Annotated in this window: 105 protein-coding genes; 75 read left to right on the top strand and 30 right to left on the bottom strand. The window is 72.9% G+C overall.

Going from position 1 to position 114214, the window contains the following annotated elements:
• Positions 1-17 precede the first annotated feature (17 nt).
• Positions 18-707: an HU family DNA-binding protein gene (locus A4V12_RS17765; protein WP_064070335.1), complete on the top strand. Its 690-nt coding sequence runs from the start codon at positions 18-20 to the stop codon at positions 705-707.
• Between the two features lie 96 nt (positions 708-803).
• On the opposite strand, the gene A4V12_RS17760 is transcribed toward A4V12_RS17765, so the two are convergent.
• Together A4V12_RS17760 and cofC are read right to left on the bottom strand one after the other, a co-directional pair.
• Positions 804-1007 carry a hypothetical protein gene (locus A4V12_RS17760; RefSeq protein WP_064070334.1) on the bottom strand — a complete coding sequence of 68 codons (204 nt, stop codon included), beginning with the start codon at positions 1005-1007 and terminating at the stop codon, positions 804-806.
• Between the two features lie 10 nt (positions 1008-1017).
• A complete protein-coding gene (gene cofC, locus A4V12_RS17755) occupies positions 1018-1656 on the bottom strand; it encodes a 2-phospho-L-lactate guanylyltransferase (RefSeq protein ID WP_064070384.1) in 639 nt (212 codons plus the stop codon).
• Positions 1657-1927: 271 nt separating this feature from the next.
• On the opposite strand from cofC, the gene A4V12_RS17750 reads away from it, so the two are divergent.
• The 3 genes from A4V12_RS17750 to A4V12_RS17740 all read left to right on the top strand — a co-directional run bounded on the left by A4V12_RS17750 (position 1928) and on the right by A4V12_RS17740 (position 4927).
• A complete protein-coding gene (locus tag A4V12_RS17750) occupies positions 1928-2680 on the top strand; it encodes a lysophospholipid acyltransferase family protein (protein ID WP_064070333.1) in 753 nt (250 codons plus the stop codon).
• Positions 2677-3714 (top strand): NAD(P)H-dependent glycerol-3-phosphate dehydrogenase, encoded by a 1038-nt coding sequence (locus A4V12_RS17745; RefSeq protein ID WP_079137102.1) that lies wholly within the window; start codon positions 2677-2679, stop codon positions 3712-3714. Before A4V12_RS17750 ends, A4V12_RS17745 begins: the two co-directional genes overlap by 4 nt.
• A 64-nt stretch (positions 3715-3778) precedes the next feature.
• Positions 3779-4927, top strand: a complete 1149-nt coding sequence (locus A4V12_RS17740; protein WP_064070332.1) for a D-alanine--D-alanine ligase family protein — start codon at positions 3779-3781, stop codon at positions 4925-4927.
• A gap of 61 nt (positions 4928-4988) precedes the next feature.
• Here the strand turns inward: A4V12_RS17740 and A4V12_RS17735 are convergent, their stop codons facing one another.
• Both A4V12_RS17735 and A4V12_RS17730 read right to left on the bottom strand, forming a co-directional pair.
• Complete coding sequence (locus A4V12_RS17735) at positions 4989-5480, bottom strand: DUF3515 domain-containing protein (RefSeq protein WP_064070331.1); 492 nt, start codon at positions 5478-5480, stop codon at positions 4989-4991.
• A 20-nt stretch (positions 5481-5500) separates the two neighbouring features.
• The gene (locus A4V12_RS17730; protein ID WP_064070330.1) at positions 5501-5734 is read right to left on the bottom strand and encodes an Lrp/AsnC family transcriptional regulator; all 234 of its coding nucleotides are present in this window, start codon (positions 5732-5734) and stop codon (positions 5501-5503) included.
• Between the two features lie 203 nt (positions 5735-5937).
• Here A4V12_RS17730 and A4V12_RS17725 point away from each other — a divergent pair, with 203 nt between their 5' ends.
• Both A4V12_RS17725 and thiD read left to right on the top strand, forming a co-directional pair.
• Positions 5938-6900 carry a thiamine-phosphate kinase gene (locus A4V12_RS17725; RefSeq protein WP_064070329.1) on the top strand — a complete coding sequence of 321 codons (963 nt, stop codon included), beginning with the start codon at positions 5938-5940 and terminating at the stop codon, positions 6898-6900.
• Entirely contained in the window at positions 6897-7691 is a 795-nt protein-coding gene (thiD, locus tag A4V12_RS17720) for a bifunctional hydroxymethylpyrimidine kinase/phosphomethylpyrimidine kinase (RefSeq protein ID WP_064070328.1), read from the top strand. The genes A4V12_RS17725 and thiD overlap by 4 nt, the downstream gene beginning before the upstream one ends.
• Before the next feature lie 184 nt (positions 7692-7875).
• On the opposite strand, the gene rpmB is transcribed toward thiD, so the two are convergent.
• Entirely contained in the window at positions 7876-8061 is a 186-nt protein-coding gene (rpmB, locus tag A4V12_RS17715) for a 50S ribosomal protein L28 (RefSeq protein ID WP_064070327.1), read from the bottom strand.
• Positions 8062-8302: 241 nt separating this feature from the next.
• On the opposite strand from rpmB, the gene A4V12_RS17710 reads away from it, so the two are divergent.
• From A4V12_RS17710 to A4V12_RS17665, 10 genes are all read left to right on the top strand, one after another.
• Positions 8303-9943 carry a DAK2 domain-containing protein gene (locus tag A4V12_RS17710; RefSeq protein WP_234372213.1) on the top strand — a complete coding sequence of 547 codons (1641 nt, stop codon included), beginning with the start codon at positions 8303-8305 and terminating at the stop codon, positions 9941-9943.
• 82 nt (positions 9944-10025) lie between these two features.
• Positions 10026-12212 carry an ATP-dependent DNA helicase RecG gene (gene recG / locus A4V12_RS17705; RefSeq protein WP_064070326.1) on the top strand — a complete coding sequence of 729 codons (2187 nt, stop codon included), beginning with the start codon at positions 10026-10028 and terminating at the stop codon, positions 12210-12212.
• A gap of 69 nt (positions 12213-12281) precedes the next feature.
• Positions 12282-12866 (top strand): 16S rRNA (guanine(966)-N(2))-methyltransferase RsmD, encoded by a 585-nt coding sequence (rsmD, locus tag A4V12_RS17700; RefSeq protein WP_064070325.1) that lies wholly within the window; start codon positions 12282-12284, stop codon positions 12864-12866.
• A 26-nt stretch (positions 12867-12892) separates the two neighbouring features.
• A complete protein-coding gene (coaD, locus tag A4V12_RS17695) occupies positions 12893-13372 on the top strand; it encodes a pantetheine-phosphate adenylyltransferase (protein ID WP_199831311.1) in 480 nt (159 codons plus the stop codon).
• A 101-nt stretch (positions 13373-13473) separates the two neighbouring features.
• On the top strand, positions 13474-14571 hold the full coding sequence (locus A4V12_RS17690; protein WP_064070323.1) for an ATP synthase F0 subunit B: 1098 nt from the start codon (positions 13474-13476) through the stop codon (positions 14569-14571).
• Between the two features lie 167 nt (positions 14572-14738).
• Positions 14739-15344 (top strand): YceD family protein, encoded by a 606-nt coding sequence (locus A4V12_RS17685; RefSeq protein ID WP_064070322.1) that lies wholly within the window; start codon positions 14739-14741, stop codon positions 15342-15344.
• Positions 15345-15346: 2 nt separating this feature from the next.
• Positions 15347-15520, top strand: a complete 174-nt coding sequence (rpmF, locus tag A4V12_RS17680; RefSeq protein ID WP_015036448.1) for a 50S ribosomal protein L32 — start codon at positions 15347-15349, stop codon at positions 15518-15520.
• 8 nt (positions 15521-15528) lie between these two features.
• Positions 15529-16443 carry a ribonuclease III gene (gene rnc, locus A4V12_RS17675; RefSeq protein WP_234372212.1) on the top strand — a complete coding sequence of 305 codons (915 nt, stop codon included), beginning with the start codon at positions 15529-15531 and terminating at the stop codon, positions 16441-16443.
• Between the two features lie 78 nt (positions 16444-16521).
• Positions 16522-17439, top strand: coding sequence for a bifunctional DNA-formamidopyrimidine glycosylase/DNA-(apurinic or apyrimidinic site) lyase (gene mutM, locus A4V12_RS17670; protein ID WP_064070321.1), 918 nt, complete (start codon positions 16522-16524; stop codon positions 17437-17439).
• A gap of 256 nt (positions 17440-17695) precedes the next feature.
• Positions 17696-17875, top strand: a complete 180-nt coding sequence (locus A4V12_RS17665; RefSeq protein ID WP_064070320.1) for a hypothetical protein — start codon at positions 17696-17698, stop codon at positions 17873-17875.
• 129 nt (positions 17876-18004) lie between these two features.
• On the opposite strand, the gene A4V12_RS17660 is transcribed toward A4V12_RS17665, so the two are convergent.
• Complete coding sequence (locus tag A4V12_RS17660; protein ID WP_064070319.1) at positions 18005-18868, bottom strand: CAP domain-containing protein; 864 nt, start codon at positions 18866-18868, stop codon at positions 18005-18007.
• Between the two features lie 164 nt (positions 18869-19032).
• On the opposite strand from A4V12_RS17660, the gene A4V12_RS17655 reads away from it, so the two are divergent.
• The 5 genes from A4V12_RS17655 to ftsY all read left to right on the top strand — a co-directional run bounded on the left by A4V12_RS17655 (position 19033) and on the right by ftsY (position 27031).
• A complete protein-coding gene (locus A4V12_RS17655) occupies positions 19033-19314 on the top strand; it encodes an acylphosphatase (protein WP_064070318.1) in 282 nt (93 codons plus the stop codon).
• Positions 19315-19747: 433 nt separating this feature from the next.
• Positions 19748-19957, top strand: a complete 210-nt coding sequence (locus tag A4V12_RS17650) for a hypothetical protein (RefSeq protein WP_064070317.1) — start codon at positions 19748-19750, stop codon at positions 19955-19957.
• Positions 19958-20176: 219 nt separating this feature from the next.
• Positions 20177-23845 carry an AAA family ATPase gene (locus tag A4V12_RS17645; RefSeq protein ID WP_064070316.1) on the top strand — a complete coding sequence of 1223 codons (3669 nt, stop codon included), beginning with the start codon at positions 20177-20179 and terminating at the stop codon, positions 23843-23845.
• A gap of 218 nt (positions 23846-24063) precedes the next feature.
• Positions 24064-25482 (top strand): sugar porter family MFS transporter, encoded by a 1419-nt coding sequence (locus A4V12_RS17640; protein ID WP_064070315.1) that lies wholly within the window; start codon positions 24064-24066, stop codon positions 25480-25482.
• Between the two features lie 322 nt (positions 25483-25804).
• Positions 25805-27031, top strand: coding sequence for a signal recognition particle-docking protein FtsY (ftsY, locus tag A4V12_RS17630; RefSeq protein WP_064070313.1), 1227 nt, complete (start codon positions 25805-25807; stop codon positions 27029-27031).
• 91 nt (positions 27032-27122) lie between these two features.
• Here ftsY and A4V12_RS17625 read toward each other — a convergent pair whose 3' ends face one another.
• Positions 27123-27773, bottom strand: a complete 651-nt coding sequence (locus A4V12_RS17625) for a bifunctional DNA primase/polymerase (RefSeq protein ID WP_064070312.1) — start codon at positions 27771-27773, stop codon at positions 27123-27125.
• Between the two features lie 430 nt (positions 27774-28203).
• Between A4V12_RS17625 and nsdA the strand changes: the two genes are divergently transcribed.
• The 6 genes from nsdA to ftsH all read left to right on the top strand — a co-directional run bounded on the left by nsdA (position 28204) and on the right by ftsH (position 37834).
• Complete coding sequence (gene nsdA, locus A4V12_RS17620; protein WP_064070311.1) at positions 28204-29676, top strand: transcriptional repressor NsdA; 1473 nt, start codon at positions 28204-28206, stop codon at positions 29674-29676.
• 313 nt (positions 29677-29989) lie between these two features.
• Complete coding sequence (locus A4V12_RS17615) at positions 29990-31351, top strand: ammonium transporter (protein ID WP_064070310.1); 1362 nt, start codon at positions 29990-29992, stop codon at positions 31349-31351.
• Positions 31348-31686: a P-II family nitrogen regulator gene (locus A4V12_RS17610; RefSeq protein ID WP_064070309.1), complete on the top strand. Its 339-nt coding sequence runs from the start codon at positions 31348-31350 to the stop codon at positions 31684-31686. The genes A4V12_RS17615 and A4V12_RS17610 overlap by 4 nt, the downstream gene beginning before the upstream one ends.
• 11 nt (positions 31687-31697) lie before the next feature.
• Positions 31698-34127 carry a [protein-PII] uridylyltransferase gene (locus A4V12_RS17605; protein WP_064070308.1) on the top strand — a complete coding sequence of 810 codons (2430 nt, stop codon included), beginning with the start codon at positions 31698-31700 and terminating at the stop codon, positions 34125-34127.
• A gap of 141 nt (positions 34128-34268) precedes the next feature.
• Positions 34269-35819, top strand: coding sequence for a signal recognition particle protein (gene ffh / locus A4V12_RS17600; protein ID WP_064070307.1), 1551 nt, complete (start codon positions 34269-34271; stop codon positions 35817-35819).
• A 125-nt stretch (positions 35820-35944) separates the two neighbouring features.
• Positions 35945-37834 (top strand): ATP-dependent zinc metalloprotease FtsH, encoded by a 1890-nt coding sequence (ftsH, locus tag A4V12_RS17595; RefSeq protein ID WP_064070381.1) that lies wholly within the window; start codon positions 35945-35947, stop codon positions 37832-37834.
• A 13-nt stretch (positions 37835-37847) separates the two neighbouring features.
• Here ftsH and A4V12_RS17590 read toward each other — a convergent pair whose 3' ends face one another.
• Positions 37848-38708, bottom strand: a complete 861-nt coding sequence (locus tag A4V12_RS17590; protein ID WP_199831310.1) for a methyltransferase domain-containing protein — start codon at positions 38706-38708, stop codon at positions 37848-37850.
• 574 nt (positions 38709-39282) lie between these two features.
• Here A4V12_RS17590 and A4V12_RS17585 point away from each other — a divergent pair.
• The 17 genes from A4V12_RS17585 to A4V12_RS17510 all read left to right on the top strand — a co-directional run bounded on the left by A4V12_RS17585 (position 39283) and on the right by A4V12_RS17510 (position 52347).
• Positions 39283-39876: a hypothetical protein gene (locus A4V12_RS17585; RefSeq protein WP_198944041.1), complete on the top strand. Its 594-nt coding sequence runs from the start codon at positions 39283-39285 to the stop codon at positions 39874-39876.
• A 155-nt stretch (positions 39877-40031) separates the two neighbouring features.
• Positions 40032-40475, top strand: coding sequence for a 30S ribosomal protein S16 (rpsP, locus tag A4V12_RS17580; RefSeq protein WP_064070305.1), 444 nt, complete (start codon positions 40032-40034; stop codon positions 40473-40475).
• Positions 40476-40477: 2 nt separating this feature from the next.
• Positions 40478-40717, top strand: a complete 240-nt coding sequence (locus tag A4V12_RS17575; RefSeq protein ID WP_064070304.1) for an RNA-binding protein — start codon at positions 40478-40480, stop codon at positions 40715-40717.
• Between the two features lie 96 nt (positions 40718-40813).
• Positions 40814-41365, top strand: coding sequence for a ribosome maturation factor RimM (gene rimM, locus A4V12_RS17570; RefSeq protein WP_064070303.1), 552 nt, complete (start codon positions 40814-40816; stop codon positions 41363-41365).
• Positions 41365-42186: a tRNA (guanosine(37)-N1)-methyltransferase TrmD gene (gene trmD, locus A4V12_RS17565; RefSeq protein ID WP_064070302.1), complete on the top strand. Its 822-nt coding sequence runs from the start codon at positions 41365-41367 to the stop codon at positions 42184-42186. Before rimM ends, trmD begins: the two co-directional genes overlap by 1 nt.
• Positions 42187-42316: 130 nt before the next feature.
• A complete protein-coding gene (gene rplS, locus A4V12_RS17560; RefSeq protein WP_064070301.1) occupies positions 42317-42667 on the top strand; it encodes a 50S ribosomal protein L19 in 351 nt (116 codons plus the stop codon).
• A gap of 73 nt (positions 42668-42740) precedes the next feature.
• Positions 42741-43481 carry a signal peptidase I gene (lepB, locus tag A4V12_RS17555; protein ID WP_064070300.1) on the top strand — a complete coding sequence of 247 codons (741 nt, stop codon included), beginning with the start codon at positions 42741-42743 and terminating at the stop codon, positions 43479-43481.
• Positions 43474-44565 carry a signal peptidase I gene (gene lepB, locus A4V12_RS17550; RefSeq protein ID WP_064070299.1) on the top strand — a complete coding sequence of 364 codons (1092 nt, stop codon included), beginning with the start codon at positions 43474-43476 and terminating at the stop codon, positions 44563-44565. Before lepB (A4V12_RS17555) ends, lepB (A4V12_RS17550) begins: the two co-directional genes overlap by 8 nt.
• Complete coding sequence (lepB, locus tag A4V12_RS35140) at positions 44450-45385, top strand: signal peptidase I (protein WP_079137100.1); 936 nt, start codon at positions 44450-44452, stop codon at positions 45383-45385. The genes lepB (A4V12_RS17550) and lepB (A4V12_RS35140) overlap by 116 nt, the downstream gene beginning before the upstream one ends.
• A gap of 185 nt (positions 45386-45570) precedes the next feature.
• Positions 45571-46314 carry a signal peptidase I gene (gene lepB, locus A4V12_RS17545; protein WP_064070298.1) on the top strand — a complete coding sequence of 248 codons (744 nt, stop codon included), beginning with the start codon at positions 45571-45573 and terminating at the stop codon, positions 46312-46314.
• Entirely contained in the window at positions 46301-46801 is a 501-nt protein-coding gene (locus A4V12_RS17540) for an NUDIX hydrolase (protein ID WP_064070297.1), read from the top strand. The genes lepB (A4V12_RS17545) and A4V12_RS17540 overlap by 14 nt, the downstream gene beginning before the upstream one ends.
• A gap of 63 nt (positions 46802-46864) precedes the next feature.
• Positions 46865-47173, top strand: coding sequence for a DUF2469 domain-containing protein (locus A4V12_RS17535; protein ID WP_005311352.1), 309 nt, complete (start codon positions 46865-46867; stop codon positions 47171-47173).
• 145 nt (positions 47174-47318) lie between these two features.
• The gene (locus A4V12_RS17530; protein WP_064070296.1) at positions 47319-47681 is read left to right on the top strand and encodes a YraN family protein; all 363 of its coding nucleotides are present in this window, start codon (positions 47319-47321) and stop codon (positions 47679-47681) included.
• Positions 47681-49294, top strand: a complete 1614-nt coding sequence (locus A4V12_RS17525) for a YifB family Mg chelatase-like AAA ATPase (protein ID WP_064070295.1) — start codon at positions 47681-47683, stop codon at positions 49292-49294. Before A4V12_RS17530 ends, A4V12_RS17525 begins: the two co-directional genes overlap by 1 nt.
• A 169-nt stretch (positions 49295-49463) precedes the next feature.
• On the top strand, positions 49464-50633 hold the full coding sequence (gene dprA / locus A4V12_RS17520; RefSeq protein WP_064070294.1) for a DNA-processing protein DprA: 1170 nt from the start codon (positions 49464-49466) through the stop codon (positions 50631-50633).
• A gap of 263 nt (positions 50634-50896) precedes the next feature.
• Complete coding sequence (gene whiG, locus A4V12_RS17515) at positions 50897-51733, top strand: RNA polymerase sigma factor WhiG (protein ID WP_064070293.1); 837 nt, start codon at positions 50897-50899, stop codon at positions 51731-51733.
• A 53-nt stretch (positions 51734-51786) separates the two neighbouring features.
• Complete coding sequence (locus A4V12_RS17510; RefSeq protein WP_064070292.1) at positions 51787-52347, top strand: TetR/AcrR family transcriptional regulator; 561 nt, start codon at positions 51787-51789, stop codon at positions 52345-52347.
• Positions 52348-52389: 42 nt separating this feature from the next.
• Here A4V12_RS17510 and A4V12_RS17505 read toward each other — a convergent pair whose 3' ends face one another.
• Positions 52390-53055: a murein hydrolase activator EnvC family protein gene (locus tag A4V12_RS17505; RefSeq protein WP_064070379.1), complete on the bottom strand. Its 666-nt coding sequence runs from the start codon at positions 53053-53055 to the stop codon at positions 52390-52392.
• Between the two features lie 253 nt (positions 53056-53308).
• Here A4V12_RS17505 and rpsB point away from each other — a divergent pair, with 253 nt between their 5' ends.
• The 9 genes from rpsB (at position 53309) to A4V12_RS17460 (ending at position 63227) form a co-directional block, all read left to right on the top strand.
• Positions 53309-54223 carry a 30S ribosomal protein S2 gene (gene rpsB, locus A4V12_RS17500; RefSeq protein ID WP_064070291.1) on the top strand — a complete coding sequence of 305 codons (915 nt, stop codon included), beginning with the start codon at positions 53309-53311 and terminating at the stop codon, positions 54221-54223.
• Positions 54224-54322: 99 nt separating this feature from the next.
• Positions 54323-55159 (top strand): translation elongation factor Ts, encoded by an 837-nt coding sequence (gene tsf, locus A4V12_RS17495; RefSeq protein ID WP_064070290.1) that lies wholly within the window; start codon positions 54323-54325, stop codon positions 55157-55159.
• Between the two features lie 159 nt (positions 55160-55318).
• Entirely contained in the window at positions 55319-56083 is a 765-nt protein-coding gene (pyrH, locus tag A4V12_RS17490; RefSeq protein ID WP_064070289.1) for a UMP kinase, read from the top strand.
• 145 nt (positions 56084-56228) lie between these two features.
• A complete protein-coding gene (gene frr / locus A4V12_RS17485; RefSeq protein WP_064070288.1) occupies positions 56229-56786 on the top strand; it encodes a ribosome recycling factor in 558 nt (185 codons plus the stop codon).
• Entirely contained in the window at positions 56786-57976 is a 1191-nt protein-coding gene (locus tag A4V12_RS17480) for a phosphatidate cytidylyltransferase (RefSeq protein ID WP_079137099.1), read from the top strand. The genes frr and A4V12_RS17480 overlap by 1 nt, the downstream gene beginning before the upstream one ends.
• Positions 57977-58116: 140 nt before the next feature.
• Complete coding sequence (gene rlmN / locus A4V12_RS17475) at positions 58117-59229, top strand: 23S rRNA (adenine(2503)-C(2))-methyltransferase RlmN (protein WP_064070286.1); 1113 nt, start codon at positions 58117-58119, stop codon at positions 59227-59229.
• Between the two features lie 232 nt (positions 59230-59461).
• The gene (locus A4V12_RS17470; protein WP_064070285.1) at positions 59462-60553 is read left to right on the top strand and encodes a thiamine ABC transporter substrate-binding protein; all 1092 of its coding nucleotides are present in this window, start codon (positions 59462-59464) and stop codon (positions 60551-60553) included.
• 50 nt (positions 60554-60603) lie between these two features.
• Complete coding sequence (locus tag A4V12_RS17465; RefSeq protein ID WP_064070284.1) at positions 60604-62208, top strand: ABC transporter permease; 1605 nt, start codon at positions 60604-60606, stop codon at positions 62206-62208.
• A gap of 2 nt (positions 62209-62210) precedes the next feature.
• Positions 62211-63227 carry an ABC transporter ATP-binding protein gene (locus tag A4V12_RS17460; RefSeq protein ID WP_064070283.1) on the top strand — a complete coding sequence of 339 codons (1017 nt, stop codon included), beginning with the start codon at positions 62211-62213 and terminating at the stop codon, positions 63225-63227.
• Positions 63228-63280: 53 nt separating this feature from the next.
• On the opposite strand, the gene A4V12_RS17455 is transcribed toward A4V12_RS17460, so the two are convergent.
• The 3 genes from A4V12_RS17455 to A4V12_RS17445 form a co-directional block, all read right to left on the bottom strand.
• On the bottom strand, positions 63281-64195 hold the full coding sequence (locus A4V12_RS17455) for a hypothetical protein (protein WP_064070282.1): 915 nt from the start codon (positions 64193-64195) through the stop codon (positions 63281-63283).
• Positions 64196-64266: 71 nt separating this feature from the next.
• Positions 64267-64944: a response regulator gene (locus tag A4V12_RS17450; protein ID WP_064070281.1), complete on the bottom strand. Its 678-nt coding sequence runs from the start codon at positions 64942-64944 to the stop codon at positions 64267-64269.
• Positions 64938-66110, bottom strand: a complete 1173-nt coding sequence (locus A4V12_RS17445) for a sensor histidine kinase (protein WP_064070280.1) — start codon at positions 66108-66110, stop codon at positions 64938-64940. The genes A4V12_RS17450 and A4V12_RS17445 overlap by 7 nt, the downstream gene beginning before the upstream one ends.
• Positions 66111-66252: 142 nt before the next feature.
• On the opposite strand from A4V12_RS17445, the gene A4V12_RS17440 reads away from it, so the two are divergent.
• A complete protein-coding gene (locus A4V12_RS17440; RefSeq protein WP_079137098.1) occupies positions 66253-67419 on the top strand; it encodes a hypothetical protein in 1167 nt (388 codons plus the stop codon).
• The gene (locus tag A4V12_RS17435) at positions 67353-68492 is read left to right on the top strand and encodes a glycosyltransferase family 4 protein (protein ID WP_064070278.1); all 1140 of its coding nucleotides are present in this window, start codon (positions 67353-67355) and stop codon (positions 68490-68492) included. Before A4V12_RS17440 ends, A4V12_RS17435 begins: the two co-directional genes overlap by 67 nt.
• Here the strand turns inward: A4V12_RS17435 and A4V12_RS17430 are convergent.
• The 6 genes from A4V12_RS17430 to A4V12_RS17405 all read right to left on the bottom strand — a co-directional run bounded on the left by A4V12_RS17430 (position 68486) and on the right by A4V12_RS17405 (position 75010).
• Entirely contained in the window at positions 68486-69676 is a 1191-nt protein-coding gene (locus A4V12_RS17430) for a serine hydrolase domain-containing protein (protein ID WP_064070277.1), read from the bottom strand. The two genes, A4V12_RS17435 and A4V12_RS17430, sit on opposite strands and share 7 nt — an antisense overlap.
• Positions 69677-69790: 114 nt before the next feature.
• Positions 69791-70906 (bottom strand): LOG family protein, encoded by a 1116-nt coding sequence (locus A4V12_RS17425; RefSeq protein ID WP_064070276.1) that lies wholly within the window; start codon positions 70904-70906, stop codon positions 69791-69793.
• A gap of 141 nt (positions 70907-71047) precedes the next feature.
• Positions 71048-72217 carry a hypothetical protein gene (locus tag A4V12_RS17420; protein ID WP_064070275.1) on the bottom strand — a complete coding sequence of 390 codons (1170 nt, stop codon included), beginning with the start codon at positions 72215-72217 and terminating at the stop codon, positions 71048-71050.
• Positions 72199-72927 carry an ABC transporter ATP-binding protein gene (locus A4V12_RS17415; RefSeq protein WP_064070274.1) on the bottom strand — a complete coding sequence of 243 codons (729 nt, stop codon included), beginning with the start codon at positions 72925-72927 and terminating at the stop codon, positions 72199-72201. The genes A4V12_RS17420 and A4V12_RS17415 overlap by 19 nt, the downstream gene beginning before the upstream one ends.
• A gap of 212 nt (positions 72928-73139) precedes the next feature.
• Entirely contained in the window at positions 73140-74519 is a 1380-nt protein-coding gene (locus A4V12_RS17410; protein ID WP_079137097.1) for an aspartate aminotransferase family protein, read from the bottom strand.
• Positions 74504-75010 carry an Lrp/AsnC family transcriptional regulator gene (locus tag A4V12_RS17405; RefSeq protein WP_064070273.1) on the bottom strand — a complete coding sequence of 169 codons (507 nt, stop codon included), beginning with the start codon at positions 75008-75010 and terminating at the stop codon, positions 74504-74506. Before A4V12_RS17405 ends, A4V12_RS17410 begins: the two co-directional genes overlap by 16 nt.
• A 186-nt stretch (positions 75011-75196) precedes the next feature.
• Here A4V12_RS17405 and A4V12_RS17400 point away from each other — a divergent pair, with 186 nt between their 5' ends.
• Positions 75197-76633: a gamma-aminobutyraldehyde dehydrogenase gene (locus A4V12_RS17400; RefSeq protein WP_064070272.1), complete on the top strand. Its 1437-nt coding sequence runs from the start codon at positions 75197-75199 to the stop codon at positions 76631-76633.
• A gap of 422 nt (positions 76634-77055) precedes the next feature.
• Here A4V12_RS17400 and A4V12_RS17395 read toward each other — a convergent pair whose 3' ends face one another.
• On the bottom strand, positions 77056-78984 hold the full coding sequence (locus A4V12_RS17395; protein ID WP_079137096.1) for a serine/threonine-protein kinase: 1929 nt from the start codon (positions 78982-78984) through the stop codon (positions 77056-77058).
• A gap of 105 nt (positions 78985-79089) precedes the next feature.
• Between A4V12_RS17395 and A4V12_RS17390 the strand changes: the two genes are divergently transcribed.
• Positions 79090-79623 carry a hypothetical protein gene (locus A4V12_RS17390; protein WP_064070270.1) on the top strand — a complete coding sequence of 178 codons (534 nt, stop codon included), beginning with the start codon at positions 79090-79092 and terminating at the stop codon, positions 79621-79623.
• Here A4V12_RS17390 and A4V12_RS17385 read toward each other — a convergent pair.
• From A4V12_RS17385 to A4V12_RS17360, 6 genes are all read right to left on the bottom strand, one after another.
• The gene (locus tag A4V12_RS17385; RefSeq protein ID WP_064070269.1) at positions 79598-80782 is read right to left on the bottom strand and encodes a serine hydrolase domain-containing protein; all 1185 of its coding nucleotides are present in this window, start codon (positions 80780-80782) and stop codon (positions 79598-79600) included. The two genes, A4V12_RS17390 and A4V12_RS17385, sit on opposite strands and share 26 nt — an antisense overlap.
• An 84-nt stretch (positions 80783-80866) precedes the next feature.
• Positions 80867-81550, bottom strand: a complete 684-nt coding sequence (locus A4V12_RS17380; protein ID WP_064070268.1) for a response regulator — start codon at positions 81548-81550, stop codon at positions 80867-80869.
• The gene (locus tag A4V12_RS17375) at positions 81547-82698 is read right to left on the bottom strand and encodes a sensor histidine kinase (RefSeq protein ID WP_064070267.1); all 1152 of its coding nucleotides are present in this window, start codon (positions 82696-82698) and stop codon (positions 81547-81549) included. Before A4V12_RS17375 ends, A4V12_RS17380 begins: the two co-directional genes overlap by 4 nt.
• Positions 82695-83480, bottom strand: a complete 786-nt coding sequence (locus A4V12_RS17370; protein WP_064070266.1) for an SAM-dependent methyltransferase — start codon at positions 83478-83480, stop codon at positions 82695-82697. Before A4V12_RS17370 ends, A4V12_RS17375 begins: the two co-directional genes overlap by 4 nt.
• Complete coding sequence (locus A4V12_RS17365; RefSeq protein WP_064070377.1) at positions 83477-84181, bottom strand: glycerophosphodiester phosphodiesterase; 705 nt, start codon at positions 84179-84181, stop codon at positions 83477-83479. Before A4V12_RS17365 ends, A4V12_RS17370 begins: the two co-directional genes overlap by 4 nt.
• On the bottom strand, positions 84181-85206 hold the full coding sequence (locus A4V12_RS17360; protein WP_064070265.1) for an adenosine deaminase: 1026 nt from the start codon (positions 85204-85206) through the stop codon (positions 84181-84183). The genes A4V12_RS17365 and A4V12_RS17360 overlap by 1 nt, the downstream gene beginning before the upstream one ends.
• 92 nt (positions 85207-85298) lie before the next feature.
• Between A4V12_RS17360 and A4V12_RS17355 the strand changes: the two genes are divergently transcribed.
• Entirely contained in the window at positions 85299-85970 is a 672-nt protein-coding gene (locus tag A4V12_RS17355; protein WP_064070264.1) for a DUF4190 domain-containing protein, read from the top strand.
• A 77-nt stretch (positions 85971-86047) separates the two neighbouring features.
• Here A4V12_RS17355 and A4V12_RS17350 read toward each other — a convergent pair whose 3' ends face one another.
• Positions 86048-86605, bottom strand: a complete 558-nt coding sequence (locus A4V12_RS17350) for an NADAR family protein (RefSeq protein ID WP_064070263.1) — start codon at positions 86603-86605, stop codon at positions 86048-86050.
• Between the two features lie 175 nt (positions 86606-86780).
• On the opposite strand from A4V12_RS17350, the gene A4V12_RS17345 reads away from it, so the two are divergent.
• The 8 genes from A4V12_RS17345 to A4V12_RS17310 all read left to right on the top strand — a co-directional run bounded on the left by A4V12_RS17345 (position 86781) and on the right by A4V12_RS17310 (position 96673).
• On the top strand, positions 86781-88286 hold the full coding sequence (locus A4V12_RS17345; protein WP_064070262.1) for a gamma-aminobutyraldehyde dehydrogenase: 1506 nt from the start codon (positions 86781-86783) through the stop codon (positions 88284-88286).
• A gap of 55 nt (positions 88287-88341) precedes the next feature.
• The gene (locus A4V12_RS17340; protein ID WP_064070261.1) at positions 88342-89589 is read left to right on the top strand and encodes a polyamine ABC transporter substrate-binding protein; all 1248 of its coding nucleotides are present in this window, start codon (positions 88342-88344) and stop codon (positions 89587-89589) included.
• Between the two features lie 59 nt (positions 89590-89648).
• Complete coding sequence (locus A4V12_RS17335) at positions 89649-90818, top strand: ABC transporter ATP-binding protein (protein ID WP_064070260.1); 1170 nt, start codon at positions 89649-89651, stop codon at positions 90816-90818.
• The gene (locus A4V12_RS17330) at positions 90815-91750 is read left to right on the top strand and encodes an ABC transporter permease (RefSeq protein ID WP_064070259.1); all 936 of its coding nucleotides are present in this window, start codon (positions 90815-90817) and stop codon (positions 91748-91750) included. The genes A4V12_RS17335 and A4V12_RS17330 overlap by 4 nt, the downstream gene beginning before the upstream one ends.
• Positions 91750-92544 (top strand): ABC transporter permease, encoded by a 795-nt coding sequence (locus A4V12_RS17325; protein ID WP_064070258.1) that lies wholly within the window; start codon positions 91750-91752, stop codon positions 92542-92544. Before A4V12_RS17330 ends, A4V12_RS17325 begins: the two co-directional genes overlap by 1 nt.
• A 22-nt stretch (positions 92545-92566) precedes the next feature.
• Positions 92567-93985, top strand: a complete 1419-nt coding sequence (locus A4V12_RS17320) for an NAD(P)/FAD-dependent oxidoreductase (RefSeq protein WP_064070257.1) — start codon at positions 92567-92569, stop codon at positions 93983-93985.
• Positions 93986-94254: 269 nt separating this feature from the next.
• The gene (locus tag A4V12_RS17315; RefSeq protein WP_064070256.1) at positions 94255-94713 is read left to right on the top strand and encodes a hypothetical protein; all 459 of its coding nucleotides are present in this window, start codon (positions 94255-94257) and stop codon (positions 94711-94713) included.
• 157 nt (positions 94714-94870) lie between these two features.
• Entirely contained in the window at positions 94871-96673 is a 1803-nt protein-coding gene (locus A4V12_RS17310; RefSeq protein WP_064070255.1) for a chitinase, read from the top strand.
• On the opposite strand, the gene A4V12_RS17305 is transcribed toward A4V12_RS17310, so the two are convergent.
• Positions 96609-97115, bottom strand: coding sequence for a phosphatase PAP2 family protein (locus A4V12_RS17305; RefSeq protein WP_423551509.1), 507 nt, complete (start codon positions 97113-97115; stop codon positions 96609-96611). The two genes, A4V12_RS17310 and A4V12_RS17305, sit on opposite strands and share 65 nt — an antisense overlap.
• Before the next feature lie 366 nt (positions 97116-97481).
• The gene (gabT, locus tag A4V12_RS17300) at positions 97482-98816 is read right to left on the bottom strand and encodes a 4-aminobutyrate--2-oxoglutarate transaminase (RefSeq protein WP_064070253.1); all 1335 of its coding nucleotides are present in this window, start codon (positions 98814-98816) and stop codon (positions 97482-97484) included.
• Positions 98817-99076: 260 nt separating this feature from the next.
• Between gabT and A4V12_RS17295 the strand changes: the two genes are divergently transcribed.
• From A4V12_RS17295 to A4V12_RS17275, 5 genes are all read left to right on the top strand, one after another.
• On the top strand, positions 99077-101440 hold the full coding sequence (locus tag A4V12_RS17295; protein WP_234372211.1) for an ATP/GTP-binding protein: 2364 nt from the start codon (positions 99077-99079) through the stop codon (positions 101438-101440).
• 96 nt (positions 101441-101536) lie between these two features.
• Positions 101537-103099 carry a PucR family transcriptional regulator gene (locus tag A4V12_RS17290; protein ID WP_064070252.1) on the top strand — a complete coding sequence of 521 codons (1563 nt, stop codon included), beginning with the start codon at positions 101537-101539 and terminating at the stop codon, positions 103097-103099.
• A gap of 157 nt (positions 103100-103256) precedes the next feature.
• Positions 103257-104228, top strand: a complete 972-nt coding sequence (locus A4V12_RS17285; RefSeq protein ID WP_079137094.1) for an EamA family transporter — start codon at positions 103257-103259, stop codon at positions 104226-104228.
• Positions 104229-104337: 109 nt separating this feature from the next.
• On the top strand, positions 104338-105780 hold the full coding sequence (locus A4V12_RS17280; RefSeq protein WP_064070251.1) for an aldehyde dehydrogenase family protein: 1443 nt from the start codon (positions 104338-104340) through the stop codon (positions 105778-105780).
• 160 nt (positions 105781-105940) lie between these two features.
• Positions 105941-107878 (top strand): acyl-CoA dehydrogenase family protein, encoded by a 1938-nt coding sequence (locus A4V12_RS17275; protein WP_064070250.1) that lies wholly within the window; start codon positions 105941-105943, stop codon positions 107876-107878.
• Positions 107879-108000: 122 nt separating this feature from the next.
• Here A4V12_RS17275 and A4V12_RS17270 read toward each other — a convergent pair whose 3' ends face one another.
• Together A4V12_RS17270 and A4V12_RS17265 are read right to left on the bottom strand one after the other, a co-directional pair.
• Positions 108001-108462, bottom strand: coding sequence for a hypothetical protein (locus A4V12_RS17270; RefSeq protein WP_064070249.1), 462 nt, complete (start codon positions 108460-108462; stop codon positions 108001-108003).
• 148 nt (positions 108463-108610) lie between these two features.
• Positions 108611-109285 (bottom strand): helix-turn-helix domain-containing protein, encoded by a 675-nt coding sequence (locus A4V12_RS17265; RefSeq protein ID WP_064070248.1) that lies wholly within the window; start codon positions 109283-109285, stop codon positions 108611-108613.
• A 267-nt stretch (positions 109286-109552) separates the two neighbouring features.
• Here A4V12_RS17265 and aroA point away from each other — a divergent pair, with 267 nt between their 5' ends.
• The 4 genes from aroA to A4V12_RS17245 all read left to right on the top strand — a co-directional run bounded on the left by aroA (position 109553) and on the right by A4V12_RS17245 (position 113992).
• Positions 109553-110794: a 3-phosphoshikimate 1-carboxyvinyltransferase gene (aroA, locus tag A4V12_RS17260; protein WP_064070247.1), complete on the top strand. Its 1242-nt coding sequence runs from the start codon at positions 109553-109555 to the stop codon at positions 110792-110794.
• A 78-nt stretch (positions 110795-110872) separates the two neighbouring features.
• Positions 110873-111283 (top strand): RidA family protein, encoded by a 411-nt coding sequence (locus A4V12_RS17255; RefSeq protein ID WP_064070246.1) that lies wholly within the window; start codon positions 110873-110875, stop codon positions 111281-111283.
• A 160-nt stretch (positions 111284-111443) separates the two neighbouring features.
• Complete coding sequence (gene dxr / locus A4V12_RS17250; protein ID WP_064070374.1) at positions 111444-112694, top strand: 1-deoxy-D-xylulose-5-phosphate reductoisomerase; 1251 nt, start codon at positions 111444-111446, stop codon at positions 112692-112694.
• Positions 112691-113992: a M50 family metallopeptidase gene (locus tag A4V12_RS17245; RefSeq protein WP_064070245.1), complete on the top strand. Its 1302-nt coding sequence runs from the start codon at positions 112691-112693 to the stop codon at positions 113990-113992. Before dxr ends, A4V12_RS17245 begins: the two co-directional genes overlap by 4 nt.
• Positions 113993-114214: the final 222 nt, after the last annotated feature.

The following is a 114214-nucleotide window of genomic DNA, read 5'->3' as shown; positions in this document are numbered from 1 at the left end:
TCTCCGAAGGGGAAGACGTGAACAAGGCGCAGCTCGTAGAAGCGATTGCCGACAAGATGGGTGGCCGCCAGCAGGCCGCCGATGCTGTCGACGCGGTGCTCGACGCGATCGTCCGTGCCGTGGTCGCCGGTGACCGCGTCTCGGTCACCGGGTTCGGCTCGTTCGAGAAGGTCGACCGCCCGGCCCGCTACGCCCGCAACCCGCAGACGGGTGAGCGCGTGCGGGTCAAGAAGACCTCCGTTCCGCGCTTCCGTGCCGGTCAGGGCTTCAAGGACCTGGTCAGCGGCTCCAAGAAGCTCCCGAAGGGCGGCGAGGTCGCCGTCAAGAAGGCGCCCAAGGGCAGCCTTTCGGGCCCGCCGCCCACCATCTCCAAGGCCGCCGGCAAGAAGGCGGCCGCCAAGAAGACCTCGGCCGCCGCCGCCAAGAAGGCGACGACCGCCAAGAAGGCCACGCCGGCCAAGAAGACCACGGCCACGGCCGCCAAGAAGGCGACGACCGCGAAGAAGGCCACCCCGGCCAAGAAGACCACCACCGCGGCCGCCAAGAAGGCCACGCCGGCCAAGAAGACCACCACCGCGGCGGCGGCGAAGAAGACCACCGCCAAGACCACCGCGCCGGCGAAGAAGGCCACGGCGAAGAAGGCGCCCGCCAAGAAGACCACGGCGCGCAAGACCACCGCCAAGAAGACCGCCTCGCGCAGCAAGTAAGCGGCACGAGGCCCCAGGGCCACTCACACGCCGGGCCGGGCTCCCGAGAGGGAGCCCGGCCCGCGGTGCGTGCGGAGGCCCGGAGGGCGGAGCGGGTCAGAACGTCTGGAGCGTCACCAGGGTGATGCGCAGGGCGTCGCCCTGCCCCTCGGTCTCGATCCGCACCCGCTGCCCCGGCCGCAGCAGCCGCAGCCCGCCCGCGTCGAAGGCCGAGGCGGGGAAGTCCACCGGGGTGCCGTCGTCGAGCAGCACACTCCCGCTGCGGGAATCCGGGTCGTACGTGTACGCGGTCGCCTGCATGAAACGCAGCTTATCCGCCCGCCCCGCCCGCCGCCCGGACGTCCACCGCCCACCGCTCGGCCGTCCGCGGCCCCACCCCCAGTTCCACGGCGGCCCGCAGGTCCTCACCGGTGTCCACGTCCTGCCGCACCGAACGGACCCCCTCCAGCCGTATTTCCACCGCGCCCGACAACAAATGCCGGCGCCTCGACGCACCGCCGAAAGCGGGACGCAATTCCACTCCGGGCGCCGCCGACAGCAATGTCGTACCGATTTCGGCGGCATCCGGGAGAAAAGCCCGGGGGAATTCGGCGGCCACCGCCAGCACCCGCGACAGTTCCGCCGGCCGCAGCGCCGGGAGATCGGCGTTCAAGGTCGCGACGGGCGCTCCGGGACGCCGGGCGCGCACCGCCCGCGCACCGTACGCCAGCGCGGCGTTCAGGCCCCGGGCCGGGCCGTCCGGCACGATCCGGGCTCCCAGCGCGCCGAGCGTGAGCGCCGCCACCGGATCGTCCGTGACGACCGACACATCCCGCACCGCCGGGCAGGCCAGCGCCGCCGCCACCGTGTCCTGCGCGAACGCCAGCGCCAGCCGCGGCCGCACCAGGGGACCGGCGGCCCCCGCGAGCCTGCTCTTGGCCAGGGCGAGGGGCTTGAGGGGGACGACCAGGGACCAGGAGCCGGTCGGGTCGGCGTTCGTGGCGTGCTCTCCTTCCGTACGTCGGCCCCGCCGAGAGGTCGCCGGGGCGGCCCCGGGGCCCCGCGGCGACACGGCCGCGGCGGGACGGCGCACCGCGCCCGCCCGGCCCCATTGTGGCGCGGCACCGGCGCGACCCGGAGCGAAGGTGTCCGGGGCGGGGCGTACGGTGTTCTCGACAGACCAGGGGCCTGGGGCGACACTTGACCCCCCGGTGAGCCCAGTCCCAGAGGAAGGTGTCCGAGTGTCCCGCCGCAGAATCGGCTTCTGGTACCGCCTTGCGGCGGTCATCGCAAAACCACCACTGGTGGTTCTGTTCAAGCGGGACTGGCGGGGAATGGAGCACATTCCGGCCGACGGCGGATTCATCACCGCGGTCAACCACAACTCCTATCTCGACCCACTGTCGTACGCGCACTACCAGTACAACACCGGGCGGGTCCCGCGCTTCCTGGCGAAAGCGGCGCTGTTCAAGAGCTCGTTCGTCGGCATGATGCTGACCAACACCGGCCAGATCCCCGTCTACCGGGAGACGACCAACGCGCTGGACGCCTTCCGCGCCGCCGTCGCCGCCATCGAGCGGGGCGAATGCGTCGCCTTCTACCCCGAGGGCACCCTCACCCGCGACCCGGACATGTGGCCCATGGCGGGCAAGACCGGCGCCGCGCGCGTCGCGCTGCTCACCAAGGTGCCGGTCATCCCGGTCGCCCAGTGGGGCGCCAACCTGGCGATGCCGCCGTACGCCAAGGAGAACAAGCTCCGCCTCCTGCCGCGCAAGACCCTCGTCGTGCAGGCCGGCCCGCCCGTCGACCTCAGCCGGTTCTACGACAAGGAACCCACGCCCGAGGTACTGCGGGAGGCGACCGAGGTCATCATGGCCGCCATCACCTCCCTCCTGGAGGAGGTCCGGGGCGAGAAGGCCCCCGCCACGCCGTACGACCACCGCAGGGCCCGCCTGGAACAGCGGCGCAAGGCCGCAGGGGAGGAAGCGAAGTGACACGCCCCGACACGTCGGGCCCGGCGGCCCGCCCCGTCAAGGCAGCCGTCTTCGGCACCGGGTCCTGGGGGACCGCCTTCGGCATGGTGCTCGCCGACGCGGGCTGCCAGGTGACCCTCTGGGGCCGCCGCCAGGAGGTCGCCGACGCCATCAACACCACGCGCACCAACCCCGACTACTTCCCCGGCACCCGGCTTCCCGAGTCCGTGCGCGCCACCACCGACCCCGCCGAGGCCGCGCGCGACGCCGACTTCACCGTCCTCGCCATTCCCTCCCAGACGCTCCGCGGCAACCTCGCCGCGTGGGTGCCCGACCTCGCCGCGGACACGGTCCTGGTCTCCCTGATGAAGGGGATCGAACTGGGCAGCGCCAAGCGGATGAGCGAGGTCGTCCAGGAGGTCGCCGGCGTGCCCGAGAGCCGCGTCGCCGTGGTCACCGGCCCCAACCTCGCCAAGGAGATCGTCGCCCGCATGCCCGCGGCGGCCGTCGTGGCCTGCCGGGACGAGGCGGTCGCCCAGCGGCTCCAGGCCGCCTGCCACACCCCGTACTTCCGCCCGTACACCAACACCGACGTCGTCGGCTGCGAACTGGGCGGCGCCGTGAAGAACGTGATCGGGCTGGCCGTCGGCATCGCGGACGGCATGGGCCTCGGCGACAACGCCAAGGGGTCGCTCATCACGCGCGGACTCGCCGAAACCACCCGCCTCGGCCTGGCGATGGGCGCCGACCCGCTGACGTTCTCCGGACTGGCCGGCCTCGGCGACCTGGTCGCCACCTGCTCCTCGCCGCTCAGCCGCAACCACACCTTCGGCACCAACCTCGGCAGGGGCATGACCCTCCAGGAGACCATCGCGGTCACCAAGCAGACCGCCGAGGGCGTCAAGTCCTGCGAGTCGGTCCTCGACCTGGCCCGCCGGCACGGCGTCGACATGCCCATCACCGAGACCGTCGTCGACATCGTCCACGAGGGCAAGCCGCCGATGGTGGCCCTCAAGGAGCTGATGTCGCGCGCCGCGAAGCCCGAGCGGCGCTGACGCCCGGACGGGCGGCCACGCGGTCGCTGACGCCACCGGGGGGAGCAGGTACGCTCATCGCGATATGAGCAGCGAGAACCTCCCCACCAGCACCGGGCGCAAGCCGCGCGTGGCCGTCGTCTTCGGCGGCCGCAGCTCCGAGCACGCCATCTCCGTCGTCACGGCCGGCGCCGTCCTGCGCGCCATCGACCGGGACAAGTACGACGTGCTGCCCATCGGCATCACCACCGACGGCCGCTGGGCGCTGACCGCCGACGAGCCGGAGCGGATGGCCATCGCCGACCGCACGCTGCCGACCGTCGCCGACCTCACCGAGTCCGAGGAGGGCAGCGTCGTGCTGTCCGTCGACCCCGGCAACCGCGAGGTCGTCTACAGCGAGCCCGGCGCCGTCCCCAAGGTCCTCGGCGACGTCGACGTGGTCTTCCCGATGCTGCACGGCCCCTACGGCGAGGACGGCACCCTCCAGGGCCTCCTGGAGCTCGCGGGTGTGCCCTACGTGGGCGCCGGGGTGCTCTCCTCGGCGGTCGGGCAGGACAAGGAGTACATGAAGCGCGTCTTCGTCTCCTTCGGCCTGCCGGTCGGACCGTACGAGGTCATCCGCCCCCGCGAGTGGGAGCAGGATCCTTCCGCCGCCCGCGCCAGGGTCGTCGGCTTCGCCGCCGAGCACGGCTGGCCGCTCTTCGTGAAGCCCGCCCGCGGCGGGTCCTCGATGGGCATCACCAAGGTCGACGACCTCTCCGGCCTCGACGCCGCCATCGAGGAGGCCCGGCGCCACGACCCCAAGGTCATCGTCGAGTCGCTGCTCAGCGGCCGCGAGATCGAGTGCGGGGTGCTGGAGTTCGAGGACGGTCCGCGCGCGTCCGTACCGGCGTGGATCCCGCCCGTCACCGACCACGACTTCTACGACTTCGAGGCCAAGTACATCGACTCGGCCTCCGGTGTCGTGCCCGCCCCGATCACCCCGGAGCAGACGGCCGAGATCCAGCGGCTCGCCATCGCCGCGTTCGAGGCCGCGTCCTGCGAGGGCCTCGTCCGCGCCGACTTCTTCCTCACCGACGACGGCGAGTTCGTCATCAACGAGATCAACACGATGCCCGGCTTCACGCCGATCTCCATGTACCCGCGCATGTGGCAGGAGAGCGGCATCGGCTACCCGGAGCTCGTCGACCGGCTCATCCAGGCCGCGCTGCGCCGCCCGACCGGCCTGCGCTGACGCGGACGGACACAGGACCGCCCCCGCACCACCCGAAGGCGGTGCGGGGGCGGTCCGGGGCCTACACGCTCGGGGGGACCGCCTTCTTCACGGCGGCGGCGAGGTCCATCAGCGGAGTGGCGTCGTGCGCGAACCGCTCGTCCATCGACACCTCCACGTAGGTCTTGCGGTACGTGGTGGTGAACCGGGGTCCGTCGCCCTCGCGCGGCTCGGTCAGCCAGCCCACGCCGCCCACCTCGGCGCCCAGCGCCTTCTCGTCGGTCATCGCGGGGGGCCGGGGGACGCCGCAGCGCAGTACGATCGCCCCGTCCCCCCACCCGGCGGTCAGATCGGAACGCGGCTCCGGATCACTCCGGCCGAGTCCCGCGACGGTTGCCGGGAGCTCCTCGTGCAGCGCGCCGCAGTAGGCGGCCTCCTCCGACGGCGGAGTGGGAACCGCGACGGACGCCTGCGCGTCCGTCGGGGAACAGCCGGCCGCCGCCGACAGGACGGCGACGGCCACGACGGCGACGGGCAGGGCGGGCAGGCGGCGAAGCCGGTGCGAAGACGTCACCGGCCCAGGGTAGACGGGGGCTACAGGTGTACGACCGGGCAGGTCAGGGTCCGTGTGATGCCGTCCACTTGCTGGACCTTGGCGACCACCATGCGGCCGAGCTCGTCGACCGTGTCGGCCTGGGCGCGCACGATCACGTCGTACGGACCCGTCACGTCCTCGGCCTGGATCACCCCCGGGATCTTGGCGATGGTCTCGGCGACGGTCGACGCCTTGCCCACCTCGGTCTGAATAAGGATGTACGCCTGTACCACGGAACCTCCAGGGCGGCCACGAGGATCTTGTGGGGAAGAAAGGGACGCCACGGTACCGCGTCGTCGCGGGCGGCGGGGAGACCCGCGCGGCCGGTGGCGCGCGAGGCCGCCGCACGAAGCACCGAGTTGACGGTCTACTTGACGGTACCTACAGCAGTGACGGGTCGCGACCGCAACCGCACTGGGGCAGAAGGGGCACAGCGATGAAGGGCACTGTCGGCGAGTTGGGGGAGTTCGGGCTGATCAGGGAGCTCACCTCCCGGCTCACCTCCACCCCGGCGGTACGGATCGGACCCGGCGACGACGCCGCGGTCGTGGCCGCACCCGACCGGCGCGTGGTGGCCAGCACGGACATCCTGCTGGAGGGCCGGCACTTCCGGCGCGACTGGTCCACCGCGTACGACGTCGGCCGCAAGGCCGCCGCGCAGAACCTCGCGGACATCGCCGCCATGGGCGCCGTCCCCACCGCGCTGCTGCTCGGCCTGGTCGTCCCCGCCGAACTCCCGGTCACCTGGCCCACGGAGCTGATGGACGGCCTGCGCGACGAGTGCCAGGTCGCGGGCGCGGCCGTGGTCGGCGGCGACGTCGTGCGCGGCGACACGATCACCGTGTCCATCACCGCGCTCGGCGACCTGCGCAACCACGAACCGGTCACCCGGGGCGGGGCGCAGCCCGGCGACGTCGTCGCCTACACCGGCTGGCTCGGCTGGTCGGCCGCCGGGTACGCGGTCCTGTCGCGCGGGTTCCGCTCGCCGCGCGCCTTCGTCGAGGCCCACCGGCGGCCCGAACCGCCCTACCACGCGGGCCCGGCCGCCGCCGGGCTCGGCGCGACCGCCATGTGCGACGTCAGCGACGGGCTGATCGCCGACCTCGGGCACATCGCCGAGGCCAGCAAGGTCCGCATCGACCTGCGCTCCGGACTCATCGACATCCCGACCCAGATGAACGACATCGGGCAGGCCGTCGGCGTCGACCCCATGCAGTGGGTCCTCACCGGGGGCGAGGACCACGCCATCGTCGCGACCTTCCCGCCTGACGTGAAGCTCCCCGCCCGCTGGAAGGTCATCGGCGAGGTGCTCAACCCCTCCGCCCTGCCCCAGGTGACCGTCGACGGGGCGCCCTGGCACACCCAGGGCGGCTGGGACCACTTCGGGGAGGGCGAGTGAGCCGGGGCGGGCCGCCGAACGTCCTGACCGTCGCCGGGTCCGACTCCGGCGGCGGCGCCGGCGTCCAGGCGGACCTGAAGACCATGCTGGCGCTCGGCGTCCACGGCATGAGCGTGATCACCGCCGTCACCGCGCAGAACTCGCTGGGCGTCCAGGGCGCCTGGGAACTGCCCGTGGAGGCGGTGCGGGCCCAGTACCGCAGCGTCGTCGACGACATCGGCGTACAGGCCGTGAAGACCGGCATGCTGTCCTCGGCGCCGCTGGTGGAGGCGGTCGCGGAGCTCCTGGCCGGGACGGACGCGCCGGTGGTCGTCGACCCCGTGGGGGTGTCCAAGCACGGCGACCCGCTCCTGGCCGACGCCGCGCTCGACTCGGTACGGAAGCGGCTGCTGCCTGTGGCCACCGTGGCGACACCGAACCTGGACGAGGTGGCCCAGCTCACCGGCGTGAGCGTGGAGGACGAGGCGGACCTGCGGCGGGCCGCCGCCGCGGTGCTGGAGTACGGGCCGCGCTGGGCGCTCGTCAAGGGCGGGCACCTGGCGGGGGACGCGGTGGACCTGCTCACCGACGGCTCCGAGGAGCACTGGCTGCGGGCCCCCCGCCACGACAACCGGCACACCCACGGGACGGGCTGCACGCTCGCCTCCGCCGTCGCCGCGGGCCTCGGCAAGGGCCGCACGGTCCCGGAGGCGGTACGGGAGGCCAAGGAGTACGTCACCGGAGCCATCGCGGCCGGGTTCGCCCTGGGCGGCGGGATCGGCCCGGTGGACCACGGCTGGCGCTTCCGCTAGGGAACGGCGACCGGAAGGGCGCCCGCGCCCGCGAGGGCGTCGGCGCCCGCCCGCCGGGACGGCGAGTGCGGGCACGACGGGAGCGGGGACGGCTCGCGCGGGGACGGCGAAAAGCCGGCCCACCGAGGTGGACCGGCTTTCAAGGCAACCGCAGAGGCTGCGCTACGACGAAACGTCGTCGGCGTTAGCGCGAGACCTTGCCGGCCTTGATGCACGAGGTGCAGGCGTTGAGCCGCTTCGGCGTCCCACTGACCACGGCACGCACGCGCTGGATGTTCGGGTTCCAGCGACGAGACGTACGGCGGTGCGAGTGCGAGATGTTGTTGCCGAAGCCCGGCCCCTTGCCGCAGACGTCGCAGTTGGCAGCCACGGGTCACTCCAAAGACTTCAGGTGCACTTACAGTGAAATCCGGCGAGCCGGAATCAGATCTGGTGACTGAAGTGGCGTTGCCGGGGGAATGGCCCGACTTTCATCGGGCAACCGGAGCAGCATACAACGACTGCTCCGGTGCAACGAAACTACCACGGTTCGCCCGGCCCCCGCCCGGGGCCCCCGACCGGCCCGGGGTCTACGCTGCCGTGCAGCCAGCGCTGCTCGAGGAGGACACCAGGTGCCGCAGACCCTGCCGCAGGCGCTCGATTCCGCAGTGGTCCGTAGCTGGTGCTCACTGGCCCTGGAGGCGCTCGGCCGGGAGCGCGAGGAGATCGACTCGATCAACGTCTACCCGGTCGCGGACGGGGACACCGGCACCAACCTCTACCTGACGGTCGAGTCCGCCTCCCAGGCGGTGGAGGCCGTCTTCGCCGCGATCACCGTCCCCGACTTCGCCGACACCGTACGGGCCATGGCGCACGGCGCCCTCATCGGCGCCCGGGGCAACTCCGGCACCATCCTGTCCCAGCTCCTGCGCGGCATGAGCGAGGTGCTCGCCGAGGGGCGTGACGGAGACCACCTCGCCAGGGCCCTGGGACGCGCCTCGGTCTCCGCGCGGGAGGCGGTGGCCCACCCCGTCGAGGGCACGATCCTGACCGTCGCCGCCGCGGCCGCCTCCGCCGCGGCGGAGGGCTCCCGTGACGTCGCGGCCGTCGCCCGTGCCGCGTACGCGGGGGCCCGCACCGCCCTGGAGGCCACGCCCGCCCAGCTCGCCGTCCTGGAGCGGGCCGGTGTGGTCGACGCGGGCGGGCGCGGGCTCGTCGCGGTGCTGGGCGCGCTGGTGGAGGCCGTGTCGGGACAGGCACCCGTGCGGGACCGGCGGGCGCCCCGCGGCGCCGCGCCCGTCATGGAGCCCTGTTCGGCGGCCGGTCCCGCTTACGAGGTCATCTACCTGCTGGAGGCCGACCGCGCGGCCGTGACCCGGCTCCGCGAACGGCTCGACGCGCTCGGCGACTCACTGGTCGTGGTGGGCGGCGACGGACTGTGGAACGTCCACGTGCACGTGGACGACGCCGGTGCGGCGGTCGAGGCGGGCATCGAGGCCGGGCGCCCCCACCGCATCCGGATCACCCACTTCGGCACGTCCGGCGCGGCCGGCGGGCACGGTGCGGCCGGCGGGGCCGGCGCGTCCGGCACACAGGCGCCCGGGGACCGCGCGGGGCGCGCGGTGGTGGCCGTCCTGCCCGGCGAGGGGCTCGCCCGCCTGTGCGCCGAGGCGGGCGCGACGACGGTGCTGGCCCGCCCCGGCGAGCCGCCGGCCAGCGGGGAGCTGGTCGACGCCATCCGGCGCGCCGGTGCGCGGGAGGTCGTCCTCCTGCCGAACGACGCCGCGCTGCGCCACACCGCGGCGGCCGCGGCCGAGCAGGTCCGGGCGGAGGGCATCCGGGTGGCCCTCGTCCCCACGCGCGCCGCCGTCCAGGGCATCGCCGCCCTCGCCGTGCACGAACCGGAACGCCGCTTCGACGAGGACGTCGTCGCCATGACCGCGGCGGCGGGCGCCACCCGCTACGGCGAACTGGCCGTCGCCGAGCGCCAGTCGTTCACCTCGGCGGGCGTCTGCCAGGCCGGTGACGTCCTCGGCCTGATCGACGGGGACGTCGCCGTGATCGGCCAGGACGTGCGGGCCACGGCGGTGACGGTGCTGAACCGGATGCTCTCGGCGGGCGGCGAACTGGTCACGCTGGTCCTCGCCGAGGACGCCCCCGAGGACCTGGCGGCCCGCCTGGAGGCCCATGTGCGCGGGACCCACCTCGCCGTCGACACGGTCACCTACCCCGGCGGCCCCCAGGCGCCGCTGCTGCTGATCGGCGTCGAGTGACCGCACCCGCCCGGCCGGGCTCCCGGCCGGACACGGGCGCGCTGGGCAGGGGTGGGCGCTCCTGTCAGTGCCGTGGTGTGCAATGGGATGCGTGTCAGCTCTCGACGTACCACTGAAGAAGCAGCTCGGCGCCGCCACCGCCAAGGTGATGGCCGAGCACCTCGACCTGCACACCGTCGGCGACCTGCTGCACCACTACCCCCGGCGGTACGCGGAGCGCGGTGAGCTCACCACCCTCGCCGACCTGCCGCTGGACGAGCACGTCACCGTGGTGGCACGGGTCGCCGACGCGCGCGTGCTGACGTTCAACGGCGCCAAGGGGCGCGGCCAGCGCCTGGAGGTGACCATCACCGACGGCAGCGGCCGGCTGCAACTGGTCTTCTTCGGCAAGGGCGTCCACAAGCCCCACAAGGAGCTCCTGCCCGGCACGCGCGCGATGTTCGCCGGCAAGGTCTCCGTCTTCAACCGCAAGACGCAGCTCGCCCACCCCGCGTACGAGCTGCTGCGCGGAGAGGACGGCGGGACGGCCGTGGACAGCTGGGCCGGGGCGCTCATCCCGATCTACCCCGCCACCACCAAGCTGGAGTCCTGGAAGATCGCCAAGGCGGTCGACGCGGTGCTGCCCGCCGCGGCGGACGCCGCCGACCCGTTGCCGCCGGCGCTGCGCGAGGGCCGCGGCCTGACCGGCCTGCCGGACGCCCTGCGCAAGATCCACCGCCCGCGCACCAAGGCCGACGTCGCCGAGGCCCGGGACCGGCTCAAGTGGGACGAGGCGTTCGTCCTCCAGGTCGCCCTGGCCCGGCGGCGGTTCGCCGACACCCAGCTGCCCGCCACGCCCCGCAGGCCGGTGCCGGGCGGTCTGCTGGACGCCTTCGACGCCAAGCTGCCGTTCACCCTCACCGAGGGGCAGGAGAAGGTGTCCAAGGAGATCTTCGACGACCTGGCCACCGAGCACCCGATGCACCGCCTCCTCCAGGGCGAGGTCGGCAGCGGAAAGACCATGGTGGCGCTGCGGGCGATGCTCGCCGTCGTCGACGCGGGCGGGCAGGCCGCGATGCTCGCCCCCACCGAGGTCCTCGCCCAGCAGCACCACCGCTCCATCACCGAGATGATGGGCGAGCTGGCCGAGGGGGGCATGCTCGGCGGTGCCGACCGGGCCACCAAGGTCGTGCTCCTCACCGGCTCCATGGGCGCGGCGGCGCGGCGGCAGGCGCTGCTGGACCTGGTGACCGGCGAGGCGGGCATCGTCATCGGCACGCACGCGCTGATCGAGGACAAGGTCCGGTTCCACGACCTGGGTCTGGTGGTCGTGGACGAGCAGCACCGGTTCGGGGTCGAGCAGCGCGACGCCCTGCGGGGGAAGGGCAAGCAGCCCCCGCACCTGCTGGTCATGACCGCCACCCCCATCCCGCGCACGGTCGCGATGACGGTCTTCGGCGACCTGGAGACCTCCGTCCTCGACCAGCTGCCCGCCGGCCGCTCGCCGATCGCCACCCACGTCGTCCCGGCCGCCGACAAGCCGCACTTCCTGGCCCGCGCCTGGGAGCGCGTCCGCGAGGAGGTGGAGAACGGCCACCAGGCCTACGTCGTCTGCCCCCGCATCGGCGACGAGGAGGACGACAAGAGGAAGGCCAAGGAGGACGACGCCGAGAAGCGGCCCCCGCTGGCCGTCCTGGAGGTGGCCGACCAGCTCGCCAGGGGCCCGCTCGCGGGCCTGCGCGTCGAGGTCCTGCACGGCAGGATGGCCCCCGACGACAAGGACGCCGTGATGCGCCGCTTCGCCGCGGGCGACGCCGACGTCCTGGTCGCCACCACCGTCATCGAGGTCGGTGTGAACGTCCCCAACGCCACCGCGATGGTGATCATGGACGCGGACCGGTTCGGCGTCTCCCAGCTGCACCAGCTGCGCGGCCGCGTCGGCCGCGGCTCCGCCCCCGGGCTGTGCCTGCTGGTCACCGAGATGCCCGAGGCGAGCCCCGCCCGGCAGCGCCTCGCCGCCGTCGCCTCGACCCTCGACGGCTTCGAGCTCTCCCGCATCGACCTCGAACAGCGCCGCGAGGGCGATGTCCTCGGCCAGGCCCAGTCCGGCGTGCGCTCCAGCCTCCGCATGCTCGCCGTCATCGACGACGAGGAGGTCATCGCCGCCGCCCGCGAGGAGGCGGTGGCCGTCGTCGCCGCCGACCCCGGGCTGGAACACCTCCCCGAGCTGCGCACCGCCCTGGACGCCCTGCTCGACAAGGAGCGCGAGCAGTACCTGGAGAAGGGCTGAGCCGTGCGCATCCGCCGGGAGCCCATATCGTGGAGTCACCAGCATCCACAGGACGGCTAAGGACCTCAGATGACCCGCGTGATCGCCGGTGCGGCCGGCGGACGCCGCCTGGCCGTGCCGCCGGGCAACGGCACCCGCCCCACCTCCGACCGGGCGCGTGAGGGGCTGTTCTCCACCTGGGAGGCGCTCCTCGGCACGCTCGACGGCATCCGGATCGCCGACCTGTACGCCGGTTCCGGCGCCGTCGGCCTGGAGGCGCTCTCCCGGGGCGCGTCCCACGCCCTGCTCGTCGAGGCCGACCAGCGCGCCGCCCGCACGGTCCGCGAGAACGTCCGGGCGCTCGGCCTGCCGGGTGCCGAGGTCCGCGCCGGCAAGGCCGAGCAGATCGTGACCGGGGCGGCGCCCACCGCCCCGTACGACGTCGTCTTCCTCGACCCGCCGTACGCCGTCTCCGACGACGATCTTGGCGAGATACTCCTCACACTCCGCACCAAAGGCTGGCTCGCCGGGGACGCGCTCGTCACCGTGGAGCGCAGCACCAGGGGCGGAGAGTTCCGCTGGCCGGAGGGATTCGCACCACTGCGGGCCCGTCGCTACGGCGAGGGAACGTTTTGGTACGGTCGCGCCGCCTCTACGTGCGAAGACGCACGATGACCGGTCCGGAGAGCGAGGGAATCCAGTTGCGCCGCGCAGTCTGTCCGGGGTCGTTCGACCCCATCACCAACGGGCACCTCGACATCATCGCCCGCGCCTCCAAGCTGTACGACGTGGTCCACGTCGCGGTGATGGTCAACCAGTCCAAGAAGGGCCTGTTCACCGTCGAGGAGCGGATGGAGCTCATCCGCCAGGTCACGGTCGACTACGGCAACGTGAAGGTGGAGTCCCACCACGGCCTGCTCGTCGACTTCTGCAAGGAGCGCGACATCCCCGCCATCGTCAAGGGGCTGCGGGCCGTCAGCGACTTCGACTACGAACTGCAGATGGCCCAGATGAACAACGGGCTGTCGGGCGTGGAGACCCTCTTCGTGCCGACGAACCCCACCTACAGCTTCCTGTCGTCCTCCCTGGTCAAGGAGGTCGCCGCCTGGGGCGGCGACGTCTCCCACCTGCTCCCGCCCGTGGTCCACGAAGCCCTCGTGCAGCGCCTGGGCGAGAAGTGAGGACCTGACGGCCCGTCACCCGCTGTCGGGGCGCCGCCCACTGGCCTTACAGTCGTCCCGTCCGTCTCCAATCCGGCTGTAGAGAGTGGCGAGCACACACGGTGGACGTGCAGAAGAAGCTCGACGAGATCGTCGAGACGGTCGCGAGCGCCCGTTCCATGCCCATGTCGGCCTCCTGCGTGGTCAACCGCGCCGAGCTGCTCGCGATGCTCGACGAGCTGCGCCAGGCCCTGCCGGGCTCGCTGGCCCAGGCCCAGGAGCTGATCGGCGGCCGCGAGCAGCTCGTCGAGCAGGCCCGCCAGGAGGCCGAGCGGATCATCGAGGCCGCCCACGCCGAGCGCGGCTCGCTGATCTCCGACACCCAGGTCGCCCGCCGCTCCCAGGAGGAGGCCGACCGCATCCTCACCGAGGCCCGCCGCGAGGCCGAGGAGATCCGCGCGGAGGCCGACGACTACGTCGACTCCAAGCTCGCCAACTTCGAGGTCGTCCTCACCAAGACCATCGGCTCCGTCGACCGCGGCCGCGAGAAGCTCCTCGGCCGGGGCCCCGGCGTCGACGACCAGGGGTACGCCGACGAGGACGCCCCCGAGTACAGCGCCGACCCCCAGACCCTGATCCGGCGGGCCGACGAGTACGTCGACGCCAAGATCAGCGCCTTCGAGGCGGTGCTCACCAAGACCCTGGAGGCGGTCGGCCGCGGCCGGCAGAAGCTGCACGGACGGATCGCCACCGACGACCTCGGCGCCCACATGGCAGCCCAGGACGCCGCCGCCGACGGCCGCCGGCACACCAGCGACGCCGACTACCTGGCGGGCCTCGCCGAGCTGGCCGACCCCGACCCGGGCCGGCGGGCCGCCCAGGAGCCCGTGCAGCCCGCCGCCGCGCACCTCCCGCCCCAGCAGCCCGACCCGTACGCCTACCAGCAGCCCCAGGACGCGTACGCCTACCAGCCCGACCCGTACGCCTACCAGGGCTACGACCAGGGCCAGGGCTACGCCCAGCAGCCCTACCCCGAGGCGCACGCCGGCGCCGCCCCCGCGGCCTACCCCGCGCCCTACGAGGCGCAGGCGCAGCCGGCGCAGCCCCAGCAGGCGGCCGCGCTCGACGAGACCAGCTTCTTCGACACCAGCATGATCGACCTGGACCAGCTCCGGCAGTACGAGCAGGGCCACGGCCAGAACCACGGCCAGGGCCACTGACCGGCCCGGATTGGGCTGTGAGCGAAGCGTCCAGTATCCTGGCTCTTCGGTCGCGAGTACGTCCGCGATCCCGCGTGCCCGCGTCGGCTCCGACGCCGGGCCGCCCCCCAGACGATCCGAAAGCAGGAAGAACCCTGAGTACGCGCCTCGACCACCGCAACCCCCTCGTGTTCGACACGCACGAGCTGGGCCGGCGTCCCGGTGCCCTCCAGCGGATCTCCCGCACGGTCGAGGCCCCCGCGGACCTCGGCATCGACGGAGTCATCGGCGTACCCCAGGGCTCGCCCGTCGAGCTCACCCTCCGCCTGGAGTCGGTCATGGAAGGGGTGCTTGTCACAGGCACCGCCCGTGCGTCGGCCGAGGGGGAGTGCGTAAGGTGTCTGGAGCCGCTGCGCCAGGATGTCGCGGCGGACTTCCAGGAGATGTTCTCGTACCCCGACACCGACGACCGGGGCCACCGTACGGCGGCCGCGGACGACGATGCCGAGGACGACGAGGACATCACCCCCCTCGAGGACGGCATGTTCGACCTCGAGCCCGTGCTGCGTGATGCGGTGGTGCTCGCACTGCCGATGCAGCCGGTGTGCCGGGAGGACTGTGCCGGGTTGTGCGCCGAGTGCGGCGCCAACCTGAACGAGAACCCGGACCACCACCATGACGCCGTCGACATCCGTTGGGCGGCACTGCAGGGACTCGCCGATTCACTCGGGACCGGCGAGAAGGACAACATGAGCGGCGCCGAAGCGGGCGTCGACGAGAAGCAGGAGAAGTAGCCGTGGCTGTTCCGAAGCGGAAGATGTCGCGCAGCAACACGCGCCACCGCCGGTCGCAGTGGAAGGCTGCGGTCCCCACCCTGGTTTCGTGCGAGCGTTGCCAGGAGCCGAAGCTGCAGCACATCGCGTGCCCCAGCTGCGGCACGTACAACAAGCGCCAGGTCCTCTCGGTCTGAGCGGGCTGGTGAGAGGCACCGTGTCTAGCCACAAAACGGCGGATGACGCCAAGAAGCAGGCGGAGAACACGGCCTCGTCCCACACGCTGTTGGAAGGGCGGCTCGGGTACCACCTCGAGTCCGCCCTTCTGGTGCGTGCGCTGACCCACCGTTCGTACGCGTACGAGAACGGCGGCCTGCCCACCAACGAGCGCCTGGAGTTCCTCGGGGACTCCGTGCTCGGCCTGGTGGTCACGGACACGCTGTACCGCACCCACCCCGACCTGCCGGAAGGCCAACTGGCCAAACTGCGGGCCGCGGTGGTCAACTCGCGTGCGCTGGCGGAGGTCGGCCGCGGCCTCGACCTGGGCTCCTTCATCCGGCTGGGCCGGGGCGAGGAAGGCACCGGGGGCCGGGACAAGGCTTCCATCCTCGCCGACACCCTCGAAGCGGTGATCGGCGCGGTCTATCTCGACCAGGGCCTCGAAGCGGCGTCCGAGCTGGTGCACCGGCTCTTCGACCCGCTGATCGAGAAGTCCTCGAACCTCGGCGCCGGCCTGGACTGGAAGACCAGTCTCCAGGAGCTGACCGCGGCCGAGGGCCTCGGCGTTCCGGAGTACCTGGTCACCGAGACCGGACCGGACCACGAGAAGACCTTCACTGCTGCTGCCCGCGTCGGTGGTGTCTCGTACGGCACCGGCACCGGCCGCAGCAAGAAGGAAGCGGAGCAGCAGGCGGCGGAGTCCGCCTGGCGCGCCATCCGGGCCGCCGCCGACGAGCGGGAGGCGGCGGCGAAGGCCGCGGCCGAAGCCGGCGTGGTCGTCGGCGCCGAGCCCGTCGCGGGCACGCCCGACGGTGACGGAACCGGCACCGGCACCGGCACTGGCACCGGAGAGGCCGCCGACACCTCTTCGGTCTCCGAAGCGCCGCAGGCCACGGCCTGAGCTGTTCGTTCCTGCCCCGCCGCACACACCCGTGCGGCGGGGTTTCCCCATGACCCCGCCCGAACGCGAAGGAGCGCCGTGCCCGAGCTGCCCGAGGTCGAAGTCGTCCGGCGCGGCCTGGAGCGCTGGGTCAGCGGCCGGACCGTCTCCGACGTCCAGGTCCTCCACCCGCGTGCCGTACGGCGCCACCTCGCGGGCGGCGACGACTTCGCCGGCCGGCTGCGGGGCCACCGCTTCGGCGTCGCGCGGCGGCGCGGGAAGTATCTGTGGCTGCCGCTGGAGGACACCGAGGCGTCCGTCCTCGGGCACCTGGGCATGAGCGGGCAGCTGCTCGTACAGCCGCAGGACGCGGCGGACGAACGGCACCTGCGGATCCGCATCCGCTTCGACGACGGGCTCGGCACCGAGCTGCGCTTCGTCGACCAGCGCACCTTCGGCGGGCTCTCCCTGCACGAGAACACCCCCGACGGGCTGCCCCTGCCCATCGCGCACATCGCCCGGGACCCCCTGGACCCCGCTTTCGACGAGGCCGCCTTCCACACGGCGCTGCGCCTGCGCCGCACCACCGTGAAGCGGGCCCTGCTCGACCAGTCGCTCATCAGCGGCGTCGGCAACATCTACGCGGACGAGGCGCTGTGGCGCGCCCGCCTGCACTACGACCGCCCCACCGCGACGCTCACCCGCCCCCGCTCGGCCGAGCTGCTCGGCCACGTACGGGACGTCATGACGGCCGCGCTCGCGGTCGGCGGCACCAGCTTCGACAGCCTGTACGTCAACGTCAACGGCGAGTCCGGGTACTTCGACCGCTCCCTGGACGCGTACGGCCGCGAGGGCGAGCCGTGCCGGCGCTGCGGCACGCCGATGCGCCGCCGCCCCTGGATGAACCGGTCCAGCTACTTCTGCCCGCGCTGCCAGCGCCCGCCGCGCACCGCGCCGGCCACCGCCCCCACGCGCAGGACCCCCACGCGCACCGTCCCGCCCCGCACCGCGCCGTAGCCGGGACCCCGGCGCCCCTGCGGCTGAGCCGTCAACGGTTGTCGGCGTCGGTCGCCGCCGAGCACCCTTTCACGGCCCCGTGAAGGCCCGGGAAGGCGCTCGACGGTCACTGACTTCCCGGTGCTAGGACCTGGTCCGACAGGCCGGACCTCAACGGACGGGCATCGCCGGGCGGTACACCGCGCGGTTTCATCCGGAAGTGGTTGCATGGGATACGTGACGGAGCCAGAGCCGGGAGGGGGGACAGGAGGCAACCGTGATCGTCCTCGCGATCTTCCTTCTCATCATCGGGACGATCTTGATCCTTATCGGGACGGTCCTGATCGTCATCGGGGCATTCTTGATCCTCATGGGGATGACCCTGATCGCCATTGCGACCTGCTTGCTCATCCGGAGAGCGTGGAAGCGCCGGGAGCGCGAGAAAAAAGCCGATTAGGGTTGGGCGCCCGACTGCTCGGCTCCGCCTGGGTCGATGGCAGGCGGGATGGGAGTCCCCCGCGCTCCGGGACTCGACCGGTGGCAGGAGCAGATCCGGCGCACCGGTGGCTGCTCCGACCCGCTTGTCTCAGAAGCCGAAGTTCTGGGTCCAGTAGGGGCCGCCCTCGGCGAAGTGCACTCCGACGCCGAGCCGCGTGTAGTCGCAGTTGAGGATGTTGGCGCGGTGGCCGTCGCTGTTCATCCAGGACTCCATCACGGCCTGGGCGTCCGCCTGGCCGCGGGCGATGTTCTCCGCCGCGAGGCCTTCCACGCCCGCCTTGGCGGCGCGGTCCCACGGCGACGCACCGTCGGGGTCGGTGTGCGAGAAGAAGCCGCGCTCGGCCATGTCCCGGCTGTACGCCCCGGCCAGTGCCGACAGGCCGCGGGAGGCCTGCACCGGGCTGCAGCCGACCTTGGCGCGCTCCGCGTTGACCAGGGTGAGCACCGCGGCCTCGGCCGCCGCCTCCCGGCCGGTGTCGGCGGCGGCAGCGGGCGAGGACGGGACGGCCGACGGTACGGAGGGGACCCGGGGCCGCTCGACGGTCCGCTCGGGCGCGGGCTTCGGTGTCGCCGTGCGCGCGGGGGCCGTGGTCTCGGCGGTCTTCTGGGGAGCCGCGGTCTTCGTCCGCTTCGGCGGGGCCGGGGACGACGGCTTGGACGGCGTCGACGAGGGCGTCGGGGCCGTGGACGGGATCTGGGTCCGCTCGGCGCTCCGGCTCGCGGCGGTGGAGGGCCGTTCGGGCGTGGCACTGGCGCCGCCCTGCGTGGTCAGCTCGGGGGCACCCCCCGCACGCACGCGCTCGCCCGAGCCGCTGCCGCCGATGGTGAAGGTGTCGCCACCGGGCAGCAGACCGGAGGTCACGGCGACGGCGCCCACCGCCATGGCGGCGGAAGCGCCGAGCAGCCCGGTGCGTACGGGCACCACGGCCCGCTTCTTCCGGTGGCGTCCCATCTCCTGTGCCTTCCTGCTCCGACGCCCGGCCGCTGTGGCCGGCCGGTACGTCCGCTTCATTCGGTCACTCGCCCGAACGGGTGAGGCTCATTTCGTCGGGACTGTACGCCATGACGCGTGGGGGAGAAGTGCCGCGAGTGCAATTGGCCGGTTAGCGTGCAGCCATGAACGACGACGCACGGCTCACCGCCTGGGTACGCGGCCGAGTACAGGGAGTGGGCTTCCGCTGGTTCACCAGGGCGAATGCTCTGGAGATCGGAGACCTCACCGGCTTCGCCCTCAATCTGGAGGACGGCAGGGTGCAGGTCGTGGCCGAGGGTCCGAGTGAGAATTGCCACCGGTTGCTGGAGTGGCTCCACTCCGGCGACACACCCGGACGCGTCGACGGAGTCACGGAGATATGGGGTGCCCCGCGCGGCGGTTACGACGGCTTCGCGATCCGCTGATGATCCCGCCCGATCGCCCCGCCCGCGCCGGCCCGCGCCCGCCGCCCGGCCCCCTGCGAAGCTGCCGCGGGCACCTGCGCGGGGCAGGAACGACCTGGTGGTTGCCAAGAATCGCTCGGCGTGCCAGGCTGCGCGCATACGGATGATCCAAAGGCTCCGCGAGGGTCCGGATGGTCGTCCCGAACGCCCCTGGACACCGCTGTGAGAGGCCCCGCCGCCCGGTTCGCGGCCGCGCGCCCCCGGTCGTCCCTTGATGCGGGGCGTGATCGTGTTGACCGTCAAACTTTTTGGTGAGACTCTGGAAGCCCCGCGCACCTTGGCTGTTTGGCGGTGAGAACCGCAGCGGCACCAAGCACCGCCGGACACCGCGGGTGCGAAATCCCTCACGACCCAACCGCTTCGGTCGGTCACTCAGTGTGGAGGACCAAAAGTCATGGCAAAGGCGCTTCTCGGTTATGTCGGCGGTTCCGACCCGCGACTTCTCGCCGAGATGCGACGGCTGCAGCAGCGCGTCCAGGACCTCGAGTCCGAGCTCGTACGGATTCAGTCCGAGAACGACGCGCTGAACGCGGCCGCCGCTCACAGCGAGCTGCTCGACGGCATCGACATCGACGTACCCAAGGCGGAGCCTGCGCTCACCTGATCCCAGCCCCCGTCGGCAAGGCCCGTGCCAGCACCTCCGGTATCGGGCAGGGTGAGAAACACTCTCGCGAGATATGCAAGGGACGCTTCGGCGTCCCTTCTTTCTTTTCCGTCCCCTCACCGTCATCCGGTGTTCGTCCGAACCCCGCTGATCCTTACCGACTGATCTGCCCTGCGCATTCATGGGTCAAACGAGAAGCGGCAGGTAGAGTCCGGGGGCGTGCACCTCAAGGCCCTTACCCTGCGTGGTTTCAAGTCGTTCGCCTCCGCCACCACCCTCCGGTTCGAACCGGGAATCACGTGCGTGGTGGGACCGAACGGGTCGGGCAAGTCCAATGTGGTGGACGCGCTCTCATGGGTCATGGGTGAACAGGGGGCCAAGTCGCTGCGCGGCGGCAAGATGGAGGACGTCATCTTCGCCGGGACGACCGGGCGGCCCCCGCTCGGCCGCGCCGAGGTCTCCCTCACGATCGACAACTCCGACGGCGCCCTCCCGATCGACTACGCCGAAGTCACCATCACGCGGATCATGTTCCGGGGCGGCAGCAGCGAGTACCAGATCAACGGCGACACCTGCCGGCTCCTGGACATCCAGGACCTCCTCAGCGACTCCGGCATCGGCCGCGAGATGCACGTCATCGTCGGACAGGGCCAGCTCGACTCCGTGCTCCACGCCGACCCGATGGGACGCCGGGCGTTCATCGAGGAGGCCGCCGGCGTCCTCAAGCACCGCAAGCGCAAGGAGAAGGCGCTGCGGAAGCTCGACGCGATGCAGGCCAACCTCGCCCGCGTCCAGGACCTCAACCAGGAGCTGCGCCGCCAGCTCAAGCCGCTCGGGCGGCAGGCCGCGGTGGCGCGGCGGGCCGCCGTCATCCAGGCCGACCTGCGCGACGCCCGGCTGCGGCTGCTCGCCGACGACCTCGTACGCCTCCAGGAGGCTCTGAGGACCGAGATCGCCGACGAGGCCGCGCTCAAGGAGCGCAAGGAGCGGGCCGAGGCCGACCTCAAGGCGGCGCTCGGGCGGGAGGCGGAGCTGGAGGACGAGGTGCGGCGCCTCGCGCCCCGGCTCCAGCGCGCCCAGCAGACCTGGTACGAGCTGTCGCAGCTGGCCGAGCGGGTGCGCGGCACCGTCTCGCTGGCCGACGCGCGGGTGAAGAGCGCCACCGCCCCGCCGGTGGAGGAGCGGCGCGGCCGCGACCCGGAGGACCTCGAGCGCGAGGCGGCCCGCATCCGCGAGCAGGAGGCGGAGCTGGAGGCCGCGCTGGAGGCCGCCCAGCGGGCGCTGGAGGACACGGTCGCCCACCGCGCCGAGCTGGAGCGGGACCTGGCGCTGGAGGAGCGCCGTCTGAAGGACGTGGCGCGGGCGATCGCCGACCGGCGCGAGGGGCTGGCCCGGCTGAGCGGACAGGTGGGCGCCGCCCGCTCCCGCGCCGCCGCCGCCCGCGCCGAGATCGACCGGCTCGCCGCCGCCCGCGACGAGGCCCGGGAACGGGCGGTCGCCGCACAGGAGGAGTACGAGGCGCTCAAGGCGGAGGTCGACGGGCTGGACGCCGGCGACGCGGAGCTCGCCGAGCTGCACGAGGAGGCCAAGCGGGAACTGGCCGGTGCCGAGGCCGCCCTGTCCGCCGCCCGCGACGAGGCCACCGCGGCGGAGCGGAGGCGGGCCGCCGTGGCCGCGCGCCACGAGGCGCTGGCCATGGGGCTGCGCCGCAAGGACGGGACCGGCGCGCTGCTCGGCGCCGCCGACCGCCTCGCCGGCCTGCTGGGCCCCGCCGCCGAACTGCTCGCGGTGACGCCCGGGTACGAGGTGCCGGTCGCCGCCGCGCTCGGCGCCGCCGCCGACGCGGTCGCGGTGCGGGACCCGGCGTCGGCCGCCGAGGCGATCCGGCGCCTGCGCAAGCAGGACGCGGGGCGGGCGGCCCTGCTGCTGGGCGGGGCGCCGGACGGGCTCCCGGACCGGCTCCCGGAAGGATCGGAGGGCCCGGCGGACCGGTCGGCGGGCCGGGCGCCGGACGCGCCGGCGGGCGGGTCACCGGTCCCGGCCGGGCAGGGGCACGGCGTACGGGAGGAGGGCCGTACGTACGCGGCCGACCTGGTGCGCGGGCCCGCGGAACTGATGCCCGCCGTACGCCGGCTGCTGCGCGACGTCGTGGTCGTCCCGACCCTGGAGGACGCCGAGGACCTGGTGTACGCCCGGCCCGGGCTGGTCGCCGTCACCGCCGAGGGCGACGTCCTCGGGGCGTACTTCGCCCAGGGCGGGTCCGCCGGGGCGCCCAGCCTCCTGGAGGTGCAGGCGTCGGTCGACGAGGCCGCGGCCGAGCTGGCCGGGCTGGCCGTGCGGTGCGAGGAGCTGGCCGCCGCGCAGACGGAGGCCACCGAGCGGCGCCGTGCCGCGGCCGCGCGCGTCGAGGAGCTGGCCGACCGCCGCCGGGCGGCCGACCGGGAGAAGTCGTCCGTCGCGCAGGCGCTCGGGCGGCTCGCCGGACAGGCGCGCGGCGCCACGGGCGAGGCGGAGCGGACCGCGGCGGCCGCCGCGCGTGCCCAGGAGGCGCTGGAGCGGGCCACCGAGGAGGCCGAGGAGCTGGCCGAGCGGCTCGCCGTCGCCGAGGAGGCGGCCTCCTCCGGGGACGGGGGCGACGAGGAGCCCGACACCTCGGTGCGGGACCGGCTCGCGGCCGACGGCGCCAACGCGCGGCAGACCGAGATGGAGGCCCGCCTCCAGGTCCGTACCCACGAGGAGCGGGTCAAGGGACTCGCCGGCCGCGCCGACGGCCTCGACCGGGCCGCCCGGGCCGAGCGGGAGGCACGCGCGCGTGCCGAGCAGCGCCGCGCCCGGCTGCGCCGGGAGGCGGAGGTCGCCGCTGCCGTGGCCTCCGGCGCCCGGCAGCTCCTGGCGCACGTCGAGGTGTCCCTGGTGCGGGCGGATGCCGAGCGGACCGCCGCCGAGACCGCGAAGGCGGCCCGCGAGCACGACCTGGCGGAGGCCCGCGCCCGGGGCAGGGAGCTGAAGGCCGAACTGGACAAGCTGACCGACTCCGTCCACCGGGGCGAGGTGCTGGGCGCCGAGAAGCGGCTGCGCATCGAGCAGCTGGAGACCCGGGCGCTGGAGGAGCTGGGCGTGGAGCCGGCGGTCCTGGTGGCGGAGTACGGGCCCGAGCAGCCGGTCCCGCCGTCGCTGCCCGCCGAGGGCGAGGAGCTGCCGGAGGACCCGGAGCACCCGCGCAACCAGCCGAGACGTTTCGTCCGCGCCGAACAGGAGAAACGCCTGAAGTCGGCCGAACGGGCGTACCAACAGCTCGGGAAGGTGAATCCGCTGGCGCTGGAGGAGTTCGCGGCGCTGGAGGAGCGCCACCAGTTCCTCTCCGAGCAGCTCGAGGACCTGAAGAAGACGCGGGCCGACCTGCTTCAGGTGGTGAAGGAGGTGGACGAACGCGTCGAGCAGGTCTTCACGGAGGCGTACCGCGACACGGCCCGGGAGTTCGAGGGAGTCTTCTCCCGGCTCTTCCCGGGTGGCGAGGGGCGGCTCGTCCTGACCGACCCCGACAACATGCTCACCACGGGTGTGGACGTCGAGGCCCGTCCGCCGGGCAAGAAGGTCAAGCGGCTCTCGCTGCTGTCCGGCGGGGAGCGGTCGCTGACGGCCGTCGCCATGCTGGTGTCGATCTTCAAGGCACGGCCGAGCCCGTTCTACGTGATGGACGAGGTCGAGGCCGCGCTGGACGACACCAACCTCCAGCGGCTGATCCGGATCATGCAGGAGCTCCAGGAGAGTTCCCAGCTGATCGTGATCACGCACCAGAAGCGGACGATGGAGGTCGCCGACGCGCTCTACGGCGTGTCCATGCAGGGTGACGGCGTCTCCAAGGTCATCAGTCAGCGCCTCCGCTGAGCAGGGCTGCCCTGAAGCCCAATCGCTTCAATACCTGAACGCAAGTCGACACGCCGTGCGCTCAGATTCACAGACGGAAGACTCTTGACTTCGAAACTTGAAGGCATAGTCTCTGCAACGTTGCTTTTACCTTCAAGTGGTGGGCGGCGTGAAGTTGTGCGCCACTGGAAGGGCTCGCCCCCCATGCCCGGCGACGGCGCCGGGTACCAGGAGTTCACGTGACCAGCACAGCGAAGCCGCCGGCGTCGGGGGCCCGAGAGGCCCATCCCGACCACCTCGGCCATGTCATCTTCATCACGGCCGCCGCCGCGATGGGCGGATTCCTCTTCGGCTACGACAGCTCCGTCATCAACGGCGCCGTCGAGGCCATCCGCGACCGGTACGACATCGGCTCCGGCACGCTCGCCCAGGTGATCGCCATCGCGCTGATCGGCTGCGCCATCGGTGCCGCGACCGCCGGCCGCATCGCCGACCGTATCGGCCGCATCCGCTGCATGCAGATCGCCGCCGTCCTCTTCACCGTCAGCGCCGTCGGCTCCGCGCTGCCGTTCGCCCTCTGGGACCTCGCCATGTGGCGCGTCGTCGGCGGCTTCGCCATCGGCATGGCCTCGGTGATCGGCCCCGCCTACATCGCCGAGGTGGCGCCCGCCGCCTACCGCGGCCGGCTCGGCTCCTTCCAGCAGGCCGCCATCGTCGTGGGCATCGCCGTCTCCCAGCTGGTGAACTGGGCCATCCTCAACATGGCCGACGGCGACCAGCGCGGCGAGATCGGTGGCCTCGAGGCCTGGCAGTGGATGCTCGGCGTCATGGTGATCCCGGCCGTCCTCTACGGTCTGCTCTCCTTCGCGATCCCCGAGTCCCCCCGCTTCCTCATCTCCGTCGGCCGCAAGGACAAGGCCAAGGAGGTCCTCTCCGAGGTCGAGGGCAAGGGCGTCGACCTGGACGCGCGCGTCGTGGAGATCGAGAACGCCATGCGCCGCGAGCACAAGTCGACCTTCCGCGACCTGCTCGGCAGCCGCTTCGGCTTCCTGCCGATCGTCTGGGTGGGCATCGGCCTGTCCGTCTTCCAGCAGCTCGTCGGCATCAACGTCGCGTTCTACTACTCCTCGACGCTCTGGCAGTCGGTCGGCATCAACCCGTCGAGCTCGTTCTTCTACTCGTTCACCACGTCGATCATCAACATCATCGGCACCGTGATCGCGATGATCCTGGTGGACCGGGTCGGCCGCCGGCCGCTCGCCCTCGTCGGCTCCGCCGGTATGGCGATCGCCCTCGCCTTCGAGGCCTGGGCCTTCTCCGCCGACCTCGTCGACGGCAAGCTCCCCGAGACCCAGGGTGTCGTCGCCCTGGTCGCCGCCCACCTCTTCGTGCTCTTCTTCGCCCTCTCCTGGGGCGTGGTGGTCTGGGTCTTCCTCGGCGAGATGTTCCCCAACCGGATCCGCGCCGCCGCCCTCGGCGTCGCCGCCTCCGCGCAGTGGATCGCCAACTGGGCCATCACCGCGAGTTTCCCGTCCCTGGCGGACTGGAACCTCTCCGGGACGTACATCATCTACACGGTCTTCGCCGTGCTCTCCATCCCCTTCGTGCTCAGGTACGTCAAGGAGACCAAGGGCAAGGCGTTGGAGGAGATGGGCTAATCCCCGCTGCCCCTCTCCTCTGTACGAGGACTGCCCCGGCTCAGCGCGTGAGCCGGGGCAGCTCCGTGTCCGCCCCCACCGCGCCGCCGCGGGACGACACACGCCGTGGGCGCCGATCCGCGGTGAGCGGCAGCGCACCGATGTTCGCCGCGGTCCAGTTGGGTAACAGCTCCCGGACGTGACCGATGCACTCGGCGCCGGGAACGGGCTCCGGACCGCGGCTCTCCACGGCGCCCCGAAGAGGTCCGAACAGGGGCCTCGGGTCCCGGTGCACGCTCCGAGACCGCTCGCCCGGGCGGTCGTGGCCGATACTGGACGGGTTATGGAAATCCTCATCCTTGCTGTAGTCATCGCTCTGGTCGCGGTCGGCGCGATCAGCGGCCTCGTGGTCAGCAGCCGCAAGAAGAAGCAGCTGCCGCCGCCCCAGGCGCCGCCGAGCACACCGACCATCACTGCTCCGCCCACCGAGCCGCACGTCGGCGAGGAGGCGGAGACACCGCGGGACGAACCGCGCCGCACCATCGAGGAGGTGGACCTCCCGACGGCCGAAGAGGCCCTGGAGGCCCCCGCCGCCGTCGAGGACCCGCTCGTCGCGGCCCCGCCCGCACCCGAGATCGAGATCCCGGAGCCGACCGCCGGCCGGCTGGTCCGGCTGCGCGCCCGGCTCGCCCGGTCGCAGAACAGCCTCGGCAAGGGGCTGCTGACCCTGCTGTCCCGGGAGCACCTCGACGAGGACACCTGGGAGGAGATCGAGGAGACCCTCCTCACCGCGGACGTCGGCGTCATGCCGACCCAGGAGCTGGTGGAGCGGCTGCGCGAGCGGGTGCGCGTCCTCGGCACCCGCACCCCGGAGGAGCTGCGCGGCCTGCTGCGCGAGGAGCTGCTGACCCTGGTCGGCACCGATCTGGACCGCACGGTCCACACCGAGAGCGACCTCGACACCCCGGGCATCGTCATGGTCGTCGGCGTCAACGGCACCGGCAAGACCACCACCACCGGCAAGCTGGCGCGCGTGCTGGTCGCCGACGGCAAGTCGGTCGTGCTCGGCGCGGCGGACACCTTCCGCGCGGCGGCCGCGGACCAGCTCCAGACCTGGGGCGAGCGGGTCGGCGCCCGTACCGTGCGCGGACCGGAGGCGGGCGACCCGGCGTCGGTCGCCTACGACGCGGTGAAGGAAGGTATCGCCGAGGGCGCCGACGTGGTCCTCATCGACACGGCGGGCCGGCTGCACACCAAGACCGGTCTGATGGACGAGCTGGGCAAGGTCAAGCGGGTCGTGGAGAAGCACGGCCCGCTGGACGAGATCCTCCTCGTCCTGGACGCCACGACCGGCCAGAACGGTCTCGTCCAGGCGCGGGTCTTCGCCGAGGTCGTCGACATCACCGGCATCGTGCTCACCAAGCTGGACGGCACCGCCAAGGGCGGCATCGTCGTGGCGGTCCAGCGCGAGCTGGGCGTCCCGGTGAAGCTGATCGGTCTGGGGGAGGGCCCGGACGACCTGGCGCCCTTCGAGCCGGAGGCCTTCGTCGACGCCCTGATCGGGGACTGACCCCGCGGCGTCCGGCACCGGAACACCGACCGGGGCGGCCCCTCCCGCGTGGAGGGGCCGCCCCGGTCGTGTCGTGTCCGGGCCGCCCGGCTCACATCCCCGACCGGTGGCAGATGTACGCCAGCGTGCCCAGCAGCAGCCGGGCCTGGGGCGGGGAGCCCGCGTCCAGGGACGGCGGGCGGAGCCAGCGGCACGGCCCCAGGCCCGCGTGGTCCGACGGGGGAGCGGTGATGTGGGCGCCCGGCCCCAGGCACCGCAGGTCCAGGTCGGCGTCGTCCCAGCCCATCCGGTACAGCAGCTGCGGCAGTTCGGCCGCCGCCCCGGGAGCCACGAAGAACTGCGCCCGGCCCGTCGGGGTGGCGCACACCGGGCCGAGCGGGATGCCCATCCGCTCCAGCCGGACCAGCGCCCGCCGGCCGGCCGTCTCCGCGACCTCCAGCACGTCGAAGGTGCGGCCCACCGGGAGCAGCAGGGCCGCCCCCGGGAACTGCGACCACACGCCGGCGACCGCGTCGAGCGTCGAGCCCGCCGGCACCTCGCCGGCGAAGTCCAGCGGGTGCGCGCCCGGTGCCGGGCACGCCGGGTCGCCGCAGGAGCAGCGGCCGGACGCGGCCCGGGCGCCGGGGACCACGTCCCAGCCCCACAGGCCGGTGTACTCCGCCACCACGGTGCACTCCGTGGCGCGGGCGCCGCGCCGCCGCGAACCGGACAGGATGCGGGTGCCGCCGATCGTGAAGCCCATGTCCCCTCCAACGGTGGAACTCGCCGGTGGTTACGACCCGGAGTGTGCCGGTGACGCTCCGTCGCCACCGCTGCTCCGATGGGTGGCGCGTGGTGGTGCGCCGGGTGGTGCGTCCCGTCGCGCACGCCTGGTCGCGCTCCGGTCCGCCGACTCCCGATCGTCGTAGTGTCAAGTGAATCGCGCCTGGCCGCGGGGGAGTTCATTCGAAGGGGTGGCGAATGGTGGCGTTTACGGCGACGGGCTCGCCGGACGGGTGATCGTAGGATTACTTTCGGTGCACGAACCCCGGGGGTAGTGCCTTCGTAGACGGGTATGCCGGAGGCAACCCGGTTCCTCGTTCGAAGGGGGCAACCTCCGGACGGGCGGCCGTGGACGACGGCATGCTGATACGGGTTCGGGCAAGAGCGATTCGGCGGATGGGGGCCTTCCTGTGGGCGGCAGTGGCGCAGACGGTACGAATGCCGGGAAGCGCCCGAACGAGCAGCTGAGCTCCTGGTTCGTGCGCAGCGGCTGGTCGAAGGGCGAGCTCGCGCGTCAGGTGAACCGACGGGCGCGCCAGATGGGCGCGCACCACGTCAGCACCGACACCTCGCGCGTACGGCGCTGGCTCGACGGCGAGCAGCCGCGCGAGCCCATCCCGAGGATCCTCTCCGAGCTGTTCTCCGAGCGCTTCGGCAGTGTCGTCGCCGTCGAGGACCTCGGCCTGCGCACCGCGCACCAGTCACCCTCGGTGTCCGGGGTGGACCTCCCCTGGGCGGGCCCCCAGACCGTCTCCCTGCTCAGCGACTTCTCCCGCAGCGACCTGATGCTGGCCAGGCGCGGGTTCCTCGGCACGTCGCTCGCCCTGGCCGCCGGACCCGCGCTCATCGAGCCGATGCAGCGCTGGCTCGTCCCCACCCCGGCCGCCGAGCCGGGCCGCGCGGAACCGGCCGCCGTGCGCCGCTCCACCCGCCTCTCCCGCGCGGAGCTGGACCTCCTGGAGTCCACCACCGTGATGTTCCGCCAGTGGGACGCCCAGTGCGGCGGCGGGCTGCGCCGCAAGGCGGTTGTCGGCCAACTTCACGAGGTCACCGACCTGCTCCAGGAGCCCCAGCCGGCCGCGACCGCGAAACGCCTGTTCAAGTGCGCCGCGGAACTGGCCGAGCTGGCCGGCTGGATGAGTTACGACGTGGGCCTCCAGCCCACCGCGCAGAAGTACTTCGTACTGGCCCTGCACGCCGCCAAGGAGGCCGGCGACAAGCCGCTGGGCTCGTACATCCTCTCCTCCATGAGCCGCCAGATGATCCACCTCGGCCGGCCCGACGACGCCCTGGAGCTGATCCACCTCGCCCAGTACGGCAGCCGCGACTGCGCGACCGCGCGCACGCAGGCCATGCTGTATGCGATGGAGGCCCGGGCGTACGCGAACATGGGCCAGCCCAGCAAGTGCAAGCGCGCCGTGCGCATGGCCGAGGACACCTTCGCCGACGTGGGCCTCGACGGCGAGCCCGAGCCCGACTGGATCGGCTTCTTCTCCGAGGCCGAGCTGAACGGGGAGAACGCCCACTCCTATCGCGACCTCGCCTACGTGGCCGGCCGCAGCCCCACCTACGCCTCGCTCGCCGAACCCGTGATGCGGCGGGCCGTGGAGCTGTTCTCCGACGACGCGGACCACCAGCGTTCGTACGCGCTCAACCTGGTCGGCATGGCCACCGTGCACCTGCTCAAGCGGGAGCCCGAGGAGGCCACCAAGCTGGCCGAGTCCGCCCTCGGCGTCGCCCGGAGGATCCGCTCCGAGCGGGTGAACACCCGGCTGCGCAAGACCGTCGACACCGCGGCCCGCGACTTCGGCGACGTCCCCGAGGTCGTCCGGCTCACCGACATCCTCACCGCCCAGCTTCCCGAGACCGCCGAAGCGGTCTGACCGGCCACGACACCAGACTCCGGCCGCGACAGTCACCCCGTACAGCCCGACTCGGCTCCCCCATTGCCAGGTCAACAGGGTGACCGTCGCGGCCGGTCCCTTCTCGTGCGCGACCGACGGCGCCGTTACATTCCCGTGACCCGGCGGTTCATGGTGACGTAACACACGGGCCCTCTTCGTCACTGCGGCGAAACATCGTGCGGCATCGACCGAAACCGCGCTGCGCGAATCTCTGGCTCATAACCGGCCACCCCTCAAGCCGCGCAAGCCCGGCTCAGCCCCGCACAGGCCGTACCGAGACGAGGAGACGCCGATGCCCCCAGGCATCACGACCCTTGCCGCAGACACACCCACGCTGTCTGCCGCCAACACCGGGTTCATGCTCATCTGTTCCGCCCTGGTGATGCTGATGACACCGGCCCTCGCCTTCTTCTACGGAGGCATGGTCCGCGTCAAGTCCACCCTCAACATGCTGATGATGAGCTTCATCAGCCTCGGGATCGTCACGATCCTCTGGGTGCTCTACGGCTTCAGCATCGCCTTCGGCACCGACTCGGGCTCCGTCGTCGGATGGTCGTCCGACTACGTCGGCCTCAGCGGTATCGGGATCACCGAACTGTGGGACGGCTACACCATCCCGGTGTACGTCTTCGCCGTCTTCCAGCTGATGTTCGCGATCATCACGCCCGCCCTGATCAGCGGCGCCCTCGCCGACCGCGTGAAGTTCACCGCCTGGGCGCTGTTCATCGCCCTGTGGGTCACCGTCGTCTACTTCCCCGTCGCCCACTGGGTGTGGGGCTCCGGCGGCTGGCTCTTCGAGATGGGCGTCATCGACTTCGCCGGCGGCACCGCCGTCCACATCAACGCCGGTGCGGCCGCCCTGGGCGTGATCCTGGTCATCGGCAAGCGCGTCGGCTTCAAGAAGGACCCGATGCGCCCGCACAGCCTCCCGCTGGTCATGCTCGGCGCGGGCCTGCTCTGGTTCGGCTGGTTCGGCTTCAACGCCGGCTCGTGGCTCGGCAACGACGACGGCGTCGGCGCGGTGATGTTCGTCAACACCCAGGTCGCCACCGCCGCCGCCATGCTCGCCTGGCTCGCCTACGAGAAGATCCGCCACGGCGCCTTCACCACCCTCGGTGCCGCGTCCGGCGCCGTCGCGGGCCTGGTCGCCATCACCCCGGCCGGCGGCTCCTGCTCCCCGCTCGGCGCGATCGCCATCGGCGCCATCGCCGGTCTGCTGTGCGCCATGGCCGTCGGCCTGAAGTACAAGTTCGGCTACGACGACTCCCTGGACGTCATCGGCGTCCACCTGGTCGGCGGTGTGGTCGGCTCCCTGCTGGTCGGCTTCTTCGCCACCGGCGGTGTCCAGTCCGACGCCAAGGGCCTCTTCTACGGCGGCGGCCTGGAGCAGCTCGGCAAGCAGGCCACCGGTGTCTTCGCGGTCCTCGCCTACTCCCTGGTCGTCTCCGCCCTGCTCGCCTTCGTCATCGACAAGGTGATGGGCATGCGGGTCAGCGAGGACGACGAGGTCCGGGGCATCGACCAGGTCGAGCACGCCGAGACGGCGTACGACTTCAGCGGCGCCGGCGGCGGTGCCGGGTCGCGCAAGGCGGTGCCGGCGGGGACGGAGACTGTGGCAGCAGGCCAGCAGCAGAACAAGAAGGTGGACGCATGAAGCTCATCACCGCGGTCGTCAAGCCGCACCGGCTCGACGAGATCAAGGAGGCCCTCCAGGCCTTCGGGGTCCAGGGCCTGACCGTCACCGAGGCCAGCGGCTACGGACGGCAGCGCGGCCACACCGAGGTCTACCGGGGCGCCGAGTACACCGTCGACCTCGTCCCGAAGATCCGCATCGAGGTGCTGGTCGAGGACGGTGACGCCGAACAGCTCATCGACGTGGTGGTGAAGGCGGCCCGGACCGGCAAGATCGGTGACGGGAAGGTGTGGAGCGTCCCCGTCGAGACCGCCGTACGCGTCCGCACCGGCGAGCGCGGACCCGACGCACTGTAAGGAGCCCACGGGTGACGAGTACCGAAGTGACCGGCGAAGACTCGGGACCCAGCGGCTACGCGGCGGCCCGGCTGCACCTCCTGCACCAGGAGGCGCAGCCCGGGCCGCCGCGCCGTGCCGCCCTCGCGCGGCTCACCGACACGTGGCTGGCGGCCCTGCACGCGTCGGCCGCCCCGCCCCGCGGCACCGCCCTCGTCGCCGTCGGCGGCTACGGGCGCGGCGAGCTGTCCCCGCGCAGCGACCTCGACCTGCTCCTCCTCCACGACGGAACCGTCGACTCCGCCGCCGTCGCGGCGCTCGCCGACCGCGTCTGGTACCCCGTCTGGGACCTGGGCCTCGCCCTGGACCACTCCGTACGCACCCCCGCGGAGGCCCGCAGGACCGCCGCCGACGACCTCAAGGTGCAGCTCGGCCTGCTGGACGCCCGCCACCTCGCCGGCGACCAGGCACTGGTCAGCGGGCTGCGCACGGCCGTCCTGGCCGACTGGCGCAACCAGGCCCCCAAGCGGCTCCCCGAGCTCGACGAGCTGTGCCGGGAGCGCGCCGAACGCCAGGGGGAGCTCCGGTTCCTCCTCGAACCCGACCTCAAGGAGGCACGCGGCGGGCTGCGGGACGCCACCGCGCTGCGGGCGGTCGCCGCCTCGTGGCTCGCCGACGCCCCGCGCGAGGGGCTCGCCGAGGCGCGCCGCACCCTGCTCGACACCCGCGACGCCCTCCACCTCGTCACCGGCCGGGCCACCGACCGCCTCGCCCTCCAGGAACAGGACCAGGTGGCCGAGGCCCTGGGCCTGCTCGACGCCGACGCCCTGCTCCGCCAGGTCTACGAGGCGGCCCGCACCATCTCGTACGCCGGTGACGTCACCTGGCGCGAGGTGAACCGCGTCCTGCGCGCCCGCTCCGTCCGCCCCCGGCTGCGCAAGATGCTGGGCGGCAAACCGCCCGTCGAGCGCACCCCGCTGGCCGAGGGCGTCGTCGAGATGGACGGCGAGGTCGTCCTCGCCCGCACCGCCCGCCCCGAACGCGACCCCGTGCTGCCGCTGCGGGCCGCCGCGGCCGCCGCCGAGTCCGCCCTGCCGCTCTCGCTGCACGCCGTGCGCCACCTGGCCGCCACCACCAGGCCGCTGCCCGAGCCGTGGCCCGCCGACGCCCGCGAGCAGCTCGTCACCCTGCTCGGCGCCGGCGAGCCGACCGTGCCCGTCTGGGAGGCGCTGGAGGCCGAGGGCCTCATCACCCGCCTCCTCCCCGACTGGGAGCGCGTCCGCTGCCGCCCGCAGCGCAACCCCGTCCACACCTGGACCGTCGACCGCCACCTGGTCGAGACCGCCGTACGGGCCTCCGCGCTCACCCGCCGCGTCGGCCGCCCCGACCTGCTGCTGGTCGCCGCCCTCCTGCACGACATCGGCAAGGGCTGGCCCGGCGACCACTCGGTGGCGGGGGAGACCATCGCCCGCGACGTCGCCGGCCGGATCGGCTTCGACAAGGCCGACGCGGGCGTCCTGGCCGCCCTCGTACGCCACCACCTCCTCCTCGTGGAGACCGCGACCCGCCGGGACCTGGACGACCCGGCCACCATCCGGTCCGTCGCGACCGCCGTCGGCTCACCCGCGACCCTGGAGCTCCTGCACGCCCTCACCGAGGCCGACGCCCTGGCCACCGGCCCCGCCGCCTGGTCCTCCTGGCGCGCCTCGCTCGTCGCCGACCTCGTCGATCGGGTCGCCGCCGTCCTCGCCGGCAACGCCCCGCCGGCCCCCGAGCCCGCCGCGCCCGGCGCCGAGGAGGAGCGCCTCGCGGTCGAGGCACTCCGCACCGGCGAACCGGTCCTCACCCTGCACGCCGAGCACCCCACGGAGAGCACCGAACCCGAACCGGTCGGCGTCGAGCTGCTCATCGCGCTGCCCGACCAGCCGGGGGTCCTCCCCGCGGTCGCCGGGGTGCTCGCCCTGCACCGGCTCACCGTCCGCTCGGCGGACCTGCGCGCCATCGACCTGCCGACCGAGCTCGGCCCCGCCGCCGTCCTCGTCCTGAACTGGCGCGTGGCGGCCGAGTACGGGTCCCTCCCGCAGGCCACCCGGCTCCGCGCCGACCTGGTCCGCGCCCTCGACGGCTCCCTGGACATCACCGCCCGGCTCGCCGAGCGCGAGGCCGCCTACCCGCGCCGCCGGCGCGGCACGCCCCCGCCGCCGCGCGTCACGGTCGCGGCGGCCGGCTCCTCCCTGGCCACGGTCATCGAGGTCCGCGCCCACGACGCGCCCGGCCTGCTCCACCGCATCGGCCACGCCCTGGAAACGGCCGCCGTCCGCGTCCGCAGCGCCCACGTCTCCACACTCGGCGCCAACGCGGTGGACGCCTTCTACGTCACCGACGCCAAGGGCGCACCGCTCCCGGCGGGGGAGGCCGCCGGGGTGGCCCGGGCCCTGGAGGACGACCTCCGCAACCGGTAGGTGCAAAGCCGCTTCCGGGCGGGGCTGATGCTCCACCGCGTGAGGCGGATACCCTGGGGACGACCTGTCCGCCTTCCCCCTGGTTCCCGGCACCGTCCGGACGGGGGGGATCCCCACGACACCCGAGGATCCGCGACCACCGTGTTCGATACCCTCTCCGACCGCCTTGCAGCGACATTCAAGAACCTCCGGGGCAAGGGGCGCCTGTCCGAGGCGGACATCGACGCCACCGCCCGCGAGATCCGTATCGCACTGCTGGAAGCCGACGTGGCGCTGCCCGTCGTGCGGGCCTTCATCAAGCAGGTCAAGGAGCGGGCGCTCGGAGCCGAGGTCTCCCAGGCCCTGAACCCCGCCCAGCAGGTCATCAAGATCGTCAACGAGGAGCTGATCGGCATCCTCGGCGGCGAGACCCGCCGTCTGCGGTTCGCCAAGACCGCGCCGACCGTGATCATGCTCGCCGGTCTCCAGGGTGCCGGTAAGACGACCCTCGCCGGAAAGCTCGGCCTGTGGCTGAAGGGGCAGGGCCACTCCCCGCTGCTCGTCGCCTGCGACCTCCAGCGCCCCAACGCCGTCAACCAGCTCTCGGTCGTCGCCGACCGCGCCGGCGTCGGCGTCTACGCGCCCGAGCCGGGCAACGGCGTCGGGGACCCGGTCCAGGTCGCCAAGGACTCCATCGAGTACGCGCGCACCAAGCAGTACGACATCGTCATCGTCGACACCGCCGGCCGCCTGGGCATCGACCAGGAGCTGATGCAGCAGGCCGCGGACATCCGCGACGCCGTCAGCCCCGACGAGGTCCTGTTCGTCGTCGACGCCATGATCGGTCAGGACGCGGTCAACACCGCCGAGGCCTTCCGGGACGGCGTCGGCTTCGACGGCGTCGTGCTGTCCAAGCTCGACGGTGACGCCCGTGGTGGTGCCGCCCTGTCGATCGCGCACGTCACCGGCCGCCAGATCATGTTCGCCTCCAACGGCGAGAAGCTGGACGACTTCGACGCGTTCCACCCGGACCGCATGGCGTCCCGCATCCTCGGCATGGGCGACATGCTCTCGCTGATCGAGAAGGCCGAGCAGACCTTCAGCCAGGAAGAGGCCGCCAAGATGGCCTCCAAGCTGGCGAGCAGCAAGGGCAAGGACTTCACCCTCGACGACTTCCTGGCCCAGATGGAGCAGGTCAGGAAGATGGGCTCCATCTCCAAGCTGCTCGGCATGCTGCCGGGCATGGCGCAGATGAAGGAGCAGATCAACAACATCGACGAGCGTGACGTGGACCGTACGGCCGCGATCATCAAGTCGATGACGCCGGGCGAGCGCCAGGACCCGACGATCATCAACGGCTCCCGCCGGGCGCGTATCGCCCGCGGTTCCGGTGTCGAGGTCAGCGCGGTCAAGTCGCTGGTCGAGCGGTTCTTCGAGGCCCGCAAGATGATGTCCCGCATGGCCCAGGGCGGCGGCATGCCGGGCATGCCGGGGATCCCCGGCATGGGCGGCGGCCCGGGCCGGCAGAAGAAGCAGCAGAAGCAGGCCAAGGGCAAGCGCAAGAGCGGCAACCCGATGAAGCGGAAGGCCGAGGAGCAGGCCGCGGCCGCCCGCCGCGAGCAGGCCCAGCAGGGCGGCGCCTTCGGGCTCCCGGCCGGGCAGCCGGGCCAGGACTTCGAGCTCCCGGACGAGTTCAAGAAGTTCATGGGCTGATCAGCGGTCATGTCGTGAGGGGCGTCCACCGGTCGGTGGGCGCCCTTTCGCGTGTACCGGTTTCACCGCCCGCCACCGGACGTGTCCGTCATGCCGTGTACGTCCGGCTCTCGCATCATGGGCGCGTGGCCAATTCCGTACCTCCGCGCGACCGCACCGACCAACCCTGGCGCTCCGAGGGCGCACCGCCCCCGACCCCGCCGCGCCGCAGGACGCCCGGCTGGGTCTGGCTGCTCCTCGCCGCGCTGGCCGTCTTCGGCATCACCAATCTGGCCCTCTCCTTCTTCGGCGAGGGAGACGAGCGGAACCTCTCGTACACCGAGTTCAGCCGGCAGGTCTCGGACGGGAACGTCGCCAGGATCTATTCCAAGGGCGACGCCATCGAGGGCGAGCTCAAGGACAACAAGGAACGCTTCACCACGCAGCGGCCCGCCTTCGCCGACGACGACCTGTGGGCCCAGCTGACGAAGCAGAAGGTCACCGTGACCGCCGAGCCGGTCGTCGAGAAGCCGAGCGTCCTCGCCAACCTGCTGTACTCGCTGGCGCCGATCCTGCTGCTCGTCGTGCTGTGGGTCGTCGTCGCCCGGCGCATGAGGGGCGGTGGCGGCTTCGGGGCCGGCGGCATGCTCGGCCGCAAGGCCCCGCCCAAACCGGTCGAACTGGAGGTGGGCCGCCGCACCACCTTCGCCGACGTCGCCGGCATCGACGAGGTGGAGGGCGAACTCAACGACGTTGTCGACTTCCTGCGGAACCCGCAGGCGTACCGCAGGATGGGCGCCAAGATGCCGCGCGGCGTGCTGCTGGCCGGGCCCCCCGGCACCGGCAAGACGCTGCTCGCCCGGGCGGTGGCGGGCGAGGCGGGCGTACCGTTCTTCTCCGCCTCGGCCTCCGAGTTCATCGAGATGATCGTGGGCGTGGGTGCCTCCCGGGTACGGGAACTGTTCAACGAGGCGCGCAAGGTCGCCCCGGCGATCATCTTCATCGACGAGATCGACACCATCGGCCGCGCCCGGGGCGGCGGCGCCGCGGTGGGCGGGCACGACGAGCGCGAACAGACGCTGAACCAGATCCTCACCGAGATGGACGGCTTCTCCGGCTCCGAGGGCGTCATCGTCATCGCGGCCACCAACCGCGCGGACGTCCTGGACCCGGCGCTGACCCGGCCCGGCCGCTTCGACCGGATCGTCCACGTCAGCCCGCCCGACCGGGGCGGCCGCGAGGCCATCCTGCGCATCCACACCCGCGACATCCCGCTCGCCGGCGACGTGGACCTCACCCAGGTCGCCCGCACCACACCGGGCATGACCGGCGCCGAGCTGGCCAACCTCGCCAACGAGGCCGCCCTCCTCGCGGTCAAGCGGGCGCAGCACCAGGTCACCCGTTCGGACTTCTCCGACGCGCTGGAGAAGGTCCAGCTCGGCGCCGAACGCGCCCTGGTCATGCCCCTGGAGGAGCGGCGCCGCACCGCCTACCACGAGAGCGGCCACGCGCTGCTCGGCATGCTCCAGCCCGGTGCCGACCCGGTCCGCAAGATCACCATCGTCCCCCGCGGGCGGGCCCTCGGCGTCACCCTCTCCACGCCGGACGCCGACAAGTACGCGTACACGGAGGAGTACCTGCGCGGCCGGATCATCGGGGCGCTCGGCGGCATGGCGGCCGAGCACGTCGTCTTCGGCGTCATCACCACCGGCTCGGAGAGCGACCTGGAGCAGGTCACCAACATCGCGCGCGGCATGGCGGGCCGCTGGGGCATGAGCGAGCGGGTGGGCCGGCTCAGCGCCATCCCCGGCGACGCCCAGCAGGCGTACGGCCTGTCGGCGGCGCCCGCGACGCTGGACGCGGTCGCCCACGAGATGCGCCGCATCGTGGACGAGTGCTACGAGAGCGCCTGCCGGCAACTGGAGGAGCACCGCCCCAGGCTGGACGCCCTGGCGGCGGCGCTCCTGGAGAACGAGACGCTGGAGGAGGAGGCGGCCTACCGGGCCGCCGGGATCACCCGTCTCGCCAAGGAGTGAACGGCCGTGGCCGTCACGGCGTCCTGGCGACCAGGTAGCGGAACACGTTGGGCATCCACACCGTGCCGTCGTGGCGCACGTGCGGGTGCAGGGCCTCGGCGACCTCCTTCTCCACCGTCGCCTGGTCCGAGGCGGCCACCGCCGGGTCGAACAGGCCGGTCGAGAACAGCCCGCGCACGGCGCTGTCCATGTCCGCGTACCCGAACGGGCAGGCCACCCGGCCGGAGCCGTCCGGCCTCAGCCCGGCCCGCGCGGCGACCTCCTCCAGGTCGTCGCGGAGGGCGGGTCGCCAGGTCGCGCCCGTGCGCAGCCGTTCGGTCAGCCTGCCCGCCACGCGGAGCACCGCCGAGGTGGCGCACCGCTCGGGCGGGCCCCAGCCGGCCAGCACCACCGCGCTGCCCCGCTCCGCCAGCCGCACGGCCGCCGCGAGGGCGGGCGCCAGCCCGTCGGAGTCACCCTCGGTGCAGCCGATCGGCTGGAAGGCCGTGATGAGGTTGTACGCCGGACGGGTGGGGTCCGCGGCCTCGGCGGGCCCGCCGTACAGCAGCTTCGTCTCGCCGCACCGGGGGTGGTCCTGCCCGCCCGACTCGGGGAGCAGCCGCTTGCGGGCCAGGTCCACGCGCGCGTGGTCCGTGTCGACGCCCGTGACCTGCGCGCCGCGCGCGGCGGCCATCAGCAGGGCGAGGCCGGAGCCGCATCCGAGACCGAGCAGCCGCGTACCGGTACCTACCTCCAGATGCTCGTAGACCGCTTCGTAGAGCGGAACCAGCATCCGTTCCTGGATCTCCGCCCAGTCGCGGGCACGGCCGGGCGCATCCGATGCCGGAGGGGCCGAGGCCGGGTGGGGGTGGTGCTGGACGAGCATAGGTGTCATCGAAAGCGCCCCAATCCGCCGAGAGTCCTTCTGTGCGTCTGTGCCCTGATTGACAGCCCCCGTGTGCGTGCGCTCGCACTCCCCGTAGCCAGGGAACTCCGCATCCGCCCCCAAGTCCAGGGGTCGGGGCGCAATGCTTGCGTGCCCCGGTCGTGCGCCCCCGAGAGCGGCGCGAACCACCTCCCATAGTGGAGTCGGTCGGTGATTCCCGCCATGCCAGAAGGCGGGCCGGATGGTCGCCACCCCTCCTGGCCTGCGCTTGACCGGCCGAGCCGGTGCGAGCACCGGGGCGGTGCCGCGCTCCGGGCGCCGTCCCGGTACTGTCGGCTGCGGCACCGGCGGGCCCCGCGCTCCGCGCGCCCCCGTGCCCGGGCCGGCGACCGGCGCACAGGCACCGCCGCGCGCCGGGGCGTACGCGCCGCTACGTACCACCTTGTCGGCAGCTGAGCGGCTTCTCCGCAGATCAGCGCACTGGCCCTCGTCACGGCGCATCAGGGGCAACTGACTGGTACGTGCAAATTATTTGGGATGCCCCGGAATGGAACCCGGGGGCACTCCGGCTCGTTGTCACGACGTGAGCACGACACCACCTGTTCTCGCCGCAGAGCTGGCACAGGCGTGGGCCGACATTCAGCGGCACCACCCCGAGCTGCCCGATCTTGCCGCGCCCGAATCCCTGATCGGAGAGTCGTCGTCCGCGTGTGGCGCCGAGCTCTCCTTCGAACGACTGCTCCACGAGGCAGTCCACGGCATCGCCGCCGCGCGGGGCGTCCGGGACACCTCGCGTGCCGGTCGCTACCACAACCGCAGATTCCTGGCGATCGCCGAGGAGATGGGCCTGGACCACTCCGAGGAGCCGCATCCCAGCAGCGGTTTCTCCCTGGTCACGCTCAGCCCCGAGGCCAAGCGCCGCTACCGACCGACCATCGAGCGGCTGCAGCGCGCCCTCAAGGCGCACACGGTCGCCACGGCCGCCGACACCAAGCGCTCCTTCCGCGGGCCGGCCGCCCGGCACGGCTCCTCCGGCGGCGGCGTGCGGGTCAAGGCCGTGTGCGACTGCGGTCGCAACGTCCGCGTCGTGCCCTCGGTCCTCGCGCAGGCGCCCATCGTGTGCGGCGGCTGCGGGAAGCCCTTCCGGATTCCGGAAGCCGTGGGCGCGGCGAGCTGACCCCGCGTGATGTGGCACAATGGTCAGCTGTACTCGACAGTCGAACAGGACCCCTCTCTCCTCCGGCTGACGCGTCCATCGGGCACTCGAGTACCGCAACCCCACGCGGCATCCCGTTGTGCCCAACCACGTCAAGACCAGGAGACACCACACCCGTGGCAGTCAAGATCAAGCTGAAGCGTCTGGGCAAGATCCGTTCGCCTCACTACCGCATCGTCGTCGCCGACTCCCGTACCCGCCGTGACGGCCGGGCCATCGAGGAGATCGGCCTGTACCACCCGGTGCAGAACCCGTCGCGCATCGAGGTCGACTCGGAGCGTGCGCAGTACTGGCTGTCCGTCGGCGCCCAGCCGACCGAGCCGGTCCTCGCGATCCTGAAGCTCACCGGCGACTGGCAGAAGGTGAAGGGCCTCCCGGCCCCCGAGAAGCCGCTGCTCGCCCCGGCGACCAAGGAAGACAAGCGCGCCTCCTTCGACGCCTTCGCCAAGGCGCTCGAGGGCGACGACGCGAAGGGTGAGGCCATCACCCCGAAGGCGAAGAAGGCCGACAAGAAGGCGGACGAGGCCGAGGCCGCGTCCACCGAGTCGACCGAGGCCTGAGCATGCTCGAGGAGGCTCTCGAGCACCTCGTGAAGGGCATCGTCGACAACCCCGACGACGTGCAGGTCGCCTCGCGCAACCTGCGCCGGGGGCGCGTGCTGGAGGTCCGGGTCCACCCCGACGACCTCGGCAAGGTGATCGGTCGCAACGGCCGCACCGCTCGCGCCCTGCGCACCGTCGTGGGCGCCATCGGCGGCCGTGGCATCCGTGTCGACCTCGTCGACGCGGACCAGGTCCGCTGATCAAGTTGGCAGTTTTTGCGTGAAAGCGCCGGCGCGGGCCGGGGAGGGCTTCGGGCCCGCCCCGGCCCGTCGTCGTTCCCCGTGTAAGGAGAGGTAGTGCAGCTAGTAGTCGCACGGATTGGCCGCGCCCACGGCATCAAGGGCGAGGTCACCGTCGAGGTGCGTACCGACGAGCCCGAACTGCGGCTCGCGCCCGGTGCCGTACTGGCCACCGACCCGGCCTCCGCCGGGCCGCTGACCATCGAGACCGGCCGGGTCCACAGCGGCCGGCTGCTGCTGCGCTTCGAGGGCGTACGGGACCGCAACGCCGCCGAGGCGCTGCGCAACACCCTCCTCATCGCCGACGTCGACCCGGACGAGCGTCCGGAGGAGCCCGACGAGTACTACGACCACCAGCTGATGGACCTGGACGTCGTCCTCGCCGACGGCACCGAGGTCGGCCGGATCACCGAGATCTCCCACCTGCCATCCCAGGACCTGTTCGTGGTGGAGCGGCCGGACGGCAGCGAGGTCATGATCCCGTTCGTCGAGGAGATCGTCGCCGACATCGACCTCGACGCCCAGCGGGCCGTCATCACCCCGCCCCCGGGGCTCATCGACGACCGCGCCGAGATCGCCTCCTCCCGGGACGCGGAGGACGAGGGCTGATGCGGCTCGACGTCGTCACGATCTTCCCCGAGTACCTGGAACCGCTGAACGTCTCCCTCGTCGGCAAGGCACGCGCGCGCGGCCGCCTCGACGTCCATGTGCACGACCTGCGCGGGTGGACCCACGACCGGCACAACACGGTCGACGACACCCCCTACGGCGGCGGCCCCGGCATGGTCATGAAGACCGAGCCCTGGGGCGAGGCCCTGGACGACGTCCTCGCCTCCGGCTACGAGACCGGCGCGCACGGACCGGCGCTGGTCGTCCCCACCCCCAGCGGACGGCCCTTCACCCAGGAACTCGCCGTCGAGCTCTCCCTGCGCCCATGGCTGATCTTCACCCCCGCCCGGTACGAGGGCATCGACCGCCGGGTGACGGACGAGTACGCCACCCGGATACCGGTGTACGAGGTGTCCATCGGCGACTACGTCCTCGCTGGCGGGGAAGCGGCCGTCCTGGTCGTCACCGAGGCCGTGGCGCGGCTGCTGCCCGGCGTCCTCGGCAACGCCGAGTCCCACCGGGACGACTCCTTCGCCCCCGGCGCGATGGCCAACCTGCTGGAAGGCCCCGTCTACACCAAGCCGCCCGAGTGGCGCGGCCGGGGCATCCCCGACGTGCTCCTCAGCGGCCACCACGGGAAGATCGCCCGCTGGCGGCGGGACGAGGCGCTCCGGCGCACCGCGACCAACCGGCCCGATCTGATCGAGCGCTGCGAGGCGTCGGCGTTCGACAAGAAGGACCGGGAAACCCTCTCCCTGCTGGGCTGGGCCCCGGAGCCCGGTGGCCGATTTTGGCGCAGGCCGCAGGACGTGGAAGAATAGGCCGCTGCCGTCCGTCCGGCGTGCGCCCCTGCCACAGGGGGACACGACGCCCGTCCGACGCGACCGGCACCCTCATACCCTTTCGATGTTCCGTTGATGACCTGTGGCATCAGCGAGGAAGCAGACACACATGGCTCACGTGCTCGACGCCGTCAACTCCGCGTCCCTGCGGACCGACGTCCCGGCGTTCCGTCCCGGTGACACCGTGAACGTCCACGTTCGCGTCATCGAGGGCAACCGCTCGCGTATCCAGCAGTTCAAGGGCGTCGTCATCCGCCGCCAGGGCGCGGGCGTCAGCGAGACGTTCACCGTCCGCAAGGTCTCCTTCTCCGTCGGCGTCGAGCGCACCTTCCCGGTGCACAGCCCGATCTTCGAGAAGATCGAGCTCGTGACCCGCGGTGACGTCCGTCGCGCCAAGCTCTACTACCTGCGCGAGCTGCGCGGCAAGGCCGCGAAGATCAAGGAGAAGCGCGACAACTGAGCTCAGGCTCACGCCCGTCGCGCCACCGCTTCGCACCGAGCGTCACAGGAGGGCCGGATACCATCTGGCTCCGATGGACACCGAAGCACAGCACACAGAGCGCGACCGTTCCTCCGGCACGGAGGAGCGGTCGCGCTCCGTGCTTTTCCGGCGGCGCTTCGCCCTGACCGGCCTCGCCTGCGCGGTCTTCCTGCTGCTGCTCAGCCATTTCGTACTGCAGCCCTTCCAGATCCCCAGCGGCTCCATGGAGCCCACGCTGCGGATCGGTGACCGGGTGCTGGTGAACAAGTTGGCGTACCGTTTCGGTTCCGGGCCCGGGCGCGGGGACGTGATCGTCTTCGACGGCACCGGCTCCTTCGTCCAGGAGGCGCCGGAGCGCGGTCCGCTCGCCGGACTGCTGCACGGGGCGGCCGCGGCCCTCGGGCTCGCCGAGCCGGCCGAGACCGACTTCGTGAAGCGCGTCGTGGGGGTGGGAGGCGACCGCGTGAAGTGCTGCGACAAGGGGGGCAGGGTCGAAGTGAACGGCGTACCCGTGACCGAGGGCTACCTGTACCCCGGTGACGCCCCCTCCCAGGTGCCCTTCGACATCGTCGTGCCCCGGGGCACCCTGTGGGTGATGGGCGACCACCGCAGCCACTCCCGCGACTCCCGCGACCACCTGGGCTCCCCGGGCGGCGGCATGGTGCCCGTGGACCGCGTGGTCGGGCGGGCGGACTGGATCGGCTGGCCGTTCGGCCGCTGGTCGGAGGTGGGGCCGACGGGCGCCTTCCGCGGCGTACCGGAGGCGGGGGCGACGGGCGGGGGCCATGGGTAACCGCGGCAAGCAGGGCAGCCACCGGGCCGACACCCGGCTGCCCACCGGCACCCGGCCCACCGACGGCGGCCGGCCCCTGCCCGGGCGCGCCGAGCGGCGCAAGCTCGCCCGCAAGGTCAAACGGCGCCGGCGCCGCTCGGCCGTCAAGGAGATCCCCCTCCTCATCACCGTGGCGCTGCTCATCGCGCTCGTCCTGAAGACCTTCCTGGTGCAGGCGTTCGTCATCCCGTCCGGCTCCATGGAGCAGACGATCCGGATCGACGACCGGGTCCTGGTCGACAAGCTCACCCCCTGGTTCGGTTCGCGGCCGCAGCGCGGCGACGTCGTCGTCTTCAAGGACCCGGGCGGCTGGCTCCAGCAGGAGCAGACGCCCAAGAAGGACGACCCGGTCGTCGTCAAGCAGGTCAAGCAGGTGCTGACCTTCATCGGTCTGCTGCCGTCCGAGGACGAGCAGGACCTGATCAAGCGGGTCGTCGCGGTCGGCGGGGACACCGTCAAGTGCTGCGACGCGGACAAGAGGGTCACCGTCAACGGCGTACCTCTCGACGAGCCGTACCTGAACCCGGGCGACGTCCCCTCCACCATCCCGTTCGAGGTGAAGGTGCCCGAGGGCCGGATCTTCGTCCTGGGGGACCACAGGTCGAACTCGGCGGACTCGCGGTTCCACCTGAACGAGGCGTTCCAGGGGACGGTCTCGGAGGAGGAGGTCGTCGGACGGGCGGTCGTCATCGCGTGGCCCTTCGACCACTGGCGCAGTCTGGAGGAACCGGACACCTTCGCGTCCGTGCCGGACTCGCGGACGGGGACCGCGACCGCGCTCGGCGCGTCGCATAGTGTGTCCTCTCGGAATGTGAACGGATTGACCGGGCTCCCGACCCCTGCGGAACTCCCGCTCGTTATGGGAGTGGTGGGCCTGCCCCTGCTGTGGGGCAGGCGGTTGCACGGAGTGAGGAGTGGATGTGGGGGATTTGGCGGTCGGCGCACGATCCGGACACGACGAGCCCGAGGAGCGGCCCGAGCAGGCCGGACGGTCGTCCTCTTCCGGACCCGTCGAGGAGCCCCCCTCCGCGACCGGTCCGACTGAGACCTCGGACGCCGACGGCGACGGTCCCCGGGAGCCCCGGCAGCAGCGTTCCTTCTGGAAGGAGCTGCCGCTGCTGATCGGTATCGCCCTGCTCCTGGCGCTGTTGATCAAGACCTTCCTGGTGCAGGCGTTCTCGATCCCCTCGGACTCGATGATGAACACCCTGCAGCGCGGTGACCGGGTGCTGGTCGACAAGCTCACCCCCTGGTTCGGCTCCGAGCCGGAGCGCGGCGAGGTCGTCGTCTTCCACGACCCGGGCGGCTGGCTGGAGGGCGAGCCGACCCCGGAGCCCAACGTGGTGCAGAAGTTCCTGAGCTTCATCGGGCTCATGCCGTCCGCCGAGGAGAAGGACCTGATCAAGCGGGTCATCGCGGTCGGCGGCGACACGGTCAGCTGCAAGAAGGGCGGCAAGGTCGTCGTCAACGGCAAGCCGCTGGACGAGACCTCGTACATCAACCCCGGCTCCACGCCGTGCGACGACGAGCCGTTCGGGCCGATCAAGGTCCCCGAGGGCCGTATCTGGGTCATGGGCGACAACCGCCAGAACTCGCTGGACTCCCGCTACCACCAGGAGCTGCCCGGCAGCGGCACGGTCGCCAACGACCAGGTCGTCGGCCGCGCGGTGGTGGTGGCCTGGCCGGTGACCCGCTGGTCCACCCTGCCGGTGCCCGACACCTTCGACCAGCCGGGGCTGAACGCGGCGGCCGCGTCGACCGCGGCCGTGTCGACGGCCGTCGCGGAGATGGCCGGTCCCGGGGCGCTGGGCCTCGCCGCCGCGCTCCCCGTGGTGCTGTGGCGGCGCAAGCGGCGGGACGGCTGACCGTACGCACGCGGGCGACCGGCCGGCCGGTGTACCGGCTGACCGGTGTGCCGGGCCGGGCACGGGGCGCGCGGGCGGGGCGTGCGGTTGCTCAGGCGGGCGCCCGCGGGGCATACCGCCGGGTAGGGAACCGCGGGTAGGGTGCCGTCCCAGGTCGTCGATCTCCGAAGGTGGGGAGCGCTGGGATGGGCAAGAACGTCACGACGGACGACGGCCACGGCCGTCTCGGCAGCGCGCTGTCGGGGCTGGCCGTGGCCGTCGGCTGTGTGCTCTTCCTGGGCGGGTTCGTCTGGGGGGCGATCCAGTACCAGCCCTACACCGTGCCCACCGACTCGATGTCCCCCACCGTCGCCGCCGGGGACCGGGTGCTGGCGCAGCGGGTGGACGGCGCCGAGGTGCGGCGCGGAGACGTCGTGGTCTTCGAGGACGCCACCTGGGGCGACCTCCCGATGGTCAAGCGGGTCGTCGGCGTGGGCGGTGACAAGGTCGCCTGCTGCGACAGCGGCGGCCGGCTCACGATCAACGGGACGCCGGTCGAAGAACCGTATCTGCGCTCCACCGGTCCCGCGTCCCTGGCGACGTTCTCGGCGTCGGTGCCCGACGGGCAGCTCTTCCTCCTCGGCGACGAGCGCGGCAGCTCGCAGGACTCCCGCGTCCACCTCCAGGACCCCGGTCACGGCTCCGTGCCGCGCAGCGCGGTGCGGGCCCGCCTGGACGCCGTGGCGTGGCCGCCGGGCGCGATGGTGGAGCGGCCGCGGAGCTTCGCGGCCCTGCCCGGCGGCGTGTCGCAGCCGGGGCCGGTGAAGCTGGTGGTCGGGTCGGTGGTGGCCGGAGCCGTGCTGATCCTGTTCGGGGCGGCGTACGGGCCGGTCGCCAGGGGCCTGTCCCGCGGGCGGCGGGTGCCCTCGGGGGCGGGTGCCGGTGCCTGAGGAGACGCCCCTGCGCCGGGTGGCCCGCGTGGTCCTGCTGGACCCGCAGGACCGGATCCTGCTGCTGCACGGGTACGAGCCGGACAACCCCTCCGACACCTGGTGGTTCACGCCCGGCGGCGGGGTGGAGGGCGACGAGACCCGCGAGCAGGCCGCGCTGCGGGAGCTCGCCGAGGAAACCGGCCTCACGGACGTGGAGCTCGGCCCCGTGATCTGGCGGCGGGTCTGCTCCTTCCCCTTCGCGGGGCGCCGCTGGCACCAGGACGAGTGGTACTACCTGGCCCGCACGACCCGTACCACGGTGGCGCTCGGCGCGCTGACGGAGCTCGAAAGCCGCAGTGTCGCGGGGCTGAGGTGGTGGACCTCCGCCGAACTGTCGGCGGCCCGTGAGACGGTGTACCCGACACGACTCGCCGAGCTGTTCCGCACACTGCTCGACGAGGGACCCCCGAGTACGCCGGTGGTCCTGGCCACCGAGATCGTCTGATCGTCCGGGGGCCGGGGAGACCGGCGCACAATGGGGTGACGCACGGCTGAAGGGGAACATGCCATGAGCGCCGAGGACCTCGAGAAGTACGAGACCGAGATGGAGCTGAAGCTCTACCGGGAGTACCGCGACGTCGTCGGTCTGTTCAAATACGTGATCGAGACCGAGCGCCGCTTCTACCTCACCAACGACTACGAGATGCAGGTCCACTCGGTACAGGGTGAGGTCTTCTTCGAGGTCTCCATGGCGGACGCCTGGGTCTGGGACATGTACCGGCCGGCCCGGTTCGTCAAGCAGGTCCGCGTGCTGACCTTCAAGGACGTGAACATCGAGGAGCTCAACAAGAGCGACCTGGAGCTTCCGGGCAGCTGAGCGGCCATGCCTCTCCATCGGTGTGGGTGATCTTCACCGGGACGGGTGACTGAGTTGTCCACACCGGGCCGGTTGTCCACGGTTCACCACCAAGATCCACACGTTCGGCGCCGGCACGTCACAGTCGGTGCCGGAGGTGGTGCCGATGAACGCGACGGGGGCCCTGGGGCGGTACGGCGAGGAGCTGGCGGTCCGCCGGCTCGGTGACGCCGGGATGACGACGCTCGCCCGGAACTGGCGGTGCGGGCGGGTCGGAGAGATCGACATCGTGGCCCGTGACGGCGACACGGTGGTGGTCTGCGAGGTCAAGACCCGCAGAGAGGGTGGTTTCGAGCACCCCATGGCGGCGGTCACGCCCGCCAAGGCCGACCGGTTGCGGCGCCTGGCCGCCTGCTGGTTGGAGCGGCACGGCGGTCCGCCGCCGGGCGGGCTGCGCATCGACCTGGTCGGGGTGCTGCTGCCCCGGCGGGGCGCGCCCGTCGTCGAGCACGTGCGGGGGGTGGCCTGATGGGGTTCGCCCGCACGTGTTCGGTCGCCCTGGTCGGGGTCGAGGGCGTGGTCGTCGAGGTCCAGGCGGACCTGGAGCCGGGGGTCGCGGCGTTCACGCTGGTGGGTCTGCCGGACAAGAGCCTGACCGAGAGCCGCGACCGGGTGCGGGCGGCGATCGTCAACTCGGACGCCGAATGGCCGCAGAAGAAGCTGACGGTCGGGCTGAGCCCAGCCTCCGTGCCGAAGGGCGGTTCGGGGTTCGACCTGGCCGTCGCGGCGGCGGTGCTCGGAGCGGCCGAGCGCGTCGACCCCCGGACCATCGCCGATCTGGTCCTCATCGGCGAGCTGGGGCTGGACGGGCGGGTCCGGCCCGTGCGGGGCGTCCTTCCGGCGGTGCTCGCCGCGGCGGAGGCCGGGTACGAGCAGGTGGTCGTCCCCGAGCAGACGGCCGGGGAGGCCGCGCTGGTGCCGGGCGTCTCCGTCCTGGGGGTCCGGACCCTGCGGCAACTGATCGCCGTGCTCGCCGACGAGCCGGTCCCGGAGGAGGAGCCGGACCGGTCGGGGCGGCCCGACGCGATGCTCGCCGGGCTGACGGTCCCCGGAGCCGGTGTGGGCACCGGGCTCGCCCCCGACCCGGCCGACGGGCCCGACCTGGCGGACGTCGCCGGGCAGCGGGCGGCGCGCGTCGCCCTGGAGGTCGCGGCGGCCGGCGGGCACCACCTGCTGCTGTCCGGCCCGCCGGGCGCGGGCAAGACCATGCTGGCCGAGCGGCTGCCGGGCGTCCTGCCGCCGCTGACCCGGCAGGAGGCGCTGGAGGTGACCGCGGTGCACTCCGTGGCGGGCCTCCTGCCGCCGGGCCAGCCACTGGTCCACCGGCCGCCGTACTGCGCGCCGCACCACTCGGCGACGATGCAGTCCCTGGTCGGGGGCGGCAACGGGCTGCCGAGACCGGGCGCCGTCTCCCTGGCCCATCGTGGCGTGCTCTTCATGGACGAGGCGCCGGAGTTCTCGGGCAAGGCGCTGGACGCGCTGCGGCAGCCCCTGGAGTCGGGCCATGTGGTGGTGGCGCGCAGCGCCGGCGTGGTGCGGCTGCCGGCACGGTTCCTGATGGTGCTGGCGGCCAACCCCTGCCCCTGCGGGCGGCACACCCTGCACGGAGCGGGCTGCGAGTGCCCCGCATCGGTGATCCGCCGGTACCAGGCGCGGTTGTCGGGGCCGCTGCTGGACCGGGTCGACCTGCGCGTCGAGGTGGAACCGGTCACCCGGGCCGACCTGCTAGCCCAGGGCGGGCGCGGCGAGACGACCGGGACGGTCGCCGCGCGGGTGCGGGAGGCCAGGGCGCGCGCGGCCGCCCGGCTGGACGGCACACCCTGGAACGTCAACTGCGAGGTCCCCGGGCACGAGCTGCGCACCCGCTGGCAGCTCGCCCCCGGCGCCCTCGCCGCCGCCGAGCGGGACATCGAGCGGGGCCTGCTCACCGCGCGCGGGCTGGACCGGGTCCTGAGGGTCGCCTGGACGGTGGCCGACCTCGCGGGCCGCGACCGCCCCGGCCCCGACGAGGTCCACCTGGCGCTGGAGCTGCGCACCGGGATCGCCCGGGGCGCGCCGATGCCGGTGGGGGAGCGGTCGTGACCCGGCGGGGCCGGCCCGGGGCACGGCGCCCGGAAGTGCGGGAGGGCCGGACGGGCGCGGCGGGACGGGTCGCGCGGAGGCGAACGGGGGACCGCGTCGCCGGGGCGCGAGCGGCGGGCACGCGGGTCGCGCACACGCAGGACGGTCGGACGGGGGACGGGGGAGTGGCATGGCCGGCGGGGTGACCGAGGAGGAGCGACGGGCGCGGGCGGCGTTGACGCGGGTCGTCGAACCGGGTGATGAACACGGAGGACGGTGGCTGCGAGAGCTGGGGGCCGTGGGGCTGCTGCGGCGGCTGACGTCCGCGTCGTACGAGCACGACCCGCTCACCGGTGCGGGTGAGCAGCGCGTCCACGGCTTCCGGGCGCGGGCGGCGCGGGCCGATCCGGAGCGGGACCTGGCGGCGGTGGAGGCGTGCGGCGGGCGTTTCGTGGTGCCGGGCGACCCCGAGTGGCCGAGCCAGCTCGACGACCTCGGTGACGCCCGCCCCGTGGGGCTGTGGGTACGCGGTCGGCCGGACCTGCGCCGCTGGGCGCTGCGCTCGGTGGCGGTGGTCGGCGCGCGGGCGTGCACGCCCTACGGGGCGCACATGGCGGCGACCCTCGCCTCGGGGCTCGCCGAGCGCGGCTGGGTCGTCGTCTCCGGCGCGGCCTTCGGCGTCGACGGCGCCGCCCACCGGGGCGCGCTGGCCGCCGGTGGGGCGACCGTGGCCGTACTGGCCTGCGGGGTCGACCGGGCCTACCCCCGGGGCCATGCCGAGCTGATCGGGCGCATCGCCGAACAGGGGCTGGTGGTGGGCGAGTTGCCGCCCGGGTCGCATCCCACCCCCAGCCGGTTCATCCTCCGCAACCGCGTGATCGCCGCCCTCACCCGCGGCACGGTCGTCGTCGAGGCCGAGTACCGCAGCGGGTCCCTGGTGACCGCCCGGGCCGCCCAGCGGCTGGGCCGGTTCACCATGGGCGTCCCCGGCCCGGCGACCAGCGGCCTCTCCGCGGGCGTGCACGAGCTGCTGCGCGGCGAGGCGGAGCTGGTCACCGACGCCGCGGAGGTCGCGGAGCTGGTGGGGGACATCGGCGAGCTCGCGCCGCCCCGGCGCGGGCCGGTCCTGCCCCGTGATCTCCTCGACCCGGCCGGCGCACGGGTGCTGGAGGCGCTGCCCGCGCGCGGGACGGCCGCCACGGCGGGTGACATCGCGCGTGACGCGGCGACCACGGTTGACGAGGCGCTCGGCAGGCTGTACGAACTGCACGCCCTGGGATTCGTCGAACGCCTCGGCGACGGCTGGCAGTTGACCGCCCAGGCGGTACGTCGCCCGAACGCCCGGCGAGGCGGTGCTTGACCCGCAGCATTCGGGTGAAAAGGTGTTGCCGATGACCTCCGCAGCCGCCTCGGTGACGCCCGGAGGGCCGACCTGCCCGCGGTCGGCCCGGTGGGTCCCATTCGAAGATGCGGCCGATGGCGTGCACTCGTGGAGTCACCATCCAGGGACCTTCGCTCACTGCGACACCGCAGTCACGCTACGCTCACCAGAATTACCGCCTCCGCATACCGCCCCCTCCCCCCGTCCCCTCTCGCACCCAGCAGAACGGCTCAAGGCGACGCATGCCCCAGCACACCTCCGGGTCCGACCGCGCAGCGGTGCCCCCCGCTGCCCGGGGTACCGTCCGCCCGTCCGCGCCCTCGTCGCTCGACGAGTTGTGGCAGTCGTACAAGGACACGGGTGACGAGCGGCTGCGGGAGCAGCTGATCCTGCACTACTCGCCGCTGGTGAAGTACGTCGCGGGCCGGGTGAGCGTCGGGCTGCCGTCCAACGTGGAACAGGCGGACTTCGTGTCGTCCGGGGTCTTCGGGCTCATCGACGCGATCGAGAAGTTCGACATCGGGCGGTCGATCAAGTTCGAGACGTACGCCATCACCCGCATCCGCGGCGCGATGATCGACGAACTGCGGGCCCTGGACTGGATCCCGCGGTCCGTGCGGCAGAAGGCGCGGGCCGTGGAGCGCGCGTACGCCACCCTGGAGGCCCAGCTGCGGCGTACTCCCTCGGAGGGCGAGGTCGCCGCGGAGATGGGCATCGCCCTGGAGGAACTGCACGCTGTTTTCAGCCAGTTGTCGCTCGCGAACGTGGTGGCCCTGGAGGAGCTGCTGCACGTGGGCGGCGAGGGCGGCGACCGGCTGAGCCTGATGGACACCCTGGAGGACACGGCCGCCGACGACCCCGTCGAGGTCGCCGAGGACCGTGAGCTGCGACGGCTGCTGGCCCGTGCCATCAACACGCTCCCGGAGCGGGAGAAGACCGTCGTCACCCTCTACTACTACGAGGGGCTGACGCTGGCCGAGATCGGCAACGTGCTGGGCGTCACCGAGAGCCGTGTCAGCCAGATCCACACCAAGTCGGTGCTCCAGCTGAGGGCCAAGCTGGCCGATGTGGGGCGCTGACGGACGGGGTGCGGCCGTAAAGTGGAGCCGTGCCCAGGATTCGAGCGGCCTCCGTGGCCGAGCACCGGACCATGCAGCGCGGCGCCCTGCTGGACGCCGCGCGTTCCCTGCTGTCCGAAGGCGGTACGGAGGCGCTGACCTTCCCCGCCCTCGCCGAGCGCACCGGCCTGGCCCGGTCCTCCGTGTACGAGTACTTCCGCTCGCGCGCCGCCGTCGTCGAAGAGCTGTGCGCGGTCGACTTCCCCGTGTGGGCGGCGGAGGTGGAGGCCGCCATGGCGCGGGCTGACACCCCCGAGGGCAAGGTCGAGGCGTACGTCCGCACCCAGCTCGACCTCGTCGGCGACCGGCGCCACCGGGCGGTCGTCGCGATCTCGGCCAGCGAACTGGACGACGGGGCGAGGGAGAAGATCCGCGCGGCGCACGGCGGACTGGTCGCCATCATCGTCGAGGCCCTGGCGGACCTCGGCCAGCAGCAGCCGCGGCTGGCCGCGATGCTGCTCCAGGGCGTGGTCGACGCGGCGGTGCGCCGTATCGAGCTCGGCGCGGCCGAGGACCCCGCCGCCATCGCCGAGACGGCCGTCTCGATGGCGCTGCGAGGCGTACGGGGCGCGTAGCCGCCGCATCCTTCCCCCTGCACGGCGCCGCCCCGGCGGCGGTCAGCCCGGCTCGTGGAGGGGCAGCAGGCGCGAGGGCGGGCGGCGCAGCAGCGCCGTGGGCAGCAGCGACAGGGGGTCGAGGTACGTGTCGCCCCTGCGCAGGCCCCAGTGGAGGCACGCCGGCGCGCAGTGGGCGCCCGCACCCGGGGCCACGACGGCCACCACCTGCCCCGCCGTGACGTCGGCGCCCGGACGCACCCGGGGCCGGACCGGCTCGTAGGTGGTGCGCAGCGGCGGGGCGCCCGTGGCCGTGAGCGTGATCGACAGGACGCCGCGGCCCGCCACCGGGCCCGCGAACGACACCCGGCCGGCCGCCGCCGCGCGGACCTCGGTGCCCGGCGCGGCGGACAGGTCCACGCCGCGGTGGCCCGGACCGTACGCCGAGGCGGGCGGCTCCCAGCCGCGCACGACCGCCGGACGCGGCGGGCCCACCGGCCACACGCCCACCGGCCGCACGGCCACGGGCCCGGGCCCCGGGACGGCCACCGGGACCGGCGCCCCGACCCCCGCGGCCGGCTTCCCGGCGGACCCCGCCCCCGCGGACCCCGCCCCCACGGACGCCGCCCTCACCGACGCAGCCCCCGCGGATCCCGCCGCGGCGGGTGGCGCCGCGCCGGGGACGGCGGCCAGGACGGACAGGACCAGGGCGATCACGGTGGAGTGCATGCGCCGAATGTGGCGCAGACGCACGCGGGCCCGCTGATCATGGACCGTGCCTGTGGACCACCGGCCGGTTGTGGACAGCGCCGTCACCCGGCGGTGCCGTGGTCCCGTACACTTCTTCTGGCGACCCGGGCCACCGGGTCGACTTCGCACGCCCCGCCACCACCCTCAAAAGTCGTGGCAGCGCCCTTCGGTCCACTCGTGGCACGGCGCGTCGGGGCGTCAGGACATAACCGAGAACCAAGGAGATACGGCCATGGCCGTCGTCACGATGCGGGAGCTGCTGGAGAGCGGCGTCCACTTCGGTCACCAGACCCGTCGCTGGAACCCGAAGATGAAGCGCTTCATCTTCACCGAGCGCAACGGCATCTACATCATCGACCTGCTCCAGTCGCTGTCGTACATCGACCGCGCCTACGAGTTCGTCAAGGAGACCGTCGCCCACGGCGGCTCCATCATGTTCGTCGGCACCAAGAAGCAGGCGCAGGAGGCGATCGCCGAGCAGGCGACCCGCGTCGGCATGCCCTACGTCAACCAGCGCTGGCTGGGCGGCATGCTCACCAACTTCTCGACCGTCTACAAGCGCCTCCAGCGCCTGAAGGAGCTCGAGGCGATCGACTTCGAGGACGTCGCGGCCTCGGGTCTCACCAAGAAGGAGCTCCTGGTCCTCTCGCGCGAGAAGGCCAAGCTGGAGAAGACCCTCGGTGGTATCCGCGAGATGCAGAAGGTGCCGAGCGCCGTCTGGATCGTCGACACCAAGAAGGAGCACATCGCCGTCGGTGAGGCGCGCAAGCTCCACATCCCGGTCGTCGCGATCCTCGACACCAACTGCGACCCCGACGAGGTCGACTACAAGATCCCGGGCAACGACGACGCGATCCGCTCCGTCACCCTGCTCACCCGCGTGATCGCCGACGCCGTCGCCGAGGGCCTCATCGCCCGCTCCGGCGCCGCGACCGGCGACCAGAAGCCGGGCGAGAAGGCCGCCGGCGAGCCGCTGGCCGAGTGGGAGCGCGACCTGCTCGAGGGCGGCGAGAAGAAGGCTGACTCCGACGAGGCCGCCGAGAAGCCGGCCGAGGCCGCCGCCGAGGCTCCGGCCGAGGCCGAGGCCCCCGCCGCCGAGGCCGCTCCGGCCGACGAGGCTCCGGCCGCGGACGCCGAGCAGGCCTGACCCTCAGGGTTCGGATCGACGGCGGGGGCACGCGTGGCCCCCGCCGTCCACCCGTAGATCTTCGTAGATCTTCCAGACTTCGAAAGAGACTTACAGATCATGGCGAACTACACCGCCGCTGACGTCAAGAAGCTCCGCGAGCTCACCGGCGCCGGCATGATGGACTGCAAGAAGGCGCTCGACGAGTCCGAGGGCAACGTCGACAAGGCCGTCGAGGCGCTGCGCATCAAGGGCCAGAAGGGCGTCGCCAAGCGCGAGGGCCGCTCCGCCGAGAACGGCGCCGTCGTCTCCGTGATCGCCGACGACAACACCTCCGGTGTCATCGTCGAGCTGAAGTGCGAGACGGACTTCGTCGCCAAGGGCGAGAAGTTCCAGAGCGTCGCCAAGGCCCTGGCCGAGCACGTCGCCAAGACGTCCCCCGCCGACATCGAGGCGCTGCTCGCGTCCGAGATCGAGGCCGGCAAGACCGTCCAGGCGTACGTCGACGAGGCCAACGCCAACCTCGGCGAGAAGATCGTCCTCGACCGCTTCGCGCAGTTCTCCGGTGGTTACGTCGCGGCCTACATGCACCGCACGATGCCCGACCTTCCCCCGCAGATCGGTGTCCTCGTCGAGCTCGACAAGGAGAACGCCGAGGTCGCCAAGGGCATCGCGCAGCACATCGCCGCCTTCGCCCCGAAGTACCTCTCCAAGGACGACGTCCCGGCCGAGGTCGTCGAGGCCGAGCGCCGCGTCGCCGAGGAGACCACCCGCGCCGAGGGCAAGCCCGAGGCCGCGCTCCCGAAGATCGTCGAGGGTCGCCTCAACGGCTTCTTCAAGGACGCCACCCTCCTGGGTCAGCCGTACGCGCTCGACAACAAGAAGTCCGTCCAGAAGGTCCTGGACGAGGCCGGTGTCACCCTGAAGCGCTTCAGCCGCATCAAGGTCGGCATCTGAGCCGGTACGCGCTCGACACGGGATCCCGCTAGGGTTTTCCCAGTGGACGGTCGGTCGCGTCAGCGCCGGCGGCCACAGATCTGACGAGGAGGCCATTGCCGTAGGGACAACAGCACCCACCGGCAATGGCCTTCTTCGTATGTGCACGAGGAGATCTCCATGAACCAGGGCGCCGCACAGGGCGACGACAACACCGGTAACAAGGCCGGCCGCTTCATGCTGAAGCTGTCCGGCGAGGCGTTCGCCGGCGGTGGTGGCCTCGGCGTCGATCCCGACGTCGTACACGCCATCGCACGCGAGATCGCCGCGGTCGTCCGCGACGGCGCGGAGATCGCGGTCGTGATCGGCGGCGGCAACTTCTTCCGCGGGGCGGAGCTTCAGGTACGCGGCATGGACCGGGCCCGCTCCGACTACATGGGCATGCTCGGTACGGTCATGAACTGCCTCGCCCTCCAGGACTTCCTGGAGAAGGAGGGCATCGACTCCCGGGTCCAGACCGCCATCACCATGGGGCAGGTCGCGGAACCGTACATCCCGCTGCGGGCGGTGCGGCACCTGGAGAAGGGCCGTGTCGTGATCTTCGGCGCGGGCATGGGCATGCCCTACTTCTCCACCGACACCACCGCGGCCCAGCGCGCCCTGGAGATCGACGCGGAAGCCCTCCTCATGGGCAAGAACGGGGTGGACGGGGTCTACGACTCCGACCCCAAGGCCAACCCCGACGCGGTGAAGTTCGACGCGCTGGAGTACGGCGAGGTGCTCTCCCGCGACCTCAAGGTCGCCGACGCCACCGCCATCACCCTCTGCCGCGACAACAACCTCCCGATCCTCGTCTTCGAGCTGCTCGCGGCGGGCAATATCGCGCGTGCGGTGAAGGGTGAGAAGATCGGCACTCTCGTGAGCGACCAGGGCACCAGGACCTGATCCGGGTCCCCGGGGGCCTACCCGGGTGCCCCGCGAGGGGATGGACAAAGCCCTGCCGGTCGGACACCGTGCAGGGAACAGACGCGACGCAGGTTCCGCAGCCCTTTGTACGCCGGGCCTACTCACAGACACGCAGGAGCAAGTGGTGATCGAAGAGACCCTCCTCGAAGCAGAGGAGAAGATGGAGAAGGCCGTCCTGGTCGCCAAGGAGGACTTCGCCGCGATCCGTACCGGGCGTGCGCACCCGGCCATGTTCAACAAGATCGTGGCCGACTACTACGGTGCCACCACGCCGATCAACCAGCTGGCGTCGTTCTCCGTGCCGGAGCCCCGCATGGCCGTGGTGACCCCGTTCGACAAGAGCGCGCTGCGCAACATCGAGCAGGCCATCCGCGACTCGGACCTCGGCGTCAACCCGAGCAACGACGGCAACATCATCCGAGTGGTGTTCCCCGAGCTGACCGAGGAGCGCCGCCGCGAGTACATCAAGGTCGCCAAGGGCAAGGCCGAGGACGCCAAGATCTCGATCCGCTCGGTCCGCCGCAAGTCCAAGGAGACGATCGACAAGTTCGTCAAGGACGGCGAGGTCGGCGAGGACGAGGGCCGCCGCGCGGAGAAGGAGCTCGACGACACCACCGCGAAGTACGTCGCGCAGGTGGACGAGCTGCTCAAGCACAAGGAAGCCGAGCTGCTCGAGGTCTGATGAACGACTCTTCCTGGGGGGCCCCGCCGAGAGGCGGTCAATGGGGTCCGCCCGACCAGGGGTACCACCCGGGGTTCGCTCCGGCAGCCCCGGCGGGTCCCGCCTACGACGGGCATGAGGCGCAGCAGACTCGGCCCATGCCCATCGTGCCCGACGTTCCCGCCGGTGGAGACTCCGGCGGAGACCAGGACGACCGCGACCGGGGGACCGCTCCGCTGAGCGGTCCCCCGTTCCGTGACGAGATGCCGCAGCCGGACCAGGCGCCGTACGGCCCGCAGCAGCCGTACGCGCCGCAGCCGCAGCCGGAGAATCCGCAGGAGCCCATGCCCAGCTCGCAGGCGGGAGCCCCGCAGCCTCCGCACCGGAAGCAGAAGAAGCGGGCCGGCCGCGACCTGCGGGCCGCCATAGGGGTGGGTGTCGGTCTCGGCGCGGTGATCGTCGCGTCGCTCTTCGTCGTCAAGGCCGTGTTCGTCGGCGTGATAGCCGTCGCCGTGGTGGTCGGGCTGTGGGAGCTGACCTCCCGCCTTCAGGAGCGCAAGTCCATCAAGGCCCCGCTCGTGCCGCTCGCCGTCGGCGGCGCGGCCATGGTCGTGGCCGGGTACGTGCGCGGGCCCGAGGGCGCCTGGGTGGCCATGGCGCTCACGGCGCTCGCCGTGCTCGTGTGGCGGATGACCGAGCCCCCCGAGGGCTATCTGAAGGACGTCACGGCCGGGGTGTTCGCCGCGTTCTACGTGCCGTTCCTGGCGACGTTCGTGGCGCTGATGCTCACCGCCGACGACGGTGCGTGGCGGGTGCTGACCTTCCTGCTCCTGACGGTGGTCAGCGACACCGGCGCGTACGCCGTCGGCTGGCGGTTCGGGAAGCACAAGCTGGCGCCGCGCATCAGCCCCGGCAAGACCCGCGAGGGGCTCCTCGGCGCGGTGGCGTTCGCGATGGCCGCCGGTGCGCTGTGCATGGAGTTCGCCATCGACGGCGGCACCTGGTGGCAGGGGCTGCTGCTGGGCCTCGCCGTCGCCGCCAGCGCGACGCTGGGCGACCTCGGCGAGTCGATGATCAAGCGGGACCTCGGCATCAAGGACATGGGCACGCTCCTGCCCGGTCACGGCGGCATCATGGACCGCCTCGACTCGCTCCTGCCGACCGCCCCGGTGGTGTGGCTGCTGCTGGTGATCTTCGTCGGAACAGGCTGAACCGCGAGCCGGTTACCCTGGAAGGGCTCGTCGCACGGTCGCGGCGGGCCCTTTCGGCCCCGCGGCCCGCGCGGGGATCATCCGGTGAGGTCACCCGGCTCACGTACCGCGGCCTCGTCTTTCCTGAGGAGTACCAGGTCATGCCACGCCCCGCACCGGGAGAGCTCACCTTCGTCGCCCCGCGCGGAGCCAAGAAGCCACCGCGGCACCTCGCCGACCTCTCGCCCGCCGAGCGCAAGGAGGCCGTCGCCGCGATCGGCGAGAAGCCGTTCCGCGCCAAGCAGCTGTCCCAGCACTACTTCGCGCGCTACGCGCACGACCCGGCCGAGTGGACGGACATCCCCGCCGCCTCCCGCGAGAAGCTCGCCGCGGAGCTGCTGCCCGACCTGATGTCGGTCGTCCGGCACATCTCGTGCGACGACGACACCACCCGCAAGACGCTGTGGCGGCTGCATGACGGCACCCTCGTGGAGTCCGTCCTGATGCGCTACCCCGACCGCGTCACCATGTGCATCTCCTCCCAGGCCGGCTGCGGCATGAACTGTCCGTTCTGCGCCACCGGCCAGGCCGGCCTCGACCGGAACCTGTCCACCGCCGAGATCGTGCACCAGATCGTCGACGGCATGCGGGCGCTCCGGGACGGCGAGGTGCCCGGAGGACCGGCACGGCTGTCCAACGTCGTCTTCATGGGCATGGGCGAGCCGCTCGCCAACTACAACCGCGTCGTCGGCGCCATCCGCCGCCTCACCGACCCCGAACCGGACGGGCTCGGGCTGTCGCAGCGAGGCATCACCGTCTCCACCGTCGGTCTCGTCCCCGCGATGCTCCGGTTCGCCGACGAGGGCTTCAAGTGCCGCCTCGCGGTGTCGCTGCACGCCCCCGACGACGAGCTGCGCGACACCCTCGTGCCGGTGAACACCCGCTGGAAGGTCCGGGAGGTGCTGGACGCCGCCTGGGAGTACGCGGAGAAGTCCGGCCGCCGTGTCTCCATCGAGTACGCCCTCATCCGCGACATCAACGACCAGGCGTGGCGGGGCGACCTGCTGGGGCGGCTGCTCAAGGGCAAGCGCGTGCACGTCAACCTCATCCCGCTCAACCCGACGCCGGGGTCGAAGTGGACCGCGTCGCGGCCCGAGGACGAGAAGGCGTTCGTCGAGGCGATCGCCGCCCACGGCGTGCCCGTCACCGTCCGTGACACCCGCGGACAGGAGATCGACGGTGCCTGTGGACAGCTCGCGGCCGCCGAGCGGTGAGCTTGTAGTCTGAGCTCGAACACACCTGCATATTCCGACAGGGGAGCGCCACAGCGCTGAGAGTGCGGCACACGCTTTTCATCCGACGCGGCGGCCGCAGACCCTCTGAACCTCGCCCAGGTCATTCTGGGTAGGAAGTTCGGTCGTTACTCGAGCTGTTGCGCCCTGCCCGCCGGACGGTTCCGGCGGGCAGGGCCGCGTCTCTTCCTGGTCACACCCAGGAGGAATCTCAGTGAGCACCACCAAGAAGATCGCGGTCGGCACCCTCGCCGCCGCGCTGGGCGTCACGACGCTCACCGCCTGCGGCGGCGGGTCGGACAAGGCGTCCGACAGCGGTACGGGGTCGAAGACCGTGACGCTCGTCAGCCACGACTCCTTCAACGCCTCCCCGGCGGTCCTGAAGGAGTTCACCAAGCGGACCGGCTACACCGTCAAGGTCCTCAAGAGCGGCGACGCCGGCGAGGCCGTCAACAAGGCGATCCTCACCAAGGGCGCCCCGCAGGGCGACGTCTTCTTCGGCGTCGACAACACCCTGCTGTCCCGCGCCCTCGACAACGGCCTCTTCGAGCCGTACGAGGCCAAGGGCCTGGACCGGGTCCCCGACACCGTCCGGCTCGACAAGGACAAGCACCGCGTGACGCCCGTCGACACCGGCGAGATCTGCGTCAACTACGACAAGAAGTACTTCGCCGACAAGAAGCTGGCGCCGCCGCAGACCTTCGACGACCTCGCGAAGCCCGCGTACAAGGACCTCCTCGTCGTCGAGAACCCCGAGCGCTCCTCGCCGGGCCTGGGCTTCCTGCTCGGTACGGCGGCCAAGTACGGCGACGACGGCTGGCAGGACTACTGGAAGAAGCTGAAGGCCAACGGCGTCAAGGTCGTCGACAGCTGGGAGCTCGCCTACAACCAGGAGTTCTCCGGCTCCGCCGGCGGCAGGAAGGCCAAGGGCGACCGGCCCCTCGTCGTGTCCTACGCCTCCAGCCCGCCCGTCGAGGTGCTGTACTCCGAGCCGCAGCCGGCCGAGGCGCCGACCGGCGTCTCCACCGGGACGTGCTTCCAGCAGACCGAGTTCGCCGGCCTGCTGACGGGGGCGAAGAACGCCGAGGGCGGCAAGGCGCTCATCGACTTCCTGATCGGCAAGACGTTCCAGGAGGACATGCCGCTCCAGATGTTCGTGAACCCGGTGGTGAAGGACGCCAAGCTGCCGGAGCTGTTCACGAAGCACGGCGCCGAGGTCGCCGAGCCGTACACCGTCGCCCCGGAGAAGATCGCCGAGAAGCGTGACGGGTGGATCCAGACGTGGTCCTCGCTCGTCCTGAAGTAGCCACCCGCAGGCGCGCGGCGCTGCGGGCGGGGGCGCTGCGGGCGGGGCTGATGGCCCTGCCCGTGGCGTTCTTCGCCGTCTTCTTCGCCCTCCCCGTCGCCGCGATCGTCGGCCGCGGCCTGCGGACCGAGGACGGCGCCTGGCAGGCCGGGCGGCTCGTCGACGTCCTGGGCCGCCCGGACATCGCCGGCGTGCTCTGGTTCACCACCTGGCAGGCGCTCGCCTCGACCGCGCTCACCCTGCTGGTCGCCCTGCCCGGCGCGTACGTCCTCGCACGCTTCGACTTCCCCGGCAAGGCGCTGCTGCGGGCGGTCGTCACCGTGCCGTTCGTCCTGCCGACCGTCGTCGTCGGCACCGCGTTCCTCGCGCTCCTCGGCCGGGGCGGGCTCCTGGACGAGATGTGGGGCGTACGGCTCGACACCACCGTGTGGGCCGTCCTCCTCGCCCACGTGTTCTTCAACTACGCCGTCGTCGTCCGGACGGTCGGCGGCCTGTGGGCGCAGCTCGACCCGCGCCAGGAGGAGGCGGCGCGGGTGCTGGGGGCGTCCCGCCTCGGCGCGTGGCGGCGGGTGACGCTGCCCGCGCTCGCGCCCGCCGTGGCCGCCGCCGCGCTGATGGTGTTCCTCTTCACGTACACCTCCTTCGGCATCGTGCAGATCCTCGGCGGGCCCGCGTACCGGACGCTGGAGGCAGAGATCTACCGGCAGACCGCGCAGCTGCTCGACCTGCGGGCGGCGGCGGTGCTCACGCTCGTGCAGTTCGCCGCCGTCGGCGCGATCCTCGCCGTGCACGCCCGGACGGTACGCCGGCGGGAGACCGCGCTGAAGCTGGTGGACCCGCGCTCGACCGCCCGGCGGCCGCGCGGACCGGGGCAGTGGGCGCTCCTCGGCGGGGTGCTGCTCACGGTGCTCCTGCTGCTCCTGCTCCCGCTGGGGGTGCTCGTCGAGCGGTCCTTCGACGGGGGCCTCGGCTACTACCGGGCGCTCCAGCACGTCGACGCGGGCGGCGGGACGTTCCTCGTACCGCCGGTCGAGGCCATCGGGAACTCGCTGGAGTACGCCGCGGCGGCGACCGCGATCGCGGTGCTCGTCGGCGGGCTCGCCGCCGCCGCGCTGACCCGCAGGGCGGGCCGGCTCGTGCGCGGCTTCGACGCGCTGCTGATGCTGCCGCTCGGGGTGTCCGCGGTGACCGTGGGGTTCGGGTTCCTGATCACCCTCGACGAGCCGCCGCTGGACCTGCGCTCCTCATGGCTCCTGGTGCCGCTCGCCCAGGCCCTGGTCGGAGTGCCCTTCGTCGTACGCACCATGCTGCCCGTGCTGCGCGCGGTGGACGCGCGGCTGCGGGAGGCCGCGGCCGTGCTGGGCGCGTCGCCGTGGCGGGTGTGGCGCGAGGTGGACCTGCCGCTGGTGGGGCGGGCGCTCGCGGTGGCGGCGGGGTTCGCGTTCGCCGTGTCGCTGGGCGAGTTCGGGGCGACGGTCTTCATCGCCCGCCCCGACAACCCGACCCTGCCGGTCGCCGTCGCCCGCCTCCTGGGCCGGCCCGGCGAACTGAACTACGGCCAGGCCATGGCCCTCTCGACGATCCTGATGGTGGTGTGCGCGGTGGCCCTGCTGCTGCTCGAACGTATCCGTGCCGACCGCTCCGGGGAGCTGTGACCATGCTGGTCCTTGAGGACGTGACCGTACGCTTCGGAGCACGCGCCGCCGTGGACGCGGTGTCGCTGGAGGTCGCCGACCACGAGATCGTGTGCGTGCTCGGGCCGAGCGGCAGCGGCAAGTCGACCCTGCTGCGGGTGGTGGCCGGGCTCAAGCCGGTGGACGCCGGCCGGGTGCTGCTGGACGGCGCCGACCAGGCCGGCGTGCCCGTGCACCGGCGGGGCGTCGGCCTGATGTTCCAGGACCACCAGCTCTTCCCGCAGCGGGACGTCGCCGGGAACGTCGCGTTCGGGCTGCGCGTGCGCGGCGCCTCCCGCAAGGAGCAGGCCGCCCGGGTGGCGGAGCTGCTGGACCTCGTCGGCCTGCCGGGCGCCGGGGGGCGGGCCGTCGCCGCGCTGTCCGGCGGCGAGCAGCAGCGCGTCGCGCTCGCCCGGGCGCTGGCCCCCGGCCCCCGGCTGCTGATGCTCGACGAACCGCTCGGCCAGCTCGACCGGGGGCTGCGCGAGCGCCTGGTGGTGGAGCTGCGGCAGCTGTTCGGGCGGCTCGGCACCACCGTGCTGGCCGTCACGCACGACCAGGGCGAGGCGTTCGCGCTCGCCGACCGGGTGGTCGTCATGCGCGACGGGCGCATCGCCCAGAGCGGTACGCCGCTTCAGGTGTGGCGGCGGCCGGCCTCCGAGTTCGTCGCCCGGTTCCTGGGCTTCGACAACGTGGTGGCGGCGACGGTGACCGGCGCGGTGGCCGACACCGTGTGGGGCAAGGTCCCGGTGCCCGCGGGGACCGCGCAGGGGGCCGCCCGGCTGCTGGTGCGGCCCGCGGGCGTCCGGCTCGGCGACCCGGCCGACGGGCTGCGCTGCACGGTCGAGGGGCGGACGTTCCGGGGCCACCACGTGGCGGTGCGGCTCCGCCCCGAGTCCGGCCCCGTCCTGGAGGCGGCGTGCCCGCTGCGGGACGCGCCCGGGGAAGGGGCGGTGGTGGGGGTGACCTTCGCGGCGGACGAGGTCGTGGTCCTCGGCTAGGGCGCGGCCCGGAACATCGCGCCCCCGGGCCCGGCCCGCCGCGAGGGGGCCGCTCAGCCGATACGGGCGAGTTCCCCGGGCTCGTGCGCCACCGCGGGCGACGGCCCGCCCTCCGGCTCCCCGAACCACGCCACCGCGACGGCGCCCGCCACCGCCAGCACGAACCCCACGACCGCCAGCCAGGCGAACCCCGGGCGGGACGCGTCCCCCAGCCACAGCACACCGATCATGCCCGGCAGCACCGTCTCACCGACCACCAGTGCCGCCGTCGCCCCGTTCACCGAGCCGATCTGGAGCGCGACCGTGTGCAGGTACATCCCGCCCACGCCGGCGACGAGGACCGCGTACAGCGCCGGGTCCGTGAGCAGCGCGCCCGGGTCGAAGGGGTCGACGCCGTTGAGGACGCGCACGCCGACGCCGAGGGCCCCGAAGCCGAGCCCGGACAGCAGACCGGCCAGGATCGCCGCCCGCGCGCCCAGCAGCCGTACGACCACCGTGCCGCCCACCATCAGCAGCAGCGACACCGCGAGCAGCCACCAGTGCGTGGCGATCGGCGTGTGCCCGCTGCCCTCCGCGCCGGCGGCCGTCGCCAGCAGCACCAGCGCCGAGCAGACCACGCCGATCGAGGTCCACTCGGCCCGCGTCAGCCGGATGCCGAGCATCCGCACGCTCAGTACGGCGGTGACGACCAGGTTCGCGCTGATCACCGTCTGGGACAGGAACAGCGGCAGCATGCGGGCGGCCAGCGCGCCGAGCCCGAAGCCGACGAAGTCCAGGACCGTGCCGACGATGAACTCCCACGTCATGGCCGCCTTGGCGGTCGAGGACAGGGACGGCCCGCCGTGCTGCGTGGTGAGCCCCGCCGCGGCCTCCCGGCGCGCGGACTTGCGGGAGCCGACGGCTTGCAGGACCGAGCCCGTGCCGTAGCAGATCGAGGCCACGACGGCCGTCAGCAGTCCTATGAGCACGTCCGGCTCCGTTCATCGGTCGGGTGACTTACGTCTGCCAGACGGGAGAACGGGCCGGGGCGTTGCCTCGGTCAGGAAGGTGTGGCCGAGTCGCGGCCGGGCAGCACCAGGCCCAGCTCGTACGCCAGGATCACCGCCTGCGCCCGGTCCCTGAGGCCCCTCTTCGCGAAGAGCCGGTTGATGTGGGTCTTCACGGTGTGGTCCGTGATGGTGAGCGCGTCCGCTATCTCGGCGTTCGACAGGCCACGGGCGATCAGCACCAGCACCTCCACCTCCCGCGCGGTCAGCCCGTCGACCGGACGCGGCGGCAGCACCCCCGCCCGCTGCCGGGCGAACTCGGCGACCAGCCGCCGCGTCACGGCCGGCGCCAGCAGTGCGTCGCCGCGCGCCACCACCCGCACCGCGTGCAGCAGCTCCGGGAACGTCGCGTCCTTCAGCAGGAACCCGCTCGCGCCCGCCGCCAGCGCGTCGTACACGTACTCGTCCAGGTCGAACGTGGTCAGCATCAGCACCCTGGTCGCCCCTTCGGACGCGGCGAGGATCTCGCGGGCCGCCTGGATGCCGTCCATGTGCGGCATCCGGATGTCCAGGAGCGCCAGGTCCGGCCGCTGCTCGGCCGCCACCCGGACCGCCTGCGCCCCGTCCTCGGCCTCGCCGACCACCCGGATGTCGTCCTGGGTCGCGAGGAGGTTCACGAACCCGGTGCGCACCACCGCCTGGTCGTCGGCCACGATCGCCCTGATCACCACGGGAGTTCCGCCTCCACCAGAAAGCCGCCGTCCGGTCCCGGGCCGGTGGTGACGCTCCCCCCGAGCAGCGCGGCGCGCTCGCGCATGCCGGTCAGGCCGTGACCCGTCCCGGCCGGGGACGGGGACCGGGACGGGCCCGGGCCGTCGTCCGCCACCCGGACCGTCAGCCGGTCCGGCCCGTACACCACGTCCACCACCGCATGGGCTCCCGGCGCGTGCCTCCGCGCGTTGGTCAGCGCCTCCTGGACGATGCGGTACGCGGACAGCTCCCACCCGGCCGGCAGCACGACCCGCTCGCCGCTCACCCGCAGGTCCGCGCGGCCGCCCACGGCCCGGTGCTGCTCCACCAGGTCGTCCAGCCCCGCGAGCGTCGGCTGCGGAGCCGTGGCCGCCCGGTCGTCGGGGCGGGTGCGCAACACCCCCAGCAGACGGCGCAGTTCGGCCATCGAGGAGCGGGCGGTGCCCGCGATCTGCTGGAGCGCGTCACGCGCCTCGGGGGACAGGCCCGGGGTCGTGTAGGTGGCGCTCTCGGCCTGCACGGCGATCATCGACACCGAGTGCGCGACGACGTCGTGCAACTCCCGCGCGATCGCCGCGCGTTCCGCCTCCGCCGCCTGCCGCCGCTCCATCGCGAGCAACCGCTCCTGCGCGGCGGCCCGTTCGTCGCGCGCCTCCTCGCGGGCGCGCACGGCGTCGCCCGCGCTCACCGCGGCCAGGACCACCACCGTCAGCAGCAGCGTCTCGGCGTACAGGCCCGGGTCCAGCCGGTGACCCTCGATGAGGGAGGGACTCGCACCGGGGCCGAGGTCGCCCCACCTCCGGATGTGCACCAGGTTCACCCCCAGCGACGCCAGGGCGCCCGCGCCGACCAGCACCGCCGGGTGCTGCACCCGGTGACGGCCCAGGGTGTAGAGGCCCGTCAGACCGCTGACCACCGTCACGAGGTACAGGCTCGTGTCGGCGCCGAAGCCGATGAACGCGGCGGCGACCGTCACCAGCGCCACTTCCGGCCGGGCGCGGCGCCACATCAGCGACGCCGAGGAGATCAGGACCGCCCCCGCCACCCATGGCGTGCCCGGCACCAGTGCCAGCTCCACCACCGTGCAGCCCGTGAGGGCCGCCCCGGTGACCCAGGGGTATGCGGGACTTCCGACGAGCACGTGCATGACCCGATTGTCGCGGGACGCGGTCGCGGCGCGCGTCGGAGCACGGGTTGATCCGCGGGGCCGCCGTCATGCCACGGGTGGAGCCGGAAGACCGGATCGACGTGTGACGCCGGGGAGTTCGGGCGTTCCTAGCCTCGACCGCATGATCGAGCGGAGTGCGAGCAGCGTGGTCTGGGCGGGGTGCGCCGCCGTCGCCGGTGGTCTCGCCGCGGTGTCGGACCTGACGCCCCACCGGGTGTGGGGCGTGGCGGCGGCGCTCGGCTACGGGGCGGCGGCGCTGCTCGCGGGCCGCCCGCGCGCCGCGGCCGGCGCGGCCCTGCTGGGGGCGGTGGCGGTGCCGCTCGTGCTGCTCGTGGCGACCGGCCTGGGCCAGTCGGAGGTGGCCGTCGTCGAACGGTCCGGCGCGCTGCTGACGGCGACCGGCGTCCCGTACGCGCCGGAGCCGGACGGGCTCGCGGACTACAACCCGTACCTGCCGGGGATGGCGCTCCTCGGGGCGCTGCCGGGGGACCCCCGGTGGTGGACGGGTGCGGTGTTCGCCGTGTCGGTGGCCGCGGTACGGCCCTCGGCCGGGCCGGCCGGCCGGATGGTGGCGTGTCCCCTGGTCGCCCTGCCGCTGGCGGTGGGCGGCGTGGACCTGCCGGTCGCCGGCCTCGTGTGCCTGGGCCTCGCCCTCGCCGGACGGGACCGGGCCGGGTGGGCCGGGCTCGCCCTGGGCGCCGCGGCGACCCTGAAGTGGACGGCCTGGCCCGCGCTGCCGGTGGCAGTCGCTCTGCTGGCGGGGGCGGGGCGCGGTGCCGGCCGGTGGACCGGCAGCCGCAACGGCAGGGGCGTGGGGCGCCGGGTGCGGAGCCGCGGATGGGTCCGGTGCGCGGCCGTGGCGGTCGGGGTCGCGGGGGCGGGAGTCGTGCCGGTCGCGCTGGGGGACCCCGGTGCCTTCCACGAGCACGTCGTCGCCTTCCCCCTCGGCCTGACCGGCACCGAGTCACCCGCCGCCAGTCCCTTCCCGGGGCGGCTGCTGGCCGCGTACGTGCCCGGGGGCGCCGTCGTCGCCGGGGTGCTGCTGGCGGGCAGCGCCCTGTTCATTGCCGCTTCCCTGCTGGTCAGGCCGCCCCGGACCGTGCCCGCGGCGGCCCGGCGGCTGGCTCTCGGGCTGACCCTCGCGATCGCGTTCATGCCCGCGAGCCGGTTCGGCTACCTCGTCGTCCCGTTCGTCCTGCTCACCTGCCTCAGGGAGATCCCGTGCACCGTACGCTCGTCGTCACCAACGACTTCCCGCCCCGGCAGGGCGGCATCGAGACGTTCGTGAAGGCCATGGCGGACCGCTTCCCGCCCGACCGGCTCGTCGTGTACACCTCGGCGGAGCCGGGCGCCGCCGCGCACGACGCCGCCCTGCCCTACCGGGTCGTCCGCGACCGCGCCCGGACGCTGCTGCCCACGCCGAGGGCGACCGCCCGGGCCGTGGCGCTCGCCCGGGAGCACGGTTGCGGCAGCGTCTGGTTCGGGGCCGCCGCCCCGCTCGGGCTGATGGCCGGCCGGCTGCGGCGGGAGGCGGGCGTGCGGCGGCTGGTCGCCACGACGCACGGCCACGAGGTGTGGTGGGCCCGTACGCCCGGTGCCCGGACCCTGCTGCGGCGCATCGGTGCGGAGGCGGACGTCGTCACCTACCTGGGCGCGAGCACCCGCGCCCCCATCGGTGCGGCGCTCGGCCCGGGCGCCCGGCTCGCACGGCTCGTTCCGGGCGTGGACACCGGGGTGTTCCGGCCGGGCGGCGACCCCGGCCCGGTACGCCGCCGCTACGGGCTCGGCGACGCGCCCGTCGTCCTGTGCGCCGCCCGTCTGGTCGCCCGCAAGGGGCAGGACACCCTGATCCGCGCCCTGCCGGCGGTCCGCGCCCGGGTCCCGGGCACCCGCCTGCTGCTCGTCGGTTCCGGCCCGTACGAACGCCGGCTGCGGCGCCTGGCCGACGCGCACGGCGTGACGGGGGCCGTGGTCCTCGCGGGCGGCCACGCGCACGCCGTACTGCCGTCGTTCTACGCGGCCGCCGACGTGTTCGCGATGCCCTGCCGGAGCCGGCGGCGCGGGCTGGAGGTGGAGGGCCTCGGCATCGTGTACCTGGAGGCGGCCGCGGCCGGTCTGCCGGTGGTGGTGGGCGACTCGGGCGGGGCGCCCGACGCCGTACGGGACGGCGGGACCGGCCATGTCGTCGACGGCGAGGACGCCGGGGCCGTCGCCCACCGGCTGGTGGAGCTCCTGATGGACCGCCACGCCTCCCGGCTCATGGGAGAGAAGGGCCGTGACCGGGTCCTGCGCGAGTGGACCTGGGGCCGGACGTACGACACCCTCGCCGGACTGCTGGGAGGCGGCGGACCGTCTCAGTGACGGAGCAGCTCGCAGACGAAGTCCTCCTGGACCTTGCGCATCCGGGCCAGGAGCTCGGGCGTCTGCGCGCTCACCTGACTGGTGAGGGTGAACGTCAGGGAGCGGGTGCCGTCGGGGGTGGTGACGGCGAGCTGGGTGTAGCCCGGGATGGTGCCCGTGTGGCCGTGGACCACACCACAGCGGGTCGTGTACCGGAACAGTGCGAGGCCGGCCTCGTTGCGGCCGGGACCGGGGTTCACGGAGGAGCCCTTGATCCACTTCCGCTGCTGCTCGTACGTCTTCTTCGACAGCAGCCGGCCGCTCCCGTAGGCGCGCATGAAGGCGTTCAGGTCGTTCGGGGTCGAGACGACACCGCCGGAGGCCCAGAAGAGCGACGCGCTGAAGGCGGTACTGACGTCCTCCAGCGGCCCTTCCGGCTCGAAGTCGTAGCCGTGCAGATAGGGGTGGGGGAGCAGGTAGCCCCGGGGCAGGCTGGTGTCGCGCAGGCCCAGCGGCCGGATGACGAGCCCGCGCAGCAGCTCCTCGTACGGACGGCCCGTGGCGGCCTCCGCCATCATGGCCACCACGATGTTGTCGGAGTTGTCGTACCGGTAGCGTGAGCCCGGCGTGAAGAGGAGGGGCCGGTCGGCGACGAAGTCCAGCAGGGTGTGCGGATCCACTTCGCCGCGCGGGTCGGCCGCCACCGCCCGCAGGAAGTCCGGGTCCTGGGTGAAGTCCGGCAGGCCGCTGGTGTGCTGGAGCAGATGACGCAGTTTCACCTTGTGCCACGCCTTCGGCAGACGGGGCAGTCGCTTGCCGATCGTGTCGTCGAGCCGGAGCTTCCCCCGGTCCACGAGCTGCAGCGCGACGGCCCCGCTGTACGCCTTGGCGACGCTGGCCACGCGCATGTGGTCGCCTGGGCGGGGCGGCCGTCCGGTTTCCGCGTCGGCGACACCGGCCCGGTAGACCTTCACGTCCCGCCCCCGCTGCAGCACGGCGATGGCCCCGGGCGGCCCGTCCGGGGGCCCCACCAGTTCCTCCAGGGCCTTGTGCAGCTCGCGGTCGCGGCTGTCACGGGGCTTTCCCTCCGCCTGGGCCGGCCCGGCGATCACGCCTGCGGCACAGGCCCCGGCCGCGACCAGGGCGGCGGTCAGTCGCAGTCGGGTGCGGAGGGGAAGTCCGCGGTGGGTGGGTGCTGCGTGCATACCGGTGTACCTCCTGGGGGAGCTCGCACCCGGTACGTTCCGGGTCGCTCAGGGCCCAGCATCCGGCGACCCCCCGGGGCGGCGCCCGCCCGGTGGGCCATTCGGCTTCAGCCGTTACCGCGCGCCCAGCCGCCGCAGCGCCTCCGGAACTTCGGCCACACTGTCGACGAGGGCGATGCGCGGCTCCATGGAGCGGCCCGCCGCGAGGGACCGGAGCAGCGGCCAGGCGGGCAGGCGCTCGGTCCAGTGGGCGCGGTCGACCAGCACCATGGGGGTCGGTTCGCCGCGCGACTCGTAGTAGTTGGGGGTCGCGTTGTCGAAGATCTCCTGGACGGTGCCGGCCGCGCCCGGGAGGAAGACGACCCCCGCGTTGCAGCGGGCCAGCAGGCCGTCCTCCCGCGTGGCGTTGGCGAAGTACTTCGCGATGTGGGACGCGAACGCGTTCGGCGGCTCGTGGCCGTAGAACCAGGTCGGGATGCCCACCGACGCGCCGCCCTCCGGCCAGCGGGACCGCACCTCGAAGGCCGCCCGCGCCCAGTCGCCCACGGACGGCACGAACGACGGTTCCTTGCCGAGCAGCAGCAGTGCCTCCTCCAGTACGGCGTCGTCCAGCGGAGCGGTGTACGCGCCCAGGTTGGCCGCCTCCATGGCGCCGGGCCCGCCGCCCGTCGCGACGGTCAGCCCGGCCCGGGCGAGGCTCCGGCCGAGACGGGCGGCGCCCTGGTACGCGTCCGTACCGCGCGCCATGGCGTGGCCGCCCATCACGCCGACCACGCGCGCCCCGGCCAGGTGCTCGTCCAGCGCGTCGGAGACGGCGTCGTCGTGCACCGCCCGCAGCATCGACCCGAAGACGTCACCGTCCGCCTTCGTCCGCTGGAACCAGGCGTACGCGAGGGCGTCCGGGGTCCGCTCGTAGCCGTGCTCGGCGAGACCGGCGAACAGCTCGTCGGGGGAGTACAGCAGTCCCCGGTACGGGTCGAACGGCAGGTCGGGCAGGGGCGGGAAGACGAGCGCCCCCTCGGCCCGCACCTTCGCCGCCGCGTCGGGCTCCATGCGGCAGCCGAGGAACACCGCGCCCGTCGAGGGGAGGGCGAGCAGCGCGCCCGAACGGTCCGTCAGGTCGACGGACTGAAGCCGGTACCCGACGAGGCTGCCGCGCGCGGCCACCTCGTCGAACTCCTGGAGCGTCTCGATCTCGCGGTCGTGGCCGTGCCGGGGTGTGTGCGCCATGCCGCCACGATAGCCACCCGCCCGGGGGCCGCCGCGGCCCGGTGCGGCCGCCGGGCCGGGCCCGCCGGCGGACCGGTCCGCCCGGTGCGCGGGCCCGGGCGTAACGGTTCTCCAGGGCACGGGCGATCGCGGCCCGCGGCCCTACCGCAGCGGCAGCGCCGCCAGTTCGGCGACCGCCCACGTCAGCGGCGCGAACACCGCCAGCAGCGCCAGCGCCCGCACGCCCACGGCCATCCGGAGCATGGAGGCCGAGGCGCCCAGCCGCAGCAGCGCGTCCTTCGTGGTGACGCGGGTCTGCCGGGACTCCAGCGCCGCGGTCAGCAGCGTCGCCGTGGTGCACGTCATGACCAGAGCCGCGCCCAGCCCGGTCAGCGGGCCGAACGGCTGGGCGCCGCCCGGACCGTACAGCGTCGTCGCCCCGATGGTCGCCGAGGCCACCGCGCACGCCACGCCCAGCGGGCGGCCGATGCGCCGCGCCTCGTCCATCAGCGCCCGTCCGGCCAGCAGCCGGGTCACGCCGGGCCGGAAGGCCTGGAGCAGCCGCCCGGTCAGGTGGGTGAGGCCGGGTCCCGCGACGGCGAGGCCCACCGCGGTGAGCGCCCAGCCGGCCAGCACGCCCACCGGGCCGCCGCCGAGGCCGCCCGGCAGCGGCAGCGCCGCCGCGCCGCCGGTACCGCCCCGGGAGGCGTACGTCTCGACCGCCACGCCCAGCGCGACCAGGGCCACGCCCCAGGGCAGCCCGCCCGGCGGGGCCGCCGGGGCGGGTTCGGCGGTGCCGGGGTCGTCGTCCAGCACCGCCTTGCGGCGCGGCCGCAGGGTCAGGGCGGCGGTGGTGGACGCGACGACCGGCACGATCGCCAGCAGGGTGAGGGCGGCCGCCAGGGGCAGCGGCCGGCCGGCGCCCAGCAGTTCGGCGGAGGCCCCGTCGAACGGCAGGCCCGTGAGGTCGCCGCGCAGGTGCAGGAAGACGAGCAGGGCGACCATCGAGCCGAGCGTGCAGGACACGGCGGTCGACGCGGCGGCGACGGCGGCGAGCCGGGCCGGGCCCAGGCCGATCGCCGACAGCCCGGGGCGCGGCCGGGTCGCCGGGTCGGTACGCGCGACGGCGACCGCGAAGTGCACGGTGGCGGCGAGCGGCAGGACGCACCAGGCCAGGCGGGTCAGCGCCGCCTGCGACTCGCCGGGGTGCCCGACCGCGTACCCGAGGGTGCACAGCAGCAGGAAGCCGACCCCCGCCGACGCGGCCGCGACGAGCAGCCGGCGCAGGAGCACCAGGGGGTGGGCGCCGCGGGCTAGACGGAGAGCGAGCACGCGTCGCGGCCCTCCGCTCCGTTGAGGTGCACGGAGTTGACCCGCCGCCCGTCGAGCAGGTGCGCCGTGCGGTCGGCGAGGGCGGCGACGTCCGGGTCGTGCGTGGCGAGCAGGACGGTGATCCGGTGGGAGCGGGCCGCGGCCGTCAGGGTGCGCAGCACCTGGGCGCCGTCGGCGCGGTGCAGGGGCGCGGTCGGTTCGTCGGCGAAGAGCAGCGACGGCATGGTCACCAGGGCGCGGGCGATGGCGACGCGCTGGCGCTGGGCCTGGAGGAGGGCGTGCGGCCGCAGGCGCGCGCAGTCGCCGGCGTCGAGCCGCTCCAGCCAGTCGAGGGCGGCGGACTTGGCGGCCCGGCGGGAGGTGCCGCGCAGCATCAGCGGCAGGGCGGTGTTCTCCCAGGCGGTCAGCTCGGGGACCAGGTCCGGCTGCGGTCCGACCCAGCCGAACCGGTCGCGGCGCAGCCGTTCGCGCTGGAGTGAGGTCATGGTGTGCACCGGGGCGCTGTTGAACCAGACCTCGCCCTCGCGGGGGACGAGCCGGCCGGAGAGGCAGCGCAGGAGCGTCGTCTTGCCGCTGCCCCGCGGCCCGCTCACGGCCAGGATCTCGCCCTCGCGCACGCCGAGGGAGACGCCTTGCAGCGCGGGGGAGCCGTTGTGGGAGTGGTGCAGGGCGCGTGCCCAGAGCACGTCGTTGTCCGGCGGGGCCACCATGGCGTACACCTCGGTATCGGTTCTGATGTGTCGTTTCCCCGTACGTTGTTCCCCCGTACGGCGGAACGATGGTAGGGCGGATCGGTCACAGGAACCGTAGGTATTGGCGAGGGGGCTGTCCGGACAGCACACGGCCCGGGCCCGCCCATCTCACTCGGATGGGGCAGGACCCGGGCCGCGTTCAGCCTACGATCGGACGATCACGCCGAGGGTCACAGCTTCGTCCAGGCCTCGGTGAGGGTGGCCCGGAGGATCTGCTCGATCTCGTCGAACGTGGACTGGTCGGAGATCAGCGGCGGCGCCAGCTGGACGACCGGGTCGCCGCGGTCGTCGGCACGGCAGTACAGGCCGTTGTCGAACAGCGCCTTGCTGAGGTAGCCGTACAGGACGCGCTCGGTCTCCTCGTCGTTGAACGACTCCTTGGTGACCTTGTCCTTGACGAGCTCGATGCCGTAGAAGTAGCCGTTGCCGCGGACGTCGCCGACGATCGGCAGGTCGTGCAGCTTCTCCAGCGTGGCCCGGAAAGCGCCCTCGTTGTCCAGGACGTGCTGGTTGAGGTTCTCGCGCTCGAAGATGTCGAGGTTGGCGAGGCCCACCGCGGCGGAGACCGGGTGGCCGCCGAAGGTGTAGCCGTGCAGGAAGGTGTTGTCACCCTTGTAGAACGGCTCGGCCAGGCGGTCGGAGATGATGCACGCGCCGATGGGGGAGTAGCCCGAGGTCATGCCCTTGGCGCAGGTGATCATGTCCGGTACGTAGCCGAACTTGTCGCACGCGAACATCGTGCCGAGGCGGCCGAAGGCGCAGATGACCTCGTCGGAGACGAGCAGCACGTCGTACTGGTCGCAGATCTCGCGCACGCGCTGGAAGTAGCCGGGCGGCGGCGGGAAGCAGCCGCCGGCGTTCTGCACCGGCTCCAGGAAGACGGCGGCGACGGTGTCGGGGCCCTCCATGAGGATCTGCTGCTCGATCTGGTCGGCGCACCAGCGGCCGAAGGCCTCGGGGTCGTCGCCGAAGAGCGGGGCGCGGTAGATGTTGGTGTTCGGGACCTTGTGCGCGCCGGGCACCAGGGGCTCGAAGGGGGCCTTCAGGCCCGGCAGGCCGGTGATGGACAGCGCGCCCTGCGGGGTGCCGTGGTAGGCGACCGCGCGGGAGATGACCTTGTGCTTGGTGGGCTTGCCCACCAGCTTGAAGTACTGCTTGGCCAGCTTCCAGGCGGTCTCGACCGCCTCGCCGCCGCCGGTGGTGAAGAAGACCTTGTTCAGGTCGCCGGGAGCGTGGTGCGCGATGCGCTCGGCCAGCTCCACCGCCTTCGGGTGGGCGTAGGACCACACCGGGAAGAAGGCGAGTTCCTGGGCCTGCTTGTAGGCGGTCTCGGCGAGCTCCGTACGGCCGTGTCCGGCCTGGACCACGAACAGGCCGGCGAGGCCGTCGAGGTAGCGCTTGCCCTTGTCGTCGAAGATGTAGGTGCCCTCGCCGCGGACGATGGTCGGGACGGGGCTGTTCTCGTACGACGACATGCGGGTGAAGTGCATCCACAGGTGGTCGTAGGCGGTCTTGGAGAGGTCCTTGCTCACGGCTATCGGGTTCCCCACATATAGGTCTGCTTCTTGAGCTTGAGGTAGACGAAGCTCTCGGTGGAGCGCACGCCGGGGAGAGTGCGGATGCGCTTGTTGATCACATCCAGGAGGTGGTCGTCGTCCTCGCAGACGATCTCCACCATCAGGTCGAAGGAGCCCGCGGTCATCACCACGTACTCGCATTCGGCCATGGCCGTCACCGCGTCCGCCACCTGCTCCACGTCGCCCTCGACGTTGATGCCGACCATCGCCTGACGGCGGAAGCCGACGGTGAGGGGGTCGGTGACGGCGACGATCTGCATGACGCCCTGATCGAGGAGCTTCTGGACGCGCTGCCGCACGGCCGCCTCGGACAGGCCGACGGCCTTGCCGATGGCGGCGTACGGACGGCGACCGTCCTCCTGGAGCTGTTCGATGATCGCCAGGGACACGGCGTCGATCGTCGGCGACGATCCGTTTCCGCCCCTGGGGTCTGCGCTTCGACTGGCCACGTCTTCACTCTGCACCGAGTCTCGTCACTCGCGCAACCCCAGATCGAGGAAATCCGTTGTTCTCGCGTTCCGATCCCACTGAATCCGAAGTTGTGGGGCGTCGGCCCTGTCGGAATCGTCGCCACAGCGATTAGGGTGGGGCTGTCCACCCATTGGACACCTGAGCACCGAGCACCACGAGACCGACAGGAGGGGTGGCAAGTGACCACCGAGCTGCGTCGTCTGCGCAACTACATCAACGGGGAGTTCCGGGACGCCGCCGACGGACGGACCATCGACGTGGTCAACCCGGCCACCGGCGAGGTGTACGCCACTTCTCCGCTCTCAGGCCAGGCAGACGTCGACGCCGCCATGGAGGCCGCCGCGGCCGCCTTCCCCGCCTGGCGCGACGCGACGCCGGCCGAGCGCCAGAAGGTGCTGCTGAAGATCGCCGACGCCTTCGAGGAGCGGGCCGAGGACCTGATCGCCGCCGAGTCGGAGAACACCGGCAAGCCGATCGAGCTCACCCGCACCGAAGAGGTCCCCCCGATGGTGGACCAGATCCGGTTCTTCGCCGGCGCCGCCCGGATGCTGGAGGGCAAGTCCGCCGGCGAGTACATGGAGGGCCTGACCTCCATCGTCCGCCGTGAGCCGGTCGGCGTCTGCGCCCAGGTGGCGCCGTGGAACTACCCGATGATGATGGCCGTGTGGAAGTTCGCCCCGGCGCTCGCCGCCGGCAACACCGTCGTGCTCAAGCCGTCGGACACCACCCCGGCCTCCACCGTGCTGATCGCCGAGATCATCGGCTCGATCGTCCCCAAGGGCGTCTTCAACGTCATCTGCGGCGACCGCGAGACCGGCCGCGCCATGGTCGAGCACCCCACCCCCGCGATGGCCTCCATCACCGGTTCGGTACGCGCCGGCATGCAGGTCGCCGAGTCCGCCGCCAAGGACGTCAAGCGCGTCCACCTGGAGCTGGGCGGCAAGGCGCCGGTCGTGGTCTTCGAGGACACCGACATCGCCAAGGCCGTCGAGGACATCTCGGTCGCGGGCTTCTTCAACGCCGGCCAGGACTGTACGGCGGCCACCCGCGTCCTGGTCCACGAGTCGATCCACGACGAGTTCGTCTCGGCGCTCGCCAAGGCCGCCTCCGAGACGAAGACCGGCCTGCCGGACGACGAGGACGTGCTGTACGGCCCGCTGAACAACGCCAACCAGCTGGCGCAGGTCAGCGGCTTCATCGACCGCCTGCCCGCCCACGCCAAGGTCGAGGCGGGCGGCCACCGGGTCGGCGACAAGGGCTACTTCTACGCCCCGACCGTCGTCTCCGGCCTCAAGCAGGACGACGAGATCATCCAGAACGAGGTCTTCGGCCCCGTCATCACGGTCCAGCCGTTCCGCGACGAGGAGCAGGCCCTGGAGTACGCCAACGGCGTCGAGTACGCCCTGGCCTCCTCCGTCTGGACCAAGGACCACGCCCGCGCGATGCGGATGTCCAAGGCCCTGGACTTCGGCTGCGTGTGGATCAACACCCACATCCCGCTGGTCGCGGAGATGCCGCACGGCGGCTTCAAGAAGTCCGGCTACGGCAAGGACCTCTCGGCGTACGGCTTCGAGGACTACACGCGCGTCAAGCACGTGATGACCTCGCTGGGCTGACCCCCGCACCGGTGACGGGCGGGCCGGGGTTCCTCCCCCGGCCCGCCCGTCGTCCTTCCCGGGCGCGGTCCGGGCGCCCACTCGGGCGCCGCCCGCCGGGCCGCCCGCCGCACCGTCCCCGGCACGGCGAGCGCCGCCGAGGGCTACCGCCCCGGTGAGGGGACGGGCGCGGGCGAACCGCTCGACGGAGTGGAGGCCGACGAGGACGACGCCCACGGGCAGTGACCACCGGTACCGGCGCGCGCCTCCCGCCGGAGGGTGAGGCGCCGGTACGGGTGCGGCCCGGCACGCAGCGCGGCGCCGCACCGGGCCGCGCACCCGAGCGGGCCGCCGCGCACCCGCAGGGGCCGCCGCGCACCCGGCGCCGCGCACCCGCCGCACCACGCGGCCGGGCGGCCCCATGGCCGCGCCGTCCCGGCGGATCAGGGGGTGCGGCGGTTGAGCTGCTCCCGGCCCGTGCCCACCGGGCGGTCGGCGCGGTCGGCGTAGAGCGTGCCCTCACCCGCCGGGGTGAGCACCATCGAGCCGCGCACCGGGCAGGAGCTCGTGCCCGCGGTGAGCGGCCCCAGGACGAGCCGGTCGGTGTGGGCGCCCGCGAGCAACCCCTTCCACCGGCACTCCTTGAACGCGCCGGCGCCGGTCGCCGTGACGACCTGCTCACCGACCGCCCCCTGCCCGATCGTCAGCCGGAGGCTGTCACCGGCGGGCTCGGTCGGGAGGTCCCAGGTGCCGAGGAGCTTCGGATGGACGGCCGCCTTGCTGGTCTCGGCCGGCCGGAGCGTCGTGGAGGCGCCCGCCGACTCCCACAGCAGGGAACCGTCCGGCTGCGCCTTGAGGGTCTGCCGGGCCGAGGACCGCGCACAGCTCCTCGTGCCCTCCGGCACGCTCTTCGCCCTGGTGCCCCCACCCAGCACGATCTTCGAGGCGTCGGCGGACACCAGCGGGGCGCGGTCCTGGCAGAGCGCGTGCGGAAGGGTGTACGTCACCGTGGCGACCACCTGGTCCTTCTCGCCCTGGACGACGTCGAAGCGCCCCAGCACCTCGTTCTCCGTGCCCGGCTTCATCACGCCCTCCCAGGCGCCGAGGTAGGCGTCCGGCACGGCCCCCTCGATCTCGTGGAGGGCGGGCGTCTCCTCCTTCTTGTCGGTGAGCAGACCGATCAGGAAGAGCAGCACGACGGTCACCACCGGCAGCCCGACCACGACGCCCAGGACGATCAGCGCCACCCGCGCCCCGCCGCCTCCCCCCGACCGGCCGGCGAAGGTGTCCGGCGGGCCCGGGGGCACCGGGTGCGGCACGGCGTACGCGTACGCGTGGGGCTGGGGCGACGGGGGCGGCGTCTGGAACGCCGTTTGTGCGTACAGCGGCCCCGGCCCCGGCAACGGCAGCGGGTCGGGGTGCGCCGGTGCCGGAGTGGGCGCGGGCGCCGGTGGCCGCGCCGACACCGGCAGCTCGGCGTCCAGGAGCCGCGCCGCCCGCTGACCGAGCTGCGCGAGCAGCGCGCCCGGCAGCCAGGCCCCGGCGGGTTCCGCGTCCCGGGTGGCCTCGATCAGCTCCGCGACCGAGGGGCGCCCCGCCGGGTCCTTGACCAGGCAGGCGCGGACGAGTCCGGCGAGCCCCCGCGGCACTCCGTCGAGGTCCGGTTCCTCCTGCACGATCCGGTACAACAGGCTGTGCACGCCGCTGTCGGCGCCGCCGAACGGCGTGCGTCCCGTCGCGGCGTACGCCAGGACCGCGCCGAGGCAGAACACGTCCGACGCCGGGGTGATCCTCTCCCCGCGCACCTGCTCCGGCGACATGAAGCCGGGCGAACCGACGACCGCGCCGGTGCGGGTCCGGACGTCACCCGTAACGCCCTGCGCGTCCATGGCCCGCGCGATCCCGAAGTCGATCACCCGCGGACCGTCCACGGTCACCAGCACGTTGGACGGCTTCAGGTCCCGGTGGACCAGCCCCACGGAGTGGATGGACTCCAGGGCCTGCGACAGCCCGCTCGCCAGCGCGCGCACCGAGGTCTCGGGCAGCGGCCCGTGGCCGTCGCCGACGACCTCCGCCAGGGACGGTCCGGGGATGTAACCGGTCGCCACCCAGGGCACGGTGGCCCCGGTGTCGGCGTCCAGCACCGGTGCCGTCCACCGGCCGCCGACCCGCCGCGCCGCGGAGACCTCCTGGGCGAAGCGCCGCCGGAACTCCTGGTCCTGCGCGAGCTGACCGAGGATCAGCTTCACGGCGACGGTCCGGCCGCCCTCGCTGCGGGCGAGGTAGACGCGGCCCATCCCTCCCTCGCCCAGGCGGCCGAGGAGCCGGTACGGACCTATCCAGGAAGGGTCTTCCACGCTGATCGGTTGCACGTTCGGATCTTCGCACAGCCGGCGGGCCGGCCCGGTGCGGAGGGCGGGCGGACCGTACCGGGACCCCCGGTAAAAACGGTGTAAACCCCGGCGTACGCTGCGGACATGAGCGAGACCGGCGCCCTGCTGCGGCGCATACGCGTGTGGTTGGTGTTCTTCATCGTCTGCCTGGTGCTGAGCGGGGCGACGGCCTTCCCCCTCGTCACCGAACTGCACCTCCTCGAAGACGCCCTGAACGGCTGGGCGTCCCCCGTCGCCGACGCCTTCCCGGAGCTGCGGGAGTGGATCGCGCGCGTCCGGGCCGGCGTCGACACCGCCGACCGGCAGTACCCCTTCCTCCTCTACGGCACCGACTGGCTCGCCTTCGCGCACCTCGTCATCGCCGTCGCCTTCTACGGGCCCTACCGCGACCCGGTGCGCAACATCTGGGTGATCGAGTTCGGCATGATCGCCTGCGCCGGGATCATCCCCCTCGCGCTGATCTGCGGGCCCATCCGGGGCATCCCCTTCTCCTGGTCGCTGATCGACATGTCCTTCGGGGTCTTCGGAGTGATCCCGCTGCTCGTCGTGCACCGCATGATCAAGCGGCTGGAGGCGCTGACCGCGCCGGTGCTCAGCGCGCGAACGCTGCCCGTGTGATCCGCTCGGTCACCGGGTTCCCCTCCTTGCCCTTGGCGTCGGTGGAGTTCACCGAGTACACCAGGGTCCGGGAGAGGTCCCGGGTGGCCGCGATCATCGTGCTGTAGCCCCAGCGGGCACCGGACTTCAGCCACAGCACACGGCCGTCGCCCACCTCGTACCGCTGGAGCCCCGCGCTCATCGTCGCGCCGGGCACACCGGCGGGGACGGTGAACATCTCCTCCAGCAGGGGCCCGCGCACGACCTCGCCCCGGAAGAGCGCCCGCATGAACCGCTCCAGGTCGGCGGTGGTCGAGATCAGGGCGCCGGCCGCCCAGGTGTCCGTGACGCCCCACACCGTGGCGTCACGCAGTTCGGTGGAGCCGTCGGGCATCGGGAACACCTGGTAGCCGTGGTTGTGCGGGCCCCGGATCCTCGGCGATGCCCCCGGGAGGTACGTGCCGCGCAGGCCGAGCGGGTGCAGGACGCGGCGCGTCACCTGGTTCTCGTACGTGTCCCCGGTGACGCGCTCGATCAGCAGACCGGCGACGGTGTAGCCGATGTTGCCGTACCGCTGCACCTCGCCGGGCGGGGCGACGCGCTCCTTGGCGGTCGCCGACGCCACGGCGGCGCGCGGGTCGTGGACGTCGAAGCGGCGGGCGTACCAGTCGTGGACGTCCCCGCCGGGCGCGTCGGCGTTCGGCATGCCGTGCGTGTGGTCGAGCAACTGACGCACGGTGACCCGGCCGTACGCCGCCGGGATCAGGTCCGGCAGGTACTCCCGGACGTACCCGTCGAGGCGCACCCGGCCCTCGCCGGCGAGCTGGAGCACCACCGCCGCCGTGAACACCTTCGTCACCGAGCCGGCGCGGAACCGGGCGTCCGGGTCCGCCGGACGCCCGCCGCGCAGGTCGTGGACCCCCGCGCTGCCGCGCCAGGAGCCGCCGGTGCCGCCCACCCGGACGAGGGCCGCGGTCGCGTGCGTGCCGGGCAGGCCGGTGAGCGCGGCCCGCAGCGCGCCGGCGTCCGGCCCGGCCGGTGCCGGGGGCACCGGGGAAGTGGGGGAGACCGGGGCGGCGGCGGGGAGGGGGCTCCGCGCGGCCGCCGGTGAGGTGAGCGGGCCCGCCGCGGTGCCGAGGACGAGCGCGGCGGCGAGAAGGGTACGGGTGCGTGCGTTCATGGCCAACTCCCTGGCTGGGGACCGTCGTTCGGACGTTTCCATCCTGGTGACCTGGCGCCCCGGCCGGATCGCCGGAGCGAGGGATCATCGGCCCCGGGCCGCTCCCCCGTGCGGGGGAGTGCCCGGGGCGATCAGCCCCGTCTCGTACGCGCAGATCACCGCCTGGACGCGGTCCCGCAGGCCCAGCTTGGACAGCACGTTGCCGACGTGCGTCTTCACCGTGTGCTCGCTCACCGTGAACTCGGCGGCGATCTCCGCGTTCGACAGGCCCCGCCCCAGCAGGAGCAGCGTCTCGCGCTCACGGGCGGTCAGCACCTCCAGCGGCGCCCCGTCGACCCGACCGGCGCCCCGGGCCGTGTACTCCTCGACCAGGCGTCGCGCCACGGACGGGGCCAGCAGCGCGTCGCCCCGGGCCACCACCCGCACCGCGTGCACCAGGTCGTCCCGGCGGACGTCCTTCAGCAGGAACCCGCTCGCGCCCGCGTGCAGCGCCTCGTACACGTACGCGTCCGAGTCGAAGGTCGTCAGCATCACCGTCCGGCAGGAACCGGCGGCGGCGATCGCGCGGCACGCCTCGATGCCGTCCATGACCGGCATCCGCACGTCCAGCAGCGCCACGTCCGGGGCGTGGCGGCGCACCGCGTCCACCGCCCGGGCGCCGTCGCCCACCTCGGCGACCACCTCGATGTCCGGCTGGGCGTCCAGGATCATCGCGAAGCCGCTGCGCACCAGTTCCTGGTCGTCGGCGACCACCACCCGGACCGTCACCGCGCCTCCCCGCCCAGCGGCAGCGTCACCGCGACCCGGAACCCGCGCCCGCCCGGCCCCGGCCCGTACTCCGCGCCGCCGCCGTGCGCCGCCGCCCGCTCCCGCACCCCGATCAGCCCGTGGCCGCCGCCGCCCGCCCCACGGGGGCCGCGCCCGTCGTCCGTCACCGACATCCGCACGTGGTCCTCCCCGTAGGCCAGCTCCACGGTGGCCGCCCGGGCCGCCGCGTGCCTGACCGTGTTCGTCAACGCCTCCTGCACCACCCGGTACACCGTCGCCGCGAGGGCGGGCGGCAGCGGCCGCGCGGTGCCCGTCACCTCGTACGCGACGTCCAGCCCGCTGCTCCGTACGCGCTCCAGCAGCCCCGGCAGGTCAGCCGCGCCCGGCTGCGGCGACCGCGGGGCGTCGTCCGCCTCCCGCAGGACCCCCAGCATCCGCCGCAGCTGCGCCATCGCGTCCCGGCCCGTCTCGGAGATCGCGTCGAACGCGGCCTCCGCCCGCTCCGGCGCCGTACGGACGGCCACCGGGCCGGCCTCCGCCTGCACGACCATCAGGCTCACCGCGTGCGACAGGATGTCGTGCATCTCCCGTGCGATCCGGGCCCGTTCCCGCGCGGCCGCCTGCTCGGCCTCCACGCGGTTCGCCCGCCGGCGGGTGTCGGCGAGCCGCCCGAAGGCGTACGCCGTGCCGAAGACGAACAGGGAGAAGGTCAGCTCCCTCACCGACCGGGTGTTGAGCCACACCGATCCGGCCACCACGACCGGCAGCATCAGCAGCACGCCCAGCCGCCTGCGCGGCGGGGAGAGGTCCGCGATCGTGTAGACGATCACCAGCCCGGTGTACGGGAGCGGCTGCCCCGGCCCGTCCAGCGCCAGCTCGTACAGCGCGCTCGTCCCGAGGATCGCGAGCAGCACCGCCACGGGCGCGCGGCGGCGCCACACCAGCGGCAGCACGGTCAGCGTGGTCAGCCCGTACGCCGCCCAGTCCGCCTCCGGCAGCCGCGGGTCGCGCGGCACGACGAACGGCAGGGTCACCGCCACCTGCACCAGCAGCGCCACCGCGAGGTCCACGACCCGCGGGTGGAGCGCCCGGGCCGCCGCCCACCGGTCGGCGACGGCCGTCGGCCACCGGCCGGGCGCCGCCGTCACGGCTTGCGGGCCACCGCGCCGAACTGGGCCACCTCCGCCGCCCCCTGCGACCGCCAGCTCGCGCACGACACGATGCCCGGCTCCAGCACCTCCAGGCCGTCCAGGAACGAGGCGAACTCGGCCCTGGTGCGGGCCGTGATGGGCGGCGTGGCGTTCTTGTTCCAGAACTCCATCGCCTCCGCGTTGCCCTCCCCGCCCAGCTCCAGCGTCGGGTGGGTCAGCACCAGGTGACTGCCGGACGGCACGGCCGCCATCAGCTTCCGGACGATCGCCCGCGCCTCGTCCGTGTCGAGGACGAAGTTGAGGATGCCGAGCATCATCACGGCGACCGGCCGGCCGAGGTCCAGGACCGGCCGGACGGCCTCCAGGATCAGGTCCGGCCGGTGGGCGTCCGCGTCGACGTACTCCGTCACGCCCTCCGGCGAGCCGGTCAGCAGGGCGCGGGCGTGCGTGAGGACGATCGGGTCGTTGTCGACGTACACCACCCGGGCGTCGGGCGCGATGCGCTGCGCGACCTCGTGGGTGTTGTCGACGGTCGGCAGGCCCGTGCCGATGTCCAGGAACTGCCGCACGCCCGCCTCGCCCGCCAGGTACGCCACGGCCCGGCCGAGGAACGCCCGGTCGGCACGGGCGACTTCGCCGATGCTCGGGTACATGGCGACGACCTGGTCGCCGACCTCCCTGTCGACCGGGTAGTTGTCCTTGCCGCCGAGCCAGTAGTTCCAGACGCGGGCGTTGTGCGCGATGTCGGTGCGGATCCTGCCTGTGCTGTCCGGGGTCACGTACGGCTTCCCTTCAGTACGGCGCTCAGCGCGTCCACGCGGTTGGTGGTGATCGAGTCCACCCCGTCGGCGATCAGCCTACGCATGGTCCTGCGGGTGTCGGCCGTCCATGCGGAGACCAGCATCCCGTCGCGGTGGACGCGGTCCGTCAGGGCCCGACCGACCAGCCCGAAACGGTAGTTGAGCCAGCGCGGCGCCACGGCCGCCAGCAGCACCGGGCGCGGCGGGGCGAGCGTCGTCCACGTCAGGGCGATCTCGGCGCCCGGGTCGGCGGCCCGGACCAGCAGCATGGCGGCGGCGCTGGAGCAGTAGTACACGCGGTCGGCCGCGCCGCACTCGCGGACGGTGCCGACGACGGCGCGCACCGACCGCTCGGTGGCCCCCGGCAGGTCGATCATCACTCGCCGGTCGCCGACCGCGTCCAGCGCCTCGGCCAGCGTCGGGACGCCCTCGGGGCCGGTCAGGGCGCGCAGCCGGTCGAGCGGCACCCGCGCCAGCAGCCGGTCGACGCGCCACAGCCGCTTCAGCGAGTCGTCGTGCAGGAGCACCGGGACGCCGTCCTCGGTGAGCCGTACGTCGATCTCGGCCGCGTCCGCGCCGCGCGCGAAGGCCGAGCGGAGCGACGCGAGCGTGTTCTCGCGGACGCGGTACGGGTCGCCCCGGTGGGCGACGGCGGTGACGGGGCGCGTCGACGGGCCCATCAGCGGCGGAGCCACTCGGTGGTGTAGCTGTCGATCTCGGCGGCGATCCTGGCCTTGCCGGCCGGGTCGAGGAACGACGCCTCGACGGCGTTCTTGGCGAGGGCGGCCACCCCGCGCTCGTCCAGGCCGAGGAGGCGGGCGGCGACCCCGTACTCGTGGTTGAGGTCGGTGCCGAACATCGGCGGGTCGTCGGAGTTGATGGTGACCAGCACTCCGGCGCTCACCATCTCCTTGATGGGGTGCTCGTCGAGGTGCGCGACCGCGCGGGTGGCGATGTTGGAGGTCGGGCACACCTCCAGGGCGATGCGGTGCTCGGCGAGGTGCGCCAGCAGCGCGGGGTCGCGGGTGGAGCTGGTGCCGTGGCCGATGCGCTCGGCGCGCAGTGCGGTCAGGGCGTCCCAGACGGTCTCCGGGCCGGTCGTCTCCCCGGCGTGCGGGACGGAGTGCAGCCCCGCGGCGATGGCCCGGTCGAAGTACGGCTTGAACTGCGGGCGCGGTACGCCGATCTCGGGGCCGCCCAGCCCGAACGACACCAGGCCCTCGGGCCGCAGGTCCACCGCGAGCCGCGCGGTCTCCTCGGCCGCCTCCAGGCCGGCCTCGCCCGGGATGTCGAAGCACCAGCGCAGGATGACGCCCAGCTCGTTCTCGGCCGCGAGGCGGGCGTCCTCGATGGCGGCCATGAACGCCTTCTCGTCGATGCCGCGCCGGGTGGAGCTGAACGGGGTGATGGTGAGCTCGGCGTACCGGATGTTCTGCCGCGCCATGTCGCGGGCGACCTCGAAGGTCAGCAGCCGGACGTCCTCCGGGGTGCGGACGAGGTCGACCACCGACAGGTACACCTCGATGAAGTGGGCGAAGTCGGTGAACGTGAAGTAGTCGACCAGCGCCTCGGGGTCGGTGGGGACCCTGGAGTCGGGGTGCCGGGCGGCGAGTTCGGCGACGATCCGGGGCGAGGCGGAACCGACGTGGTGGACATGGAGTTCGGCCTTGGGCAGCCCCGCGATGAAGGGGTGCAGATCGGTCATCGGGGGCCTCCGTGTGCGGTTCGCTCGCCGGGCTGGTCAGGGATCATCGTAGGGCGGCCGTTAGCATGACCGGACACGACGGGGGAGGGCCCATGCCGGAGACGAGCGACTCGAACGACCCGTGGGCACCGCCCGGGAGCAGGCCGCCCCAGGACCGGGTGGATCCGCCGACGTACCAGCCGCCGGCGCGCCCGCCGGGCGTCCATGACCAGCCGACGGTGACCTCCGTCCCGGGTGCCGGGACCGGTGAGCTGCCGCCGCCCCCGACGGCCCCGGGCGGTCCCGGGCCGTCCGTCCCCGGCCCGTACGGCTACCCGGCCGCCACCCCGCCCGGCGGGACCTACGGCTACCCCGCGGCCACCCCGCCGGCCGGGACGTACGGCTACCCCGGTCACCCCGGCTACGGCGCCTACGGGCAGCCCGGCTGGCAGCCGGCCCCCTCCAACGGCATGGGCATCGCCGCGCTGGTGCTCGGCATCGTCTCGGTGGTGCTCTTCTGCATGTGGGGCTTCGGGATCGTCCCGGGCATCCTGGCGCTGGTCTTCGGTGTCCTCGGCCGCAAGAAGGTGCAGCGCGGCGAGGCGGACAACCACGGTGTGGCGCTCGCCGGGATCATCCTGGGCGCGGTGGGCATCGTCGTCAGCGGCGCCTTCCTGGCGTTCCTGATCTGGGCGGTCACGACCTCCGAGGGCGGCTCCGGCCACCAGGACGGGCCCGGCGGCGACCCCTTCGACACGTCCCTGGTCGTCCCCGCCCGGTCCTGACGCCGCGCGGCGGCGGGGACGGCCCGGCGTCGGGCCCTCCCGCGAGGAGGGCGGTGCACGCCCCGGCTCCGCCGCCGTCAGCCGGCTGTCTGCGCCCGGAGCCTGTCGCGGGCGTCCATCAGGGCGAAGCCCAGCAGGTTCAGGCCCCGCCACTGGGCCGGGGACTGCGCGCGCGGGTCGTCGGCGGCCAGGCCGATGCCCCACACGCGGTCCACCGGGCTCGCCTCGACCAGGACGCGGTCGCCCGTCGACAGCAGGAACGCCCGCAACTGCGGGTCCGAGGCGAACTTGTGTTCGCTGCCCCTGACCACGATCCCGAAGCGCTCCCGCTTCCATGCCGTCTCCTCGAAGCCGCGCACCAGCCGGCCCGCCTTCTTCGCGAGCGCCGGGTTCGGCGCCTCGACGGCCTGCCGCTCGGCGTCGGTGTCGCCGAAGAGCCGGGCCTTGGACGCCATCATCCAGTGCTCGGCCGTCGCGTACTCCACGCCGTCGACCGTGAAGGGCGACGGCCACCACTGGCTCAGGCAGCTCGCCCCCAGCGTCCCGTCCCGCTTCGGGGTGTGCCCCCAGAAGTGCAGGAATTTCACGCGCGCACCCGCGCTGACCTGCCCGATCAGCTCGTGGATCCTTTCCATGCACGCCAGTCTGGCAGTCACCACTGACACAACGTACGGAGATTCCGGCGGCCACCCGACACTTGGTCGACCGATTCCGTCGCGTAACCAAAAGGCAACAACGGAATCCCTTGTTGCCCCGCACCTCCTCTGTCAGGATCGGCACTCAATTCGAGCCGGGACAACGGAGAGCGTCATGGGCAACTCCTTCCAGGGACTCGACCGCTTCGCGGCCGGGGCGCAGTACATCGGCGGGCGGCTGCGGCCCGGCACATCGGGCCGGCGCCACACCGTCGTCGACCCCGCGACCGGGCGGGACGTCCTCGACTACGTCCTCGCCTCCACCGCCGACGTGGACGCCGCCGTCGCCGCCGCCCGGGACGCGCTGCCCGGCTGGGCGGGCGCCACACCGGGCGAGCGCTCGGACGCGATGCACCGGTTCGCCGCGCGGCTCGCCGAGCGCGCCGAGGACCTCGCGCACGCCGAGTCCCTCCAGTGCGGCAAGCCCATCAAGCTGACGCGCGAGTTCGACGTGCCCGGCACGATCGACAACACGGCCTTCTTCGCCGGGGCGGCCCGGCACCTCCAGGGGCAGTCGGCCGGCGAGTACAGCGGCGACCACACCTCGTACGTGCGCCGCGAACCCGTCGGTGTCGTCGGCTCCATCGCGCCCTGGAACTACCCCCTGCAGATGGCCGCCTGGAAGATCCTCCCGGCCATCGCCGCGGGCAACACCATCGTGCTCAAGCCCGCCGAGCTGACGCCCCTCACCTCGCTGATGTTCGCGCAGGCCGCCACCGACGCGGGCATCCCCGACGGCGTCGTCAACATCGTCACCGGCGCAGGCCGGGACGCCGGCGAACACCTCGTCGGGCACCCCGACGTCGCCATGACCTCGTTCACCGGCTCCACCGCCGTCGGCCGGCGCGTCGCCGAGATCGCCACCTCCACCGTCAAGCGCCTCCACCTCGAACTGGGCGGCAAGGCACCGTTCGTCGTCTTCGACGACGCCGACCTGGAGGCGGCGGTGCACGGCGCGGTCGCCGGCGCCCTGATCAACACCGGCCAGGACTGCACCGCCGCCACCCGCGCGTACGTCCAGCGCCCGCTGTACGACGCCTTCGTGGAGCAGGTCGCCGACCTGATGGCGACCGTCCGCACCGGCGACCCGTTCGACGAGGACACCGACCTCGGCCCGCTGATCAGCCACGCCCAGCGGGACCGCGTCGCCGGGTTCGTCGACCGTGCCCGCGGCTACGCCACGGTCGTCACCGGCGGCACGGCACCGCTCGGCGACGGCGCTCACTACCGGCCCACCCTGATCACCGGCGCCGCCCAGGACAGCGAGATCGTCCAGGCGGAGATCTTCGGTCCCGTCCTCGTCGTGCTCCCCTTCGACAGCGACGAGGAGGGCCTGGCCCTGGCCAACGACACGCCCTACGGCCTCGCCGCCTCCGCCTGGACCCGTGACGTCTACCGCGCCGGCCGTGCCACCCGAGAGATCAAGGCCGGCTGCGTGTGGATCAACGACCACATCCCGATCATCAGCGAGATGCCGCACGGCGGCTACAAGGCCTCCGGCTTCGGAAAGGACATGTCAACCTACTCCTTCGAGGAGTACACGCAGGTCAAGCACGTGATGTACGACAACACGGCGGTCGCCCGGAAGGACTGGCACCGCACGATCTTCGGGGACCGATAGCCCACGAGCGGGCCGCCCGACCAGCGGCCGCCGCCCCATCCGAAAGGCACAGCGCATGGAGCAGTACGAGCCCGACAGTCTGTCCGCGGCCCAGGTCGCCGCGATGCGGCGCAGTCTGACGAACGGCAGGGCAGCCCTCACCCGCCGTTCCCTGCTGCGCGCCACGGGCGTCGGCGCGCTCACGATCGGCGGTGTCGCCGGTCTGGGCGCCTGTGGGATCCCGCCGGCCGCGCGGGAGGGCGACGGCCCGGCCTCCACCGACTTCTCGGCCCAGGAGAAACGGCTCAGCTTCTCCAACTGGACCCAGTACATCGACATCAGCGACGACGAGAAGTCCCGCCCCTCCCTGGAGGCGTTCACCGCACGCACCGGGATCACGGTCAAGTACACCGAGGACATCAACGACAACGTCGAGTTCTTCGGCAAGGTCAAGCCGCAGCTCGCCGCCGGCCAGGACACCGGCCGCGACCTGATCTGCGTCACCGACTGGCTCGCCGCCCGCATCATCCGCCTCGGCTGGGCGCAGAAGCTCGACCCGGCGAACCTCCCCAACGCCTACGCCAACCTGTCCTCCCAGTTCCGCCGCCCCGACTGGGACCCCGGCCGCTCCTACTCGTACCCCTGGACCGGCATCTCCACGGTCATCGCGTACAACAAGAAGGCCACCGGCGGCCGCAAGGTCGACTCCGTCACCCAGCTCCTCGACGACCCCCGCCTCAAGGGACGGGTCGCGTTCCTCTCCGAGATGCGCGACTCGGTCGGCATGACCCTCATCGACATGGGCAAGGACCCGGGCAAGTTCACCGACGCCGACTTCGACGCGGCCGTCGGCCGCCTCCAGAAGGGCGTCGACACCCAGCAGATCCGCCGCTTCACCGGCAACGACTACACCGGCGACCTCGCCAAGGGCGACCTCGCCGCCTGCCTCGCGTGGGCCGGCGACGTCATCCAGCTCCAGGCCGACAACCCCGACATCCAGTTCGCGATCCCGGCCGCCGGCTACATCACCTCCAGCGACAACCTCCTGGTCCCCGCCAAGGCACGGCACAAGACCAACGCGGAGAAGCTCATCGACTACTACTACGAGCTCCCCAACGCCGCCCGGCTCGCCGCGTACATCAACTACGTCTGCCCGGTCGACGGCGTACGCGACGAACTCGCCGCGATCGACCCCGCGCTCGCGTCGAACACCCTGATCCTCCCGGACAAGGCGATGGCCGCGAAGTCCCGCGCCTTCCGCTCCCTCACCAGCGCGGAGGAGACGGCGTACGAGGAGAAGTTCGCCAAGCTCATCGGTGCCTGAACCCATCGGTGCCCGAGCCGCCGCCGTCCACCCCACCACACCCCTGGGATCGCGAACCCATGACTGACAGCACGAACACCGGCGGCGACGTCCGCCTCTCCGGGATCAGCAAGACCTACGGCTCCTTCACCGCCGTCCACCCGCTCGACCTCACCATCCCGCAGGGCTCCTTCTTCGCCCTGCTCGGCGCCTCCGGATGCGGCAAGACCACCACGCTCCGCATGATCGCCGGCCTGGAGGACCCCACCACGGGCACCGTCCACCTCGGCGACAAGGACGTCACCGACCTGCCCCCCTACAAGCGGCCCGTCAACACCGTCTTCCAGTCCTACGCCCTCTTCCCGCACCTGGACATCTTCGAGAACATTGCCTTCGGCCTGCGCCGGCGCGGCATCAAGTCGGTGAAGAAGCAGGTCGGCGACATGCTCGACCTCGTACAGCTCGGCGACAAGGCCGGCCACAAACCGCACCAGCTCTCCGGCGGCCAGCAGCAGCGCGTCGCCGTCGCCCGCGCCCTCATCAACCACCCCCAGGTGCTCCTCCTCGACGAGCCCCTCGGCGCCCTCGACCTCAAGCTGCGCCGCCAGATGCAGCTGGAGCTCAAGCGCATCCAGACGGAGGTCGGCATCACCTTCGTCCACGTCACCCACGACCAGGAGGAGGCCATGACCATGGCCGACACGGTCGCGGTGATGAACGGCGGCCGGGTCGAACAGCTCGGCGCGCCCGCCGACCTCTACGAGAACCCGCGCACCACCTTCGTCGCCAACTTCCTCGGCACCTCCAACCTCATCGAGGCCGAAGTGGTGGAGACGGGCACGGACGTCACCGTCACGGCCGGCGGCGGCAAGCTGCGGCTGCCCGCCGACCGGTGCGGCGCGGACACCCGCCCCGGCGGCAAGCTGCTCGTCGGCATCCGCCCGGAGAAGATCACGCTCGCCCACGCCGACGACGCGGGCGCGATCGCCGACGGGCGCAACAGGGTCACCGGCCGGATCGTCGACACCTCCTTCATCGGCGTCTCCACCCAGTACGTCGTCGACAGCCCCGCCGGCACCGCCCTCCAGGTGTACGAGCAGAACATCGAGCGCGACTCCCGCCTCGCCCCCGGCGCCGAGGTCGTCCTGCACTGGAACCCGGCCCACACGTTCGGGCTGGACGCCGCCCAGTCGATGCTGGCGGGCACCGTGAGCGACGCGGGCGTGGAAACGGTGGAGGACGCCGCGTGACGATCACCGACATCCCCCGGGCGCCCGAGGCGCCCGAGGCACCACCCGCCGCCGTACGCAAGAGCCCCGCGCGCAAGCGGCTCGTCCCCTACTGGCTGCTCCTGCCCGGCATCCTCTGGCTGCTCGTCTTCTTCGCGCTGCCGATGGTGTACCAGGCCTCCACCTCCGTGCAGACCGGCACCCTGGAGCAGGGCTTCCGGGTCACCTGGCACTTCGCGACCTACTGGGACGCCTTCGCCGAGTACTGGCCCCAGTTCGTCCGCTCCCTGGTGTACGCGGGCACCGCCACCGCCCTGTGCCTGCTGCTCGGCTACCCGCTCGCGTACCTCATCGCCTTCAAGGCGGGCCGCTGGCGCAACCTCCTCCTGGTCCTCGTCATCGCCCCGTTCTTCACCAGCTTCCTGATCCGCACCCTGGCCTGGAAGACGATCCTCGCGGACGGCGGCGCCGTCGTCGGCGCCCTGGACGCCCTGCACGTCCTGGACGTCACCAACTGGCTGGGCTGGACCCAGGGCGACCGCGTCCTGGCCACCCCCATGGCGGTGGTGTGCGGCCTCACGTACAACTTCCTGCCCTTCATGATCCTGCCGCTCTACACCTCCCTGGAGCGGATCGACGGCCGGCTGCACGAGGCGGCGAAGGACCTCTACGCCTCCCCCGCCACCACCTTCCGCAAGGTGACCTTCCCGCTGTCCATGCCGGGCGTCGTGTCGGGCACGCTCCTGACGTTCATCCCGGCGAGCGGCGACTACGTCAACGCCGAACTGCTCGGCTCGACCGACACCAAGATGGTCGGCAACGTCATCCAGTCGCAGTTCCTCCGGGTGCTGGACTACCCGACCGCGGCCGCGCTGTCCTTCATCCTGATGGCCATCGTGCTGATCATGGTCACCGTCTACATCCGCCGGGCCGGAACGGAGGACCTGGTCTGATGCGCCTGCTCCGCAAGAACCTCGTCGTCATCGCGGGTCTGCTGACCCTCGCGTACATGATCCTGCCGAACGTCGTCGTGATGGTGTTCTCCTTCAACGACCCGGCGGGACGCTTCAACTACGCCTGGCGGGAGTTCTCCACCGACGCCTGGCGCGACCCCTGCGGCGTCGCCGACCTGTGCGGCTCGCTCGCGCTGTCGCTCCAGATCGCCGCCTGGGCGACGCTCGGCGCCACCGCGCTCGGCACGATGATCGCCTTCGCGCTCGTCCGCTACCGCTTCCGGGCCCGCGGCGCGATCAACTCGCTGATCTTCCTGCCCATGGCGATGCCCGAGGTCGTCATGGCCGCCTCGCTGCTCACCCTGTTCCTCAACATGGGTGTGGAGCTGGGCTTCTGGACGGTCCTCATCGCCCACATCATGTTCTGCCTGAGCTTCGTCGTGACCGCGGTCAAGGCGCGCGTGATGTCCATGGACCCGCGCCTGGAGGAGGCCGCCAGGGACCTGTACGCCGGTCCCGTGCAGACCTTCCTGCGGGTCACCCTGCCCATCGCCGCACCCGGCATCGCGGCCGGCGCCCTGCTCGCCTTCGCGCTGTCCTTCGACGACTTCATCATCACCAACTTCAACGCGGGCTCGACCGTGACCTTCCCCATGTTCGTGTGGGGCTCGGCGCAGCGCGGCACGCCCGTACAGATCAACGTCATCGGAACGGCGATGTTCGTCATCGCGGTCCTGGTGGTGGTCGCCGGCCAGGTCGCGGCCGGCCGGCGCAAGCGCACAGACGTCTCATGAGTTCCTGAGGGAGTTGGAAACCATGGCCCCAGCCGCCATGCGTACTGCTGCACGATCACTCTCCGACGCCCAGCCCGTCCCCTTCTGGCTGGAAGACCCCGGCAAGCCCGCCCCGCTGCCCGCCCTCACCGGCACCGAGCACTGCGACCTGCTGGTCGTGGGCGGCGGCTACAGCGGCCTGTGGACCGCGCTGCTCGCCAAGGAGCGCGACCCCGCACGGGACGTCGTCCTCATCGAGGGCCGGGAGGCGGGCTGGGCCGCCTCCGGCCGCAACGGCGGCTTCTGCGCCGCCTCCCTCACCCACGGCTTCGGCAACGGCCTCGCCCGCTGGCCCGGTGAACTCGCCACCCTGGAGGAGCTGGGGCTCGCGAACCTCGACGCCATCGAGGCGGCGGTCTCCGCCCACGGCATCGACTGCGACTTCGAGCGCACCGGCGAGATCGACGTCGCCACCGAGCCCCACCAGATGGACGAGCTGACCGGCATGTACGAGGCGGCCGACCGCCTCGGCCTCGCGGACGACCTGGAGCTCCTCGACCGGGACGCCGTGCGCGCCGAGGTCGACTCGCCCACCTTCCTGGGCGGCCTGTGGGACCGGCGCGGCGTCGCCATGCTGAACCCGGCCAGGCTGGCCTGGGGCCTCAAGCGGGCCTGCACCGACCTCGGTGTGCGCGTGTACGAGAACACCCGCGGCCTGGAACTCGCCCGCGCGGGATCGGGAATGGCCGTACGCACGCCCTACGGGCGGGTCTTCGCCCGGCGGGTCGCCCTCGGCACCAACGTCTTCCCGTCCCTGGTCAAGCGGGTGCGGGCCTACACGGTCCCCGTCTACGACTACGCCCTGATGACCGAACCGCTCACGGACGCGCAGCTGGAGTCCATCGGCTGGAAGAACCGCCAGGGCCTCGGCGACAGCGCCAACCAGTTCCACTACTTCCGGCTCTCCGCCGACAACCGCATCCTGTGGGGCGGTTACGACGCCGTCTACCCCTTCGGCGGACGGCTGAGCGCCGAACGGGACCACCGCCCCGAGACCTACCTCAAGCTCGCCGAACACTTCTTCGACTGCTTCCCGCAGCTGGAGGGCCTGCGGTTCAGCCACGCCTGGGGCGGCGCGATCGACACCTGCTCCCGCTTCTCGGCGTTCTTCGGCACGGCCCACGCGGGACGGGTCGCCTACGCGGCCGGATTCACCGGCCTCGGGGTGGGCGCCACGCGCTTCGGCGCGGACGTCATGCTCGACCTGCTGTCGGGGGAGCGCACTGAGCGGACGGAACTGGAGATGGTGCGCTCCAAGCCGCTGCCGTTCCCCCCGGAACCGATCGCCTGGGCGGGGATCGGGCTGACCAAGTGGTCGCTCGCCCGGGCCGACGCCAACGGCGGACGCCGGAACGTGTGGCTCAAGGCCATGGACCGGCTCGGTCTCGGCTTCGACAGCTGACGGTCGTCCTCGTCAGGCCGGCGTCCGCCTGGGGCCGATGCCCTCGCCCTGGGTGGCCGTCGTCGTCCTCGGGCCGGCGTCCTGACCGGCCGACGTCCTGATCCGGTCCTCGTCCTGATCCGATTGCGCCGGGTGCGCGCCCCCGTCGCGCGGATTCACCACCACGTCGGTCCCCTCTCCGCGTAATGATCCCCGCGGACCCCCCTCTCTCCGTGTGAACGCACTGCCCACCGGGGCAGTGACAGACCCGGAGCTGGAGGCAGCGGGCGATGACTGACACGGGGGCCAGGGCCGCGGTGGAGTGGCTGGCGGCGGTGGCGCCGGATCCCGACGCCTGCCGGTGGGAGTGGGAGCGCAACCCCCTCGGGGTCGCGCTCCTGCCCGCCGGCCGGCGCTGGGACGTGCTCATCACCCCCACCGAACTCGGCCACTCCACCCTGGACGTCCTGTGCCGGCTCGTCCGCCGGCCCGGCCCGGTGCTCGCCGACTTCGGCGACGCGCGGCTGGGCTTCTTCGTCCCGCCCGGCACCGCCGCGCGCTGGGTCGGCACCGGGATCCGGGCCGCCGGCCGCGGCACCTGGGTCGTCGTCCCGTACCCGGGCCGGGTGACGGGAGGGGCGCGCTGGCTGGTGCTGCCCGACGGCCGGGGCACCCTCAACGACCCGGCGCTGCTGGAGATGGCCATGCACGAGGCGGCGGCGCAGCTCGCACGGCGTCAGGACCCGTGACGGCGCCTCCCGCGCGGGCGCGGGCGGCGGTCGCCGGGCCGCCGGCCCGAAGGAGGGCGGGCGGTGGCGGCGCCGTGCCAGAGGTCTTGACAACAGGATTGGTCTGGACCAAGTTGTGCGGCGCTCCACCTCGATTCCCCCACACCCGGAGGCAGTTGTGGACCGCACCTCCCTCAGACCCCTCGCGGCCGCCGTCGCGGCCCTGCTCACCCTCGGCGGCCTCACCTCCGCCGCGCACGCCGCCGAGGACGCCGAACTCGCGCGCAACGGCGGCTTCGAGGCCGGGCTGGACGGCTGGAACTGCTCCGCCGGCAGCGGGACGATCGTCACCTCACCCGTGCACGGCGGCACCGGCGCCCTGCGGGCCACCCCGGCGGGCAACGACAACGCCAGGTGCGTCCAGACCGTCGCCGTCCGGCCCGACTCCACGTACACGCTGAGCGGCTGGGTGCGCGGCAGCTACGTCCACCTCGGCGCCACCGGCACCGGCACGACGGACGTCTCCACCTGGGCCCAGTCGGCCCCCGACTGGCAGCGCCTGACCACCACCTTCCGCACCGGCCCCGCCACCCGGACCGTCACCCTCCACACCCACGGCTGGTACGGCACCGGCGCCTATTACGCGGACGACATCTCCCTGCTGGGCCCGGGCGGCGACCCCGTGCAGATCCCGGCCGTGCCGACCGGGCTGACCGCCGGCGCGGCCACCTCGACCACCGTGCCGCTCACCTGGTCCCCGGTGGCCGGCGCCACCTCGTACCACGTCCATCGCGGCGGCACCCGGGTCCTGACGGTGACCGGCACCTCGGCGACCGTCACCGGGCTCACGCCGGCCACCTCGTACGGCTTCCAGGTGTCCGCCGCCAACGCCGCCGGCGAGTCCGCCCGATCGGCGACCGTGACCGCCACCACGCTTCCCGGCGGCGGGGAACCGGGCGGCACACTGCCCGCCCACGCCCTCGTGGGCTACCTCCATGCCAGCTTCGCCAACGGCTCGGGGTACACCCGGATGGCCGACGTCCCCGACTCGTGGGACGTCATCAACCTCGCGTTCGGCGAACCCACCTCCGTGACCTCGGGGGACATCCGCTTCCGCCTGTGCCCCGCCACGGAGTGCCCGAACGTCGAGTCGGCCGCCGACTTCAAGGCCGCCGTCAAGGCCAAGCAGGCCGCCGGCAAGAAGGTCCTGATCTCCATAGGCGGCCAGAACGGCCAGGTCCAGCTCTCCACCACGGCCGCCCGCGACACCTTCGTCTCGTCGGTCTCCAGGATCATCGACGAGTACGGCCTCGACGGCCTCGACATCGACTTCGAGGGCCACTCGCTGTCCCTGAACACCGGCGACACCGACTTCCGCAACCCGACCAGCCCGGTCGTCGTCCATCTGATCTCGGCACTGAAGACCCTGAAGGCCAAGTACGGCCCCGGGTTCGTGCTCACCATGGCCCCCGAGACCTTCTTCGTGCAGCTCGGGTACCAGTACTACGGATCCGGCCCCTGGGGCGGCCAGGACCCGCGCGCCGGCGCCTATCTGCCGGTCATCCACGCCCTGCGCGACGACATCACCCTGCTGCACGTCCAGGACTACAACTCGGGACCGATCATGGGCCTGGACAACCAGTACCACTCCATGGGCACCGCCGACTTCCACGTGGCCATGACGGACATGCTCCTCACCGGCTTCCCGGTCGCGGGCAACGCCGAGCGGTTCTTCCCGCCCCTGCGCCCCGAGCAGGTCGCCATCGGCCTGCCGGCCTCCCCGCAGGCCGGCAACGGCCACACGCCCCCGGCGGAGGTCACCAAGGCGCTGGACTGCCTCACGCGGACGGTGAACTGCGGCTCGTACCGCCCCCACGGCGCCCGGCCGGGACTGCGCGGCCTGATGACGTGGTCGGTCAACTGGGACCGGTTCGGCGGCTGGGAGTTCTCCAGGAACTTCGACGCATACCGATGGGGCTGAACAGGCACGCGCTGGCCACCACGTCCAGCGGCCAGTGGTAGCCCCGCAGCACCAGGCCGAAGCCCGTCGCCACCGTGAGCAGCACGGCGACGGGCAGCAGGCGCCGGTGCACCAGCAGCGCGGCGCCGCCGTAGGCCACCAGGGCGGTCGCCGTGTGCCCGGAGGGGTACCAGCCCGTCTCCGTGGTGAACGGGCCTGCCCGGCCCACGAGCAGCTTCAGCGGGACGACGACGGCGGGCACGAGGGCCATCGCGAGCCCCGCGTACAGGGCCTGGACGCGGCGGCCGCGCCACGCGGCGTACGCCATCGCGACGGCCAGGACGGGGAGGGCGACCTGCAGGTTCCCCAGGTCGGCACAGAACTCGGCGACTGCCTGCGGCCCCCGGCCGGCCAGGGCGCGGCCGGCGCGCTCGTCCAGCCGGGCGACGGGGCCGTGGGCCACGACCTGCCAGGTGACGGCGCCGAACAGGAGCAGCGCGAGGAGGGGAAGAAGAGCCGGCCGCCCCGGAACAGGGGGGGTGGTTCCGGGGCGGCCGCCTGGACCGGTGTGCCGCGCGCCCCGGGGGGTGTGGGGCGGGCGACTGTCCGATCGGTGAGGAGTTCCGGAGCCGGAGGCTCCGGGGCTGTGCGCGAAGGCACGACCAGGACGAGGCTGGGGAGGCTCCGTCCCGGAGCCGTCCGCAGTCCCCTGCGGACGGGGTGTTCCTCTCATCTGCAGAAACCGTACGGCAGAGAACCGGGGGCCGACAGCCGGATCTCCATCCCGCCATCGGCCCCCCACGGCTTCTTCACAACCGGTCGCTGAGCGTCACACGCCCGCGAACGCGTTCTCGATGATGTCGAGGCCCTCGTTGAGCAGGTCCTCGCCGATCACCAGCGGCGGCAGGAAGCGCAGGACGTTGCCGTAGGTGCCGCAGGTCAGCACCAGGACGCCCTCGGCGTGGCAGGCCTTCGCGAGCGCGCCGGCGGCCTCCGGGTTCGGCTCCTTGGTTGCCGGGTCCTTCACCAGCTCGATCGCGATCATGGCGCCGCGGCCGCGGATGTCGCCGATGATCTCGTACTTCTCCTGCATGGCGGCGAGGCGGCCCTTCATGACCTCCTCGATGCGCTTGGCCTTCGCGTTGAGGTCCAGCTCCTTCATCGTCTCGATGGCGCCGAGCGCACCCGCGCAGGCCACCGGGTTGCCGCCGTACGTACCGCCCAGGCCACCGCCGTGCACGGAGTCCATGATCTCGGCGCGGCCGGTGACGGCGGCGAGCGGCAGACCGCCCGCGATGCCCTTGGCGGTGGTGATCAGGTCCGGGACGACGCCCTCGTCCTCGCACGCGAACCACTGGCCGGTGCGGCAGAAGCCGGACTGGATCTCGTCGGCGACGAAGACGATGCCGTTGTCGTTGGCGAACTTCACGATCTCGGGCAGGAAGCCCTTGGCGGGCTCGATGAAGCCGCCCTCGCCCAGCACCGGCTCGATGATGATGGCGGCGACGTTCTCGGCGCCGATCTGCTTGCTGATCTGGTCGATGGCCTGCGCGGCGGCCTCGGGGCCGCAGTTGTCGGGGCCGGTCGGCCAGCGGTAGCCGTAGGCCACCGGCACACGGTAGACCTCGGGCGCGAACGGACCGAAGCCGTGCTTGTACGGCATGTTCTTGGCGGTCAGCGCCATCGTCAGGTTCGTCCGGCCGTGGTAGCCGTGGTCGAAGACGACGACGGCCTGGCGCTTGGTGTACGAACGGGCGATCTTGACCGCGTTCTCGACGGCCTCGGCGCCGCTGTTGAACAGCGCGGACTTCTTGGCGTGGTCACCCGGGGTGAGCTCGGCGAGCGCCTCGCAGACCTCGACGTAACCCTCGTACGGCGTGACCATGAAACACGTGTGCGTGAACTGCTCCAGCTGGGCGCTCGCCCGGCGCACGACGGCCTCGGCGGAGGCGCCCACGGAGGTCACGGCGATACCGGAACCGAAGTCGATCAGGCGGTTGCCGTCGACGTCCTCGATCACACCGCCGCCGGCGCGGGTCGTGAAGACCGGCAGCACCGAGCCCACGCCGCCCGCGACCGCGGACAGACGGCGGGCCTGAAGCTCCTGCGACTTCGGGCCGGGGATGGCGGTGACGACGCGGCGCTCCTGCGGGATTTCGGTCATGCGGGGCTCCTGGGGTGGGGTCTTTCGGACGCTGCTTCTCTTTCTTCCGCAGGCTAGGCGGGGTGGGCGGCGGGAGGCATGCTCCGTTCGGGAGTGGTCGGCGCCGTGTCCTTGTCCGGGACGGACATACCGACCCCGGTCGGCGGGGCGCGCCCCGCCGCCGCACAGTTGTCCACAGGTCGGTGAACCGCCCGCCCCGGACGGCTAGATTGACCAGGGCACAGACGCGCGGGACCTGGCTGGTCAGGGGGCAGGGGTTCATGGACACCGACGGTACGTACGAGGCACGCGAGTCCCGAGGAGGCGCGGTCCCGCGCCCGGCCGGTCCGCCCATGCCGTCCGTACCCCCGCCCGAGCACCCTCCGGCGCGGCACGACGGGCGGGCGCCGTACTCCGACCAGGCCACGGAGAGCCGGCGAGCGGCCGCACCCCCGCGCGTACCGCCGCCGCCGTCCCACGCGCCCACCGCCATCGGCGTGGCCGAGTGGCTCCGCATCCCGCGTCCCGCGGCCGCGCCCGGCGTCTGGAGGCTCGGCCACCGTGAGAGGCCCGAGCAGGAGCCGGACCTCGTGCCCGGCCGGCAGCTCCTCACCGGCGCCTTCGTCGCCTACCTCGCCGGTTGGCTCTTCTGGTCGCTTCTGTGGAACGAATACCTGGAGGGGTGGTGGATCTTCGTCAACGACTGGTGGCTGCTGCCCATGCTCTGGATCCTGCCCGCCGACTCGCATCTGCCCACCAGCCCCTACTTCCCGATGTACGTGGCGGCCACCTACCTCTGGTACGCCCTCATCCTCACCCTCCTTGCCGTGGGATTCGGCCGCGTCGGCAATTGGCGGGACGTGTGGCAGCGGTACGGCGTCCCCATCTGGCCACTCTTCGTCCTGCTGCCCGGCGTCTGGCGTGAGATGCCGCGCACCGTCGCGTGGCTTGAGTGGGTTTCCAACCTCTACTACGTGCTCCTTGCCGCCGCCCTTGTCGCGGCGGTCGGCCGGGCCGGCGCCTGGCCCGCCGTCCGGCGCCGTCTTGGCACCACCAGTGCAGGCGACGCCCCACCACCGCCCCCGGACGCCGATCCCGTCGACTGGCCCGAGCTGCGGGACGCCGGGCTCACCGACGCGGCGGCCCGGCTGGCCGAGGCCACCAGGAGCGGGGCGCTGCGCGACGTCGACTACGCCCGCATCCGCCGCGCCTGGCAGGGCGTACGGACCCACCCCGACCGGCTCGCCGCGTTCACCGACGCCGTGCGCGCCCACGGGCCGGCCGCCTGCGCGCACCCCTCGGGCGTGCGGGACCTCCCCGTGCGCACCGCCGCCCACGACCTGGCCACCGCCCAGGTGCGGATCGGCACCGCGGCCGACCACCCCCGCAACCCCTACGCCCGCCGGACGACCGGGGTCGCCCTGGAGCCCGCCGTGCTCGGCACCTCCCTGCTGGCCGTCGGACCCGCCGGCTCGGGCAAGACGGTCCGGCTGGTCCGCCCGGTCGTCGAGTCCCTGTGCCTCCAGGCGCTGGCCAACCGCGCCGCCGTCGTCGCGGTGACCGCCCATGGCACCGCGCTCGCCCCGGACGAGGCGTTCGACGTCATCGTCTCCGTGGGCCGCCCCGACTCCCGCCACGACCTCGACCTGTACGGCGGCGCCGACGACCCCGACGAGGCCGCCCGGATGCTCGCCGAAGCGCTCGTCGGCGACCTGGTCCCCGACAGCCGCCGCGCCGCCACCGCGCTGGCCCAGCTCATCGGGCCCTACCGCGCCGCGCACGGCCACTTCCCCGCCGTACCGGAGCTGCGCGAACTGCTCGGCGGGGCGCCGAAGGCCCTGGCCGAGCTGCGCGCGGCCGTGGCGGACGACCCCGCCCAGCTGCGCGAGCTGGACGCGCGCGAGCGGCAGGCCGAGCGCGGCGACGACATCGGGGTGCTGCTGTCCGAGCGGATCGCGTTCCTCGACCGGCCCGCGTTCGCGCGCTTCTTCCGCACCGACGGCGAGGGGCACCGCTTCTCGCTGCGCGCCATCGAGCACCCGCTGCGCGTCCGGGTCGACCTGCCCGAGCGCGGGCACGCCGAGGCCTCCCGGATCGTCGCCCGGCTGCTGCTGGCGCAGTTCACCGAGGCGGCGCTGGCCCGGGCGGACCGGTCCCTCTTCGCCTGCCTGGTGCTCGACGACGCCACCTACACGGTCACCGCCGACTCCGTGCGCGCCGTCCAGCGGCTGCGCTCGGCTCACGCGGGCGTCGTCCTGGCGCTGCGGACACTGGAGGACGTGCCGGAGGCGCTGCGCGGTCCGCTGCTGGGCGCGGTGGGGTGCAGGATGGCGTTCGCCGGGATCGCGCCCTGGGACGGCGGACGGTTCGCCGAGACGTGGGGCACCGAGTGGGTGCAGACCCGGGACGTCACCAACCGGCAGATCATCTCCGACGAACCGCTCACCAAGGCGCTGCACTTCCTGCGCCGCCTGGCCACCGGCAAGGCCGCGACGGCCGAGGCGGTCACCGTGCGGGAGGTCGAGCGCCAGCGCTGGTCCGCCTCCGACCTCGCGCACGCCGTGCCCCCCGGGCATGCCGTACTGTCCCTGACCGGGGTGAGGGGGGAGCATGTCCCTCCGCTCCTGGTCGATCTGCGGACCTGACAAGACATGACAACCTGGCAGAATTGATGGGTGTCGTTCATACGGGACGGCGAAAACCCTTCCGTGTCACCTCCCGAAAGTCCGACGGTCCCCGCCATGCCGCTCACGCTCGCCTCGCTCGTCCAGCATTCGGCGCTGAAGCTCACGGTCCGCGCCGGGGAGGACCGCCTCGACACGCCCGTCCGCTGGGCGCACGTCAGTGAGCTCGCCGACCCCGTCCCCTACATGGAGGGCGGCGAGCTGCTCATGGTCACCGCCATGAAGCTGGACGCCGAGAACCCCGACGCCATGCGCCGCTACGTGAAACGGCTGTCCGACGCCGGGGTCGTCGGACTCGGCTTCGCCGTCGGCGTCAACTACGACGAGGTGCCGCAGGCGCTCGTGGACGCCGCCCGCGACGAGGGCCTGCCGCTGCTGGAGGTACCGCGCCGCACCCCGTTCCTCGCCATCTCCAAGGCGGTGTCGGCGGCGATGGCGGCGGACCAGTACCGGGCGGTGACGGCCGGGTTCGAGGCCCAGCGGGAGATGACGCGGGCGGCCCTCGCCGAGGGCCCGGCCGCCGTGGTCGCCCGGCTGGCGGCCCATGTCAACGGCTGGGCCGCGCTGTACGACGCCTCCGGCGCCGTGCTGGCCGCCGCACCCGAGTGGGCGGCCCGCCGCGCGGCGCGGCTCACCCCGGACGTCCAGCGGCTGCGGGAGCGGTCGGCGCCCGCCAGCACGGTGGTCGGGGGCACCGACGACCGGGTCGAACTCCAGTCGCTCGGCAGCGGGCGGCGGGTGCGCGGCGCCCTGGCGGTCGGCACCGGCGCGCCCCTGGGGACGGCGGAACGCTACGCCGTCCACTCGGCCATCGCCCTGCTGACGCTCACCACCGAGCGGTCCCGTTCCCTCCAGGCGGCCGAGCAGCGGCTCGGCGCGGCGGTGCTGCGGATGCTGCTGGCCGGGCAGCCCGATCACGCCAGGGCGGTGGCGGGCGACCTGTACGGGGGGCTGCTGGACGCCCCGTTCCGGCTGCTGCTCGCGGAGCCCGCCACGGCCGAGCGCGACCCGGCCGCCGAGGCGCCGCTGCCCGCGCTCGCCGAGGCCCTGGAAGCGGCGGCCGCGCGCGCCGCCGAGGCGGTGCTGACCGTGCCGGAGGGCGACGAACGGCTGCTGGTCCTGGCGGGCGACGGAGGCGCGGTCGCGGCCGCCTGCGAGGCGTACACCGAGAAGGAGGCGGAGGAGGCCGGGGTCGTGATCGGACTGTCGGCGCCGACCGGCCCGATAGCGGCGGGGGCCGCGTACAAGCAGGCCGAGCAGGCCCTGTCGGTGGCCCGTCGCCGAGGCCGCGCCCTGGTAGAGCACGAGGACCTGGCGGCCGGCTCCGTCCTGCCCCTCCTCGCGGACGACGCGGTGCGCGCCTTCGCCGACGGCATGCTCCGGGCCCTCTACGAGCACGACGCCACCGGCCGCGGCGACCTGGTCGCCTCCCTGCGCGCCTGGCTCTCCCGCCACGGCCAGTGGGACGCGGCGGCCGCGGACCTGGGCGTCCACCGCCACACGCTGCGCTACCGGATGCGCCGCGTCGAGGAGATCCTGGGCCGCTCCCTGGACGACCCGGACGTCCGGATGGAGCTGTGGCTCGCCCTCAAAGCCACAGGCGGCGCCCCCGCCACCTGACCGGGCCGCTTCCGCGCCCCACGGACCCGCCCCCGGCCGCGCCACACCCCCGCACCCGAACAACCACGTCGCAAAACTGCCGACAACCGCGCCGATCCTGCCCGATAGCGGGCAAAAATCTTGAAGTCACCGCCGTTCGCTCCCTAGTCTCCGGTGCATGACAAGCCGCGCCGCAGATCCGGCACCCACCACCTCCACCCCCGCCACCTCCCCGCGCCCGCCCCGCGGCGGACCCACCGCCCGCCGCATCACCGGCGCGGTGTGGGCCGCCCTGGCGATCGTGTACGTGGTGTGGGGGTCGACGTACCTCGGCATCCGCGTCGTCGTCGAGACGATGCCCCCGTTCCTCTCCGCCGGGGCCCGCTTCGTCGTCGCCGGGCTGCTCCTCGCCGCCCTGCTGGCCTGGCGGAAGGGGCCCGGCGTGCTCAAGGTCGGCCGCCCGCAGCTCGCCTCCGCCGCCGTCGTCGGACTGCTCCTGCTCCTCGGCGGCAACGGGCTCGTCGTCCTCGCCGAGACCTCCGTCCCCTCCGGCCTCGCCGCCCTGCTCGTCGCCGTCGTCCCCGCCTGGGTCGTCCTGCTGCGCACCGCGTTCGGGGAGCGCCCCGGAGCCCGCGCGTACACCGGAGTCCTCCTCGGCCTCGCCGGGCTCGCCGTCCTGACCCTCCCCGGTCTCAGCGGCGAGGTGCGGATCGGCGGCGTCCTGACGGTCGTCGTGGCGTCCCTCCTGTGGTCGGCCGGGTCGTTCTCCGCCTCCCGCATCCCCATGCCCGCCAACCCCTTCACCGCCAGCGCGTACGAGATGGTCGCCGGCGGCCTCGGCTGCCTCCTCGTCGGACTGGCCCGCGGCGAGCACCACGGCCTGGACCTGACCGGCTTCTCCGCCCGTTCCTGGACCGCCTTCGGCTACCTCGTCCTCTTCGGCTCGCTGCTCGCCTTCACCGCGTACGCCTGGCTGCTGCAGACCGCCCCGCTCTCCCTCGTCGCCACCTACGCCTACGTCAACCCCGTGGTCGCCGTCGCTCTCGGCGCGCTGATCCTCGGCGAAGCCGTGACCTGGCCGATCGCCCTGGGCGGGGCCGTCGTCGTGGCCGGGGTGTGCCTGATCGTCAGTACGGAACGGCGAAACTGAAACCCCGCACCACTCCATCCAGGACAAGCGACCGCGCGCCGCCCCGGCCCTACCGTGTGAGCAGAGGAACCTCCCACCCCGCACAGCTTCGAAAGGGCCGGATCCACTCATGAATGCCACCGCCTTCTGGCTCGCCGGCCGTCAGGCCACCGGCGAGACGACCTTCGACGTCACCTCCCCCTGGGACGGCCGCACGGTCGGCCGGGTGAGCGTGCCCACGGAGGCTCAGGTCGAGGAGGCCGTGGCCGCCGCCCATGCGGTCGTCGACGAGTTCGCCGCCACCCCGGCCCACGTCCGCGCCGCCGCCCTCGACCACGTGTCGAAGCGGCTCGCCGAGCGGACCGAGGAGATCGCCCAGCTGATCTCCGCCGAGAACGGCAAGCCCATCAAGTGGGCCCGCGGCGAGGTGGGCCGCGCCGTCTCCGTCTTCCGCTTCGCCGCCGAGGAGGCCCGCCGCTTCAACGGCGGCGAGGCCCAGCGCCTCGACACCGACGCCGGCGGCACCGGCCGCCTCGGCCTGACCCGCCGCTTCCCCAAGGGCGTCGTCCTCGGCATCGCGCCGTTCAACTTCCCGCTGAACCTGTGCGCCCACAAGGTCGCCCCGGCCATCGCCGTCGGCGCCCCCATCATCCTCAAGCCCGCCCCGGCCACGCCGCTCTCCGGTCTGATCCTCGGCGAGCTGCTGGCCGAGACCGACCTGCCGGCCGGTTCCTGGTCGATCCTCCCGGTCACCAACGACCGCATGCCCGCCCTGGTCAAGGACGAGCGCCTGCCGGTCATCTCCTTCACCGGTTCCGACAAGGTCGGCTACGCCATCCAGGAGTCCGTGCCGCACAAGCACTGCACCCTGGAGCTGGGCGGCAACGCCGCCGCCGTCGTCCTCGGCGACTGGTCCAGCGAGGAGGACCTGGACTGGGCGGCGACCCGCATCGCCACCTTCTCCAACTACCAGGGCGGCCAGTCCTGCATCTCCGTGCAGCGCGTGATCGCCGACGCCTCCGTGTACGACCGCCTGGTCGCCAAGGTCACCGCCGCCGTCGAGGCGCAGGGCACCGGTGACCCGTCCGACGACACCACCGACGTCGGCCCTCTGGTCAGCGAGGACGCCGCCAAGCGCGTCGAGACCTGGGTCGACGAGGCCGTGGCCGCGGGCGCGAAGCTCCTCACCGGCGGCAAGCGCGACGGCGCCACCTACGCCCCCACCGTGCTGGAGAACCTGCCCGCCGACACCACCCTCGCCTGCGAGGAGGTCTTCGGCCCGGTCCTCACCCTGCACAAGGTCGACGGCGAGGCCGAGGCGTTCGCCAAGGTCAACGACTCCAAGTTCGGCCTCCAGGCGGGCGTCTTCACCCACGACCTGCAGACCGCCTTCCGCGCCCACCGCGCCCTGGAGGTCGGCGGCGTGATCATAGGCGACGTCCCGTCCTACCGCGCCGACCAGATGCCGTACGGCGGCGCCAAGCAGTCCGGCGTCGGCCGCGAGGGCGTCCGGTACGCGATGGACGACTACACCTACGAGCGCGTGCTGGTCCTCACCGGCCTCGCCCTGTAGGGCCACGCCACTCGTACGGCCCAGACCGGCGGCCCGAACCCACTGTGCGGGGGTTCGGGCCGCCTTTTCGTACCCGCCGTTATCGGGTAATACGGTCGAGTAGCACCGGTCGGTAGGACCACCGGCCGGCCGCCCCCGAACGCGGCGAGGTGAGCCCTGCATGTCCGGCCCCCAGCACCAGCCCAAAGTCACCGAGCGTGAAGCCCGCCAGGTCGCCGAGGCCGCCCGCGAACAGGACTGGCGCAAGCCCAGTTTCGCCAAGGAACTGTTCCTCGGCCGCTTCCGGCTCGACCTGATCCACCCGCACCCGATGCCCGCCACGGAACAGGCGCAGCGGGGCGAGGAGTTCCTGGCCAAGCTGCGGGACTTCTGCGAGACGAAGATCGACGGCGCCCTGATCGAGCGCGAGGCCCGCATCCCCGACGCCGTCATCGACGGCCTCAAGGAGCTGGGCGCCCTCGGGATGAAGATCGACACCAAGTACGGCGGCCTCGGCCTCACCCAGGTGTACTACAACAAGGCCCTCGCCCTGGTCGGCTCGGTCAGCCCCGCCGTCGGCGCCCTGCTCTCCGCCCATCAGTCGATCGGGCTACCGCAGCCGCTCAAACAGTTCGGCACCCCCGAACAGAAGGAGACCTACCTCCCGCGCCTCGCCCGCACGGACATCTCCGCCTTCCTGCTCACCGAGCCCGACGTCGGCTCCGACCCGGCCCGCCTCGCCACCACCGCCGTACCCGACGGCGACGAGTACGTCATCGACGGCGTCAAGCTGTGGACCACCAACGGCGTCGTCGCCGACCTGATGGTCGTCATGGCCCGCGTACCGAAGTCGGAGGGCCACAAGGGAGGCATCACCGCCTTCATCGTCGAGGCCGGCTCGGACGGCGTCACCGTGGAGAACCGCAACGCCTTCATGGGCCTGCGCGGCCTGGAGAACGGCGTCACCCGCTTCCACCGGGTCCGTGTCCCCGCCGCCAACCGCATCGGCCCCGAGGGCGCCGGCCTCAAGATCGCGCTGACCACCCTCAACACCGGGCGCCTCTCCCTGCCCGCCATGTGCGTGGGCGCCGGCAAGTGGTGTCTGAAGATCGCCCGCGAATGGACCTCCGTGCGCGAGCAGTGGGGCAAGCCCGTCGCCCACCACGAAGCCGTGGGCGCCAAGATCTCCTTCATCGCCGCCACCACCTTCGCCCTCGAAGCCGTCGTCGACCTCTCCAGCCAGATGGCCGACGAGGACCGCAACGACATCCGCATCGAAGCCGCCCTCGCCAAGCTCTACGGCTCCGAGATGGCCTGGCTCATCGCCGACGAGCTCGTCCAGATCCGCGGCGGCCGCGGCTACGAGACCGCCGAGTCCCTCGCCGCCCGCGGCGAACGGGGCGTCCCCGCCGAACAGCTCCTGCGCGACCTGCGGATCAACCGCATCTTCGAGGGCTCCACCGAGATCATGCATCTGCTGATCGCGCGCGAGGCCGTCGACGCCCACCTCGCGGTCGCGGGCGACATCATCGACCCCGACAAGTCCCTCGGCGACAAGGCGAAGGCCGGCGCCCAGGCCGGCGTGTTCTACGCCCGCTGGCTGCCCAAGCTCGTCGCCGGACCGGGCCGGCTGCCCGGCGCGTACGGAAGCTTCCACCCCACGGGACACGCCGACCTCTCCACCCACCTCCGCTACGTCGAGCGCACTTCCCGCAAGCTGGCCCGCTCCACCTTCTACGCCATGTCCCGCTGGCAGGGCCGCATGGAGACCAAGCAGGGCTTCCTCGGCCGGATCGTCGACATCGGCGCCGAACTGTTCGCGATGAGCGCCGCCTGCGTGCGCGCGGAGCTGCTGCGCTCCACCGGCGACCACGGCCGGGAGGCGTACCAGCTGGCGGACGTCTTCTGCCGCCAGTCGCGCATCCGCGTGGAGGAGCTGTTCGGGCGGCTGTGGACCAACACCGACGACCTCGACCACAAGGTGGTCAAGGGCGTCCTGTCCGGCACGTACACCTGGCTGGAGGACGGCATCATCGACCCCAGCGGCGACGGCCCCTGGATCGCCGACGCCACCCCCGGCCCGTCGGCCAGGGAGAACGTCCACCGCCCCATCCGCTGACGCTCCCCGGACGCGCCGACGCCCGGACGCCCGGTGCCCGTCCCGCCACCCACGGCGGGACGGGCACCCGCGGCGCCCCGGACCGTCGGGCACCCGACCGTCGGAGACGGGCACCCCGACCGTCAGATGTCGATCACCCGGTAGGCGATCGTGTAGACGCCGCCGGACCCCTCCAGCGAGCGGTACTGCACCTCGGCGCCCGCCTCGCTGCCGGTGACGAGCGTCGCGCCCAGCTTGTCGTCGCTGCTCGTCGTGTCGTCGTCCCACAGCGTCATGGTGCGCGCCTGCTGCTTGCCGAGGACGAGCGCCGCGTTGCCGTTCCCGTCCGTCATCGACCGTACGTAACCCGGGCCCATCGTCTGGTACTTGAGGCTTCCCGGCCACACCTTCACAGGGTTGCCGTTGGCGTCGGTGACCTTCAGGTACGCCTCGTCGTGATCGCCCTCGCTCTGCTGGTGGCAGGTCAGCTCCAGCAGCTCGATGCGGACGTAGTCGATCGGCTCGGCCTGGGCGCTGCCGGCGAACCCGGCGACGCCGGCGAGCGAGACCAGGGCGGCCGCGGCCACCCGAGCGATTCCACGCATGATTTCCCCCTGTGAACGGTGTGGTGGCGGCCCCGTGACGATCCCCCCGGGGCCCGTGCCGTCCCTTCGGCACACCACCACCCTGCCCGCCGTCGGCCCACCGCATCTACGCGCGTTCCACTCAGCGGAACACGGCCCGGCCACGCCCTCACGGACCCACCTCGACCTCCGACCGGGCCAGCGCACGGGTGACCGCGCAGGCCGCCTCGGCGACCCGGCCCGCCACCACCTCCAGCCGCTGACCGGCGCCGACCATCGCCGCCACCGCCCCCACCACGGCCCCCGCCGGCGACCGCACCGGCAGCGCGGCGCAGCACACCCCCGCCACCACGTCCTCCCGGTCCAGCACGGCACCCCCGCGCACCGGGCCCCGCAGCGCCTTGCCCACCGCCGTGTCCAGCGAGAACGCCTCGCCGTCCCGCACCGCCACCAGCGGCTCCACCCGGCCGGGCACCGAACACACCGTCAGGGCCCGCTCCTCGCGCAGCACCGCCAGCACCACACTGCCCCCGGTGGCGGCCCGCAGCCGGTGCAGCGGCAGCCGCCCCGCGGCCCGCAGCCCCGGATGCGGCTGCCAGGCCTGACCCAGCCGGTAGAGCTGCGGGCCCAGCCGGTAGCGCAGACCACGGCGCTCCACGGCCTGGAGCGCCACCAGCTGCTCCAGCAGCCGGTGCGCGGTGCTCTTCGGCACCCCGCACGCGACCGCCAGTTCCGTCACCCCCGCCTCCTCACCGTGCCGGCGCAGGGCTTCCAGCAGCGCGAACGCCCCCTCCAGCACCCCGCGCCCGCCGCCCGTCGTCCGCGCGCGTACGGCTGTGTCCATCGCATCCCCCCGGATGTCGGGACCCGGCCGCGTCCCCCGAACGAACCGCGCGGCCCCGGCCCTTGATTCCGCGCACCATGTTCCCCGGACCACCGCGCCGGGCGAAACCGTTGTGACGTGTCGCCCCGCACACACCCGCGCACACCCCCGCGCGCCCCGCGCACGCGGCAGCCCCGGGAGCCCGCCCCCGGAGCCCCCGCCCCCCGGGGGGCGACCACCACCTGAGACGCCCGGCGCCCGGCGCGCCCCGGACGGCAGGATGGCCCCGTGACCGTCATCGACATCCCCGGCTCCAAGTCCGTCACCGCCCGCGCCCTGTTCCTCGCCGCCGCGGCCGAGGGCACCTCCACGCTCGTCCGGCCCCTGGCCTCCGACGACACCGAGGGGTTCGCCGAGGGCCTCACCGCCCTCGGGTACGAGGTCGAGCGCGCCCCCGGCGAGTGGCGCGTCCAGGGCCGCCCCGCCGGGCCCGCCGCCGCCACCGCCGACGTCCACTGCCGCGACGGCGCCACCACCGCCCGCTTCCTGCCCACGCTCGCCGCCGCCGGGCACGGCGACTTCCGGTTCGACGCCTCCGCCCAGATGCGCCGCCGCCCCCTCGCCCCGCTCACCGGGGCCCTGCGCGCCCTCGGCGTCGACCTCCGCCACGAGGAGGCCGAGGGCCACCACCCGCTGCGGATCGCCGCCGCCGGCATCAAGGGCGGCGCCGTCACCCTGGACGCGGGCCAGTCGTCCCAGTACCTCACCGCCCTGCTGATGCTCGGCCCGCTCACCGCCGAGGGCCTGACGATCACCGTCACGGACCTGGTCTCGGAGCCGTACGTCGAGATCACGCTCGCGATGATGCGTGCCTTCGGCGCCGCGCCCACCCGCGACGGCGACGTCTTCACCGTCCCGCCCACCGGCTACCGGGCCACCACCTACGCCGTGGAGCCCGACGCCTCCACCGCCAGCTACTTCTTCGCCGCCGCCGCCCTCACCGGCCGCGAGGTCACCGTCGAGGGCCTCGGCACCGGCGCCCTCCAGGGCGACCTGGCCTTCGTCGAGGTCCTGCGCCGGATGGGCGCCGACGTCCGGACCGACGCCCACAGCACCACCGTGCGCGGCACCGGCCGCCTCCGGGGCCTCACCGTCAACATGCGGGACATCTCCGACACCATGCCGACCCTCGCCGCCCTCGCCCCCTACGCCGACGGCCCGGTCCGCATCGAGGACGTCGCCAACACCCGGGTCAAGGAATGCGACCGGCTGGAGGCGTGCGCCGAGAACCTCCGCCGCCTCGGCATCACCGTCACCACCGGCCCCGACCGGATCGAGATCCTGCCCGGCACGCCCCGCGCCGCCGGCATCACCACGTACGGCGACCACCGCATCGTCATGTCGTTCGCCGTCACCGGCCTGCGCACCCCCGGCATCTCCTTCGACGACCCCGGCTGCGTACGCAAGACCTTCCCGGACTTCCACGCCCACTGGGAGAGGTTCACCTCCCCGGCTCGGCTCGCTCCCTGACCCGGCGCCCCGCCGGACGGTCGCGCGGCAGGGCGAATTCGGGTGCGTGCCGGGGGGCGGACCGGTCAGACTCGCGGCATGACAGCGAGGATCAGCCGCATCAACCCCGAGCAGTTGCACGAGACGCCGGGCTACCACCACATCACCGTGGTGGAGACCGGCCGAACGGCCCATCTGGCGGGGCAGTGCCCCCTCGACCAGGGCGGCTCCCTCGTCGGCCCGGACTCCCTCGAGGCGCAGGTCGATCAGGTCGTCGTGAACGCCCTGGCCGCCCTTGCGGCGGTGAACGCACAGCCGCGGCACGTGGTGCGTTCGGTGATCTACGTGCGCAGCGACGACAGGGACGACCTGGGCCTTGCCTGGCACCGGCTCACCGCTTCCGCCCTCGGGCCGGCCTTCACGTCCGCCAGTACGCTTCTGGGGGTGGCGCAGCTGGGCTTCGCCGGGCAGCTGGTCGAGGTGGACCTCACCGTCGCGCTGCCCGACTGAGCTGCCCTCGCGCGGCGCCGGGCACCCCGCTGTGACGCGGGCGGAACCGTCCGTCGCGGGAAGACGCTCCTCGCCCCGCGGCGGTGGCAGGGCCGGAGAACAGGCTCGGGCGGGGGATGCCGGGTCGGGGCACGGCCCGGATGCGGCAAGAATGGGGGGCATGAGCGACAGCCCAGCCCCCCTCGCAGACCCGCACATCGCCTTCGATCCGGCCGAAGGCCGCCGGGACGTCGTCGTCCTCGGCTCCACCGGGTCCATCGGCACCCAGGCCATCGACCTGGTGCTGCGCAACCCCGACCGGTTCCGCGTCACCGCCCTCTCCGCCGCCGGCGGCCGGGCCGGGCTCCTCGCCGAGCAGGCGCACCGGCTCCGGGTGCGTACGGTGGCCGTGGCGCGCGAGGAGGCGGTGCCCGAGCTGCGGGAGGCGCTGAAGGAGAGGTACGGCTCCGAGCCGCTGCCCGAGATCCTCGCCGGACCGGACGCCGCCACCCAGGTCGCGGCCTCCGACTGCCACACCGTGCTCAACGGCATCACCGGCTCCATCGGGCTCGCGCCGACCCTCGCCGCCCTCGAAGCCGGCCGGACCCTCGCCCTCGCCAACAAGGAGTCGCTGATCGTCGGCGGCCCGCTGGTGAAGGCCGTCGCCAAGCCGGGCCAGATCATCCCGGTCGACTCCGAGCACGCCGCGCTCTTCCAGGCGCTGGCCGCCGGAACCCGCGCAGACGTCCGAAAGCTCGTCGTCACCGCCTCCGGCGGACCCTTCCGCGGCCGTACGCGGGAGGAGCTGGCCCACGTCACCCGCGAGGACGCCCTCGCGCACCCCACCTGGGCCATGGGGCCGGTGATCACGGTCAACAGCGCGACGCTCGTCAACAAGGGCCTGGAAGTCATCGAGGCGCACCTGCTCTACGACATTCCCTTCGACCGCATTGAGGTGGTCGTGCACCCGCAGTCGTATGTCCACTCGATGGTTGAGTTCACCGACGGGTCCACCCTCGCCCAGGCCACCCCGCCCGACATGCGCGGGCCGATCGCCATCGGCATCGGCTGGCCCGAACGCGTCCCGGACGCCGCCCCGGCCTTCGACTGGTCCACCGCCTCGACGTGGGAGTTCTTCCCGCTCGACACCGAGGCCTTCCCGTCCGTCGGCCTCGCCCGGCACGTCGGACAGCTCGGCGGCACCGCCCCGGCCGTGTTCAACGCCGCGAACGAGGAGTGCGTCGAGGCCTTCCTCGGCGGCCGGCTCCCCTTCAACGGCATCATGGACACCGTCACGGCGGTCGTCACCGAGCACGGCACCCCCACCGACGGAACCTCCCTCACCATGCGGGACGTCCTGGAGGCGGAGACCTGGGCACGCGCCCGGGCCCGTGAACTGACGGCGAAAGCGACCGCGGAGGCTCGCGCATGACGATTCTGTTGACGATCCTCGGCATCGCGCTGTTCGGCGTGGGGCTGCTCTTCTCCATCGCCTGGCACGAGCTCGGCCACCTGTCCACCGCCAAGCTCTTCGGCATCCGCGTGCCCCAGTACATGGTGGGCTTCGGCCCCACCATCTGGTCGCGGAAGAAGGGCGAGACGGAGTACGGCATCAAGGCCATCCCCGCCGGCGGCTACATCCGCATGATCGGCATGTTCCCGCCCGGCGACGACGGCCGCATAGAGGCCCGTTCCACCTCCCCGTTCCGCGGCATGATCGAGGACGCGCGGTCGGCGGCGTACGAGGAGCTCCAGCCGGGCGACGAGACGCGGCTGTTCTACACGCGCAAGCCGTGGAAGCGCGTCATCGTGATGTTCGCCGGACCGTTCATGAACCTGGTCCTCGCCGTCGCGATCTTCCTCGGGGTCGCCATGACGTTCGGCTTCGCGACCCAGACGACCGAGGTCGCGGGCGTGCAGAAGTGCGTCATCGAGCAGAGCGAGAAACGCGACACCTGCGCCAAGGGCGACCCGGTGTCGCCCGCCCACGCCGCCGGCCTGAAGCCCGGCGACAGGATCGTCGCCTTCGGCGGCAAGCCGGTCGACGACTGGGCCACGCTCTCCCAGCGCATCCGCGACACCATCGGCCCCGCCGACCTCACCGTCCTCCGCGACGGCAAGGAGCTGACCCTCCACCCCACGCTCATCGAGAACGAGGTCCCCCAGAAGGACTCCGACGGCGAGGTGATCGCCGACAAGTACGTCCAGGCCGGCTACCTCGGCTTCGCCGCCAAAACCGAGATCCTGCCGCTCAGCCTCGGCCAGTCCGTGGACCGCATGGGCGACATGATCGAGAACGGTGCCGAGTCCATCGTCGCCCTGCCCTCCAAGGTCCCGGACCTCTGGAACGCCGCCTTCAGCGACGGCGAGCGCAAGGCCGACTCCCCGGTGGGCGTCGTCGGCGCCGCCCGGATCAGCGGTGAGGTGATGAACCTCGACATCCCCACGCAGAACATCATCGCGACGTTCCTGACCCTGCTGGCCGGCTTCAACCTCTCCCTCTTCCTCTTCAACATGCTGCCCCTGCTGCCCCTCGACGGCGGACACATCGCGGGCGCGCTGTGGGAGTCGGTGCGCCGCAACCTGGCGAAGGTCTTCCGCCGGCCCGACCCGGGCCCCTTCGACGTCGCCAAGCTGATGCCGGTCGCCTACGTGGTGGCGGGGATCTTCATCTGCTTCACGCTGCTCGTGCTGGTCGCGGACATCGTCAACCCGGTGAAGATCTCCTAGACGTCGTACGTACGTGTGACTGACGACGGCCGGACACCCCGCGGTGTCCGGCCGTGTCACCCGGGGGCTGTAATCTCGAAGCGGAGCCCGCCGATCTCGGGACCTCGATCCACACCTTGGGGTTGCACAGCAGATGACCGCGATTTCTCTCGGTATCCCGTCCGTTCCGACCAAGCTGGCCGAGCGCCGTGTCAGTCGCAAGATCCAGGTCGGGTCGGTCGC

This window comes from Streptomyces noursei, from assembly GCF_001646665.1.
GTDB classification, from domain to species: domain Bacteria; phylum Actinomycetota; class Actinomycetes; order Streptomycetales; family Streptomycetaceae; genus Streptomyces; species Streptomyces lavendulocolor.
Note: the sequence above shows the minus strand (reverse complement) of the source record. Positions and strands in the feature narration are given on the sequence as shown.

What these genes read in the sequence shown, in the direction of transcription:
- A4V12_RS17760 (WP_064070334.1), bottom strand. Translation starts at nt 1,007, where the DNA reads ATGCAGGCGACCGCGTACACGTACGACCCGGATTCCCGCAGCGGGAGT.
- A4V12_RS17740 (WP_064070332.1), top strand. Translation starts at nt 3,779, where the DNA reads ATGAGCAGCGAGAACCTCCCCACCAGCACCGGGCGCAAGCCGCGCGTG.
- A4V12_RS17725 (WP_064070329.1), top strand. Translation starts at nt 5,938, where the DNA reads ATGAAGGGCACTGTCGGCGAGTTGGGGGAGTTCGGGCTGATCAGGGAG.
- recG (WP_064070326.1), top strand. Translation starts at nt 10,026, where the DNA reads ATGGGATGCGTGTCAGCTCTCGACGTACCACTGAAGAAGCAGCTCGGC.
- rsmD (WP_064070325.1), top strand. Translation starts at nt 12,282, where the DNA reads ATGACCCGCGTGATCGCCGGTGCGGCCGGCGGACGCCGCCTGGCCGTG.
- A4V12_RS17660 (WP_064070319.1), bottom strand. Translation starts at nt 18,868, where the DNA reads ATGGGACGCCACCGGAAGAAGCGGGCCGTGGTGCCCGTACGCACCGGG.
- A4V12_RS17655 (WP_064070318.1), top strand. Translation starts at nt 19,033, where the DNA reads ATGAACGACGACGCACGGCTCACCGCCTGGGTACGCGGCCGAGTACAG.
- A4V12_RS17650 (WP_064070317.1), top strand. Translation starts at nt 19,748, where the DNA reads ATGGCAAAGGCGCTTCTCGGTTATGTCGGCGGTTCCGACCCGCGACTT.
- ftsY (WP_064070313.1), top strand. Translation starts at nt 25,805, where the DNA reads ATGGAAATCCTCATCCTTGCTGTAGTCATCGCTCTGGTCGCGGTCGGC.
- A4V12_RS17625 (WP_064070312.1), bottom strand. Translation starts at nt 27,773, where the DNA reads ATGGGCTTCACGATCGGCGGCACCCGCATCCTGTCCGGTTCGCGGCGG.
- A4V12_RS17615 (WP_064070310.1), top strand. Translation starts at nt 29,990, where the DNA reads ATGCCCCCAGGCATCACGACCCTTGCCGCAGACACACCCACGCTGTCT.
- A4V12_RS17610 (WP_064070309.1), top strand. Translation starts at nt 31,348, where the DNA reads ATGAAGCTCATCACCGCGGTCGTCAAGCCGCACCGGCTCGACGAGATC.
- A4V12_RS17590 (WP_199831310.1), bottom strand. Translation starts at nt 38,708, where the DNA reads ATGACACCTATGCTCGTCCAGCACCACCCCCACCCGGCCTCGGCCCCT.
- A4V12_RS17575 (WP_064070304.1), top strand. Translation starts at nt 40,478, where the DNA reads ATGCTCGAGGAGGCTCTCGAGCACCTCGTGAAGGGCATCGTCGACAAC.
- trmD (WP_064070302.1), top strand. Translation starts at nt 41,365, where the DNA reads ATGCGGCTCGACGTCGTCACGATCTTCCCCGAGTACCTGGAACCGCTG.
- rplS (WP_064070301.1), top strand. Translation starts at nt 42,317, where the DNA reads ATGGCTCACGTGCTCGACGCCGTCAACTCCGCGTCCCTGCGGACCGAC.
- lepB (WP_064070300.1), top strand. Translation starts at nt 42,741, where the DNA reads ATGGACACCGAAGCACAGCACACAGAGCGCGACCGTTCCTCCGGCACG.
- lepB (WP_064070299.1), top strand. Translation starts at nt 43,474, where the DNA reads ATGGGTAACCGCGGCAAGCAGGGCAGCCACCGGGCCGACACCCGGCTG.
- lepB (WP_064070298.1), top strand. Translation starts at nt 45,571, where the DNA reads ATGGGCAAGAACGTCACGACGGACGACGGCCACGGCCGTCTCGGCAGC.
- A4V12_RS17535 (WP_005311352.1), top strand. Translation starts at nt 46,865, where the DNA reads ATGAGCGCCGAGGACCTCGAGAAGTACGAGACCGAGATGGAGCTGAAG.
- A4V12_RS17530 (WP_064070296.1), top strand. Translation starts at nt 47,319, where the DNA reads ATGAACGCGACGGGGGCCCTGGGGCGGTACGGCGAGGAGCTGGCGGTC.
- A4V12_RS17525 (WP_064070295.1), top strand. Translation starts at nt 47,681, where the DNA reads ATGGGGTTCGCCCGCACGTGTTCGGTCGCCCTGGTCGGGGTCGAGGGC.
- dprA (WP_064070294.1), top strand. Translation starts at nt 49,464, where the DNA reads ATGGCCGGCGGGGTGACCGAGGAGGAGCGACGGGCGCGGGCGGCGTTG.
- whiG (WP_064070293.1), top strand. Translation starts at nt 50,897, where the DNA reads ATGCCCCAGCACACCTCCGGGTCCGACCGCGCAGCGGTGCCCCCCGCT.
- A4V12_RS17505 (WP_064070379.1), bottom strand. Translation starts at nt 53,055, where the DNA reads ATGCACTCCACCGTGATCGCCCTGGTCCTGTCCGTCCTGGCCGCCGTC.
- rpsB (WP_064070291.1), top strand. Translation starts at nt 53,309, where the DNA reads ATGGCCGTCGTCACGATGCGGGAGCTGCTGGAGAGCGGCGTCCACTTC.
- tsf (WP_064070290.1), top strand. Translation starts at nt 54,323, where the DNA reads ATGGCGAACTACACCGCCGCTGACGTCAAGAAGCTCCGCGAGCTCACC.
- pyrH (WP_064070289.1), top strand. Translation starts at nt 55,319, where the DNA reads ATGAACCAGGGCGCCGCACAGGGCGACGACAACACCGGTAACAAGGCC.
- A4V12_RS17480 (WP_079137099.1), top strand. Translation starts at nt 56,786, where the DNA reads ATGAACGACTCTTCCTGGGGGGCCCCGCCGAGAGGCGGTCAATGGGGT.
- rlmN (WP_064070286.1), top strand. Translation starts at nt 58,117, where the DNA reads ATGCCACGCCCCGCACCGGGAGAGCTCACCTTCGTCGCCCCGCGCGGA.
- A4V12_RS17465 (WP_064070284.1), top strand. Translation starts at nt 60,604, where the DNA reads ATGGCCCTGCCCGTGGCGTTCTTCGCCGTCTTCTTCGCCCTCCCCGTC.
- A4V12_RS17460 (WP_064070283.1), top strand. Translation starts at nt 62,211, where the DNA reads ATGCTGGTCCTTGAGGACGTGACCGTACGCTTCGGAGCACGCGCCGCC.
- A4V12_RS17445 (WP_064070280.1), bottom strand. Translation starts at nt 66,110, where the DNA reads ATGCACGTGCTCGTCGGAAGTCCCGCATACCCCTGGGTCACCGGGGCG.
- A4V12_RS17440 (WP_079137098.1), top strand. Translation starts at nt 66,253, where the DNA reads ATGATCGAGCGGAGTGCGAGCAGCGTGGTCTGGGCGGGGTGCGCCGCC.
- A4V12_RS17430 (WP_064070277.1), bottom strand. Translation starts at nt 69,676, where the DNA reads ATGCACGCAGCACCCACCCACCGCGGACTTCCCCTCCGCACCCGACTG.
- A4V12_RS17425 (WP_064070276.1), bottom strand. Translation starts at nt 70,906, where the DNA reads ATGGCGCACACACCCCGGCACGGCCACGACCGCGAGATCGAGACGCTC.
- A4V12_RS17415 (WP_064070274.1), bottom strand. Translation starts at nt 72,927, where the DNA reads ATGGTGGCCCCGCCGGACAACGACGTGCTCTGGGCACGCGCCCTGCAC.
- A4V12_RS17390 (WP_064070270.1), top strand. Translation starts at nt 79,090, where the DNA reads ATGAGCGAGACCGGCGCCCTGCTGCGGCGCATACGCGTGTGGTTGGTG.
- A4V12_RS17385 (WP_064070269.1), bottom strand. Translation starts at nt 80,782, where the DNA reads ATGAACGCACGCACCCGTACCCTTCTCGCCGCCGCGCTCGTCCTCGGC.
- A4V12_RS17365 (WP_064070377.1), bottom strand. Translation starts at nt 84,181, where the DNA reads ATGGGCCCGTCGACGCGCCCCGTCACCGCCGTCGCCCACCGGGGCGAC.
- A4V12_RS17360 (WP_064070265.1), bottom strand. Translation starts at nt 85,206, where the DNA reads ATGACCGATCTGCACCCCTTCATCGCGGGGCTGCCCAAGGCCGAACTC.
- A4V12_RS17355 (WP_064070264.1), top strand. Translation starts at nt 85,299, where the DNA reads ATGCCGGAGACGAGCGACTCGAACGACCCGTGGGCACCGCCCGGGAGC.
- A4V12_RS17350 (WP_064070263.1), bottom strand. Translation starts at nt 86,605, where the DNA reads ATGGAAAGGATCCACGAGCTGATCGGGCAGGTCAGCGCGGGTGCGCGC.
- A4V12_RS17345 (WP_064070262.1), top strand. Translation starts at nt 86,781, where the DNA reads ATGGGCAACTCCTTCCAGGGACTCGACCGCTTCGCGGCCGGGGCGCAG.
- A4V12_RS17340 (WP_064070261.1), top strand. Translation starts at nt 88,342, where the DNA reads ATGGAGCAGTACGAGCCCGACAGTCTGTCCGCGGCCCAGGTCGCCGCG.
- A4V12_RS17335 (WP_064070260.1), top strand. Translation starts at nt 89,649, where the DNA reads ATGACTGACAGCACGAACACCGGCGGCGACGTCCGCCTCTCCGGGATC.
- A4V12_RS17325 (WP_064070258.1), top strand. Translation starts at nt 91,750, where the DNA reads ATGCGCCTGCTCCGCAAGAACCTCGTCGTCATCGCGGGTCTGCTGACC.
- A4V12_RS17320 (WP_064070257.1), top strand. Translation starts at nt 92,567, where the DNA reads ATGGCCCCAGCCGCCATGCGTACTGCTGCACGATCACTCTCCGACGCC.
- A4V12_RS17315 (WP_064070256.1), top strand. Translation starts at nt 94,255, where the DNA reads ATGACTGACACGGGGGCCAGGGCCGCGGTGGAGTGGCTGGCGGCGGTG.
- gabT (WP_064070253.1), bottom strand. Translation starts at nt 98,816, where the DNA reads ATGACCGAAATCCCGCAGGAGCGCCGCGTCGTCACCGCCATCCCCGGC.
- A4V12_RS17295 (WP_234372211.1), top strand. Translation starts at nt 99,077, where the DNA reads ATGGACACCGACGGTACGTACGAGGCACGCGAGTCCCGAGGAGGCGCG.
- A4V12_RS17290 (WP_064070252.1), top strand. Translation starts at nt 101,537, where the DNA reads ATGCCGCTCACGCTCGCCTCGCTCGTCCAGCATTCGGCGCTGAAGCTC.
- A4V12_RS17285 (WP_079137094.1), top strand. Translation starts at nt 103,257, where the DNA reads ATGACAAGCCGCGCCGCAGATCCGGCACCCACCACCTCCACCCCCGCC.
- A4V12_RS17280 (WP_064070251.1), top strand. Translation starts at nt 104,338, where the DNA reads ATGAATGCCACCGCCTTCTGGCTCGCCGGCCGTCAGGCCACCGGCGAG.
- A4V12_RS17275 (WP_064070250.1), top strand. Translation starts at nt 105,941, where the DNA reads ATGTCCGGCCCCCAGCACCAGCCCAAAGTCACCGAGCGTGAAGCCCGC.
- A4V12_RS17270 (WP_064070249.1), bottom strand. Translation starts at nt 108,462, where the DNA reads ATGCGTGGAATCGCTCGGGTGGCCGCGGCCGCCCTGGTCTCGCTCGCC.
- A4V12_RS17265 (WP_064070248.1), bottom strand. Translation starts at nt 109,285, where the DNA reads ATGGACACAGCCGTACGCGCGCGGACGACGGGCGGCGGGCGCGGGGTG.
- A4V12_RS17255 (WP_064070246.1), top strand. Translation starts at nt 110,873, where the DNA reads ATGACAGCGAGGATCAGCCGCATCAACCCCGAGCAGTTGCACGAGACG.
- dxr (WP_064070374.1), top strand. Translation starts at nt 111,444, where the DNA reads ATGAGCGACAGCCCAGCCCCCCTCGCAGACCCGCACATCGCCTTCGAT.
- A4V12_RS17245 (WP_064070245.1), top strand. Translation starts at nt 112,691, where the DNA reads ATGACGATTCTGTTGACGATCCTCGGCATCGCGCTGTTCGGCGTGGGG.